The following is a 113,633-nucleotide window of genomic DNA, read 5'->3' as shown; positions in this document are numbered from 1 at the left end:
TGGCGCAGTTCGGGGTCGAGGTCGACGGCCTTGCGCATCACCTCTCTGAGCGATTCTCCGTAGCGCAGCCGGTGCAGCGCGTTGGGCAGGACTTCGGTGCCGAGGCGGACGATCTCCTCGTCATGGGCGGCGAGGCGGCGCTCCAGATACGCGGTGTGACGGGCGTGCTCGGCCTGCGCCTCGCGGAGCTTGCGTCCCCGGCGGACGGCTTCGACGGCCGTGGCGATGACCAGCAGCACGGCCACGGCCCCGCACCCGCCGACGGCGATCCGGGCCGTGGCCGGTACCAGGGCGACGGCGGTACCGGTCGCCGCGGCCATCGCTATCGCCGGTAGCAACAGCACACGCGCATAAGGACGTTCACGGCCGCCGGGAGGCTTTCGAACACTCACCATGGATGCCTTCTGAGACGAATCGGCTGGGTGTCGGGGGAGCTTTCGGGGGGAAGGTTCATGGAACTGACAGGACCTTCTGGATGTTTGGGAACAGACGCACGAATACACCTCAACTCGGTGCGCCGCGGGCGAGCTTAGTCCGACCGGATCATCGCCGTGTCATATTCGGCAAGCACCTGAAATCGCCCACGCAACAGGAGTACGCTCGGCTTTATTTGCACGCTCGGAAATCATTCGAACACGGCGCGTGACGGCGAACGGCCGCACGAAAGTAACTCACCGTGATGAGTGAATGAAGGCTCCAGCCGTCCCCGGATGCTCCGGCCGTGCCGGCATATCCCGAACACTGAGGCCTTGGACGTCCAGGAGGGCCTTGCCGGCCACCTTCCGCGCGAACAGGGCGTCGCACGCCTCATCGACCGGCGGCCGCAAACCCTGCCATTCCGGGCGGCAGGACGGCGGGCTCACCGGGGGCTCAGCCCATACTTCTGCAGATCTCCGCCCGGCCCTGCCGGACGCCCCGATGATGAGCGCTCTGCGTCCCAGCAGGGAGCCGCGCTCGCGCACCCGGCCATCGGCAGCGCGGCGGCGTCAGCCAGGCCCACGCCGCCCGCACCCGACCGACAACCTCACCCCACGGACGAGTAGGCGACCACTCCCCGGAGCAACGCGTCAACGGCCTTACGCGCAGCCTTCGCCACGGTCGAGCCCTCCACAGGAGAAGCCGCCGAGATCTGCCCGAGGACGTCGATGACCTGCTTGCACCAGCGCACGAAGTCGCCCGCCGGCATCTCCGCCTCGCGCAGCACCTCGTCCAGCCCCTTGCCGGAGGCCCACATGTAGGCGGCCCAGGCGAAGCCGAGGTCCGGCTCGCGCTGGCCGACGCCCTCGGTCTGGTTGATCCGGAAATCCTCCTCCAGAGCGTCCAGCCGGCCCCAGATCCGGACCATCTCGCCGAGCGCGGCCTTCGCCTTGCCGGAGGGCAGCTTGGGCGCCATGGCGTCGTCGCCGACCCGCGCCTCGTACACCAACGCCGAGACGCAGGCCGCGAGTTCGGCCGGGCCGAGGCCCTCCCAGACGCCCTCGCGCAGGCATTCGCTGGCCAGCAGGTCGAGTTCGCCGTAGAGCCGGGCGAGCCGCTTGCCGTGTTCGGTGACCTCGTCGCCGCGCAGGTAGTCCAGTTCGGTCAGCAGCGCCACGATCCGGTCGAAGGTCCGCGCGATGGTGTTCGTACGGCCCTCGATACGGCGCTCCAGCTGCGAGGTGTCACGCAGCAGGCGGTGGTAGCGCTCGGCCCAACGGGCGTGGTCCTCGCGGTCGTTGCAGCCGTGGCAGGGGTGGGCCCGGATCGCCGTGCGCAGCCGGGCGATCTCGCGGTCGTCGGCGGCCTGCGACCGCTTCTTGCGGGCCCGCTCCGGCGGGATGTGCCCGGCCTTGGTGCGCAGCGCGGAGGCGAGGTCCCGGCGGGACTGCGGGGAGCGCGGGTTGAAGCTCTTCGGGATCCGCATCCGGTCCAGCGCCTCGACCGGCACCGGGAAGTCCATCGACGCCAGCCGCTTGACCTGCCGTTCGGCGGTCAGCACCAGGGGGCGGGGACCGTCGTGGTGGTCGAAGCCGCGGTGTCCGTTGGAGCGGCCGGCGGGCAGGCCGGGGTCGAGGACCAGGGCGAGGCCCGCGTACTTGCCGGTGGGGACGTGGATGACGTCGCCCGGCTTGAGCCGCTCCAGGGCGACGGCGGCCTCGCTGCGGCGCTGGTTCGCGCCCTGCCGGGCCAGCTCGGTCTCGCGGTCCTTCAGCTCGCGGCGCAGCCGCGCGTACTCCTCGAAGTCGCCGAGGTGGCAGGTCATGGAGGCCTTGTAGCCCTCCAGGCCCTCCTCGTTGCGCTGCACCTGCCGGGAGATCCCGACGACCGACTTGTCGGCCTGGAACTGAGCGAAGGAGGTCTCCAGCAGCTCGCGCGAGCGGTGCCGGCCGAACTGCTCGACCAGGTTGACCGCCATGTTGTACGACGGCTTGAAGCTGGAGCGCAGCGGGTACGTGCGCGTGCCCGCGAGACCGGCCAGGTGCTCGGGGCTGATGCCGCGCTGCCAGAGCACGACCGCGTGCCCCTCGACGTCGATGCCACGCCGGCCGGCCCGGCCGGTGAGCTGGGTGTACTCGCCGGGGGTGATGTCGGCGTGCTGTTCGCCGTTCCACTTGACGAGCTTTTCCAGCACCACCGAGCGGGCGGGCATGTTGATGCCGAGCGCGAGGGTCTCGGTCGCGAACACGGCCTTGACCAGTCCGCGCACGAACAGTTCCTCGACGACCTCCTTGAAGGTCGGCAGCATGCCCGCGTGGTGGGCGGCGATGCCGCGCTCCAGGCCCTCCAGCCACTCGTAGTAGCCAAGGACGTGCAGGTCCTCGGACGGGATGGCCGAGGTACGCTCCTCGACCAGCGCGCGGACCTGTTCCCGCGCCTCCTCGTCGTTGAGTCTCAGCCCCGCGTACAGGCACTGCTGGACGGCGGCCTCGCAGGCGGCGCGGCTGAAGATGAAGGTGATGGCCGGCAGCAGGCCCTCGGAGTCGAGCCGCTCGATGACCTCGGGGCGGCCCGGGGTCCACACCCGCGAGCGCTGTCTGCGCTCCCGCTCCCGGTCGGCCTCGCGCATCGCGCGGCCGCGCCGGCGGTCCTGGTACGAGGGCCGGGTCGCCTCCATGCGGGCGAGGCGGGCGAGGTCGGGGTTGACGGCCTTCTTGTGGCCCTCGCCCTCCTCGAACAGGTCGTACATCCGGCGCCCGGCGAGCACGTGCTGGAACAGCGGGACGGGCCGGTGCTCGGAGACGATCACCTCGGTGTCGCCACGGACGGTGTCCAGCCAGTCACCGAACTCCTCGGCGTTGGACACGGTCGCGGACAGCGACACCAGGGTCACCGACTCCGGCAGGTGGATGATCACTTCCTCCCAGACGGCTCCGCGGAAGCGGTCGGAGAGGTAGTGCACCTCGTCCATGACCACGTAGCCGAGGCCGAGGAGGGTCTGCGAGCCGGCGTAGAGCATGTTCCGCAGGACCTCGGTGGTCATCACGACCACCGGGGCGTCGGAGTTGATGCTGTTGTCCCCGGTGAGCAGGCCGACCATGCCGTCCCCGTAGCGACGGCACAGGTCGGCGTACTTCTGGTTCGACAGCGCCTTGATGGGTGTCGTGTAGAAGCACTTCCTGCCCTGCATGAGGGCGAGGTGGACGGCGAACTCGCCCACGATCGTCTTGCCCGAGCCGGTGGGGGCGGCCACCAGCACGCCCTTCCCGGTTTCGAGTGCCTGGCAGGCCTCGATCTGGAAGGGGTCGAGGCCGAAGTCGTACATCTCGCGGAAGGATGCGAGCGCGGTGGCCTGCTCGGCTGCCCGCCTCCGGGCTGCCGCGTACCGCTCGGCCGGTGAGAGGTCCTCTGTCATCGTGCTTTCGAGCGTACCGGGCCGCACTGACAACAGGACGATCATTATCCGGATCGTGGGTGGCGCAACAACGGATCGCGGGGCGCGCCACAACGGCGGATGCCCCCGTCCGCGGGGACGGGGGCATCGCGTGGCAGCTCGGTGAGCGGTGCGGCCGGCTCAGGTCACGTCGTCGTACCCGTTGACCCGGTCCGTGCCCGGCAGCTCGGGGGCGCTGCTCGCGGCCACGGCCTCCACCTCGCCGACCTCCTCCGGGGTGAGGTCCAGCTCGGAGGCCTCGTCGTCCGCAAGCTGATCCTCTCGGCGGGCCCGGCGGCGGTCGTTGATCAGCGAGACGGCCACGGCGACGAAGAACAGTGCCCAGATCGGCGCCGCCAGCGCCAGCATCGTTCCCGGGTCGGGGCTGGGCGTGGCCACGGCCGCGAAGGCGGCGATGCCGACGATCATGCCGCGCCACCAGCCGAGCATGCGCTGCCCGGACAGGACGCCGGTGAGGTTGAGCATGATCAGCAGCAGCGGCATCTCGAAGGCGAGGCCGAAGACCACGACCATGCGCGTGACCAGGTCGAGCAGGTCGTCCAGCGGCAGCAGGTTCTCCGCACTGCCGGGCGTCAGGTCGATCAGCACCTTCGCCGTGGCAGGCAGCACGTTGAAGGCGAGGTAGCCGCCGCCGAGGAAGAGCGGGAAGCCGAACCCGACGAACGCGTAGGCGTACTTCTTCTCGTGGCGGTGCAGGCCGGGCGCGACGAAAGCCCACAGCTGGTAGAGCCAGACCGGTGCCGCCAGCACGACGCCGGCGGTCAGCGCGACCTTCAGGGCCAGTGTGAACGGCGCCAGCAGGCCGCTGACCGTGATGTGCGCACAGTGGACATCCTTGGACTTGGCCAACTGCCCGAAGGACTGCGAGCAGCCGATCGAGTCCAGCACCGGCTTGGTGATGAAGTTGATGATGTCCTTGTAGAAGAAGGCCGCCACCACCGTGACGACAAGGATTGCCAGGACACCCTTCGCGAGCCGGTTGCGCAGCTCACGCAAGTGATCCGCGAGCGGCATCCGCCCCTCGGGATCCCTCTCCTTCTTGCGGGCAGACTTGAGCAACCCACATCCTCATCTCGTGCAGTGGACCGGAGCTCCGGTCCTCGCGTCAGCGCTGGGTCGTCGTGTCCGTCGGCTCGTTGACCGGCCGGGAGCTGGTCACATCGCCGGGGGCGGCCTGGATGGTGCGCTGGGCCTGGGACTGCTCTTCCGGCTGCTGAGCAGGGGCGGCCGGCTTGCCGCCGTCGTCCTTCATCGCCTTGGCCTCGCTCTTCAGGATGCGCGCAGACTTGCCGAGCGACCGCGCCATGTCCGGAAGCTTCTTGGAGCCGAACACGAGAACGATCACCAGAACCAGGAGCACCAAGTGCCACGGCTCAAGTGCGTTGCGGAACATATGTCTTCACCTTCTCACTGAGGCGGGGCGGCGGGGCTTGTCCGACCGGTCGGACATGTGTCCGACCATCGTGCTGGCAGCGATCGTAACGCCCTGGGGTGAATGCGAGACAATCCCCGTGCGTACTCCTGCTCTGCGGACCGCGCCTCGTTCTCCGGGCCGCGACCAGCAGCGTACCTGGCCGGGTGGGCAAGGTGACAGGGCGAAGTGACCCAAAGCGCATGCCACTCGGGTCTCACGGACACTCTTCGGCAATTCTCACAGCGAGTCCACAGTCCGGGCCGCGCTCACGGCCGCCCGCTCCAGGTCCTCGGCCGCCCGGTTGATACGGCGCGCGGAGTCGGCGACCTGCTGTCCGAGGCGCCGCGCCTCCAGAAAGACCCGGACGGCCAGCACCCCCAGGACGGCGAGACCCAGGAAACCCACGGCTACCGCGAACATCGGCCAGAACATGACGTCGAGCCTAGACCGTCCTAGACCGTGGAGTGCAGCCGCAGGGTCCTGACGCCGCCGCCGGTGAGCAGCTCGACGATGCGCTCCCCGGCTGGCTTGCGGACGGAGGCGCCGCACTCGGGGCAGGTGAAGGAGTAGAAGGTCGTCCGGCTGCTGGCGCCGATGGCCAGGCGCAGAGCGCTCGCGGCGAGTTCGAAGCGGCCCCGGCAGTCCGGGCAGCCCGCCTTGAACACCACGGGGACCACTCTCTTCATCCCAGCGAAGGCGGCCGCCACCGTCATTTCCCTCGCACCGGACACCGGAGACTCGCTCACAGCCCTCGCTCCTCGCTCTCTGGTCGTTCGCCTTCGGGGCGCCACGGCCCCGGCGGCTCACTCCTGCCCGTCGTCCCCACGGCGCACCGCGCCCGCCGCTGTGTCGTACGCCGCCAGTGCCTCGCCGGCCGCCCGCCGGGCGCTGTCGGCCAGCTCGGGCGGCGAGACGATCCGGCCGTCGCGGCCGAGCCGCAGCGCCAGCCGCCTGAGGGAGGCCGGATCGGGGGTGCGCAGAGTGATACGCAGCCCGCCGTCGGGAAGCTCATCGGCGCTGTCGTGCGGGTAGTACTCGGCCACCCAGCGGCCGCCCGGGCCGACCTCGATCACGACCTCCGGGTCCTCGGCGGCCGGCTGCACCAGGGCCTCGGACAGGTCCCGCAGCTCGATCTCCGGCGGCGCGGACGGCTCGTCCAGGATCCTGATCTCGGCGACCCGGTCGAGCCGGAAGGTGCGACGCGCCTCCGAGCGGCGGCACCAGGCCTCGACGTAGGTGTGCCCGACGCTGACCAGGCGGATGGGGTCGATCTCGCGCTCGGTGACCTCGTCACGCGCCGGCGAGTAGTAGCGGATCCACAGCCGGCGGCGCTCGGCGATCGCCCGGTCGACGTCGGCGAAGACACCGCCCTCGGACTCGAAGGTCACCGAGAGCCGGGAGCTGGCGCCCGCCGCCTCTCCGGCCGCGGTCTCCACCTTGGCGGTCGCCCGCAGCAGCGCCTGCCGGTCGCCCTCCCTCAGGCCCGGCAGCGTCGAGACCGCGCGGGCGGCCACCAGCAGGGCGGTGGCCTCGTCGGCCGCGAGCCGCAGCGGCTCGGCCGCCTCCTCACCGAGCGCGGCCGCGTTGTGCCACCAGATGCGCTCGCCGTCGGTGTCGATGTCCAGCAGATCGCCGCCGCGGAAGCTGGTGCCGCACATGGGCAGCAGATCGAGGTCGGAGACCAGCTCGTCCTCGGTGATGCCGAAGGCGCGCGCGACATCGGCGATCCGGGCGCCGGGGCGCTCCCTGAGGTAGGTCACCAGGGAGAGCATCCGCCGGGTCTGGTCGATGGCGTTCACGGGCCTGACCGGTTTGCCTGCCATAGTCCTGCTCCGCTCCCCCTCAGCCCTTGGCCACGGCACGCAGCCGGTCCACCACGTCGGCCCGCAGCTCGGCCGGCTCCAGGACCACCACGTCCGGCCCGAACTCCACCAGCCAGGCGTCCAGACCGTGCCCGTACGGAATTTCCAACTCGTCCCAGCCATCGCCGAGTTCCCGGACCTCGGTGGCCTTCGCCCGAAGGGGGTAACCGGCACCGGCACGCAGCCGGATCAGCGCCGAACGGTCGGCGATCTCGCCCGCCCAGCCGGCCACGGTCTCGCGCACGGTGACGACGTCGGGCACGGAAACGGTGAAGCCCGTACCGCGCGAGCGGACCCTTCCGGTGATCCGGGAGAGCCGGAAGACGCGCTCGGCGCCCCGGTCACGGTCCCAGCCGGCCAGGTACCAGTGCCCGCGCCAGCACTCGAGGGCCCACGGCTCGACATGCCGGGTCTCGGGGTGGGCGGCGGAGGCCTTGCGGTAGTCGAAGACGACGGGCCGGCGGTCGCGGCAGGCCAGCATCAGCGGCTCGAAGGCTGCCTCGTGCACAGGGATGCGGGGTTCGAGGGCGCCGTGCGCCTCGTACGGGTCGACGTCCTCGGGCAGTCCGGCCGCACGCAGCTTCTGCAGGGCGCCGCTGGCCGCGCCGGCCAGCCGGGCCTGCTGCCAGACCTTGGCGGCCAGGCCCAGGGCGGCGGCCTCCTCGGCGTCCAGGGTGATGGGAGGCAGGCGGTTGCTGTCGCGGCGGGCGAGATAGCCGACCTCGCCGTCGAGGTTCTCCACCGTCGCGATGACCAGACCCAGCTCGCGCAGGTCGTCCTTGTCCCGCTCGAACATCCGGTTGAAGGAGTCGTCCGAGCCGGCCTCCAGGTAGGCCTCGATGGACTCGCGCAGCTCGCGCTTGCTGAGCGGCCGCCGCGTCCCGAGCAGACACAGCGCGAGGTTCATCAGCCGCTCGGCCTTGGCAATGGCCATCGACGCCCTTCACCTTCCTCATGGTGCTTCCGGACGATGACCGTACCGCCCCGCAGTGGCGTGGCAAAGCCGAGGGCCCATGCCCGGACAGGCATGGGCCCCAGGTGATCGGGTCCGGTCGGATCCCGTCAGCAGGCCGTACGACGATCAGACCGCGACCAGGTCCACGACGAAGATCAGGGTCTCGCCGCGCTTGATCGCCGGGGTCGGGCTCTGGTTGCCGTAGGCGAGGTGGGCCGGGATGGTCAGCTGGCGGCGGCCGCCGACCTTCATGCCCTGCACACCGAGGTCCCAGCCCTTGATGACACGGCCCCCACCCAGCGGGAAGCGGAACGGGGTACCGCGGTTCCAGCTGGCGTCGAACTCCTCGCCCGTGCTGAAGGCCACGCCGACGTAGTGGACGGTGACGGTCTGGCCCGCCTGCGCCACCTCGCCGTCGCCCTCCCAGATGTCCTTGATCTCAAGGTCCGCCGGCGGCTGGCCGCCCGGGAAGTCGATCTCGGGCTTGTCGATGTTCACGTCAAAAGCTCCTGCTTGTGTACGACACGAAACACGGACAGTCTGTCATCCTCGCAGGCCTGCCGCCTGCCGGATCGCGACGGCAGCACCTGCTACATCGCGGCAAGGACATCCACCGAGAACACCAGCGTGGAACCCTTCTTGACGGCGCCCCCGCTCGGCGGGTTGTCGCCGTAGCCCAGGTCCGGCGGTACGACGACGAGGACCCTGCTGCCCACCTTCTTGCCGGTCAGCCCCTGGGACAGGCCCTTGACGACCTGCTGCATCTGCTCCAGCGAGAACTGGCTGAGCCGCCCGGAGTCATACGTCTGCTGAAACGTCTTGCCACTGTCCCAGACCACACCCTTGAACTGGCACAGGATCGTCTGCTCCGCCTTGAGCTCGGCGCCGTCGCCCTCCAGGACGTAGTTCGACACCAGCTTCTTCGGCGGGTCGGACTTCGGGATGGTGATCTTGGGCTCGCTGCCGTCGGTGTTGGTGCCGACCTTCGGCAGGGCTGCGTCGCTCTGCGCGACCGGCGTGCCCTTGGACGAGCTCTTGGAGTTGAAGGACTCGATCAGGTCGATGACGAAGACGAGGGTGTCGGTGCCCTTGATCCCCGCCTGCGGGTTGCCCGCCTTGCCGTAGCCCCAGGTGGGCGGGACGGCGATCTCCACGCGGCTGCCGGTCTTCTTGCCCGCGAGCGCGTACCGCCAGCCGTCGATGATGCTGCCCTGGGCGAGCTGCATGACCAGCGGACGGTGGCGGTCGTAGGAGTTGTCGAAGACCTTGGCAGAGCTCCAGATCTGGCCCAGATAGTTGGCCTGGATGAAGTCGTTCTCCGCGATCGTGCGCCCGCTGCCCGGGATGGCCGTCTTGACCGCAAGGTTCTTCGACGGGTCTCCCGGCCCCTTGGCGACCGTCGGCTTCTCGCCGAACTTCGTGCCCGCCGTGATCGCCGGCAGCGGACTGTCCACGATCTTGGGCGGGGGCGCGGCCGACGCCGAGGCCGACGTGGACTTGCTGGCCTTGCTGGAGTCGGACTTGCCGTCGCCGCACCCGGCGAGCGTGACCAGTCCTGCGGGAACGGCGGCGAGGAGAAGCGAGCGTCGGCGCACGGAGATGCCTCGTAATCGGTCGATCTTGCGGATTGGCGTGCGCGCAACTCTACGACGCGAGAAGGGCGCCGTACCGGAAACGTACGGCGCCCGTGTGGCGTTCCGGCATTTCGATGCGGAAACGCTTGACTCACATGCCTTCGTCACATTCCGGCGATGAGCTTCTCCACGCGATCGTCCACCGAACGGAACGGGTCCTTGCACAACACGGTGCGCTGTGCCTGGTCATTGAGCTTGAGGTGCACCCAGTCGACCGTGAAGTCCCGGCGCTGTTCCTGTGCCCGGCGGATGAAGTCGCCGCGCAGCCGCGCCCGAGTGGTCTGCGGGGGAACCGACTTGCCCTCGAAGATCTTCAAGTCGTTGCAGATCCGGGCGGCTTGGCCCCGCTTCTCCAGCAGGTAGTACAGCCCACGCCGACGGTGGATGTCGTGGTAGGCGAGGTCTATCTGAGCGACCCGCGGATGGGACATGGTCATGTTGTGCTTGGCCCGGTACCGCTCGATGAGCTTGTACTTCATGACCCAGTCGATCTCGGTGCCGATCCGGTCGAGTTCCTCGGTCTCGATCGCCTCCAGCGTACGGCCCCACAGCTCCAGGACCTGCGCGACCGTGCCGGTGCGGATGCCACGGCGGTCGCAGAAGTCGACGGCCTTGTCGAAGTACTCGCGCTGCACCTCCAGCGCGGAGGCCTCCCGGCCGCTGGCCAGACGCACCTTGCGCCGGCCGGTGATGTCATGGCTGACCTCGCGGATCGCCCGGATCGGGTTCTCCAGGGTGAGGTCACGCATCACGGTGCCCGCCTCGATCATGCGCAGCACCAGATCGGTGGCACCGACCTTGAGCAGCATGGTCGTCTCGGACATGTTCGAGTCGCCCACGATGACATGCAGCCGGCGGTAACGCTCGGCGTCCGCGTGCGGTTCGTCGCGGGTGTTGATGATGGGCCGGGAGCGGGTCGTCGCCGAGGAGACGCCCTCCCAGATGTGCTCCGCGCGCTGGCTGACGCAGTAGACGGCGCCGCGCGGGGTCTGCAGGACCTTGCCCGCGCCGCACAGCAGCTGCCTGGTCACCAGGAAGGGGATGAGGATGTCCGCGAGCCGGGAGAACTCCCCGTGCCGGGCCACCAGATAGTTCTCGTGGCAGCCGTAGGAGTTGCCCGCCGAGTCGGTGTTGTTCTTGAAGAGGTAGACGTCGCCTGCGATTCCCTCCTCGTGCAGGCGTCGTTCCGCGTCCACCAGGAGTCCTTCGAGAATGCGCTCGCCGGCCTTGTCGTGGGTGACCAGCTCGGTCACGTTGTCACATTCGGGTGTCGCGTATTCCGGATGTGACCCCACGTCGAGATAGAGCCGGGCGCCGTTGCGCAGAAAGACATTACTGCTGCGGCCCCATGACACGACACGGCGGAAGAGGTACCGCGCCACCTCGTCAGGCGACAGGCGGCGCTGTCCCCTGAACGTGCACGTGACGCCGTACTCGTTCTCCAGCCCGAAAATGCGGCGGTCCATGACTGAACATTACGCCCGATCCCCTGAGCTGAAACGGGGTTCGACAGCACGATTTGGATCATTTTCCGATGAAGCCGCAACGACCCCGCCCCACGCGGGAGCTGCGAGGACCCGTCCGGTGCCGAGCAGGACCAGCAGGGACACGGCCCCCGCCGCACCCGGCAGCGCGAAACCCCACAGGGCGCCACCACCCTGGACGACCGGGCCCGCCAGGCCCGTTCCGACCGAGGCGCCCACCGTGAACGTCGTCACAAGCCAGGAGAACGCCTCGGTGACGGTTCCGCTCGGCGCGTGCCGGTCGACGATGATGAACGCGCAGGCGATACACGGAGCGAGGAAGACCCCGGAGACCGCTGTCAGCAGCACCATGGCCACCGCGCCCGGCATCAGCATCAACGGCAGGTAACACACCGCCAGAAGCGCCACCAGGACACGCAGTCGCCGCTCCGGGGTGCCGCTCCACTGCCGCGCGCCGTACACCGTGCCGCCCGCCAGGGCACCGAGACCGAGCGCGGCCATCAGCCAGCCGTAGACCGCGTCACCGCCATGGGCGTCGGCGTACGACACCGAGGCCACCGTGATGGAGCCGAGCGCGATGCCGATGAACAGGAAGGCGCCGAGCAGCACCAGCAGGCCGGGCGAGCGCAGGGCACCCAGCCAGTGCGCCTCACGCGGCGCCGAACGCCACGCGCGCGAGGGCGGCGAGAGGACCACGGAGAGGGCCCCGAGGACACCGACGGCGTTCAGGACCAGCAGGGCCGCCCGCTCCGACCACAGCGACACGCACAGGGTCACCAGCAGCGGTCCGACGGTGAACATGATCTCCTGCGCGACCGCGTCCATGGCGTACGCCGTGTGCACCTGCTCCTCGCGGCGCAGCACGGAGGGCCACAGGGCGCGCAGGCCGCCCTCCAGAGGCGGGGTGAACAGGCCGGCGGCCGCCACGGCGGCATACGCGAGCGGCAGCGGGTCGGTGCCCGAGAAGGCGAAGGCCGTCATGGCGAGGGCGGAGAGGACGGCCGCGGGCAGCTGCACGCGCGGCTGCCCGTACAGATCCACCAGCCGGCCGAGGACGGGCTGGCCCACGGCGTTGGCGACGCCGTACACGGCCGCGAGCGCGCCCGCCAGGCTGTAGGTGCCACCCTCGGCGCGGACGAACAGCACCAGGGCGATCGCGGCGGTCGCATTGGGCAGCCGGCCCACCAGAGTGCCGGTCAGCAGGCGGGCCGCGTGCCTCGCCCTGAGGATCTCCAGGTATCCCGCGGCCATGTCCTGCCTCCAAGTGTTACGTATAACGTCCCCCGTCATACGTACCATGTGCGCTGTTCACACGTCCAGACGAAGGAGCAGGCCCACGGTGGCACGCAGCAGCACGCGCCCGACCAGCCGTGACGTCGCCCAGGCGGCCGGAGTCTCCCAGGCCGCCGTCTCCCTCGTGCTGGGCGACAAATGGCGCGGCCGGGTCTCGGAGACCACCGCCGAGCGGGTCCGGGAAGCCGCACGCGAGCTCGGCTACCGGCCCAACCTCGCCGCCCGCAACCTACGCCTCGGCCGCACCCGCACCGTCCTGCTCGTCGTACCGGCCCTGACCACCGAGTTCTTCGCCGGCGTCTACACCGGCGCGGCACGCGTCGCAGCCCGGCACGGCTTCGGAGTCGTGCTCTACCCCTCCCCCGAAGGCATCGGCCCGGCCCGCGACCCCTTCGCCTCCGCCCAGGCCGCCCTGGACGGCGTCATCGCCTCCTCCATGGCTGCCGACGCACTCACCGCCATCCGCGGCGACCAACTCCCGCTGGTCATGCTCGACAGCGACCCGGAGGGCAGCCTCGGCGCGGCCACAGTGAACCTGGACATCGCCGACGGCGTCCGACAAGTCACCGAACACCTGCTCGGCCTCGGCCACCGCCACATCCTGCACCTCGCGGCCGACGTGCCCTCCTGGACGTTCGAGATGCGCGCCCGGGAACTGGCCGCCCGCCTGGCCGCCGTACCGGGGACACAGATCCGTACGGCCCCTGCACCGATCTCCATCGAGGGAGCCCTGGCAGCCACCGAAGCCGCGCTCACCGCGACCGGCCCCCGCCCGACGGCGATCGTCTGCGACGACGACAAACTGGCCGCCGGCGCCTACAAGGCCCTGCGCCGCCTCGGCCTGCGCGTCCCGGACGACGTCTCCGTGACCGGCCTGGACGACCTGGCCCTGGCCACAGCCCTCGACCCCGAACTCACGACGGTACGACTGGACGCCGAACTGTTCGGGGAACGCGGCATGGAAGCCCTGCTGGCGGTCCTCGAAGGCCGGGAGCCCGAGGCGGGCGACATCCCCGTGGAACTCGTCGTCCGGGGCTCCACCGCACCACCTCGCACCCCCTGAACGCGCTGCGCCCCGGCCGGAGAACCGGTCGGGGCACAGCAGAGCAGGATGGAGGCCGGTCTACTCCTCCGAGTCCTCCGAGCTCTCCGCCTCGGTGGCCGCACCGTCCGCCTCCAGGAGACGGGAGAGCTGACGGCCGACGACGCGCTTGAACTTGCGCTTCTGCGGACGCGTACGGTCCAGCACCGCGACCTCCAGGCGCTCGGCGGGGATCTCCCGCTCGCTGCCGTTGGTGTCACGGGACAGGGCCTGTACGGCCAGCTTCAGCGCCTCGGCGAGACTCATGCCGTCCTGGTGACGCTGATCCAGGAAGCTGCTGATCTGCTCGGCATTTCCGCCCACCGCGACCGAGCCGTGCTCGTCCACGATGGATCCGTCATGCGGCAGCCGGTAGATCTGGTCACCCTCGGGGGTCTCCCCCACCTCGGCGACGACCAGTTCCACCTCGTACGGCTTCTCGGCGGCGCTGGAGAAGATCGTGCCCAGGGTCTGGGCGTAGACGTTGGCGAGACCGCGGGCGGTCACATCGTCCCGGTCGTAGGTGTAGCCCCGCAGATCGGCGTAGCGGACGCCACCGATCCGCAGATTCTCGTACTCGTTGTACTTGCCGGCGGCCGCGAAGCCGATCCGGTCATAGATCTCGCTGAACTTGTGCAGCGCACGGGACGGGTTCTCGCCGACGAACACGATGCCGTCGGCATACTGCAGCACAACCAGGCTGCGGCCCCGGGCGATGCCCTTGCGGGCGTACTCCGCCCGGTCGGCCATGGCCTGCTGAGGTGAGACATAGAACGGCGTCGACACCGGTTATCCGTCCCTTTCTGTCATGGTCACTGGATCACCTTCACAAGAAACGGCCCGCGCTCAGAGCAGGGCGGCCTTGGGGCCGTCGGGCTCCTCCAGACGCCGCTGCAGCACCGCCCGGGACAGCCCGGAGGCCTCGTCCTCGGTGAGCCGGCGGAAACCGTCCTCGGTGATCACGGTGATGATCGGGTAGATCCGGCGGGCGACATCGGGACCACCGGTCGCCGAGTCGTCGTCTGCCGCGTCATACAGGGCCTGGACCACCAGGGTCGCGGCCTGTTCCTCGCTCAGATCGTCACGGAACAGCTTCTTCATGGCACCGCGAGCGAAGATCGAGCCGGAACCCGTCGCCGCGAAGTTGTGCTCCTCGGAACGGCCGCCCGTGACGTCGTAGGAGAAGATGCGCCCCTTCTCCCGGTCCACGTCGAACCCGGCGAACAGGGGCACCACGGCCAGCCCCTGCATGGCCATGCCGAGGTTGGAACGGATCATGGTCGACAACCGGTTCGCCTTGCCCTCCAGCGACAGCTGAGCACCCTCGACCTTCTCGAAGTGCTCCAGCTCCAGCTGGAAGAGCTTGACCATCTCGACGGCCAGACCGGCGGTACCGGCGATACCGACGGCCGAGTACTCGTCCGCCGGGAACACCTTCTCGATGTCCCGCTGGGCGATGATATTGCCCATGGTCGCGCGACGGTCACCGGCGAGCACGACCCCTCCGGGGAAGGTGACAGCGACGATCGTCGTCCCGTGCGGCGCCTCGATCACGCCCTGAGTGGGCGGCAGCTGCCGGTTGCCGGGCAGCATCTCGGGCTGGTGCTCCGACAGGAAGTCCATGAAGGAGGAGGACCCAGGCGTCAGGAAGGCAGCTGGTAGACGCCCGGTGCCACGAGTATTGGCTTCCACGAGTTTCCTTCCAGATAGGCGGCGGCCCGGCGTACGGCGTCGGGGTCGTCCCTCAACAGGCCGAGGCCGGAATTGCAGTTGAAGCACAGTACGCCACGGACCCTACCCGTCTTGTGGCAGTGATCCACATGTGCGGCCGGGGCCGACAGGCATATACAACAGACGCCCCCTTGGGAAGCGATCAACTCGTCACGCTCAACTTCGGTGAGACCGTACTTGCGCTTGAAGTAGCTGGCCCGGTTGCGCTCCGCACGGCAGGCGCGGCAGTAGCTCGCCCAGCCGTCCGCCGAGGACTTGTTCCGCTCCCACTCGGAGTGAGGCTTCACATCGCCGCATTGCGGGCATCGCTTGTGCCCCGGTGGAACGGAAACCTTCTCCCGCACCTTCTTGCCCTTGGCCTCCTGGCGCTGCCGGTAGTACTCGGCGGAACACTCCCGGCAGTACGCCTGGAGGCCGTCGGGCATGGACTTGTTGCTTGCGAACGCTGCCCTCGGCAAGTGTTGCTTGCACCGCGAGCAGCGCCTTAGCCTCGCCTCTTCGATCACCCCAAGGCTCCCCCGACTTCACCTTCAAATCGAAGGAGAAATCACTCTCCACCCTTCTGAACGAATGATCGAACGAAATCCTCTGCGTTCTCCTCGAGCACATCATCGATTTCATCGAGGACGGAGTCCACGTCATCGCTCAGCTTCTCGTGCCGCTCCTTCAGGTCCTCCGAAGCCTGCGCGTCCTGCGCCTGCTCCTCGACCTCCTCGGTGGAACGCGTCGCCTTCTGCTGGCCGCCGCCGGTGTCCTTGGTTGCCATAACCCTCACCCCGCTCAGTTCGCCTGCCGATCGGTGATGATCAGACCCTACAAGCCGGGTCCGACATCGGCCCCGCAGTTTCGACAACGTGCGGGGGCCACCTCGATGATTCCCGGGCGGTGGGATTTCCACCCTGTCCGCCCGGGGCGGTACGTGTGCCCGCTGATCGCGCTCAGCCGCCTGACAGGACCCTGACCAGGTCTTCTGCGGTGCGGCAGCGGTCCAGCAGCTCCTTGACGTGATTTCGCGTTCCGCGTAGCGGTTCCAGGGTTGGAACGCGCTGCAGCGAATCCCGGCCGGGGAGGTCGAAAATCACCGAGTCCCAGCTCGCCGCGGCCACGTCGTCCGCGTACTGCTCCAGGCAGCGGCCGCGGAAGTACGCCCGGGTGTCCTCCGGCGGCTTCGTACGGGCCCGGTCGACCTCGGACTCGTCCAGCAGCCGCTTCATGCGTCCGCGGGCCGCCAGGCGGTTGTAGAGGCCCTTCTCGGCGCGCACGTCGGCGTACTGGAGGTCGACCAGGTGGAGCCGCGCGGCGTCCCAGTCGAGGCCGTCGCGGCGGCGGTAGCCCTCCATCAGTTCCCGCTTGGCGACCCAGTCCAGTTCGCCGGCGAGGCTCATCGGGTCGTTCTCGAGCCGGTTGAGGGTGTCCTCCCAGCGGGAGAGGACGTCCTTGGTCTGTTCGTCGGCGTCGGCTCCGAAGCGTTCCTCGACGTACTTGCGGGACAGCTCGAAGTACTCCATCTGCAACTGGACGGCGGTGAGTGTGCGGCCGCTGCGCAGGGTGACCAGGCGCTTGAGGGACGGGTCGTGCGAGACCTGGTGGAGCGTGCGTACGGGCTGGTCAACGGCCAGGTCGACGGCGATGAAGCCGTCCTCGATCATGGACAGGACCAGGGCGGTCGTGCCCAGTTTCAGGTAGGTCGAGATCTCGGAGAGGTTGGCGTCGCCGATGATCACGTGCAGGCGACGGTATTTCTCGGCGTCGGCGTGCGGCTCGTCGCGGGTGTTGATGATCGGGCGCTTGAGGGTGGTTTCCAGGCCGACCTCGACCTCGAAGTAGTCGGCGCGCTGGCTGAGCTGGAAGCCGTGTTCGTGTCCGTCCTGGCCGATGCCGACGCGGCCGGCTCCGGCGAAGACCTGGCGGGAGACGAAGAAGGGGGTGAGGTGGCGCACGATGTCCGAGAAGGGGGTCTCCCGCTTCATCAGGTAGTTCTCGTGTGTGCCGTAGGAGGCGCCCTTGTTGTCGGTGTTGTTCTTGTAGAGGTGGATCTGCTGGGCGCCGGGGAGCTGGGCGGCCCGTTCGGCGGCCTCGGCCATGATGCGTTCGCCGGCCTTGTCCCAGAGCACGGCGTCGCGGGGGTTGGTGACCTCGGGGGCGCTGTATTCGGGGTGGGCGTGGTCGACGTAGAGGCGTGCGCCGTTGGTGAGGATCACGTTGGCGAGGCCGATGTCCTCGTCGGTGAGCTGGCTGGCGTCGGCGGCCTCTCGGGCGAGGTCAAAGCCTCGTGCGTCGCGCAGCGGGTTCTCCTCCTCGAAGTCCCAGCGGGCCCGGCGGGCCCGGTGCATCGCCGCCGCGTAGGCGTTGACGATCTGGGATGAGGTGAGCATGGCATTGGCGTTGGGGTGGCCGGGGACGGAGATGCCGTACTCCGTCTCGATGCCCATTACTCGCCGTACGGTCATGCGGCCCTCCTTGCCCGGCGGCGCCCTCGGTCGTGGGCGCCGCTCACGTACCGCTGGTGCTCCGGTGCGTGTGCGGTGCCCGTCCCCGCACTGCGCGACTCGGCGGTAGGAAAGAGCCTAGAACGCCTTTGCGCTGGTGGGGAGATCATTTGCGTCATTGCCTGCTCCGGTCGTGGCCGGAAAAACAGTCGGCTGCGGGTACCCGGTGAGGGCACCCGCAGCCGCCCTGCTTTTTACAGGTACTGTCCGGTGTTCGCCACCGTGTCGATGGAGCGTCCGGTGTCCGCGCCCTGCTTTCCGGTGATGAGGGTGCGGATGTAGACGATCCGTTCGCCCTTCTTTCCGGAGATCCGGGCCCAGTCGTCGGGGTTGGTGGTGTTGGGCAGGTCCTCGTTCTCCTTGAACTCGTCCACGCAGGCCTGGAGGAGGTGGGAGACGCGGAGGCCCTTCTGGTTCTTCTCGAGGAAGTCCTTGATCGCCATTTTCTTGGCGCGGCCCACGATGTTTTCGATCATGGCGCCGGAGTTGAAGTCCTTGAAGTAGAGGACTTCCTTGTCGCCGTTGGCGTAGGTGACTTCCAGGAAGCGGTTTTCCTCGGATTCGGCGTACATGTGCTCGACGGCCGTCTGGATCATGCTCTGGACGGTCGTTTCCTTGCTGCCGCCGTGTTCGCCGAGGTCGTCGGCGTGCAGCGGGAGGCGCTCGGTGAGGTACTTGCCGAAGATGTCCTTGGCTGCTTCGGCGTCCGGACGCTCGATCTTGATCTTCACGTCCAGGCGGCCGGGGCGCAGGATGGCCGGGTCGATCATGTCCTCGCGGTTGGAGGCGCCGATGACGACCACGTTCTGCAGGCCTTCCACACCGTCGATCTCGGCGAGCAGCTGCGGGACGATGGTGTTCTCCACGTCCGAGCTGACACCGGAGCCACGCGTGCGGAACAGGGACTCCATCTCGTCGAAGAAGACGATGACGGGCGTACCCTCGCTGGCCTTCTCACGTGCACGCTGGAAGACGAGGCGGATCTGCCGCTCGGTCTCGCCGACGTACTTGTTGAGCAGCTCGGGGCCCTTGATGTTGAGGAAGAAGCTCTTGCCGGCGGCCTGGCCGGTCACCTCGGCGACCTTCTTGGCCAGCGAGTTGGCGACGGCCTTGGCGATGAGTGTCTTGCCGCATCCGGGGGGCCCGTAGAGCAGGACGCCCTTGGGCGGGCGCAGCTCGTGCTCCTTGAAGAGGTCGGGGTAGAGGTACGGCAGCTCGACCGCGTCGCGGATGGCCTCGATCTGGTTGCCGAGGCCGCCGATCTGCTCGTAGCCGATGTCGGGGACCTCTTCGAGGACGAGTTCTTCGACCTCGCTCTTGGGGACGACCTCGTAGACGTAGCCGGAGCGGGGTTCGAGCAGGAGGGCGTCGCCGGGGCGGATGGTGACGTCCAGCAGCGGCTCGGCGAGCCGTACCACCCGTTCCTCGTCGGTGTGCCCCAGTACGAGGGCGCGCTCGCCGTCCTCGAGGATCTCCTTGAGGGTGACGATGTCGCCGACGCGCTCGTATTCCATGGCTTCGACCACGTTGAGCGCTTCGTTGAGCATGACTTCCTGGCCGCGCCTGAGGTCGTCGACCTCGACGCTCGGGCTGACGTTCACCCGCAGTTTGCGGCCGCCGGTGAAGATGTCGGCGGTGCCGTCGTCGTTGGCCTGCAGGAAGACGCCGAAGCCGGCCGGCGGCTGGGCGAGGCGGTCGACCTCTTCCTTGAGGGCCACGATCTGGTCGCGGGCCTCGCGGAGGGTGTTGGCCAGTCGTTCGTTCTGCGCGGAGACGCCGGCCAGGTTCGTCTGCAGCTCGACGATCCGCTCTTCGAGAATCCTCGTGTGTCGCGGAGAGTCGGCGAGCTTGCGTCGCAGGACGGCGATCTCCTGCTCAAGGTAGGCGATCTGCCCGGCCGGGTCGTCGGACCCTCGTCCCGGGCGGATGCCGCGGTTCATGTCGTCGTCGTGGGCTGCCACGGTCCTCACCTCCTCCAAGGGGAGCTGGACGCTTCCAGACCCTACCTGGGTGGGTGTCGATTGAAACCCCTAGATCACAAAGACTGTCAAGGTGTGTCGTCGGTCACCCGGTGCGCTCCCTCTCGCACGGAGGGGATACCCACTGAACGTGATACGGAAGCGGGTTGTTCCTTGTCGGGGGCGGTCAAAACCCTTCAGGAGTGGCCGGAGTTGTCCGTTCCGGGCCGGTCGGCCGGTTCGCGGGCAGGCTTGAGGGCGCTCGCGCGATCATCACGCAGAGCGACGGTCGGGGCGGTCGGTGTCACCATCGGGTGGCTTGATGTGTTCGCCCCCGGTCTGTGGGGCTCCCCTCCCCGGTCGGGCGCCTGTACCCGAGGGGGCGGGGGTGGAAACCCCGTAGCCGTCGAAGACGGCCGGAATGCAGTCGGAGGTAGGGTCGAGGTGTTCAACAGCCGCTGGAGCGGACCCGGCTGGCCTTGGTGCCGACGGCTCCGCCCGGCGAACCGACGGCAGGAGAGATGACCGTGCAGCAGGAGGCCCCGGGCGACGAGGCGCTGGAGGTCTGGATCGACCAGGACCTGTGTACCGGCGACGGGATCTGCGCCCAGTACGCCCCGGAGGTGTTCGAGCTGGACATCGACGGGCTGGCCTATGTGAAGGGCGCGGACGACGAGCTGCTGCAGGACAGGGGGGCGACGACGCCGGTGCCGCTGCCGCTGCTCATGGACGTGGTGGACTCGGCGAAGGAGTGTCCCGGCGACTGCATCCATGTGCGCCGGGTTTCGGACAGGGTCGAGGTGTACGGGCCCGACGCGGGGTGAGTCCGGGTCGGGCCCCGGTGGGTCAGATGCTGTGGGCCCCGGCCGGGGTGGAGCGGAGGAACGCGCTGCCGTTCCACTGCCACTTGGCCGGGGTTTTCACGTCGGGGCAGCAACTGGGCACGTCGGCCGAGGAGTAGCCGAGCAGGGTGGCGCTGACGGCCCGCGCGTGCAGGGCGAAGTCGGTGACGGTGATCCGGTCCTTGGGGTCGACGAGGGTGGCGACCACGCGGGCCTTGCCGCCGTCGGTGCCCTGGGTCAGGACGTAGACGCCGTCCGGTGGGGTGCCCATGGGGGCGTTGCAGTGCACGACGGCAACGGTTTCCGGTCTGCCGTCCCCGTCCAGGTCGCCGGTCGTCTTCTTCACCACCACCGCCTTCACCGGACCGCATTGGAGGGGGAAGGCCACGCCTGTCGTGCTGGGCGGCGCGACGGCGGCGGGGGCCGATCTGACCTGGGTGCCGGGGGCCGGCTGGGCGGCTGTGGCCGATCCGGGCTGGACGAGGGAGGACAGGGCCACGACGGCGGAGACCGCCGTGGCGGTGGCGACCCAGTGGATGGGGCGGGTGTGCGTGTGGGCGAGCTCCGGAACGGCGGATTGCTGCACTAGGAGTGTCTCCTGTGAGGGCTGTGCCGGTGGGGGGGGTGGCCAGCATGGTGCCACACGTCACAGGGTGGGGGAACGGCGGGGTCGGTACGGATTTCCGCAGGCACGGAGCACGCGCGCGGGGGCGTACGCATCCTGGTGTCCCGTCAACGCACGGACGCCGTGGCCGGGTTCCCGGGGTCGGTGGGGAACTCGGGCACGGCGCCCTTGCGTTGTGTTCAGTGGGAGCCGGTCAGCGGCCGGTGCCGCCGTCGGCGTTGGGTCCTGCGTAGTCGTCGCCGTAGGCGCCCTTGGCGGGGCGGCGGCGGCGCATGGGCGGCTCGACGCCGTCGGCGAGGCGGCGGGCGGTGAGCAGGAAGCCGGTGTGGCCGATCATCCGGTGGTCCGGGCGGACGGCCAGGCCCTCGATGTGCCAGTTGCGGATCATCGTCTCCCAGGCGGTCGGCTCGTTGAAGCAGCCGATCTCCCGGATGGACTCGACGGTCCGGGCGAGCTGGGTGGTGGTGGCCACGTAGCAGCACAGGATGCCGCCGGGGACCAGTGCCTTGGAGACGGCCTCCAGGCACTCCCAGGGGGCGAGCATGTCGAGGATGACGCGGTCGACGTCGGCGTCGGACAGGTTGTCCTGGAGGTCGCCGACGGTGAGCTGCCAGGCGGGGTGCGGGCCGCCGAAGTAGCGTTCCACGTTCTGCTGGGCGATCTCGGCGAAGTCCTCGCGGCGCTCGTAGGAGTGCAGCATGCCCTGGTCGCCGATGGCGCGCAGCAGGAAGCTGCTGAGCGAGCCTGAGCCGACGCCGGCCTCCACGACGCGGGCGCCGGGGAAGATGTCGGCGAAGGCGAGGATCTGCCCCGCGTCCTTGGGGTAGACGACGGCTGCCCCGCGGGGCATGGACAGGACGTAGTCGGGGAGCAGGGGGCGCAGCGCGAGGTAGGCGACGTTGCCGGTGGTGCGGACAACGCTGCCCTCGGGAGCGCCGATCAGTTCGTCGTGCGGGAAGGAGCCCTTGTGGGTGTGGAAGTTCTTCCCGGCTTCGAGCGTGAACGTGTAGTGGCGGCCCTTGGGGTCGGTCAGCTGAACCTGGTCCCCGACCTTGAAGGGCCCGCGCCTGCGGGCGGCACCGGTCGGTTCGGACATGTGACCAGCCTACCGGGGTTTGTGGGGGCCGCCGACCACTACGACGGCCTGGCCATGGCCTTCACGAAGGCGCGCTCGACGTCGGCGGCGGACAGGACGCCGTAGATCTCGCCGGTCTCCTCGACGACGAGGTACTCGGTGGCCGGGGTGGCCCGCAGGGTGTCCAGCAGTTCCTCTCCGGCCAGCTCGGCGGAGACGCGCATGCCGTCGGTCAGGTCCTGGGCGAGGCCGCTGACGGCGACCCAGGGGCGGCGGTGCTCGGGTACACCGACGATGGCGGCCTCGCGGACGAGGGAGAGGGGGTTGCCGTCGGCGTCGACGATGACCAGGGCGCGGGCGCCGGCGGCGTTGGCGCGGCGCAGGGCCTCGGAGAGCGGGGTGTCGGTCTCTACGGGGACGGCGCGGCGGGTGAGGGTGCGGGCGCGCAGCTCGGGGAGGTGTTCGCGCAGGCGGGCCATGCGCAGGCTGTTGCCGGCGCCGGTCCAGATGATCGCGGCGAGGATGGCGGCGAGCAGGGCGTCGGTGACGGTGTCCATGCCGCTGATGTCCTCGTTGCCGCTGCCGAGGGCGCCGGACTGGTTGAGCAGCGGGAGGCCGATCAGGACGGAGAGGGCGAGGGCGCGGCCGACCCAGGCGGCGGCGATGGTGCCGCTCATGGGCTTGCCGGTGATCTTCCAGACGACGGCGCGGAGCATGCGGCCGCCGTCGAGGGGCAGGCCGGGCAGCAGGTTGAAGATGGCGACGATGAGGTTGGAGATCATCAGGCCGGCCAGCAGGACGCCGGGGACGGTGTCGGGCTCGACCGGTTTCATGGCCAGGTAGAACAGCCCGGCGAGGACGAGCGAGAGCAGGGGGCCGACGAAGGCCAGGACGAATTCCCGGCCCGGGGTCTCGGCCTCCTTCTCGATCTCGGAGACGCCGCCGAAGAACTGGAGCTGGATGCGGCGGACGGGGAGCTTGAAGCGGATCGCGGCGACCGTGTGGGCCAGCTCGTGGATGAGGACGGAGGCGTAGAAGGCGACGGCGAAGAAGAGGGACACCAGGTAGCGGGCGGCGCCCAGTTCGGGCAGTACGCGGTCGAGCTGGCCACCGAAGACCCAGGTGATGAGGGCGGCGACGAGGAACCAGCTGGGAGCGACGTACACGGGTACGCCGAAGGGGCGGCCCATCAGCAGCCCGCCGCCGGGTTCCTTGGGCCGGGGCTGCGGTGGTTCGCCCTTGGCGATACCGGAGTGGGCGAGGGAACGATGCTCACCGGACTGCGAACCGCTGCCCGCCCCGGGGACACCCTCGCCGGCCTTCGCCTCCGGCCGGTCACCCGACGCGTCCTGCGCGGCCGCCGGCTCCGGGCCGGTCGCGCCCGCGTGCTCGCCGACTGCCGGCTCCGGTTTCGCGGCTCCCGCGGGCTCACCGGCCGTCGGCTCCGGGCTCGCGGCGCGTGCGTCTTCGCCATCCCGCGGCCCCGGGGCGGTGGCTCCCGCAGGCTCGCCGGTCGACGGCTGCGGGCTCGCGGCTCCCTTGGGCTTCCCGGCCGTCGACCCAGGACTCCCCGCTCCTGCATCCCCGTCGGCCTCCGGCCCCGGAGCGGTGGCTCCCGCAGGCTCACCCGTCGACGGCTCCGGGATCACGGCTCCCCCGGACTCCCCACCCGTCGACCCAGGACTCCCCGCTCCTGCATCCTCATCGGCCCCCGGCCCCGGAGTGTCGGCTCCCTCGGGCTCGGTCGTCGTCGGCTTCCGGGTTGCCGTGCGCGGCTCCTTGTCGGTGGTCGGTGGCGGGCTTGCGGGCTGCTTGGTGTGTTCGGGGGGTGCTGGGGCGTCGTGGGGCTCTGGCCCGGGGTGGTCGGTGGGTCCGGTCGCCGGGGCCGTAGGTGTTGCGGGGTGCTCGGCCTGCTCGTCGTTGCCGGACCGCGGCTGCCCGCTCCCGCCGCTCACGTCCACGGTGTCCCCTCGTTCGAAGCGTCTTCCGGGCCGTGCCGGCCGGAAGGGTCTGTGGTCGATGGTATGCGGCCGTGGTGGCGCGTTCCGCCCCGGCACCCCTTGTGTTTGCCCGGCCGACGCACGGTCGGTGCAGCAGACGGCTGGGTCACTGTCAGTGCCGGGCCGTATGGTCTGTGGTCATGGACAGCAGCAGCGAGGACGCGGCCACACAAGCGGGCGAGGCGCCGACGGATGCGGGAGCAGCCACCGTCACCAGCAGTGCGGCCGGGCCGGTGGACGAGCGCGTGGCCATCGCGCCCACCTCGCTGTCGCCCTCCCGCGCCAGTGACTTCATGCAGTGTCCGCTGCTGTACCGGTTCCGGGTGATCGACCGGCTGCCGGAGAAGCCGAGTGAGGCGGCGACCAGGGGGACCTTGGTGCACGCGGTCCTTGAGCGGCTGTTCGACGCGCCGGCCGCGGAGCGGACCGCGCCGCAGGCCAGGGCGCTGGTCCCGGGGCAGTGGGACCGGCTGCGGGAGAGCAGGCCGGAGGTCACGGAGTTGTTCACGGACGATCCGGACGGGGAGCGGCTCGCCCGCTGGCTCGGTGAGGCGGAGCAGCTCGTGGAGCGCTGGTTCACGCTGGAGGATCCGTCGCGGCTGGAGCCGGCCGAGCGGGAGCTGTTCGTGGAGGCCGAGCTGGAGTCGGGGCTGCGGCTGCGCGGGATCATCGACCGGGTGGATGTGGCGCCCACCGGTGAGGTGCGGATCGTCGATTACAAGACGGGCAAGGCGCCGCGGCCGGAGTATGCCGAGGGTGCGCTGTTCCAGATGAAGTTCTACGCCCTGGTGGTGTGGCGGTTGAAGAGGGTCGTGCCGCGGCGGCTTCAGCTGGTGTATCTCGGCAGCGGGGACGTGCTCACCTACGACCCGGTGCCGGCCGATCTGGAGCGGGTGGAGCGCAAGCTGCTCGCGTTGTGGGAGGCGATCAAGCGGGCGACGGAGTCCGGTGAGTGGCGGCCCCGGCCGACGAAGCTGTGCGGCTGGTGCGACCACCAGGCGCATTGTCCGGAGTTCGGCGGCACTCCCCCGCCGTATCCGCTGCCGGTGAGGGCGGCTGAGTCGGATGCCGGGCCGCAGGGCAGAATGGGGCCGGACTAGCGAAGGAGTGTCACGTGGCCATCCGCGTCCTACTCGTCGACGACCAGCCGCTGCTGCGTACCGGTTTCCGGATGATCCTGGAGGCCGAGCAGGATCTCGCGGTCGTGGGCGAGGCCGGTGACGGCTTGCAGGCCCTAGATCAGGTGCGAGCCCTGCAGCCGGATGTTGTGCTGATGGACATCCGGATGCCGCGGATGGACGGGGTGGAGGCGACCCGGCAGATCACCGGGCCGGGGCGGGACGGTCCGGCGAAGGTGCTGGTGCTGACCACGTTCGACCTGGACGAGTACGTGGTGGAGGCGCTGCGGGCCGGGGCGAGCGGGTTCCTGCTGAAGGATGCGCCCGCCCATGAGCTGGTGCAGGCGATCCGGGTCGTCGCGGCCGGTGAGGCGCTGCTGGCGCCGAGCATCACCCGTCGTCTGCTGGACAAGTACGCCACGCATCTGCCCTCCGGTGAGGAGCCGGTGCCGGACACCCTGCACACCCTCACCGACCGTGAGGTGGAGGTGCTGAAGCTGGTGGCGCGCGGGCTGTCCAACGCGGAGATCGCCGCCGATCTGTTCGTCAGCGAGACCACCGTGAAGACGCATGTCGGGCACGTCCTGACCAAGCTGGGGCTCAGGGACCGGGTGCAGGCCGCGGTGTACGCGTACGAGAGCGGGCTGGTGCGTCCGGGCGCGCAGTAGGCCCCCTACGACGCCAAGGGCGCCCCTCCCCCGTGGAGAAGGGCGCCCTTCGCATGGCCGGGCCGGGCGGTGGTCAGCCCTTGCTCAGTTCCCAGAACCGGAACACCGTCGAGGCGTCCAGGCAGTACTCCAGGCCGTAGACGCCGTCGCGGGCGACCGCGTACTGCTTGGCCTGCCAGACCGGCAGGACGGGCATTTCGTCGGCGACGATGTCCTGGAGCTTTCCGAAGTCCTGGTCGGTGGCGGCGCGGTCGCTCTGCGCGGCCGTGCCGGGGATGAGGGTGCCGGTGATCGTGCTGTTGCTGTAGTGGTTGCTGAGCACGTTGCCCTTGCCGAAGAACGGCGCCGTGAAGTTGTCGGCGTCCGGATAGTCGGGCACCCAGCCCTTCACGTACACGCCGTAGCGGCCCTGGGCGATGTCCTTCTCGTACCGGTCGAAGGCGACGGACTTGACGTCGGCCTGGAACAGTCCGCTGGCGTTGAGCTGGCCGGCGATGGCCTTCAGTTCCTCGTCGGTGGCGGGGCCGTAGCGCGACGGCGTGGACCAGAGGGTGAGCTTGACCTTGCCGGTGATGCCGCCGGCGCGCAGCGCGGCGGCGGCCTTGTCCCGGGAGGGGCGGGCGCCGTAGGTGTCGAAGAAGGCCGTGTTGTGGCCGGCGATGCCCGCCGGGATGATCGAGTACAGCGGGGTGGCGGTGCCCTGGTAGACGTTCTTGACGAGGGCGTCGCGGTCGATGAGGTAGGCCATGGCCTTGCGGACGCCGAGCTTGCCGGCGACCGGGTCCTTCATGTTGAAGACCAGGTGCTGGACCTCGGCGCTGCTGCCCTCGATGACGTCGACGCCCTTGCTGCCGTCCTGCTTGTCGAGGTCGGCGATGTCGGTCGCGGTCAGGCCACGGTAGGCGAGGTCGATGTCGCCGTCTTCGAGGGCCTTCTTCAGGGCGGTGCGGTCACCGTGGAAGAACTTCAGGGTGACGCCGGAGTTCTTGGCCTTGGCGGTGCCCTGGTAGTCGGAGTTGACGGAGAAGACCGCCTCGTCCTTGCCGAAGGAGTCCAGCTTGTAGGGCCCCGAGCCGACGGCCTTGTCGTCGGTGCGCAGGCCGTTCGCGTCGTACTGCCGGTGGTCGACGATGGAGCCGGCACCGGAGGCGATCTTGCTGGGGAAGGTGGCGTCGGGGACCTTCAGCTTGAAGACGACGGTCTTCGCGTCCGGTGCCTCGACCTTGTCCAGCATGGGGAACATGATCGCCGGGCCTGCGGTGTCGTTGATCTTCAGCATGCGGTCGAAGGAGAACTTCACGTCCTCGGCGGTGAGGCCGTCGCCGTTGCTGAACTTCAGGCCGGGCTTGAGCTCGCACCGGTAGACCATGGCCTGGCCGTCGGTGAAGGAGCAGTCCTTCGCCGCCTCCGGCTGGGGCTCGGTGGCGCCCTTGGGGAAACTGAGCAGCGACTGGAAGACGTTGTTGAACAACAGCCAGGAGCCGGGGTCGTAGCCGGAGGCCGGGTCCGTGGCGAGGACGTCGTCGGACATCCCCATCACCACGGAGGAGCCGGAGCCCCCGGACGCGCCGTTCTCCGAGCCGCAGCCGGTCAACAGGCCTGAGGCCAGCCCCGCCACGATGGGCAGGACCGGCCACTGGTTGCGCATGTTCACTGCATGTGCCTTGTCGTCGGTTCGTCATCCGGGGCCCCCGTTCCGCGCCCCGGACAGAGGGGGTGTCTTCCGGATCCTGTCGGCGACGTGAAGACACCCCTGAGGAGAGACGTCAGCCGCTCACACCGCGGCCGAGCTCCCACAGCTGAAGCGTCGAGGAGGAGTTGAGGGCGTAGGAGACGCCCGTGATGTTGTCCCGCGCGGCGACGTACTGCTTGCCCTGCCACAGCGGCAGCACGGGGACGTCCTCGGCGACGGTGTCCTGAATCTCGGTCAGGCTCTTGGCGGCGTTGAGCCGGTCGGCCTCGCGCCGGGACTCCGGGATCAGGGTCCGCTGGATCGCGCTGTTCGAGTACGGCGAGCCCAGGAAGTTGTCCTTGTCGAGGAAGGGCGCGAGGAAGTTGTCGGCGTCGGGGAAGTCGGGGAACCAGCCCATGCCGTAGACGTCGTACTGGCCCTTGCGCTCGGCGGGCCGGAAGTCCGCCCAGGGGTGGCCCTGGATCGTGGCGTCGAACAGGCCGCTGTCGTTGAGCTGCTTCTGCAGGATCTCGAACTCCTGCTTGGTGGCCGAGCCGTAGTGGTCGGTGGTGTAGTGCAGCGTCAGCTTGACCGGGGTGGTGATGCCGGCCTTGGTGAGCAGGTCCTTCGCCTTGGCGGCGCTGGGGTTGCCGTACTTGTTGAAGAACGAGTTGGAGTGGCCGGTAAGGGTGGCCGGGACCATCGAGTACAGCGGCTCGGCCTGGGTGCCGTACACCTTGGAGGCGATCTCGCCGCGGTTGATGAGCTGGGCCATGGCCTGGCGGACGGCCTTGTTCTTCACGCTGGGCGCGTTGGTGTTGAAGGCCAGGTAGCGGATTTCCAGGCCCGGCATGTCGACCAGGTCGACCTTGGAGTCGGAGCCGCTGTCGAGCTTCTGGATCTGCGCCGGCGACATGGTGCGGGACATGACGTCGATCTCGCCCTTGTCGATGGCGGTGCCCATGGCGTCCGCGTCGTCGTAGGCGCGCATCACGACCTTGTCGTTGTTCACCTTCACATAGCCCTTGTAGGAGGGGTTCTTGGTGAAGGTGGCGCTGACGATCGCGTTGTTCTCGACGTCGGCCTTGAAGGTGTAGGGGCCGGAGCCGTCGACCTCGAAGCCGTCGCGCAGCTTGCCCTTCGGGTAGTCCTGGGGGTTGATGATGCCCGCGACCGGGGTGGACAGCTTGTACGGGAAGGTGGCGTCGGCCGTCTTGAGGTGGAAGATGACCTCGCGTTCGCCCTGGGTCTCGACCGTGTCGATGGTGTTCAGCAGGGCGGAGACACCACTGTCGGCCTTGAGGTGCAGCGCGCGCTCGATGGAGTACTTGACGTCCGCGGCCGTGACGTCGTCGCCGTTCGCGAACTTCAGGTCGGCGCGCAGCTTGCAGGCGTAGCGCTCGTTGCCGCTGTCGGTGAAGGCACAGCTCTCGGCGGCGTCCGGCACGGGGTCGCCCTCGCCCTTGGGCTGGGTCATCAGGGTCTGCACGGTCTGGCGCAGGATGTTCCAGGTGCCGACGTCGTAGGCGTAGGCGGGGTCGACGGGCGCGGGGGCGTCGCTCGTGGCGGTGAACCGGTCCGTGGTGCCCACGACGATGGCGTCGCCGCTCTTGCTCCCGCTGTCGGATCCGCCGCATGCGGCGAGAACCGGCGTGAGCAGGCCGGCCACTGCCGGCAGCACCAAAGTCTTGCGGTTCATGCGGGGGTTTCTCCAGAAGCTGTTCGTGTCCGTGTACCCGGCATGCATGGGTGGTGCGGCGGATCACGGGGGGTTGCGGCGATGTTCTCGCGACGAGATTAGTCCGCGTGCGCAGGGCGGCTCACAGCCCCGTGAGTTGAGGCCCCATCACGCAGTGAAACCGGGTGCGGACACACCGAAAACCCGACAGCGGCAGGATTAGTGCAGCATCCCATCAATCGGGACACAAGGGCACGCCGATCCACCCCGAACAGGGGTGGCCCGCATACTTGGGCAACGTTGTCGAGCCCAGCAGGCGTGGGGAACGTCACATCTGCAACTGGGTTGGCGGTTACCGCAATTCAGCCGGGCGACCCGATGCGAATTCCGCGTGGGTGTAGTGTCCCGGATTTTTGTCCAACCCGTCCAATGGACTTTGTACGCTGGGTGAACGGCTAGCGCATTTCCGTCATCAGGCCGCGCAGAAATGCCAGGTCGACCTCTTCCAGGGAGGTCACGACAGTGCGCCGGCCGGCCGGCGCGATGGGTGCCACCGAGGGCACGGCGACCACCCGGCAGCCCGCGGCCTCCGCGGCCTCGACGCCGGTCGCGGTGTCTTCGATCACCGCACACCTGGCCGGATCGGCTCCGAGGCCGGCGGCGGCGAGCAGATACGGGTCCGGGTACGGCTTGGTGCGCGAGACCTCGTCGCCGGCCACGGTCAGGGCGAAGTGCTGGGGGCCGAGGGAGGCCAGTACGCGGTCGATGATGCGCCGGTGCGAGGCGGAGACCAGGGCGGTCGGGATCTCGTACTCGTAGAGCTCGGCGAGCAGCCGGGCGGCGCCCGGCATGAGCGGCAGGGCGCGGCCGATGCGGTCCTCGAACCCGTCGTTGAGCAGCGTCGTGAGCTCGGCGAGGGTGATGTCGGCGCCGGTGGCCTCGATCAGGAACCCCGCGCTGCGGGTCATGGGACCGCCGACCACGACATGGCGCCAGGTCTCGTCCAGGGTGTGGCCGAGGGCGGCGAAGACCTCGACCTCGACGTCCCACCAGAAGCCCTCGGTGTCCACCAGGGTGCCGTCCATGTCGAGGAGCACCGCCTGCAGGGCTGAGCCTTCGGCAGTACGGGTTCCGAGCGCGGGGACCGTGCTGGTCATCCTGGCGCACCTCCTTGAGGGACGGCCAGGCCGGTTCCCGGACAGGGAACCGGCCTGCAATGGACCGACCAGTGTACGTCTTATCGGATCAGCGTGCTGTGCGGCGCGCCTCACCGTGCATTGAAGTACTTCGCCTCCGGGTGGTGGATCACGATCGCGTCGGTGGACTGTTCCGGGTGCAGCTGGAACTCCTCGGACAGGTGGACGCCGATCCGCTCGGGCCCGAGGAGTTCGGAGATCTTGGAGCGGTCCTCCAGGTTGGGGCAGGCGCCGTAGCCGAGGGAGAAGCGGGCGCCGCGGTACTTCAGGGCGAACATGTCCTCGATGCCGGCCGGGTCCTCGCCGGCGAAGCCGAGTTCGGCGCGGACACGGGCGTGCCAGTACTCGGCGAGCGCCTCCGCCAACTGCACGGACAGTCCGTGCAGTTCGAGGTAGTCGCGGTAGGAGTTCGACTCGAAGAGCCTGGCGGTCTGCTCGCCGATGCGGGAGCCGACGGTGACCACCTGGAGGCCGACGACGTCCGTCTCGCCCGACTCCTCCGGGCGGAAGAAGTCGGCCAGGCACAGCCGGCGGCCGCGGCGCTGGCGCGGGAAGGTGAAGCGGGTGCGCTCGTTGCCGCGCTCGTCCAGGATGATCAGGTCGTCGTCCTTGGAGACGCAGGGGAAGTAGCCGTAGACGACGGCGGCTTCCAGGAGGTTCTCCGTCTGGAGCTTGTCGAGCAGTCCGCGCAGGCGGGGGCGGCCCTCGGTCTCGACGAGTTCCTCGTACGTCGGCCCCTCGCCGGTGCGGGCCTGCTTCAGGCCCCACTGGCCCTTGAACAGCGCGCCCTCGTCCAGCCAGCTCGCATACTCCTTGAGCTGGATGCCCTTGATGACCCGGGTGTCCCAGAACGGCGGGGCCGGCACGGGGTTGTCGGTGGCGACGTCGGAGCGGACGTGGCCCTCCTCGGGCCGCTCCTCGACCTCGACGGCGGCCGCCTGGCGGACCCGGCGCTGCTTCAGCTCGGGCAGCTGCGCGCCGGGCACGCCCCGCTTGACGCCGATCAGGGCGTCCATCAGGCGCAGGCCCTCGAAGGCGTCGCGGGCGTAGCGGACCTCTCCCTCGTAGATCTCGTGCAGGTCCTGTTCGACGTAGGCGCGGGTGAGGGCGGCGCCGCCGAGGATCACCGGGTAGGTCGCCGCCAGCTTGCGCTGGTTGAGCTCCTCCAGGTTCTCCTTCATGATCACCGTGGACTTCACCAGCAGCCCCGACATGCCGATCACGTCGGCCTTGTGCTCCTCGGCCGCCTCCAGGATCGCGGAGACGGGCTGCTTGATGCCGAGGTTGACCACGTTGTAGCCGTTGTTGGACAGGATGATGTCCACGAGGTTCTTGCCGATGTCGTGCACGTCACCGCGCACGGTGGCCAGGACGATCGTGCCCTTGCCCTCGGCGTCCGACTTCTCCATGTGCGGTTCGAGGTAGGCGACGGCCGCCTTCATGACCTCGGCGGACTGGAGGACGAACGGCAGCTGCATCTGGCCGGAGCCGAACAGTTCGCCGACGACCTTCATGCCGTCCAGGAGGGTTTCGTTGACGATGTCGAGGGCGGGCCGGTCCTGGAGGGCCGCGTCCAGGTCCTGCTCCAGGCCGTTCTTCTCGCCGTCGATGATGCGGCGCTTGAGGCGCTCCTCGAGCGGCAGCGCGGCCAGTTCCTCGGCCTTGCCGGCCTTCAGGGACTTCGCGGTGGCGCCCTCGAAGAGCTGCATGAGCTTCTGGAGGGGGTCGTAGCCCTCGCGGCGGCGGTCGTGGATCAGGTCGAGGGCGGTGGTGACCTCTTCCTCGGAGAACCGGGCGATGGGCAGGATCTTGGAGGCGTGCACGATCGCCGAGTCCAGGCCCGCCTTGACGCACTCGTCCAGGAAGACGGAGTTGAGGAGGATGCGGGCGGCCGGGTTGAGGCCGAAGGAGATGTTGGACAGGCCCAGCGTGGTCTGCACGGCCGGGTGCCGCTTCTTCAGCTCGCGGATCGCCTCGATGGTGGCGATGCCGTCTCCCCGGGACTCCTCCTGACCGGTGCAGATGGTGAAGGTCAGGGTGTCGATGAGGATGTCGTCCTCGATGATGCCCCAGTTCCCGGTCAGGTCGGCGATCAGCCGTTCGGCGATCTCGACCTTCTTCTCGGGGGTGCGGGCCTGGCCCTCCTCGTCGATGGTCAGCGCGATCAGGGCGGCGCCGTGCTCCTGCGCGAGCCTGGTGACCTTCGCGAAGCGGGACTCGGGGCCGTCGCCGTCCTCGTAGTTGACGGAGTTGATCACCGCGCGGCCGCCGAGCTTCTCCAGGCCCGCCTCGATGACGTCGACCTCGGTGGAGTCGAGGACGATCGGCAGGGTGGAGGCGGTGGCGAAGCGGCCGGCCAGCTCCTCCATGTCGGCGACGCCGTCCCGGCCGACGTAGTCCACGCACAGGTCGAGCATGTGCGCGCCCTCGCGGATCTGCTCGCGCGCCATCTCCACGCAGTCGTCCCAGCGGCCCGCGAGCATGGCCTCGCGGAACTTCTTGGAGCCGTTGGCGTTGGTGCGCTCGCCGATGGCCAGGTAGGAGGTGTCCTGGCGGAACGGCACCGTCTGGTAGAGGGAGGCGGCGCCCGGCTCGGGCCGCGGGTCGCGCGCGGTCGGGGTGAGGCCCTGGGCGCGCTCGACGACCTGGCGCAGATGCTCGGGGGTGGTGCCGCAGCAGCCGCCGATGAGGGAGAGGCCGTAGTCCCGTACGAAGTTCTCCTGGGCGTCCGCCAGGCCTTCGGGGCCGAGCGGGAAGTGGGCGCCGTCCTTGGTGAGGATCGGCAGGCCTGCGTTGGGCATGCACAGCAGCGGGATGCGCGAGTGCCGGGTGAGGTAGCGCAGGTGCTCGCTCATCTCGGCCGGACCGGTCGAGCAGTTCAGGCCGATCATGTCGATGCCGAGCGGTTCCAGGGCGGTCAGCGCCGCGCCGATCTCGGAGCCCAGCAGCATGGTGCCGGTGGTTTCGAACGCCATCGAGACGAGCAGCGGCACCTCGACGCCGAGGGCCTCCATCGCGCGCCGGGAACCGAGGACGGAGGCCTTGGTCTGGAGCAGGTCCTGCGTGGTCTCGATGATCAGGGCGTCGGCACCGCCGGCGAGCAGGCCCTCGGCGTTGACCTGGTAGCCGTCCCGGATGGTGGGGTAGCCGATGTGGCCGAGGGTGGGCAGCTTGGTGCCGGGGCCGACGGAGCCCAGCACCCAGCGGGTCCGGCCGTCCCGGGCGGCGTACTCGTCGGCGACGTCGCGGGCGATGCGGGCGCCGGCCTCGGACAGCTCGTGGACCCGGTCGGCGATCTCGTACTCCGCCATGGCGGTGTGGTTGGCGCCGAAGGTGTTGGTCTCCACACAGTCGACACCCACCGCGAAGTAGGCGTCGTGGACCGAACGGACGATGTCCGGCCGGGTGAGGTTGAGGATCTCGTTGCAGCCTTCGAGGTTTTCGAAGTCCTCGAGGGTGGGGTCCTGGGCCTGGAGCATGGTGCCCATGGCTCCGTCGGCGACCACCACGCGGGTGGCGAGTGCCTCTCGGAGCGCGGACACACGGATCCGGCTGTCGGCGGAAGGGGACGTGGGCAACGAGGCCATGAAAGGGCTCCCTGGGGTGCGACGGCTGTCGGCTATGCGGCTTCCCCGGCGAGGGCCGGGCAAGGGGCACGGCGTCAGAGTAACCGGGAGTGGGCTTGGATGGGCACCGGCGTCCACGAGGCGGACGCAGGTGGCCGAACCCGATGGCCGAGACACCACGGGCGGGCCACAGCAGATGTAACAGGTGTCGTCCGACCATTAGCGGGAGGTCGACATGGACCGGTAGTGTTCGACATTGCCGAACAGCGGGTGTTCCATGCTGTTCGGCGACGGTCGAAGGGGACGGAGGCAGGACGGCGATGGCACGGAACATCCAGTCGCTCGAACGGGCGGCGGCGATGCTGCGGCTGCTCGCGGGCGGCGAGCGGCGGCTCGGCCTCTCGGACATCGCCTCGTCGCTGGGCCTCGCCAAGGGCACCGCCCACGGCATCCTGCGCACCCTCCAGCAGGAGGGTTTCGTCGAACAGGACGACACCTCCGGCCGCTACCAGCTGGGCGCCGAGCTGCTGCGCCTCGGCACGACCTATCTGGATGTGCACGAGCTGCGGGCGCGGGCCCTGGTATGGACCGACGACCTGGCCCGCTCCAGCGGGGAGAGCGTGTACCTGGGTGTCCTGCACCAGCAGGGCGTGCTGATCGTGCACCACGTCTTCCGGCCGGACGACAGCCGGCAGGTGCTGGAGATAGGGGCCATGCAGCCCCTGCACTCCACGGCACTGGGCAAGGTGCTCTCGGCGTACGACCCGGTGGCGCACAGCGAGGCCATGGAGGCCGACCGCAAGCCCTTCACGGACCGCACGGTGTCCGAGGCCGATGCGTTCGAGCACATCCTCGACATCACGCGCGCGCGTGGGTACGCGGCGGACGTGGAGGAGACCTGGGAGGGCGTGGCCTCGGTGGCCGCACCCATCCACGACCGGCGCCGCATGCCCGTGGGCTCCGTCGGCATCACGGGCGCGGTCGAACGGCTCTGCCGTGACGGAGAGCTGCGCCCCGAGCTGATCGCCGCAGTGCGGGACTGTGCCCGCGCGGTCTCCCGGGACCTGGGCGCGGGGCGTTTCTGAGCGGCTCCTGACGGAGGCCGATCCCTACGGTGACGACCGGGACGCGAGGCGGCGTTCCGGTTCTCGCCCTACCCTGAAATGGACATATAGGGCGGAAACGCACGTCAGGGTACGAAGAGCGATAACCGGCAGCGATCAATAACGATCCTGTTTTCGATAACAGAACTCTTGACGCACGCGTAACGCCGAAGCAAGACTCCCGTCCATCGGTCGGCATTGTCGAACACCTACCGGCAATACGCGCTAGAGTGTGACAACGCCAAGGGCCGGCATCGCTCTCACCCCCGAGGGCAGCTCGAACTCCCGGAGGGACCCGGGGTTCGGTCCCCTGGACGAAGGACAAAGGAGTCGCGGGTGTCCAGCTCCGACATCTTCATCGGCGAGACCATCGGTACCGCCATACTCATCCTGCTCGGCGGCGGCGTCTGCGCCGCTGTCACGCTGAAGGCCTCCAAGGCCCGTAACGCCGGTTGGCTCGCCATCACCTTCGGGTGGGGCTTCGCCGTTCTGACGGCCGTCTACACCTCGGCGCCGCTCTCCGGCGCCCACCTGAACCCGGCCGTGACGCTCGCGCTCGCGATCAAGGACAAGGACTTCAGCAACCTTCCCACCTACTGGGGCGGTCAGCTCCTCGGCGCCATGATCGGCGCGGCCCTGGTCTGGGTGGCCTACTACGGCCAGTTCCACGCGCACCTCACCGACAAGGAGATCGTCGGCGGTCCGGGCGCGCAGGCCACGGCGGCCAAGGCCGTCGAGGCCCAGGAGAAGGGCGCCGGCCCGGTCCTGGGCATCTTCTCCACCGGTCCCGAGATCCGGAACGCGGTGCAGAACCTCCTCACGGAGATCATCGGCACCGTGGTGCTGGTGCTCGCCGTCCTCACGCAGGGCCTGAACGACAAGGGCAACGGCCTCGGCACCCTGGGCGCCCTGATCACCTCGCTGGTCGTCGTCTCCATCGGCCTCTCGCTCGGCGGCCCCACGGGCTACGCGATCAACCCGGCCCGTGACCTGGGCCCGCGCCTCGTGCACGCCCTGCTGCCGCTGCCCAACAAGGGCGGTTCCGACTGGAGCTACGCCTGGATCCCGGTGGTCGGTCCGCTGCTCGGCGGCGCGATCGCCGCAGGCATCTACAACGTCGCATTCGCTTAAGAAGCTCACCGAAGCACGAGTCGCCAAGCGCGCGCCGTACGTACCGCCCTCTCACCACGGATCTTTCAGGAGCACACAGTGACCGACGCCCACACCGCAGGCCCGTTCATCGCGGCCATCGACCAGGGCACGACTTCCTCGCGCTGCATCGTCTTCGACCGGGACGGCCGTATCGTCTCCGTCGACCAGAAGGAGCACGAGCAGATCTTCCCCAAGCCGGGCTGGGTCGAGCACAACGCAAACGAGATCTGGACCAACGTCCAGGAGGTCGTCGCCGGAGCCATCCAGAAGGCCGGCATCACCCGCGACGACATCAAGGCCATCGGCATCACCAACCAGCGCGAGACCACCGTGCTGTGGGACAAGAACACCGGTGAGCCCGTCCACAACGCCCTCGTCTGGCAGGACACCCGCACCGACGCGCTCTGCCGGGAGCTCGGCCGCAACGTCGGCCAGGACCGCTTCCGCCGCGAGACCGGTCTGCCGCTCGCGTCGTACTTCTCCGGTCCGAAGGCCCGCTGGCTGCTCGACAACGTCGAGGGCCTGAAGGAGCGCGCCGAGGCGGGCGACATCCTCTTCGGCACCATGGACACCTGGGTCATCTGGAACCTGACCGGCGGTGTCAACGGAGGCCACCACGTCACCGACGTGACCAACGCCTCCCGCACCATGCTGATGAACCTGCACACGATGCAGTGGGACGAGAAGATCGCCGAGTCCATCGGTGTGCCGCTGCAGATCCTGCCCGAGATCCGCTCCTCCGCCGAGGTCTACGGCGAGGTCACCGGCGGCACGCTCGGCGACCTGCTCGGCGGCATCCCGGTCGCGTCCGCGCTCGGCGACCAGCAGGCGGCCCTGTTCGGCCAGACCTGTTTCGCCGAGGGCGAGACCAAGTCCACCTACGGCACCGGCACCTTCATGGTGATGAACACCGGTGACAAGATCATCAACTCCTACGCGGGCCTGCTGACCACGGTCGGCTACAAGATCGGCGACCAGCCGACCGTGTACGCCCTGGAGGGCTCGATCGCCGTCACCGGCTCCCTGGTGCAGTGGATGCGCGACCAGATGGGCCTGATCTCCACCGCTGCCGAGATCGAGACGCTCGCGCTCTCGGTCGAGGACAACGGCGGCGCCTACTTCGTACCGGCCTTCTCCGGCCTGTTCGCCCCGCACTGGCGCTCCGACGCCCGCGGTGTGATCGCCGGTCTGACCCGGTACGTCACCAAGGCGCACCTCGCGCGCGCCGTCCTGGAGGCGACCGCGTGGCAGACGCGGGAGATCGCCGACGCCATGGTCAAGGACTCCGGCGACGAGCTGGTGACCCTGAAGGTCGACGGCGGCATGACCTCCAACAACCTGCTGATGCAGACCCTCTCGGACGTCCTGGACGCACCCGTGGTGCGCCCGATGGTCGCCGAGACCACCTGCCTCGGCGCCGCCTACGCCGCCGGCCTGGCCGTCGGCTTCTGGTCCAGCACCGACGAACTGCGCGCCAACTGGCGCCGGGCCGCGGAGTGGACCCCCCAGATGGACGCGGACACCCGTGCCCGTGAGTACAAGAACTGGCTCAAGGCCGTCGACCGGACCATGGGCTGGATCGAGGACGAGGACTGAGCGGCTCGAACCGCTCAGACAGCTCTGACGAGGAGTAAGTACCCGACATGACCAGTCAGTCCACCCTGAAGTCCGTGCCTGCCCTGGGGACGCACCCGGCCTCCGGCTCCAACCCGAGCCGGGCCGAGACCAGGGAGCAGCTCGCCAAGGCGTCGTACGACCTTCTTGTGATCGGCGGCGGCATCCTGGGCATCTCCACCGCCTGGCACGCCGCGCAGTCCGGGCTCAGGGTGGCGCTGGTCGACGCCGGCGACTTCGCCGGCGCCACCTCCTCCGCCTCCTCCAAGCTGCTCCACGGCGGTCTGCGCTACCTGCAGACCGGCGCGGTGAAGCTGGTGGCGGAGAACCACTTCGAGCGCCGTGCGGTCTCCCGCCAGGTGGCCCCCCACCTGGCGAACCCGCTCACCTTCTACCTCCCCGTGTACAAGGGGGGGCCGCACGGCGCGGCGAAGCTCGGCGCGGGCGTCTTCGCCTACTCCGCGCTCTCCGCGTTCGGCGACGGCGTGGGCCACCTGCTCTCCCCCGCCAAGGCGGCGCAGGACGTGCCCGAGCTGCGCACCGAGAACCTCAAGGCCGTGGCTGTCTACGGCGACGACCAGATGAACGACGCGCGGATGGCGCTGATGACGGTCCGCGCGGCCGTCGAGGCGGGCGCGGTCGTCCTCAACCACGCCGAGGTCACCGGCCTGCGCTTCACCAAGGGCCGGGTGACCGGTGCCGACCTGAAGGACCGGACCTCCGGCGACGAGTTCGGCGTCAACGCCCGTCTCGTCCTGAACGCGACCGGCCCCTGGGTCGACCACCTGCGCAAGATGGAGGACCCGAACGCGGCGCCGTCCATCCGCCTGTCCAAGGGCGCGCACCTGGTGCTCAAGCGCACCTCCCCCTGGAAGGCCGCGCTCGCGACCCCCATCGACAAGTACCGCATCACCTTCGCCCTCCCCTGGGAGGACATGCTGCTGCTCGGCACCACCGACGAGGAGTTCGAGGGCGACCCGGCGGATGTCGCGGTCACCGAGAAGGACATATCCCAGATCCTGGACGAGGCCGCGTTCTCCGTCCGGGACCAGCAGCTCCAGCGTGACCTGATCACCTACGCCTTCGCCGGCCTGCGCGTGCTGCCGGGCGGCCCCGGCAACACGGCCAAGGCCAAGCGCGAGACGGTGGTGACCGAGGGCAAGGGCGGCATGCTGTCCGTCGCGGGCGGCAAGTGGACGACCTTCCGGCACATCGGCCGCACGGTGATGCAGAAGCTGGAGGCGCTGCCGGGCCACCCGCTCGGCGACGACTTCGAGCCGATCTCCTCGCTGCCGAAGAAGCTCCCGCTGCCCGGTGTCGCCAACCCGCGCGCGGTCGCCCACCGCCTCCTGGTGGACCACCCGGCGCCCGGCCCGCGCATGGCCGCCGACACCGCCAAGCACCTGGCCACCCACTACGGCTCCCTGGCCTTCGACATCGCCCGCATGGCGAACGAGAGCCCGGAGCTGGCCGAGCGCGTCCACCCCGACGCGCCGGAGATCTGGGCGCAGGTCGTCTGGGCCCGCGACCACGAGTGGGCCGAGACGCCGGACGACGTGCTGCGCCGCCGTACGACGCTGACCATCCGGGGCCTTGCCACGGACGAGGTCCGCGCCAAGGTCCAGGACCTGCTCGACAAGAAGTAGGTCCCGGCCGGCCCCTTCCCCCTGACCGGGGCCGGAACGGATGAGGGCCGGCCCTTCCCGCACGAAGGGCCGGAAGAACGAGAGGGGCGACTCCACGCCGATGGAGCCGCCCCTCTCGCGTACGCGGATGTCGGTGGCGGCTGATATCCATGACCGTATGAACAACGATCATGCGGATGCCGGCGAGCTCGCGGCCCTGCGGGCGGCGTTCGGTGCCGACGACGGTGCGTCGGCCCTCGGCTGGGGAGCGGTGCGCGCCTTCGAGGAGGAGCACGGGATCGTGCTGCCCGAGCCGTATCGGACGTTCGTGGCGGAGGTGACGGACGGGTCCGAGCAGGGGCCGCCGGCGTACGGGCTCGTGGGGCTCGCCGAACTGCCCTCCGACTGGCCCGACGGCGGCACGGAGCGCGACCTGGGCAGACCGTTCCCGCTCACCGAGGGGTGGCTGTGGGAAGAGGACGACGGGCCCCACGAGGATCCCGATGCCGTCATCGACCAGGTCTCCCAGCACGGTTCGATCGTGCTCGGGACCGAAGGGTGCGCCATGAACTGGCACCTCGTCGTCACCGGACCGCACCGGGGCCACATCTGGCAGGTCACCGACGTGGGCGCCATGCCGTTCGGCGCGGAGTTCGGCCACACGACCTCCGCGCCCGGCTTCGCCGGCTGGGTCGGGCACTGGGCGGCCGGCAAGGAGTGGTTCGACGCGGTCTGATGCCCGTCAGCCGAGCGACTCCACGACCGAACGTACGGCGTCGGCGTCGGCCGGCTCGCCCGAACGCCTGCTTCCCCTCCTTCCCGCCGGGTGCTTGTCTCGTTGTCCGGGCATTCCTCCCTTCTCCTGGAGTTGCTTCCATGACCCTGCTGACGACCTGGCCGGAGTCCGGCCCCGAGACGGTGCTCCGCCGTACTGCCGACCCGGCCGAGATCGCCGAGGCGCTCAAGCCGCTCGGTGTGCGCTACGAGCAGTGGCCGGTCCGCGAGGACGTGCCGTCCGACGCCGGCAGCGAGGCCGTGTTCGCCGCGTACGGGCCGGAGATCGACCGTCTCAACGCCGAGGAGGGCTTCACCACCGTCGACGTCCTGGGCCTGCACCCCGGCGACGACCCCGAGTACCCGGTGAAGGCGAAGGCCGCCCGCGAGAAGTTCCTGCAGGAGCACACGCACGACGACGATGACGAGGTCCGCTTCTTCGTCTCCGGCTCCGGCATCTTCTATCTGCACGTGAACGGCGAGGTGCACGCGGTCTTCTGCGAGAAGGGCGACCTGCTGGGCGTGCCACGCGGCACCACGCACTGGTTCGACATGGGCACGAAGCCGTCGTTCACCGCGATCCGCTTCTTCCACGAGGAGGACGGCTGGATCGGCACCTTCACCGGCTCGGCCATCGCCGCCCGCTTCCCGGACTACGACACGGTCGCGGCGGGCTACGCGACGGACAAGGCCGGCGCATGACTCCGTACTACGACGTGGACGCCGTGGTGCTCGACATCGAGGGCACCACGAGCGCGACCGGGTTCGTCGTGGACGTGCTGTACCCGTACGCGCGCTCCCGCTTCGCCGCACTGCTGACCGAGCGCGCGGACGACCCGGAGGTGGCGCGGGCGGTGGCGCAGGTGCGGGAGCTGACGGGCGAGCCGGACGCCGACGCCGTACAGGTCGAGAAGACGCTCGACGCCTGGCTGGACGAGGACCGCAAGGCGACGCCGCTGAAGACCCTCCAGGGCGTCATCTGGTCCGAGGGCTTCGCACGCGGCGACCTCGTCTCGCACTTCTACGACGACGTGGTCCCGGCCCTGCGGGCCTGGCACGCGGCGGGGCTGCGGCTGTACGTCTACTCGTCCGGGTCGGTGGCAGCGCAGCGGGCGTGGTTCTCCTCGACGCCCGAGGGGGACCTGCTGCCGCTGGTCTCGGGCCTGTACGACACCGAGAACGCGGGACCGAAGCAGGAGCCGGAGTCGTACCGCCGTATCGCCTCGGCGACCGGTGTGGAGCCGGGCCGCCTCCTCTTCCTCTCCGACCGTCCCGGCGAGCTGGACGCGGCCCGTGCGGCGGGCTGGCGGACCGTCGGGATCCGGCGGCCGGGAGAGCCTTACTACGAGCAGGGTGTCGGGGACCACGCGCAGGCGGGGGCGTTCGACCAGATCACCGTTGCAAGGAGCACCTCGTGACCGCCTGCATCAGCGCACGCGAACTGGAGGAGGCGGGGGCGGTCCTCGCCGCCGAGTCCGCCCGCTTCGCCTCCTTCGGCTGGATGCGGGGCACCTCCGGCAACCTGTCCATGGTGCTGTCCCGCGCTCCGCTGCGGCTCGCGGTGACGGCGAGCGGTCACGACAAGGGCGAGTTGACGCCGCGCGACGTGGTGCTGGTGGACGGGCAGGGCGCCGCGGTGCACGGCGGGAGGCCGTCGGCGGAGGCCGAACTGCACGCGCGCGTGGCCGCGTTGACCGGCGCGGGCGCGGTCGTCCACGTGCACACCGTGGCGTCGGTCGCGATGGGCCGTCGGGAGCCGGGCGGGATCGTCTTCCGGGACCTGGAGATGCTCAAGGGCGTCGGCCAGCCCGCCCACGACGTCGAGGTGACGCTTCCGGTCATCGCCAACAGCCAGGACATGAGCGAACTGGGCGACCGTCTGGAGGCGGCCCGGAACCCGGGCATGCCCGCGGTGGTCGTCGCCGGGCACGGGCTGTACGTGTGGGGCGCGGATCCACGCCAGGCCCGGCATCACACGGAAGTGGTGGAGTGGCTGCTGGAGTTGGAACTCTTCCGGCGCTGAACCGGGGAAGGCCACGGTCGGACGCCGTGGCCTTCATCGTCGTCACCGCAACCGGTCTGCGGGCAGCTCGCCCGCCGACACCTCCAGCACACCCCGCTCGGTCACCAGACCGGTGACCAGGCGCCCCGGCGTGACGTCGAACGCGGGGTTGTGGCCGCGGGACCCGACGGGGGCCGTCCGTACCCCCGCCCACTCCAGGACCTCGGCCTCGTCGCGGAGTTCGATGGGGATGTCGTCCCCGGTGGCCGTCGACAGGTCCACCGTGGTCGTGGGCGCCGCCACCAGGAACGGGATCCCGGCGTCCGCGCAGGCCAGGGCGACGCCCACGGTGCCGACCTTGTTCGCGGTGTCGCCGTTGGCCGCTATGCGGTCGGCGCCGACGATCGCCGCGTCGACGGCACCGCGCAGGATGGTGCCGGCAGCCGCGCCGTCGACCTGGACGTAGTGCGGTATGCCCTCCTGGGCCAGCTCCCAGGCGGTGAGGCGGGAGCCCTGGAGCAGGGGCCGCGTCTCGTCCGCGTACACGACCTCCAGGCGGCCCCGGGCGTGCAGTTCACGTACCACGCCCAGTGCCGTGCCCCACCCGGCCGTCGCCAGCGCGCCCGCGTTGCAGTGGGTCAGGATGCGCAGCGGGCGGTCCTCGCCGGCCTTCTTCAGCAGCCAGTCGGCGCCGTACGCGGCCAGCCCGCGGTTCGCCTCGACATCCTCCCGCTGGACCGCCGCGGCCTCCTCCAGCACCGCGTCGAGGCCCTCGGGGAGACGGGCCGTCACCCGGTCCACGCAGACCATCAGGTTGACCGCGGTCGGACGCGCCTCGCGGATACGGGCGATGGCCCGCAGGATCTCGCCGTCCGTCCAGCCCTCGCGCTCCCCCTGGAGCAGCGCGAGCGCCACGCCGTAGCCGCCCGCCGCCCCGATCGCGGGCGCACCGCGCACCACGAGCCGCTGGATCGCATCCACCAGGGTGTCCACATCACTGACATCCACCGTCTCGGTGCGGTGCGGAAGCAGGGTCTGGTCGACGAGCGTGAGACCGGTGCCGGTCCAGTCGACGGCACGCAGTTCCTGGGACATGAGGACACTCCTGATGTTCCGATGGTCTCCGACACCGTACATGACCTCGTAGAACCACAGTTCGAGACGGGGGGACGGGGCAGCCACCCTCGGGGTGGGCCCGGTCAGGTCACCCGAACAGCCCAGGTCGTGCCCGCATAATGTGCTGAGACATCGGATGTCTGGGCGACAGGGAGGCCGGTCATGGCAGTCACCGACGAGGCGATCGAGAAGATCAAGGACATGATCGTCTCCGGTGCTCTGCGCCCCGGTGACCGGCTGCCCAAGGAGAGCGAACTCGCCGCCGCTCTCGGCCTGTCCCGCAACTCCCTGCGGGAGGCCGTACGGGCCCTGTCGCTGATCCGGATCCTGGATGTGCGGCAGGGCGACGGCACCTACGTCACCAGCCTCGATCCGCAGCTGCTGCTGGAGGCGATGAGCTTCGTCGTGGACTTCCACCGCGACGACACGGTGCTGGAGTTCCTCGCGGTGCGCCGGATCCTGGAGCCGGCGGCGACGGCGATGGCGGCCCTGCGCATCAGCGAGCAGCAACTCGACGCGCTCTCGGCCCAGTTGGACGCGCTCGGGGCCGCGCCCTCGGTGGAGGAACTGGTCGCCTGCGATCTGGAGTTCCACCGGGGCATCGTGCAGAGCGCCGGGAACTCGGTGCTGTGCTCGCTGCTGGACGGGCTGTCGGGGCCGACCACCCGGGCCCGGATCTGGCGGGGGCTCACCCAGGAGGACGCGGTCGGCCGCACCCTGCGCGAGCACCGGGCGATCCTCGCCGCGCTGCGCGACCGGGACGCGGAGGCGGCCCGCTCCTGGGCGACCGTGCACATCGCGAGCGTGGAGCAGTGGCTGCGGTCCACGCTGTGAGTTCGGCCGAGAGGCGCCGCAGGGGTGCGGGCCGTCTTGTCAGTGGCGGCTCGTTGTGGCTGGTCGCGCAGTTCCCCGCGCCCCTTGGGCCGGCCCACTTGCCCGAGTGGAGCGCTGGGGTGTTCCGCACTTGCGAACGGGGCAGTGATCCGTGCATCCCCCGGGCAAGGGGGCTGCGGTCGCCCCCGCCGGACGCCGTAAGGTTGGGACGTCAGGCGAGGGCACGTCGGAAGGAGGCACTGGGTGATCGAGCTGGAGGGGGTTCCCGAGCTGATCGACCCAGTCATGGTGGCCGCGTTCGAGGGCTGGAACGATGCCGGCGACGCCGCCTCCACGGCGGTCGCGCATCTGGAACGCGAGTGGAAGGGCGAGGTGTTCGCGGCGCTGGACGCCGAGGACTACTACGACTTCCAGGTGAACCGCCCCACGGTGTTCATGGACGGCGGAGTGCGCAAGATCACGTGGCCGACGACAAGGTTGTCGGTGGTCCGGGTCGGCGGCGAGAAGCCGCGCGACCTGGTGCTGGTCCGGGGCATCGAACCATCCATGCGCTGGCGCTCGTTCTGCAACGAGCTGCTGGGCTTCGCGCACGAGCTGGGCGTGGAACTGGTGGTCATCCTGGGCGCCCTGCTCGGTGACACGCCGCACACGCGTCCGGTTCCGGTCAGCGGGGTCACGTCCGATCCGGACCTGGCCCAGCGCATGGACCTGGAGGAGACCAAGTACGAGGGCCCGACGGGCATCGTCGGCGTCCTGCAGGAGGCGTGCACGCACGCGGGCGTCCCGGCGGTGTCGCTGTGGGCGGCCGTACCGCACTACGTCTCCCAGCCGCCCAACCCCAAGGCCACGCTGGCGCTGTTGAACCGTCTGGAGGACCTGCTGGACCTGCGCGTCCCGCAGGGCGAGCTGGCCGAGGACGCGCGGGCCTGGCAGGTGGGCGTGGACCAGCTGGCCGCCGAGGACAGCGAGGTCGCCGAGTACGTCCAGACGCTGGAGGAGGCCCGGGACACCGCCGAGCTGCCGGAGGCGTCCGGTGAGGCGATCGCCCGCGAGTTCGAGCGCTATCTGCGGCGCCGGGACGTCAGCCCGCCGGGCGGGCACGCGACGGCGGACGGCCAGGACACCTCGTATCTGCGGGACAACCCGAGCGGCAGGACGCGGCCGCCGAAGCCGCCGAAGCCGGGAGCGTCCGGGACCGCGGAAGGCTCCTCCGAAGGTCCCGCCGGACCCGCTGGTCCCACCGGACCCGCCGGGGGTTCCTCGGAAGGCTCCCCGGAGGGCGGCGACGAGGACACGTCGGAGGACTGAGCAGCGAAGAGGGGCGGTTCCCCGGGTGGGAACCGCCCCTTTGCCCTACCTGGGCTACAGCGCCACGCCCAGCAGTGCGTCCACCGCCCGGCTCACGAGGCCGGGCGCACCGGCGTCGGTGCCGCCGTCGGCCTCCTGACGGGCCGCCCAGCGATCCACGGCGGCGAGCGCCGCGGGGGCGTCCAGGTCGTTCGCGAGGACCTCGCGGATCTCCTCGACGAGCGCGTCCGCGGACGGGCCGTCGGGGAGGACTGAGCAGCGAAGAGGCGCGGTTCCCCGGGTGGGAACCGCCCCTTTGCCCTACCTGGGCTACAGCGCCACGCCCAGCAGTGCGTCCACCGCCCGGCTCACGAGGCCGGGCGCACCGGCGTCGGTGCCGCCGTCGGCCTCCTGACGGGCCGCCCAGCGATCCACGGCGGCGAGCGCCGCGGGGGCGTCCAGGTCGTTCGCGAGGACCTCGCGGATCTCCTCGACGAGCGCGTCCGCGGACGGGCCGTCGGGCCGGGAGACGGCCGAGCGCCAGCGGCCGAGACGATCGACGGCGTCCTGGAGGACCTGGTCGGTCCACTCCCAGTCGGAGCGGTAGTGGTGGGAGAGCAGGGCCAGCCGGATCGCGGCCGGGTCGACGCCGTCCCGGCGCAGCCGGGAGACGAAGACGAGGTTGCCCTTGGACTTGGACATCTTCTCGCCGTGCAGGGCGACCATGCCGGCGTGCACATACGCCTTGGCCATCGGGAACTCGCCGGTGAGCACCTGGGCGTGCGAGGCGCCCATCTCGTGGTGCGGGAAGGCCAGGTCGGAGCCGCCGCCCTGGACGTCGAAGCCCATGCCGAGGTGGTCGAGGGCGATGGCCACGCACTCGATGTGCCAGCCGGGGCGCCCCGGACCGAGGGTGCCGCCGTCCCAGCTGGGCTCGCCCTCGCGGGCCGCCATCCACAGCATCGGGTCGAGCGGGTTCTTCTTGCCCGGGCGGTCCGGGTCGCCGCCGCGCTCGGCGGACAGCAGCCGCATGGCGGCCGCGTCCAGGTTCGAGACCTGGCCGAAGTGCGGGTCGGACTCGACGGAGAAGTAGATGTCGCCTTCCAGCTCGTAAGCCGCGCCGATCTCCCGCAGCCGCTCCACGAGCGGGACGATGCCGGGTATCGCCTCGACGGCGCCTATGTAGTGCTGGGGCGGGAGCATCCGCAGGGCGGTCATGTCCTCGCGGAAGAGGGCCGTCTCCTTCTCGGCGAGGGCGACCCAGTCCAGGCCGTCCCGCTCGGCGCGCTCCAGCAGCGGATCGTCGACGTCGGTGACGTTCTGGACGTACTGGACCTGCCGCTTGGTGTCGAGCCACACGCGCTGAACGAGGTCGAACGCGTTGTAGGTCGCCGCGTGACCCATGTGGGTCGCGTCGTACGGCGTGATGCCGCAGACGTAGATACGGGCGACGGGACCGGGGTCGAGGGGGACCAGACCGCCGGTCGCGGTGTCGTGGATCCTCAGGTCGCGGCCCTGACCAGGCAGGGCGGGGACCTCGGAAGCGGGCCAGGCATGCATGTACATGAGCCTAACCGGCCACGAGCTGCGGATACGAACGGGCTCAAGCCGGATGGCCGGTTCTGCGTTCTTGCACATCGGCTGCCGATGTGCTCACACCGGCGGCCACGGGATGGCCGGCCACTCCCCGCCCGGCTCCGGGTGCCGGCCGGAGGCGAGCAGTACGTCGACCCGCGCGCGCGTGGCCTCGATCTCGGCCGGGGTGATCAGCCCGGCCAGCCGCGCGGCCAGCTCCCCGCCCTCGGCGAGGCCTGTCCCCAGCCCCTTGAGCACGTCGACGGCCTCCGCCGTCAGGGGCTCCCCGGCCCAGCCCCACAGCAGCGTGCGCAGCTTGTTCTCGGCGTTGAAGGTGACCCCGTGGTCGATGCCGTAGAGCCGTCCGTCCGTGGTGGGAAGCAGGTGGCCGCCCTTGCGGTCGGCGTTGTTGATCACGGCGTCCAGGACGGCGAGGCGGCGCAGCCGCTCGTCGTCGGCGTGCACCAGCAGCGCGGTGCGGCCCTCGCCGACCTCGGCGAACCCGATCGCCTTCCAGCCCGGCTCGGGCTCCTCGCCGTCGACCAGGGCGAGCAGTTCGGCCTCCGCGCTCACGTCGATCCACAGCTGGCACATGCCCTCGCCGTACGGTCCGTCGCGCAGCACGGTCGGCGGGACGAGTCCCCATCCGGTGGCCTCGGAGACCTCGTAGGCGGCCACCTCGCGGCCCGCGAGGGTGCCGTCGGGGAAGTCCCACAGCGGGCGCTCGCCGGCCACGGGCTTGTACACACAGGAGGCTTCGCGGCCGTCCAGCGCGACCGTGCAGAACAGCGCCGCGTTGGACGCCTCTCGGATCCGGCCGCGCACGGACAGGTCACCGAGCGCGAGCAGCTCGACGGCGTGCGGATCGGCCGTCAGGCTCCGCGGCGGTATCCGTTCTGGCGCGGACATACGTGTCCTTCCGGATCGAGCGGGAGGCTGCACAGCGGGCACGGCGGCCGCCCGGCGTTGACGACGTCGAGGGCGCGCTTGGCGAAGGCCCTGGCCTGCGCGCCGGTCAGCCGGACCCGCAGCATCGGGGGCCCGTTCTCCTCGTCCTGGAGCAGCCGCTCCTCGGCCTCGGCGAGGTCCTCCTCGGTGTCGGCCTCCAGCTCCACGAGAGCCTGGGCCTCCACGATCATGCGCTGTTCCTCGCCGTCCCAGGCCAGGGCCATGGTGCCGACCCGGAACTCCTCCTCGACGGGGGTGTCCAGCGGGCCGGTGTCGGCGATCTCGGAGGGTGTCATGGCGGGGACGGCCGCGCTGCCGCCACTGCGCCGTACGACCTCGTCCAGCAGCTCGTCCATGCGCTCGGCGAGCGCGGCGACCTGGGTCTTCTCCAGAGCCACGCTGGTCACCCGGGAGCCTGCGGTGGCCTGGAGGAAGAACGTACGGCGTCCGGGCAGCCCGACCGTGCCGGCCACGAAGCGGTCCGGCGGATCGTAGAGGAACACCTGACGGGACACGTCCTGTCTCCATTGGATTCGAGAGTCACTGCGGTGCGAGCCGTGCGTGAAGGCGACTGCGCGGATCGCTTCACCCTACTGCGCCCGACGATCACGGTGCGCCCGCACCGCCCCCGACCGGTGCGTCTTCCTCCGGTGGTTCCTCGCGCGGGGCAAGAGAGGCGAAATCGCCGGTGTCGCCGAGACGAACGAGAAACGGCCTGAGACGGGTGTAGCGGATCGCAGTGATGGAACACGGTTCCACGGAGATCCGCTGGAACAGGTCGAGATGAAGTCCGAGGGCGTCCGCGACGAGCGACTTGATGATGTCGCCGTGCGAGCACATGAGGTAGACGGCGTCGGCGCCGTGGTCGCGCTCCACGCGCGCGTTCCACTCGCGTACGGCCTCGGCGGCGCGGGTCTGCATGGCCCGCATGGACTCGCCGCCCGGGAAGGCGGCGGCCGACGGGTGCGCCTGGACGACCTCCATCAGCGGCTCGTCCTTCAGCTCGGCGAGCTTGCGGCCGGACCAGTCGCCGTAGTGGCACTCACCGATCCGCTCCTCGGTGTGGGCGCGCAGCCCGGGCCGGGCGTCGAGCAGCGGCCGTACGGTCTCCTGGCAGCGCTCGAGGGGGCTGACGACGACCTCCGAGATCGGCAGCGCCTGGAGCCGTCCGGGCAGCGCGGCGGCCTGCGCGGCCCCGCGTTCGTCCAGGGCGACGCCCGGCGTCCACCCGGCGAGCACTCCCGAGGTGTTGGCGGTGGACCGTCCGTGCCTGACGAGGATCAGCGTGGGCATGCCGCCCAGGGTAAGCGCATCGCGACATGCGCAGGCGGCCGGGCGAAGGGAGAATGCGCTCCGTGATCGTGGACTGCGCCATCTACACCCACGGGCACCGCAGCGAGGGCCCGGATGACCTCTCCGACGCGCTGGACGAGGCGCGGGCGGCGGGCGGGTTCGTGTGGATCGGGCTGTACGAGCCCTCGGAGCGGGAGTTCGACCTGGTCACCGAGGAGTTCGGGCTCCATCCACTGGCGGTCGAGGACGCCCTCAAGGCCCATCAGCGGCCCAAGCTGGAGGTGTACGACGACTCGCTGTTCATGGTCCTCAAGCCGGTCGTGTACGAGCCCGAGAGCGACACCGTCTCGGCCGGCGAGGTCATGATCTTCGTCGGCGATGCCTTCGTGGTGACCGTCCGGCACGGCGAGGCCTCGCTCGCGGCCGTACGGCACCGGCTGGAGGAGGAGCCGGAGATGCTCGGCAAGGGCCCCACGGCCGTGCTGTACGCGATCTCCGACGCCACCGTCGACCACTACCTGGAGGTGGCGACGGAGCTGCAGACGGACCTGGAGGAGCTGGAGGCGGAGGTGTTCTCGCCGGGCGGCGGCGGCTCGCGCCACACCGCCTCCCGCATCTACACCTTCAAGCGGCAGATCCTGGAGTTCCGCCGGGCCACCGGACCGCTCGCGCTGCCGCTGACCCGGCTGGCCGGCACCGGCCCCTTCGGCGGTGCCGTGCCGTTCGTGCACGACAAGGCGCGGCCTTTCTTCCGGGACGTGAACGACCATCTCGCGCGCGTGAACGAGTCCGTGGAGGGCCTGGACCGGCTGGTGTCGGACATCCTGTCGGCGCATCTGGCGCAGATGAGCGTGCGGCAGAACGACGACATGCGCAAGATCTCGGCCTGGGCGGCGATGGCCGCGGTCCCCACGATGATCGCGGGTATCTACGGCATGAACTTCGACCACATGCCCGAGCTGCACTGGCTGCCGTCCTACCCGGCGGTGATCCTGCTGATGGCCGCTCTGGAGGTGCTGCTGTACCGCCTGTTCAAGCAGCGCGGCTGGCTGTGAGGGCCGCTCAGGCGAACCCGGGAGCGGGGGTGGCGGGCCCGCCGAGGGGGTTGCGGCGCTCGGGCATGCACAGGGTCACCATGCGGTGCCAGCCGCCGAGGCGCTCGTAGGCGTACACGGCGTGGATGCCGGCCGTGAGGACGGCGCGCCTGCCCCTGGGCCAGCCGAGGATGCGGCCCATGTGGGCCATGACGGCGAGGCTGACGTCCCGGTAGACGCGGATCTCGGCGAGCGCGCACGCGCGCAGGGTGCGCTGGATCAGCCGGCCGTGCCCGGCGTCGGCGAGGCGCAGCAGTTCCTCGTGGGTGTAGGCGAGGTGGTTGTCCTCGTCGTGGGAGATCATGCGGACGGCCTTGCCGACCTCGGGGTGGTCGCCGAAGCACGTGCGGAGCATCACCATCTGGTCGGCGGCGCGCTGTTCGGTGACCCTGCTGTGCGAGAGGTAGACGATGATGTCGCGCACGGTGAGCGGCTCCTCGCGCCGGAGCCTGTCGTGGGCGAGACCGATGCCCTGCCGCTCCAGGAGCATCGTGTAGTCGGTCTCGGGCGGGACGGGAACGGGTGCGAGGCCGCGCTTCTTCATGAGGGCGTTGAAGATGCGCCCGTGCTTGTCCTCGTCGGCACCGTGGCGGGCGATCTTGGGGGCGAGCGCGCGTTCGCTCTGCGGTACCAGCGCGGCGATCCGCCCGTTCTCCCACCCGCCCTGGGACTCGCCGCCGGCGGCGATGGAGCAGAAGAGCCGGAAGGACTCGTCGTCGTCGAGGATCTCCTGGAACAGACTCTTGGCCGACAACATGGAAGACACCTCTCTGCACATTCCGCAGGATTCCGCAAAGAACGAGTCAAATGCGGACAGAGAGGAGTCGCAACAGCAGGGCGCACCGGCTCGACCGACAGGAGGAACACGGGGTCGTAACCGAGCGGCGCCGGGCGCGTTGTTCCCGTGACGGCCGTGGCGGGGAAGACCCCCGAGCCCCCACCACGGCCGCTGAAATCTCCTGGTGCTACGCGAGCCCGGCGCGTTCCAGGGCCTCGCTGCCGGCCCGCAGGGAGGCGAGCCGCTCGTCGAGGGTGAAGCCGGCCGGGGCCAGGGAGAGGGTGGTGACCCCGGCGGCGGCGTAGGCCTTCATCCGGTCGGCGATGCGCTCCACCGAGCCGAGCAGCGTGGTCTGGTCGATGAGGTCCTGCGGGACGGCGGCCGCGGCACCCTGCTTGTCGCCGGCCAGGTACTTCTCCTGGATCTCGGCGGCCTCCTTCTCGTATCCCATGCGCCGCGCGAGCTGGTTGTAGAAGTTCTGCTTGAAGCTGCCCATGCCGCCCACGTACAGGGCGGTGTAGGGGCGGAAGGTGTCGGCGAGCCGGGCCACGTCCTTGTCGTCGCCGACGGCGAGCGGCAGGGTCGGGCAGATGTCGAACCCGTCGAGGGTCTTGCCGGCCTTCTCCCGCCCGGCGCGCAGATAGCTGACGGTGGTGTCCTCGAGGTGCTCGGCGGACGGGAAGATCACCAGAGCCCCGTCGGCGATCTCGCCGGTCTGCTCCAGGTTCTTCGGCCCGATGGCGGCGATGTAGAGCGGAATGTGCTCGCGCTGCGGGTGCACGGTCAGCTTGATCGGCTTGCCCGGGCCGCCGGGCAGCGGCAGCGTCCAGTGCTCGCCCTCGTAGGACAGCCGCTCGCGCGTCATCGCCTTGCGTACGATCTCCACGTACTCGCGCGTGCGTGCCAGCGGCTTGTCGAACTTGACGCCGTACCAGCCCTCGGAGACCTGCGGGCCGGAGACGCCGAGCCCGAGCCGGAAACGGCCCTTGGACAGCGAGTCCAGCGTCGCCGCGGTCATCGCCGTCATCGCCGGCTGCCGCGCGGGGATCTGGAAGATGGCGGAGCCGACGTCGATGCGCTCGGTCTGCGCGGCGACCCAGCTGAGCACCGTGGCCGCGTCGGAGCCGTACGCCTCGGCGGCCCAGCACACGGAGTAGCCCAGCCGCTCGGCCTCCTGCGCCACGGCGAGATTGTCCGCGTCCATCCCGGCACCCCAGTAGCCGAGGTTGATCCCGAGCTGCATGGCCGATCCCCTTACCCGTGAGTAACGTCCCTTGGCGCAGACCTTAGCGCGGCGCCGGGACCTGCGGCAGTGCGTGACCGGGATCAGGGGCCGGTCACCCCTTCGATCACGGTGAACAGAGTTATCCACAGGCAACCCACGGCACCAGTTCTGGCCAGTAATCTCGCGCACATGGAGCAGAGGCATCTCGGCCGCACAGGCCTGCGCGTGTCCCGGATCGGACTCGGCACCCTCACCTGGGGCCGGGACACCGACGAGCACGACGCCGCGGACATGCTGAAGGCGTTCTGGGAGGCCGGCGGAAACCTCGTCGACACCGCGGACGTGTACGGCGACGGAGAGGCGGAGTACCTGCTCGGACGGCTCATGGAGGGCCTGGTGCCACGCCGGGACCTGGTCGTCTCCACCAAGGCGGGCAGCGTCCCCGACCCCGACCGCCGTTTCGACGGCTCGCGCGGCCATCTGCTCGCCGCCCTCGACGCCTCGCTGGCCCGCCTGGGCACCGACTACGTCGACGTGTGGCACATTCACGCCTTCGACCCCGACACCCCGCTGGAGGAGACGCTCCAGGCCCTCGATCTGGCCGTGAGCAGCGGGCGCGCCCGATACGCCGGGGTCTCCAACTTCTGCGGCTGGCAGCTGGCCAAGGCGGCCACCTGGCAGCTCGCCGCACCGGGCACCCGCACCCGGCTGGCCAGCACACAGCTGGAGTACTCACTGCTGCAGCGCGGCGTCGAGCGCGAGGTGCTGCCCGCCGCGCTCGACCTGGGCGTCGGCCTGCTGCCCTCCTCCCCGCTGGGCCGCGGTGTGCTGACCGGCAAGTACCGGCACACCACTCCCCCGGACTCGCGCGGAGCCTTGGAGCATCTCGCGCCGTTCGTCGAGCCGTACCTGGACGACACGGCGACCCGCATCGTCGACGCGGTGACGACGGCCGCGGACGGGCTCGCGGTCACCCCGCTCCAGGTGGCCCTCGCCTGGGTCCGGGACCGGCCGGGCGTTGCCGCCCCGATCGTCGGCGCGCGCAACGCGCAGCAGCTCACGGCGGCATTGTCAGTGGAGGCCCTTAGTCTTCCTGACGAGATCTGCCGGGCGCTGGACGACGTGTCAGCGCCCGTGCACCGCTATCCCGATCACGACTGGAGCACGCTGTGAGCACGGAGCCGGAGACCACGGAGGAAGCCGGGCCCGAGACCCCGGACGCCCCGGAGGTCCCTGAGGCCCAGGGGCAGGAGACGGCGCCCGAGGACAGCCGTGCGGCCGGGGACGGGACGGCAGAAGACACCGAGCGGGCTGAAAGCGCCGAAGGCGAAGGCTCGTCACAGTTGTCCGAGGCGGAGGCCGAGCTGGCCGCGCAGCGGATCGAGCGGGAGCGGATCGAGCAGCGCAAGGCCGAGCGGGCGCCGATCGAGAGCGGCGCGAAGCTGAGCGGCAAGGCGGCCGACCTGCTCGCCGCCATCCGCGCGGTGGAAAGCGGCGAGAAGCCGGCCGCCACGGTCTTCGGCGAGCCCGAGCCCGCCCCGCGCCGCCCCGCCCCCGAGCCCGTACGCCGGCCGCAGCCGGCCCCGGCCGCAGCCGCGCCCGGCGCCCCCGCCCCGGAGGCCGTCGAGGCCGTCCGCCGGGTGCTGGGCGAGGGCGGTGCACCCGAGGCCCTGGCGCCTCAGGTGGCCGCTGCCCTCGGCGAGGGCGCCGACACCACGCTGCGCGAGGATCCCTGGCAGCTGCTGCGGATCACCGGCGTAAGGCCGGAGCAGGCCGACGGGTTCGCGCGGGCGCTGCTCGGCGCGGCATGCGGCCCGGACGACGAGCGGCGCAGCCGCGCGGTGACCGGCTGGCTGCTGGAGCAGGCGGCGCTGGCCGGGCACACCGCGCTGGAGCTGCCGACGCTCACCGCGGCGCTGGCCCAGCGGGGCGTGCCGGACCCGGACGCGGCCGTGCAGGGCACGCTCGCGGAAGGCGAGGCGCTGGCCTTCCAGGACGCTCTGGAGGAGCCGGGGGCACCGGCGCCCCGGGACAGCAACGGCGAGGAGGGCGAGGGAGAGGACGAGGAAGAAGAGGAACGACCGGTCCGCGTCCTCGTCGGCCTGGAGCGGTACGCGCTCGCCGAGGAGAGCCTCGCCGACGGCCTGGCCCGCCTGGTCAACTCCTTGTCCAAGGAGGCCGCCGAGCCGTGGGAGACGGCCGCGGCCGGGGCGCCCGGCGGTGCCGCCGAGCTGGCCCGCGCGCTCGCGCTGCACGGCCTGGTGCTGCACACCGGCGGCGAGGCGGCCCGCGCCGAACCGGCCGCGCTGCTCGGCGCCACCCGTGCCGCGGGCCTGCGTGCCTTCGCCGTCTGCCACACCCCCGACGGGCGCCGTCGCCTCGCCACGCTGCTGGGCGAGGAGGCCGACGAGGAGGCCGTGGGCACGGTGGCCGGCCTGCTCTCCGGCGCCGAGGGCCCCGGCCGGGACGCGGACGGCGCCCTGGACCTCGATCTGCTGATCGTGCTGGACGCGCCCCAACTCGACGTGGAGAGCGCCGCGGTGCTGGTGGAGTCGCTGCCCGACGGGGCGCGGCTGGTGCTGAGCGGCGACCCGGCAGTGCTGTGGTCGGCCGGGCCCGGGCGGGTCTTCGCCGACCTGCTCGCGGCCCGCGCCTGCCCGCAGATCGCCTCCCGCCTCCCCGACCCCGGCCCGCTCGGCGAGCTGGTCTCGGGCATCGGCATCGGCGAGCTGAACCAGGTCGAGGCGCCCGGCAAGGAGGTCGTCATCGTGCCGGTGCGGGACGCGGGCGAGGCGGTGCACCGGACCGTGCAGCTGGTCGCGGACTCGGTGCCGCGGGCGATCGGCGTGCCGCCGGAGCAGACCGTGGTGATCACCCCGGGCCACGGCGGCGCCGCGGGCACCCGTGCTCTCAACGCCGCCCTGAAGGGGCGCCTCAACCCGGGCCCCGGCCGCTTCGGCGGCTTCGACCCCGGCGACCGGATCGCCTACGCCCCCGCGCCGGGCCGTTCGGTGCCGGGCCGGGTGGTGAACGCCGACAGCGACGGGCTGCACCTGGAGTGCGCGGGCACCCCCGTGGTCGTACCGCGGGAGCGGGTGGAGCAGTGCGTACGGCACGGCTGGGCACTGACCGCGCACCAGGCGCAGGGCAGCCGCTGGCCGGCCGCGGTGGTGGTCCTTCCCGGCGACGCCGCCCAGGCGCTGAGCAGACCGTGGGTGTACACCGCGTTCAGCCGGGCCGAGCGCCACCTCTCGGTGGTACACGGCGTGGACCAGGCACTCCCGAAGGCGGTGGCGGAGACCCCTGCCAAGCCCCGCACCACCCGCCTGCAGACGCTGCTGCGCACTCAGATCGCGGCCGGGGGCTGACCCTTCCCCGGCGGCGATCAACCAGGACGGTGGATTCCCGGCGGTGCCGTACGGCCTCGGCCCCACGGCACCGCCGCATCCTCACCGCTCCGCGTCCAGCGGCTCCAGATCCTCGTCGTCGCCGTCGTACTCGAGATCGTCCTCGTCGATGTCGTCGGAGCCGTCCTCGTCGAACACCGCGCTGACGTCGAACCGGCACACCACTCGCTGCGGGTCGATCTGCTCGAACGGGGCGGCCAGCCACTCACCGGGTTCGGCCGGCTCGTCCGCGGCGGTGACCCAGAGCGTGGAGTCGCCCTCCTCCAGGCCGAACTCCTTGTGCCGGGAGGCGATCTCGTCCGGTTCGAACTCGCCGAACAGGATGCCCAGCGCGCCATGGACCGTACCGGCGGCATCCTCGCCCACGCCGCCACCCTCCTCGTACTCCACCGCCTCGACCCGCTGGGCCTGCGCCAGCAGTCGCTGGGGCTCCGCCACGGCGTAGTCGCGGCGGATCAGCACACTGATCGCGTTGGGTTCCTCGGGGCCCGCGTACGGCGGCAGCGAGTCCTCCGCACCGGGGATCTCGAAGGGCGTGACCTCGTCATAGAGGTCGTAGAGCAGCTCGTCGTACGCCTCGGCGGCCGCGGCGAGCTGGTTGAACGCCTCGTAGACGGCCGGGTCGTCCTCCCCCGACCTGCGTTCGACCGCCGCCAGATGGCGATCGAGCGCGGTCTTGATTGCCTCGGCGGCGGCGCGTACCTCGGCAGCGGTGGGCTGCACAGCATCAGACATAGTGCAGACGCTATCCGTACCGGGCACCAGCCCGCACAATAGATGCGATGCCGGAATACGAATTTGTCGACGTGTACGTGCCTCGCGGGGTGTCCCGCAAGGAGGCCACACGTCTGCTGACGGACCATGCCGAGTACGGACACTGGGAGTTGGACCGACTGAGCCTGCTGCGCGACGGCAGCCGCAGGGTGCGGCTGCGCCGGCGGATCATCCGCCAGGTGCGGGCCACGTGGTGAGGCAGGAAGCATGAACGGAGCGGGCCCCGCCGCCGAGGCAGGGCCCGCTCCGTTTCCTGCGGCCTTACGCGCTACACCGAGGCCCGGGCCTTGCGGTACAGCACCGTACCCGCGAGCAGCGCACCCGCGCCCACCGGCAGCGTGATGCCCAGCGGCACGTCACTGCCGGTGTGGGCGAGCTGGTCGGGGGTCGAAGGCTGGCCGGAACGGCCGCCCTGCTGCTGGACCTGGGACGAGCCCTGGGGCGTGTGGCCCCCCTTGGCGGGCGGGGTGCCCGGGTGGCCCGGCGTCCCCGGGTGGCCCGGGGTACCGGGGTGACCCGGCTGACCGGGGTGACCCGGCTGACCGGGGTGACCCGGCTGACCGGGGTGACCCGGCTGGCCAGGGTGACCGGGATGCCCCGGCTGACCGGGGTGACCCGGGTGGCCCGGCTGACCGGGATGTCCCGGCTGGCCCGGATGCCCGGGGTTGCCGGGCGGGTTCCCGTGCCCGTCGCCCGGCGGCCGGCTGTCATGACCGCCGCCGTTGGCACACTCGTTGCCCTGGGTGGCGTTGCCGACGCCGACCACGTTCACGCTGTTGCCGCACACGTTCACCGGAGCGTCGATCGGCACCTGAACGGTGTTGCCGGAGCCGACGCCGGGCGAACCGCTCGTGTGGCCGCCCGCGTGCGAGCCGCCGGAGCCGCTCTGGCCGCCGGAGCCGCCGTGCCCCGCCGAACTGCCCCCGTCGTCATTGGCGCACCGGTTGCCCACCGCCGGGTTGAGAACCCCGACGACGTTCACGGTGTTGCCGCAGACGTTCACCGGCACGTGCACCGGCACCTGCACCGTGTTGCCGGACAGTACGCCGGGCGAGCCGATCGCGGAGCCGGCCGCGCCCGAGGCGGCCTGGGCGTAGCCGCTCGCGGCGGCGATCACACCGGTGGCCGCCGCCACCGTCATCAGGCCCTTGCGGGTGCCCTGTCGCATTTCTGGATTTCCCCTGCCTTCGGTTCTCTGTGCGTTCCGCGGAAAGGAGTTCCGCGGAAAAAGACCGGTCGGCCGCGGAGCGCATGGCGTGCGCTCCTGGGCCGACGGCTCTAAGAGGACGCCCCCCCTCGGGGAGTCGACGTCACTTGTTGACGCAGGTGTTGCCGAAAGCGGGGTTCAGGAGCCCGATCACGCTGACCGTGTTGCCGCAGATGTTCACCGGAACGTGCACGGGCGCCTGGACGACGTTGCCGGAAAGGACACCCGGGGAGTTCACGGCGGCACCCTCAGCGCCGGAGTGGGCGGCGGCCATGCCCGCGCCAGCGAGAACCAGTCCACCGGTGGCAACCGCGGCAGCGACGATCTTCTTGATCATTATTCCTCCTTGTTGGCAATGCGATCTCGTGTTGCAGATCGCATTACCTGTAACGAGGAGGAAGTAATGGAGCTACGAGCTTATGGTCGCATTCACTCTTCTCAGTCGATCTCGTACGGGCGCCCGATTACCTGGGCCCAGAACGTCACGACGCGTCGATGAACCGGTCGAGCACCCGCACACCGAACTTCAGCCCGTCCACCGGCACCCGCTCGTCCACGCCGTGGAACATGCCGGCGAAGTCCAGCTCCGGCGGCAGCTTGAGCGGCGCGAAGCCGAAGCCGCGGATGCCGAGGTCGTCGAAGGACTTGGCGTCGGTGCCGCCGGAGAGCATGTAGGGGATCGCCTTGGCGGTCGGGTCCTCGGCGAGCAGTGCGGACTGCATGGCCTCGACGAGCGCCCCGTCGAAGCTGGTCTCCAGCGCCTTGTCGGAGTGCACGTCCTCGCGCCGGACGTGCGGCCCGAGCAGCCGGTCGAGGTCGCTCAGGAACTCCTCCTCGTGGCCCGGCAGGAACCGTCCGTCGATGTGCGCGGTGGCCTCGCCCGGGATGACGTTGACCTTGTAGCCGGCGTTCAGCTGGGTGGGGTTGGCGGTGTTGCTCAGGGTCGCGCCGATGAGCTTGGCGATGCCGCCGAGCCGGGCGAGGGTCGACTCCATGTCCTCCGGGTCCAGCTCGGTGCCGAGCGCGTCGCCCAGCTCGTCGAGGAAGGCCCGGGTGGTCTTGGTGACGCGGACCGGGAACGTGTGGCGGCCGACCCGGGCCACGGCCTCGGACAGTTCGGTGATGGCGTTGTCCCGGTGGATCATCGACCCGTGCCCGGCGGTGCCGGCCACGGTCAGCTTCATCCAGTGCATGCCCTTCTCGGCCGTCTGGATCAGATAGAGCCGCCGCTGCTCGTTCACCGTGAACGAGAACCCGCCCACCTCGCTGATCGCCTCGGTGACGCCCTCGAACAGGCCGGGGTGGCGGTCGACCAGGTGCCGGGCGCCGTAGGTGCCGCCCGCCTCCTCGTCGGCGAGGAAGGCGACGACGATGTCCCGCGGCGGCCGCCGCCCGCTGCGCAACCGGTCCCGCACGACCGCGAGGGTCATGGCGTCCATGTCCTTCATGTCGACGGCGCCGCGGCCCCACACGCACCCGTCGGTGACCTCGCCGGAGAACGGGTGGTGGGTCCAGTCGTCCGCGTTGGCCGGTACGACGTCCAGGTGGCCGTGGATGAGCAGCGCGGGCCGGGACGGGTCCTCGCCCTCGATCCGGGCCACGGTGGAGGCCCGCCCCGGGTGCGACTCGAAGATCTTCGGCTCCAGCCCGACCTCGGCGAGCTTCTCGGCGACGTACTCGGCGGCCTTGCGCTCGCCCGGGCCGGAGTGGTCGCCGTAGTTGCTGGTGTCGAACCGGATCAGCTCGCGGCAGAGGTCGACGACCTCGTCCTCGCCGGTGACGCCCTTGGCCGTGTCCGTCTCGCTCACGCTGCTTCCTCCCACTGTCACTGCTGGTGGTCCCCTTCATCCTCTCTCCGGCCCGGCCCGGGCCCAAGGCCGGTCCCGGCCCGTCACACGCCGTTCACGCGGACCGGGCCGCGCGGACGGGGTGTGATCGCCCACCCCCGAAAGCCTGGTAATGTTTCCTCCGTCGCCGCGAGGGAAACCCCGCACGACAGACACCTTGTCCGGGTGGCGGAATGGCAGACGCGCTAGCTTGAGGTGCTAGTGCCCTTTATCGGGCGTGGGGGTTCAAGTCCCCCCTCGGACACCAGTGAGGGCCCCTGCTCAGCAGGGGCCTTCTGCTTTTCCGTACTCCTGTCCGGTCGGCGCCGTGGACCAACTGCCCCTGAGTGTCCGTTCCTTGACGGTCCGTGTGGGCCATCTCTCGTCCGCGTGAAGACCAGCAGGTCAGCCGCCTGTGGCCAGTGCCCCGCGCCCACTCCAACAGCCCTCCCGAGTGGCCGCGCGAAGAGGCGGAACCTAGCGTCGTACTAAAATTTCCGGCTTGTTACCGAGCTGGAGCCGGACAACCCCAGGCAGACCTGCGGGCCCGCCAGCGCCCCGGAGGCTTCCGGGATCGAGACGCGAGGACCGGATGGCAGCCATACATGAGGGCAGCGCCCTCGGGCTCGACGCGGAGATCCGCGAGCAGTTCGGCAGCAGGGCACGCTTCTCCGCGGGGCCGGCCGCCTCGCCGCGCACGCTGGTGGACGTCTTCGACGCGACCGTGCGGTCGTGTCCGGACGAGCCGGCCCTGGACGACGGTACGACGTGCCTCACCTATCGGGCGCTGGCCGTCGAGGTGGAGCGGCTGCGGCAGCGGCTCGCGGGCGCGGGGGTCGGGCTCGGGGACCGGGTCGGTGTGCGGGTTCCCTCGGGCACCAATGAGCTCTACGTCGCGATTCTCGCCGTCCTCGCCGCCGGTGCCGCCTATGTCCCCGTCGACGCCGAGGACCCGGACGAGCGGGCCGAGTTGGTGTTCGGCGAGGCGGAGGTGCGGGCCGTCATCGGGGCCGGACACACCATCAGTGTCCAGGGCGGTTCCGGCTCTCCCGCCGCCCGGCCCGGCACCGGGCACGACGCCTGGATCATCTTCACCTCCGGGTCCACCGGGAAGCCGAAGGGCGTCGCCGTCACGCACCGCAGCGCCGCCGCGTTCGTGGACGCCGAGGCGGCCCTCTTCCTCGCCGACGAGCCGATCGGGCCCGGCGACCGGGTCATGGCGGGGCTGTCCGTCGCCTTCGACGCGTCCTGCGAGGAGATGTGGCTGGCCTGGCGGTACGGCGCCTGTCTGGTGCCCGTGCCCCGCTCGCAGGTCAGGAGCGGCGCCGATCTGGGGCCCTGGCTGGTCGAGCAGGAGATCACCGTCGTGTCGACCGTGCCGACGCTGGCCGCGCTCTGGGAGCCCGAGACCCTCAACGACGTACGGCTGCTGATCTTCGGCGGCGAGGCCTGCCCGCCCGAGCTGGCGCAGCGGCTGGTCACGGAGGGGCGCGAGGTGTGGAACACCTACGGGCCGACCGAGGCGACCGTCGTGGCCTGTGCGGCGCTGCTGACGGGTGAGGAGCCGGTGCGGATCGGGCTGCCGCTGAACGGGTGGGAGCTGGCCGTCGTCGACGAGAGCGGGGAGCCCGTGCCCATGGGGGGCAGCGGGCAGCTCGTCATCGGTGGCGCGGGGCTCGCGCGGTACCTCGATCCCGAGAAGGACGCCGAGAAGTACGCGCCGCTCACGTCGCTGGGCTGGGAGCGCGCGTACCGGAGTGGTGACCTGGTCAAGGCCGAGCCCGAAGGGCTGATCTTCCTGGGGCGGGCCGACGAGCAGATCAAGCTCGGCGGACGGCGGATCGAGCTCGGTGAGGTGGATGCCGCGCTGCAGGCGCTGCCCGGTGTGGTGGGGGCCGCCGCCGCCGTGCGCACCGCCCGCAGCGGCAATCAGCTGCTCGTCGGCTATGTCGTCACCCAGGACGGCTGGGACCACGCGGCCGCCGTCCAGAAGCTGCGCGCCGAGCTGCCTGCCGCGCTGGTGCCGCTGCTCGCGCCCGTCGCAGAGCTGCCGACCCGTACGTCGGGGAAGGTGGACCGGGCTGCCCTGCCCTGGCCTCTGGAGGGCGTGGAGGCCCCCAAGGCCGACCTCTACGGCACCGAGGCCTGGCTCGCCGAGCAGTGGGCGGAGGTCCTCGGCATCCCGGTGACCGGTGCCACCGACGACTTCTTCGCGATCGGCGGCAGCAGTCTGGCTGCCGCCCAGCTCACCACCCGGCTGCGCACCCGCTACCCGAGCGCCGCCGTCCTCGACATCTACCAGCAGCCCACCCTGCGCAAGCTGGCCCGGCACCTGGAGGCCTCGGCGCAGGACGACGGCACGCGGCGGACGGTCGCGCCGGTGCCGGTGCGCGCCCAGGCCGTCCAGCTCCTCCTGCTCGTCCCGCTGGTCACGCTGCTCGGGCTGCGCTGGACGGTGGCCCTGGCCGCGGCCGGGAACCTGCTGCCCGGCTACGCCTGGCTGCCGACCGCCCCCTGGTGGCTGCTCGCGGCGGGCGCGCTGCTGTTCTTCAGCCCGCCCGGCCGGATCGCGCTCGCGGCGGGCGGGGCGCGGCTGCTGCTGCGGGGCCTTGCGCCTGGCCGGTACCCGCGCGGCGGCAGCGTGCATCTGCGGCTGTGGACCGCCGAGCGGCTGGCCGAGTTCAGCGGGGCCACCTCGCTGACCGGATCCTGGCTGGAGCGGTACGCGCGGGCGCTGGGCGCCAAGATCGGGCCCGACGTGGACCTGCACTCGCTGCCGCCGGTCACCGGCCTGCTCCGGCTGGGGCGGGGGGCCGCCGTGGAGTCCGAGGTGGACCTGTGCGGGTACTGGCTGGACGGTGACCGGCTGGAGGTCGGGCCGGTGCGGATCGGCGCGCACGCCGTCGTCGGGACGCGCAGCATGCTGTTCCCGGGCGCGCGGGTCGGCAAGCGGGCCGAGGTGGCGCCGGGTTCCGCGGTCACCGGGCAGGTGCCCACCGGTCAGCGGTGGGCGGGCGCGCCCGCGGTCAAGCTCGGCAAGGCCAAGCGCAACTGGCCCAAGGAGCGGCCGCAGCGGGGCACGTACTGGCGGGTGATGTACGGCGTGGCGGGCATCGCGCTCGGCGCCCTGCCGCTGCTCGCGGGCGTGGCCGCGCTGCTGGTCGCCCGGGTCTTCGTGGCGCCCGGAAGCTCACTCGCGCAGGCCCTGCGCGGGGCCGCGCTCGGGCTGGTCCCGGCCACGCTCGCCTACGGGCTGGCGTACGCGCTGCTGATCCTGGTCGCCGTACGACTGCTCAGCCTGGGTCTGCCCGAGGGCACGCATCCGACGCACAGCCGGGTCGGCTGGCAGGCGTGGACCGTGACGCAGCTGATGGACCGGTCCCGGCAGGCGCTGTTCCCGCTGTACGCCGGGCTGGTCACGCCGGTGTGGCTGCGGCTGCTGGGGATGCGGATCGGGCGGGGTGCCGAGGTGTCGACCGTGCTGGCGCTGCCGAGCCTGACCACCGTCGGCGACGGGGCCTTCCTGGCGGACGACACGCTGACGGCGCCGTACGAGCTCGGCGGCGGCTGGGTGCGGATCGGGCGTGCGGAGATCGGGCGGCGGGCCTTCCTCGGGAACTCGGGGATGACCGCGCCGGGGCGGAGCGTGCCGGACGGCGGGCTTGTCGGCGTGCTGTCGGCGACGCCGAAGAAGGCGAAGAAGGGCACCTCGTATCTGGGGCTGCCGCCGGTGAAGCTGCCGCGCAGTGCCGCCGGCGGGGATCACAGCCGTACGTACGAGCCGCCCGCCCGGCTGCTGTGGGCGCGCGGTCTGGTGGAGCTGTGCCGGATCGTGCCGGTCTTCTGTTCGGCGGCGCTGGCCGCGGCGACGGTGGCGGCGCTGTGTGCGCTGGGGGTGTGGGCTCCGCTCCTGTCGGGGCTGGTGCTGCTCGCCGCCGGTGCCACGGCGGCCGTCGTCTCGATCGTCGCGAAGTGGCTGCTGGTGGGGCGGCACCGGGCCGGGGAGCATCCGCTGTGGAGTTCGTTCGTGTGGCGCAACGAGCTGGCGGACACCTTCGTCGAGGTGCTGGCGGTGCCATGGCTGGCCGGAGCCGTGCCGGGGACACCGGTGATGACGGTGTGGCTGCGCGGGCTCGGCGCACGCATCGGCAGGGGCGTGTGGGTGGAGAGCTACTGGCTGCCGGAGACGGACCTGGTGACCCTGGAGGACGCGGCCACGGTGAACCGTGGGTGCGTGCTGCAGACTCACCTCTTCCACGACCGGATCTTGCGGACGGATACTGTGGTCCTCCGTGAGGGCGCCACCCTGGGCCCTGGCGGGATCGTGCTGCCCGGCAGCACGGTCGGGGCCCGTACGACCCTGGGTCCCGCGTCGCTCGTCATGGCCGCGGAGTCCGTCCCGGACGACACCCGCTGGCTCGGCAACCCGATCGAGGCATGGCGTCTGTGAGCGGGTCCCCTTCGGGGCTGGTGGGCGGTGGACCGGCACGGAGTGGTGGCACAGCGCAGGGAGCAGACACAGCAGTGGCAGTTCAGCAGACGGTCGGCCCGGACCCGTACTTCCCGGACAACGGTGATTCCCGCTACCGGGTGCACCGCTACGAGCTCACGCTGGACTACCGCCCGGGCCCGAACCGGCTGGCGGGCACCGCCCGGATCAATGCCATCGCCGGCCGGGCGCCGCTGACCGAGTTCCAGCTCAACCTGGCCGACTTCAGGATCGGCCGGGTGCGGGTGGACGACCGGCAGCCGCACTACACGCACCGGGGCGGACGGCTGCGGATCCGCCCGGCCAAGCCGGTCCGGGCCGGGGCCGCCTTCACCGTCGAGGTGCACTGGTCCGGCAACCCCAAGCCGGTGGCCAGCCCCTGGGGCGGGCTCGGCTGGGAGGAGCTGGCGGACGGGGCGCTGGTGGCGAGCCAGCCGATCGGGGCCCCGTCCTGGTACCCGTGCAACGACCGGCCCGCCGACAAGGCGTCCTACCTGATCTCGGTCACCACGCCGTCCGCGTATGCGGTGGTCACGGGCGGGCGCCTGCTGACCCGTACGACAAAGGCCTCGACGACCACCTGGGTGTACGAGCAGTCGGTGCCCACGTCCAGCTATCTCGTGGGGCTCGCGATCGGCAAGTTCCAGACGGTGCTGCTGGGCGATCCCGGACCGGGCGGCGTGCCGCAGCACGGGCACATCCCGGCGCAGCTGCTTCCGGAGTTCTCCCGGGACTTCGCGCGGCAGCCCGCGATGATGGAGCTGTTCCAGGAGCTGTTCGGGCCGTACCCGTTCGAGGAGTACGCGGTCGCGGTGACCGAGGAGGAGCTCGATGTGCCCGTCGAGGCACAGGGGCTGTCGCTGTTCGGCTCCAACCACGTGGACGGCGCGCGGGGTTCGGAGCGGCTGGTGGCGCACGAGCTGGCGCACCAGTGGTTCGGCAACTGCGTGTCCATCGCCGACTGGCGGCAGATCTGGCTGAACGAGGGCTTCGCCAAGTACGCGGAATGGCTGTGGTCCGAGCGTTCGGGCGGCCGCAGCGCCCAGCAACTGGCCGCGTCCGCACACCGGTTGCTGTCCGCGCTGCCGCAGGATCTCCGGCTGGCGGACCCGGGCCGCAAGTCGATGTTCGACGACCGGCTCTACGAGCGGGGCGGCCTGACCCTGCACGCGGTGCGCTGCGCGCTGGGCGACGACGCGTTCTTCCTCATGGTGCGCAGCTGGGTGCGGCTGCACCGGAACGGGTCGGTGACGACAGCGGCGTTCGTCGCGCACGTGGCCCGGTTCGCGGACGAGCCGCTGGACGGGCTGTTCGAGGCGTGGGTGTACGGGGCGGCGCTGCCGCCGCTGCCGATGCCGGGCACGCGGGCGGCCGTGTAGCAGAGGGGCGGCGCTGGCGCCGCTGCCGCCACCCGCACGGCCGCCTTTGCCGCGACGGCGCTCAGTGCGGACGGCGCCGTCCGGCAGGTGCCGAACTCAGCGCGCCCCGCTCTCGAAGTCCAGCAGCACCTTGCAGGACCGGCTCCGGTCGGCGGCCAGCGCGAACGCCGTCTCGGCCGCCCGCACCGGAACCACCGCGCTGATCAGCCCCTCGAACTCCCGCCGGGCCGCCAGCAGCTCCAGCGCCTCGTCGAACTCGGTGTCGAAGCGGAACGCGCCCCGCAGGTCGATCTCCCGGCTCACGACCAGGTTCTGGGCGAACGGGCTGTTCCCCGGCGGCAGCATCCCCAGCTGGACGACCGCGCCGCCGCGCCGCACCAGTCGTAGGCAGGTGTCGAGACCGGCCGCCACTCCCGACGCCTCGACGGCCACGTCCGCCTCGCCCGGCCACCCGGCGTCGTCCGGGTCGCCGGCCCGTACGAGCGTGTCGGCCCCGGCGACGGCTGCGTACCCGAGTGCTTCGGGGAGCAGGTCGGTCACCGTGACCCGGGCCGCGCCCGCCGCCTTCGCCGCCGCGACCACCAGGCATCCGATCGGCCCGGCCCCGGTCACCAGCACATGCCTGCCGGACACGTCCCCGGCCCGCCGCACCGCGTGCAGCGCCACCGCGAGCGGCTCGGCGAGCGCCGCCCGCCGCAGCCCGAGCCCCTCCGGCAGCGGCCTCACCTGCCCGGCCGGTACGGCCACTCGACCGGCGAACCCGCCCTGCACATGCGGAAAGCGGGCCGCGCTGCCGAGGTACCGGGTGTCCCGGCACACGTTCGCCCGGCCGTCACCGCACTCCGGGCAGCGCCCGCAGGGGGTGGCGGGGTGCACGGCGACCGCGGTGCCCGGAGCGGGGCCGGTGACCGCGGGGCCGTAGGAGACCACGGTGCCCACCACCTCGTGCCCGAGCAGCATCGGCTCCCTGAGCCGGAAGTCGCCGACCCCGCCGTGTCGCCAGTAGTGCAGGTCGGACCCGCACACCCCGCCGTAGCGGACGGCGACCAGGGCCTGGCCGGGCCCGGGTCCGGGTTCGGGCAGCTCCTGCACGCGCAGATCTCCCGCGCCGTGGATCACACAACCCAGCACGTCCGTCGCTCCTTTCAGAGCACGCTCGTCATGCCGCCGTCGACGTAGAGCACCTGCCCGCTGACGAAGTCCGCGGCGGGTGAGGCGAGGAAGAGCAGCCCGCCCACCAGGTCCTCGGTGCGGCCCCAGCGGCCGGCCGGGGCGCGGCGGCGCACCCAGGCGCTGAACTCCTCGTCCTCGACGAGGGGCCGGGTCAGTTCGGTCTCGATGTAGCCGGGGCCGAGGCCGTTGACCTGGATGCCGTAGGGGCCCCAGTCGGCGCACATGCCCTTGGTGAGCATCTTCAGTGCGCCCTTGGTGGCGGCATACGGCGCGATACCGGGGCGTGCCACCTCGCTCTGCAGCGAGCAGATGTTGATGATCTTGCCGTGGCCGCGGTCCGTCATCCGCCGGGCGGCTTCCCGGCCGACCAGGAAGGCGCTGGTGAGGTTGGCGTCCAGGATCCGGTGCCAGTCCGTGTCCGTGAACTCGAGGAGCGGGGCGCGCAGTTGCATGCCCGCGTTGTTGACGAGGATGTCGAGCGGGCCCACCCGCTCCTCGACGTCCGCGATCCCGGCGGCCACGGACGGGCCGTCGGTCACGTCGAACACCGCCGTGTGCACCCGGTCGCCGGGCAGCGAGGCGGCCGCGTCGGCCAGCCGGTCCGGGTCACGCCCGTTGAGGACCACCGTGCAGCCGGCCTGCGCGAGGCCCCGGGCCAGGGCGAGGCCGATGCCGCGGCTGGAGCCGGTGACCAGGGCCGTGCGGCCGCCGATGTCGAAGAGAGGGTGAGCCGTCATCGTCGTACTCCTAGATGACCAGGGACAACAGCAGGACCAGACCGCCCGCGACCACCGAGATGATCGTCTCCATCACCGACCAGGTCTTGACGGTCTGGCCGACGCTCAGCCCGAAGTACTCCTTCACCAGCCAGAAGCCGGCGTCGTTGACATGGCTGAAGAAGAGCGAGCCGGCGCCGATGGCCAGGACCAGCAGGGCGGTGTGGGTGGTCGACATGTCGGCGGCGAGCGGGGCCACGAGCCCCGCCGCCGAGACCGTCGCCACTGTCGCCGAGCCGGTCGCCAGCCGGATCGCCACCGCGATCAGCCAGGCCAGCAGCAGCGCAGGGATCGACCAGTCCTTGGAGACGTCCAGGATCATCTGGCCCACGCCGGAGTCGATCAGGGTCTGCTTGAAGCCGCCGCCCGCGCCGACGATCAGCAGGATGCCGGCGATCGGCATCAGGCCCTTGTCGACCGTCTGCTGAAGCCGCTCCTTGCTGAACCCGGCGGGCCGGCCCAGCGTGAAGAAGCCGACCAGCACGGCGGCGAGCAGCGCGATCAGCGGCGAGCCGATGATGTCGAAGACCCGCTGGTTCATGTTCGTGGGGTCGTCGACGACGATGTCCACCAGGGCCTTGGCCAGCATCAGCACCACCGGCAGCAGCATCGTGGCGAGCGTCGCGCCGAAGCCGGGCCGGCGCTCCAGTTCCTCGGAGGCGCGCTGCGGGAGCATGCGGTCGGGGGCCGGGACGTCGACCCAGCGGGCGGCGAACCGGGAGAAGACGGGGCCGGCGATGATCACCGTCGGTATGGCGACGAGGATGCCGAGCGCCAAGGTGACGCCCAGGTTGGCGCCGACCGCGTCGATCGCGACCAGCGGGCCGGGGTGCGGCGGGATCAGGCCGTGCATCACGGACAGGCCGGCCAGCGCCGGGATGCCGATGCGCATCAGGGAGTAGTTGCCGCGCTTGGCGACCATCAGCACGACCGGGATCAGCAGCACGATGCCGACCTCGAAGAACAGCGGCAGGCCGATCACGGAGGCGATCAGCACCATCGCCCACGGCATCGCGCGGCCGCCCGCCTTGGCGAGGATCGTGTCCACGATCTGGTCGGCGCCGCCGGAGTCGGCGAGCAGCTTGCCCAGGATCGCCCCGAGCGCGATCAGGACGCCCACGCCGGCCACCGTGGTGCCGAGCCCGGTGGTGAAGCTGGTGATGGCCTTGTCGAGCGGTGCCCCGGCGACCGCCCCGAGCGCCAGCGACCCGATGGTCAGCGCCAGGAAGGCATGGAGCTTGAACTTGGTGATGAGCAGGACGATGACGGCGATGCCCACCAGGACGGCGATGCCGAGCTGGGCGTGGCCGGCGGAGGTGATCGGCGGAGGTGCGTCCGCTGCCAGCATCTCGACGCTGAGTCTGGTCACGGGGGTTCCCTTGCAGGTACGGGGGACGGAGGTGGGGTGCTACTCGGGAGTGTCGGGAAGCGCGTCGAGTGCCTTCACGGCTCGATCGGTGATCTCCTGGGGGCTGCCGCCGACGTCCACGGCGACTCCCTTCTCGTCAGGCTCCAGGGGTTGCAGCGTGGCGAACTGGGAGTCCAGCAAGGCGGTCGGCATGAAGTGACCCTGCCGGTGGGACATCCGGTCCTCGATGAGCTTCCGGTCGCCCGTGAGGTGCACGAAGACGATCCCGGGAGCCACGGCCCGAAGCCGGTCGCGGTACGACCGCTTCAGCGCCGAGCTGCTGACCACCCCGCCCCGCCCGGCCCGCCCCTGCGCCCAGTGGCCGATGGCGTCGAGCCACGGCCACCGGTCGGCGTCGTCGAGCGGGATCCCGGCCGACATCTTGTCGATGCTGGCCTGGGGGTGGAAGTCGTCGCCCTCGGCATAGGGGACGCCCAGCCGGGCGGCGAGCAGCGGACCGATCGTGGTCTTGCCCGTCCCGGCGACGCCCATCACCACGACGACGTGGGGGGTATGCGGGGTTCGCATCGATGCCTCGCTGTCTTCCTCGACATCCGACGCCGACATCCGGCGTCGGCCACACTGAAACCCATTAGGTACGACGAATTCAAGAGCCTGTGACATATAAGTCTGACTTTTCGGCTCTGTGATCCAGGCCGTACGCTGAGTGCATGAGCACACCGGGCCGGGGGCTGCACGGCCGCGTACTGGACACCCTCGGCCCCGCGATCACGGCGGGCGAGTATCCGCCGGGCAGCGTTCTGCGTACGGACGAACTCGCCCAGCACTTCGAGGTGTCACGCTCCGTGATGCGCGAGGCGGTGCGGGTGCTGGAGTCCATGCACCTGGTCGAGTCCCGCCGCCGGGTCGGCGTGACCGTGCGCCCCAAGTGCGAGTGGAACGTCTACGACCCGCAGGTCATCCGCTGGCGCCTCGCGGGCGCCGACCGCCCGCACCAGCTGCGCTCCCTGACCGTGCTGCGCTCGGCGATCGAACCGGTGGCCGCGGGCCTGGCCGCCAAGCAGGCCACGGCCGAGCAGTGCGCCGAACTCACCGAGTGCGCGCTCGGCATGGTGGCCCATTCACGCGGCCACCGGCTGGAGGGGTATCTGGTCCACGACATCGCCTTCCACCGGGTCATCCTCGCCGCCTCGGGCAACGAGATGTTCGCCCGCCTCGGCGACGTCGTCGCGGAGGTGCTGGCCGGCCGCACCCATCACGAGGTGATGTTCGAGGACCCCGACCCGGCGGCGGTCACCCTGCACGTCCAGGTCGCCGAGGCGGTCCGGGCCGGCGACGGCGCCCGCGCCGAGGAACTGACCCGGCAGATCACCGTGGGCGCCCTCCACGAACTGGACGTCCTGGCGCCGTAGTCGCGTCGTCCGGCGCTGTGCGGCGCTATGCGGGGAAGTCCCCGTCGACGTACACCCATGCCCCGTCCACCCGCTCGAACCGGCTGCGCTCGTGCAGCGAGCCGCCCCGGTAGGAGGCACGGAAGGTCACGGTGCCGGTGGTGTGGAAGGCGGAACCGTCGCCGGTGTCCAGGATCTCCAGGCCCGTCCACTTCATCCGCGGATCCAGGTCCAGCCGCCCGGGCCGGGTCCGCGGGTGCCAGGTGCGCAGGAGATAGCCCGCGTCCCCCCTCACGAACGCGCTGTACCGCGACCGCATGAGCGCCTCCGCGGTCGGGGCGGCGGCACCCGCGTGGAAGCGGCCGCAGCAGGCGTCGTAGGACTCGGGACGGCCGCAGGGGCAGGTGCGCGTGGTCATGCCCCCCATTCTGCCCGTGCCCGGGGAGGCGCCCGCCGCCGGTGCGGTGCACAGTGGAAGAGGTGACGCGTCGGTGCGTCCCGTGGCCTCGCGACGCGGTGAGGAGGGACGGACGATGACCCGACCTGCGAGCAGCAGTCCTCCGTCCGTCAAGGAGTGGCGGCTGGAGCTCTACCTGTCCGAACACGACCCGGACACCACGGCCCGGATCGTCCTGGACACCGGTGAGAACGTCCTGGAGAGCCACGCGGAGGCCCGCCGGAACCCCTACGACCGCGCGATGCCGGAGATCGGTGACGAACTCGCCGCCGGACGCGCGCTGATCGCCATGGGCCGCCGGCTGCTGCGCGCGGCCGCGGGCGACATGAAGGCGGTCGGAGCGGACGAGACGGAGACTCTCGCGCCGCTGTGGCTGCCCCGGGAATGACGGAGCCTGCCGTGCTCTTCACCGACCGACTCGAAGCGGGACGGCGGTTGGGTGCCCGCCTGGAGTACCTCCGGGGCCAGGACGTCGTGGTGCTGGGGCTGCCCCGCGGCGGGGTGCCGGTGGCCGCGGTGGTCGCCGAGGCGCTCGACGCGCCCCTGGACGTCTGCCTGGTGCGCAAGCTGGGTGTGCCGGCCCAGCCGGAGCTGGGGATGGGCGCAATCGGCGAGGACGGCGTGCGGGTGATCAACCAGGAGGTGCTGCGCCTCACCGGCGTCGGCCAGGCGGATCTGGACCGGGTCGAGGCACACGAGCGCGAGGTGCTCGAACGGCGGGCCGCCCGCTACCGGGGCGAGCACGCTCCCGTCGCCGTCGCGGGCCGGACAGTCGCGGTGGTCGACGACGGCGTGGCCACCGGCTCCACCGCACGGGCGGCCTGCCGGATAGCCCGGGCGCGGGGCGCGGCACGCATCGTGCTGGCGGTCCCCGTGGCGCCACGGGACTTCGCCCGGCGCCTCGGCGGGGACGCAGACGAACTGGTCTGCCTCGCCACCCCGGTCGACTTCTTCGCGATCGGCCAGTTCTACGGCGACTTCACCCAGGTCGGCGACGAGGAGGTCACGGCCTGTCTGCGGCAGGCAGCCAGGCGTCAGGAGCGCTTCGGTACCGGCTCCGAGGACCGCGAGGTGGAGGTGGCCGCCGGTGCCGTACGGCTGCGCGGGCGGCTCACCCTGCCCTCGGGCGCGAGCGGGGTCGTCGCCTTCGCGCACGGCAGCGGCAGCAGCCGGCACAGCCCGCGCAACCGGTTCGTGGCCGAAGGACTGAACCGGGCCGGCCTCGGCACCCTGCTGTTCGACCTGCTCACCGAGGCCGAGGAGCGCGACCGGAGCAACGTGTTCGACATCGCGCTGCTGGCCGGGCGGCTGGCCGGTGCCACCGGCTGGCTGCGCGAGGAACCCGACGTCGAAGGGCTCGCCATCGGCTACTTCGGCGCCAGCACCGGCGCGGCCGCCGCCCTGTGGGCCGCCGCCGAACCGTCCACGCGCCCGGCCGCGGTCGTCTCCCGCGGTGGCCGGCCCGACCTCGCCGGACCGCGGCTGCCCGAGGTGACGGCGCCCACGCTGCTCGTCGTGGGCGGCGCCGACATCCAGGTGCTCGGCCTCAACCGTCAGGCACAGGCGCAACTGCACTGCGAGAACCGGCTCGAGGTCGTCCCCGGCGCCACGCACCTGTTCGAGGAGCCCGGAACGCTGGAGCGGGTGACCGAGCTGGCCCGCGACTGGTTCACGGACCACATGGCGCCCGCACACGTCTAGGCGGGGATCATGCGTGAGGGGGCCGTCACCCTGTTCCTCGCCGGTGACGTCATGCTCGGCCGGGGCGTCGACCAGATCCTTGCGCACCCCGGTGATCCCGGCCTGCGCGAGGCCTATGTGCGGGACGCCCGCGACTATGTCGCCCTGGCGGAGGCGGCGAACGGTCCGGTACCGCGGCCGGCCGGCCACTCCTGGCCCTGGGGCGAGGCGCTGGCGGTGCTGGAGCGTGCCGCGCCCGATGCGCGGGTGATCAATCTGGAGACCGCCGTCACCCGGGACGGCGACTTCGCGCCGGGCAAGGGCGTCCACTACCGGATGTCCCCGGCCAACCTGCCCGCTCTCGCGGTGGTGCGCCCCGACGTCTGCGTCCTCGCCAACAACCACGTGCTCGACTTCGGGCCGCCGGGTCTCGCCGAGACGCTGGACTGCCTGGCGGCGGCCGGGCTGCGTACGGCGGGGGCGGGCCGGGACGCGGTCGCGGCCTGGCGGCCGGCGAGCGTCCCGCTGCGGGCGGGCGGACGCGTGCTGGTCTTCTCCTTCGGCATGCCCTCCAGCGGCATCCCGCACGGCTGGGCCGCCACCGCCGAGCGGTCCGGAGTGGCCCTGGTCACCGCGCCGACCGCGGAGACCGCGGCCGCCTTCGCCGAGCGTCTGCGGCAGGCCGGGCGGCCGGACGACATCGTGGTCGCCTCCGTCCACTGGGGCTCGAACTGGGGGTACGCCGTCTCCCGCGCCGAGGTCGGCTTCGCCCACGCGCTCATCGACGCCGGCGTGGACGTCGTGCACGGCCACTCCTCGCACCATCCGCGTCCGGTGGAGGTGTACCGGGACCGGCTCGTCCTGTACGGCTGCGGTGACCTCGTCGACGACTACGAGGGCATCGGCGGCTACGAGCGCTACCGGGACGACCTGCGGCTGCTGTACCTGGCCTCGCTCGAGCCGGGCACCGGCCGGCTGACCGGCCTGCGGATGGTGCCCCTCCAGGCGCGCCGGATGCGCCTGGAGCACGCGTCGGCCGAGGACACCGCGTGGCTGTGCGCCGCCCTGGACCGGTGCAGCCGCACCCTCGGCACCCGGGTCGAGCCCGGGGACGCCGGCACCCTCACGGTGCGGCCGCTGCGGTGAGACGGGAGGTCAGGCCCGCCCGCTCCTGCGCAGGAACCGGCGCAGGCGGGTCAGGGTCCAGGTGTTGATGACGTCCTCTTTGGTGAGCCAGCCGCGCTGGGCCGTGGCGACGCCGTAGCGCAGCTGGGCGAGGTGGAGGACGGAGTGGGCGTCGGTGTTCACGGCGAACTTCACGCCGTGCTCCCGGGCCCGGAGGATGTCCTCGTCACGCAGGTCCAGGCGGTCGGGCTGGGCGTTGACCTCCAGCGCCGTGCCGGTGCGGGCGCACGCGGCGAACACCTCGTCCCAGTCGGCGTCGACGCCCGGCCGCTTGCCGATGAGCCGGGTGCTCGGATGGCCGATGACGTTCACGTGCGGGTTCTCGCAGGCCCGCACGAGCCGCCGGGTCATCGCCTTGCGGTTCAGGTCGAAGTGGGAGTGCAGGGACGCCACGCAGAGGTCGAAACCGGCCAGGAAGTCGTCCGGCCAGTCCACCTCGCCGTCGGGGCCGATGTTCAGCTCCGTGCCGTGCAGCAGCCGCATCCTGCCCAGGGTGCCGTCCAGTTCCCGCAGTTGCTCCCGCTGGGCGAGGATCTTCTCGTCGGTCATGCGCTGCATGTACAGGTTGGGCGCGTGGTCGGTGACCGCGTAGTACGTGTAGCCGCGTTCGGCGGCGGCCTCCACCATCGTCTCCAGCGGCGCGAGGCCGTCGGTGAGGTCCGTGTGGGTGTGCAGGTCACCGCGGATGTCCCGCTCGGTGACCACCTCGGGCAGCTCGCCGTGCAGCGCGGCCTCGATCTCCCCGCGGTCCTCCCGCAGCGTCGGCGGGATCCAGGGCAGGCCGAGCCGGGCGTACACCTCCTCCTCCGTGCGGGAGGCGAGCGATTCCCCGCTCTCCGCGTCGAACAGGCCGTACTCGGAGAGCTTCAGCCCCTGGTGGACGGCGATGGTGCGGGTGCGGATGTTGTGCGCCTTCGAGCCGGTGAAGTACTGGAGTCCGGCGCCCCATGAGTCGGGCGGCAGCACCCGCAGGTCGACCTGGAGGCCCTTGCCGGTGCGGATCGACGTCTTCTTCGTGCCCTGCGCGATGACCTCGGCGGTGGCCGGCAGGGCGCACAGCGCCTCCATGAAGGGGGCGGACCGATTCGCCGCCACGAGCACGTCGAGGTCCCCGATGGTCTCCTTCATGCGGCGCAGGGACCCGGCGTAGGCGCAGCGCCGGCAGCCGGTCACCGCGGACAGCTCGGCGACGATCTCCTCGGCGGTCTCCATGGCCAGGGACAGCGGGATCCGCCCGCCCGCACGCTGCATCAGCTCGATGCCGTGCCTCAGGTTCTCCTGCGTCTTCTCGCCGAACCCCTTAAGATCGGCCAGCGCGTCCGCCTCGATGGCCGCGGCCAGCTCGTTCACCGAGGAGATGTGCAGGTCCTCGTAGAGCCGCATGGCCTTCTTCGGGCCGAGCGTGGGGATCGTGATCAGCTCCCGCACCCCGGCGGGGATCTTCGCCCGGCGCTCCTCGACCACCGCCATGGTGCCGGTGCGCAGGTACTCGACCACCTTCTCGGCGATCGACCTGCCCACGTTCGGGATCTCTTTCAGGCCGTCGGCGTCCAGCCGGGAGATGTCGGCGGGATGGCCGCCGATGGCACGCGCGGCCTTCTCGTAGGCGCGCGCCTTGAAGGCGTCGCCTCCCGTGATCGCGATGAGGTCCGCGTACTCCTGAAGGAGTGCCTCGACCTCTTCATTGGGCCGGGCCACCCTTCAAGTCTAGGGACACGAGGTGGGTTCACGGCGTCGTCACGGACGCCACAAGGGGTGTTCCCGCTTCGCCCACTCCCGGCTCACCGCCCCCGTCCGCAGTCCCCGCCTCGCCTCCGGATCCCCCAGGGCCATGCCGATGTGGCCGGCCAGGACCACGCCGATCGTCAGGGCCAGCCAGTCGTGGACGAAGGTCGCCGAGGTGCGCCACATCAGCGGGGTGAGGTGGGTGAACCACATCATCAGGCCGGTGCCGAGCATGACCAGGGTGGCACCGGCGATCCAGGCCGCGTAGACCTTCTGGCCGGCGTTGAACTTGCCCGCCGGGCGCGAGGAGCGGCGCTTGTCCCTGACCAGCGCGGCGCGCAGCCACATGCGGTCGTGCGGGCCGAAGCGGTTGAGGAAGCGCAGGTCGGTGCGGAGGGCGCGGGAGGCCAGGCCCAGCAGGACGGGGACGGGCAGGGCGAGCCCGGCGCACTCGTGGATGCGGACGACCAGTGCGCGGCGGCCGACGAGCACGGCCAGCTGCGGGATGTAGAGGCAGGCCGCGGTGACCACGCACACGCCCATCAGCGCGGCCGTCGTGCGGTGCACCCACCGTTCGGCGCGGCTGAAGCGGCGGATCCGGGCGCCCGCCGGCGCCGGGGTCTCAGCTCGTAGGCTCATCGGTCCGTCCGTTCGAGCGGCCGACCCAGGCGTCGACGTCGTAGCCGAGGTTCTCCCAGTAGCCCGGCCGGACGTGATCGGTGACGGTGATGCCGGAGAGCCACTTGGCGGATTTGTAGAAGTACATGGGGGCGACGTAGAGGCGGACGGGGCCGCCGTGGTCGTGGCCGATGTCCTTGTCCTGCATGCGCAGGGCGACCAGGATGTCCGGGCGGCGGGCCTGGTCGAGGGTGAGGCTCTCGGAGTAGGTGCCGTCGAAGCAGGTGAAGCGTACGGCCTTGGCGGAGGTCCGTACGCCGGCCGCGTCCAGCAGGTGGGAGAGCCGTACGCCCTCGAAGGGGGTGCCCGGGACCCGCCAGCCGGTGACGCACTGGACGTCCTTGACCAGCCGGGTCTGCGGCAGGGCGCGCAGGTCGGCGAGGGTGTAGGTGTGCGGGTGGTCGACCAGGCCGTCGATGGTCAGCCGGTAGTCCGCGGGTCCCTTGTGCGGGACGGACGCGGCGACCGAGTAGTAGCGGAAGCCGCCGCCGTTGGGCAGGAGCCCGGTCAGGCCCGTCGGGTCCTTGCCGGAGATGCTGCCGAGGAAGCCCTCCAGGCCGCGTTGCAGCACGGGTGCGGTGGCCACGCCGAGGGCGCCCAGGCCGAGGGTGCCGAGGAAGACACGGCGGCCGATCGGCCTGCCCTCGGGCTCCTGGGTCGGTTCAGGGTTCACGTCATCATTCGAGCACTTGCGGCCCTTGCCGGGCCAGGGAGTACGGACACCGGTCAGACTTCCGTAATCACTTCTCACCCGGGGACCGGGAGACTACGCCTCGGGCAACGCCTTGCCGAGCGCGCGGGACCGGGCGGCGTGGAAGGCCTGCCACGCGTCGCGGTGCGGGTAGGACCAGGGGGCCCCGGTGGCGTGCCGGCCGATGCGCCGGAACAGGGCCGCCGCCTCGGCCGGGCGGCCGGCGCAGGACATGGCGAAGGCCAGGTGGTTGAGGTCGAGGTGGCGGCGGGGGTGGTCGTCGTGCTCCCACTCCAGCCACCAGTCGAAGGACGCCCGCAGGATCCGCCGGGCCCGGGGGCCCGACCAGTGCCCGGAGGCGGCCGGGTCGGCGGGGGCGAGGCCGGTGGCGGCCAGCACCCGGTACCGCTCGGCGTAGGCGACCACCGGCAGGACGGCCAGCGGGGAGTCGGCGGGGGCCTCGGCGGCGGCCCGCTCGGCGAGGTCGTACACCGCGTGGGACTCGGCCCGGCCGCCCTCGGGCCGCTCGGCGAGACGGGCGACCAGCAGGTGGTGGGCGTGGTGGTGCTCGGGGTGGCGGTCGCGCAGGTGGGCGAAGGTGCGCAGCAGTTCGCTCTCCGGGCCCAGGGAGCGCGCCAGCAGGAGCAGGCCGAGTAAGGGGGTGGGGTCGGCGGGGGCGAGCGCGGCGGCGGTGCGGCAGGCCTCGCGGGCCCGGTCGGGTTCCTCCTTGCCGTGCAGGGCGCGGTGGACCAGGGTCAGGGCGAGCAGGGTGGCGGCGTGGGCGGAGCCCGGCTCGGCGAGCTGCCACTCCCGGGCCCAGGCGGCGGCGTAGGGCTCTGCGGCGAGCACGGTGACGCGGTGGCCGCGGCGGTCCCAGTCGTCGCCGGTGTGCAGCAGCAGCGAGCGGGCGGCCTGCCAGCGGCCCTGGGCCAACGCGGCCCGGGCGGTGCGGAGTTCGGGGTCGTCGAGGGCGTCGTCGACGACGGCTTCCAACGCACTGGAGTCATCCGGGGCGGTCTCGCCGGACGGGTCCGTGGGGGCCCGGCGAGCGCCGAGCAGAGGCGGGAGTGGGGGCACCGCAGGACTTCCTGTTTCTCGGGCTGCCATCGACCGATCACGCACAGCAAACCCGCAGCCAAGGATTGCGTCAAGCGGAACCCGAGGTGATTCCAACTTCAACTACCTTGCGGAGAAAGGCACTTGAGACGTGAGCACCCTGGTGCACGTACTGCACAGGCGAAGCGGGAGTGGACTTCTGTGGCGCACGCCATGGCACTCCCCGGGGCGATGCCACCCCGGGAGCGCTACAGTCGGCCCTTACGCGTCCATGGTCCGGCCGGATGATCGAGGTACGCAGCGTGTCCGTTCTGGTTCTCCTGCTCGCCGTGAGTGCGGCCTGTTGCGTGGGCTTCGGGTTCGTACTCCAGCAGAACGCCGCCCAGAAGGCACCGCTCGGCGACTTCCTGTCGTTGCGGCTGCTGCTCGACCTGATGCGGGTGCCGCGCTGGCTGGGCGGCATCGCCCTGATGGTGGCCGGCATGGCGCTGGGCGCCATCGCCCTCGGCAAGGGCGAGATCTCCCTGGTCGAGCCGCTGCTCGCGACGAACCTGCTGTTCGCGCTCGCGCTGTCCCGCCACCGGACCAAGCAGCCCCTGGGCCGCCAGGGCTGGACCGGCCTCGCCCTGCTCGCGGGCGGCGTGAGCGCGTTCATCGTGGCGGGCGAGCCGCGCGGCGGCAGCGCGGTCGCCGACCCGGTGCGGCACTGGCTGATCATCGGCGCGATGGTCGGCGCGGCGACGGTGCTGACGACGTACGCCAAGCGGTCCCGGCTCAGCTGGGGCCCGGTGCTGCTGGCCACCGCCGCCGGGCTGCTGTACGGCGTGCAGGACGCGCTGACCCGGGTGAGCGGCACCCGCTTCTCCGCGGGCGGCTTCACGGAGCTGTTCACCGGCTGGCAGCCGTACGGCGTGCTGGCGCTCGGCGTCGCCGGTCTCGTCCTGGTGCAGAGCGCCTTCGAGACGGCCGAGCTGCGCATGTCACTACCCGCGCTCACCGCGGCCCAGCCGCTCGCCGGGATCCTGTGCGGGGTGGGCTTCCTCGGCGACCGACTGCGCACCGACACCGGGGCACTGGCCTGGGAAGCGACCGGGCTCGCAGCGATCGTCACGGGCATCGTCCTCCTCGGCCTGCACCCGGCGATGCCGTCCGGGACAGCACAGGCAGAACCCGCCCGGGACCTGCAACGACGCTGAGCCTCCTGCTTGGAGCTGCGCATGTCACTGCCCGCGCTCACCGCCGCCCAGCCGCTCGCCGGGATCCTGTGCGGGGTGGGCTTCCTCGGCGACCGACTGCGCACCGACACCGGGGCACTGGCCTGGGAAGCGACCGGGCTCGCAGCGATCGTCACGGGCATCCTCCTCCTCGGCCTGCACCCGGCGATGCCGTCCGGGACGACGCAGGCGGAACCCGCCCGGGACCTGCAACGACGCTGAGCCTCCTGCTTGGATACGGGCATGAACCCTGCTGACGAGATCCTCGACATCGTCGACGAGCACGACCGGGTCGTCGCCCAGGCCCCGCGCGGCGAGGCGTACGCCCGGGGCCTGCGCCACCGGTGCGTCTTCATCCAGGCCCGGGACGCGGCCGGACGCCTCTTCGTCCACCGCCGCACCGCGACCAAGCTGGTGTTCCCCTCCCTCTACGACATGTTCGTCGGCGGTGTCGTCGGAGCCGGCGAGACCTACGACGAGGCGGCGCTGCGGGAGGCGGAGGAGGAACTGGGGGTGACGGGTCTGCCCCGGCCGGCGTATCTCTTCAAGTTCCTGTACGACGACGGGACCGGGAAGAGCTGGTGGTCGGCGGTGTACGAGGTGCGGTGCGAGCTTCCGGTACGGCCCCAGGCGGAGGAGGTCCAGTGGTACGACTTCCTGCCCGAGGACGAGATGGAGCAGCGGATCGGCACCTGGGAGTGGGTTCCGGACGGGCTCGCGGCGTACGAGCGGCTGAGGGCGTTCCGCTCCGCTCGCTGACGCCCCGGTAGGGTCCTGCGCGTGATCGAATTCGTGCGGAACCTCCGGCTCTGGTTCGCGCCGGAGCAGGTACGGCAAGAGGGCAGCACCCCCGACTACCGCTTCTCGCTGGCCAACGAACGCACGTTTCTGGCCTGGCTGCGGACCGCGCTCGCGCTGATCGGCGGCGGATTCGCGGTGGACCAGTTCCTGCCGGACCTGCGCTGGGCGTGGCGGGTCGGCCTCGCGCTCGCCCTGCTCGGCGCCGGTGTGCTGTGCTCGCTGCGCGCGGTGAACCACTGGGTGCGCTGCGAGCAGGCGATGCGGCGGGGCGAGGACCTGCCGGCCTCCCGGTTCCCGGCGGTGCTGAGTCTGGTGGTGGCGGTGGTGGCCGTCGCGATGGTCGTGGTGGTGCTGGTCGGATGGGCGGGGTGAGCACGGGGGGCCGGGATCCGGGGCTCCAGCCGGAGCGGACCCGGCTGGCCTGGCGGCGCACGACGCTGTCGAGCACCGTGGCGGCTGTACTCGCCGTGAAGACCGCGCTGCACGCCGGGACCTCGGCCGGGTTCGTGGTGTGCGCGCTGTGCTGCGCGCTCTGGCTGGGCTTCCTGTGGGTGGCCCACCACCGCATCCGTGCCCTTACGACGAGCCCCCGCCCGGCCGCGCTGGCGCCGCGTCACGCGACGGCGGCGGTGCTGTGCGCGGTGGCGATGGCGGTGTGCGCGGCCGTACTCGTGGTCTAGCCGCGGTCTAGCCGGGTCTTTCAGGAGGCGCTCTCCTCGGCCTCCCAGTCCACCGTCACCACGATCTTGCCGCGGGTGCGCCCCTCCTGGCTCAGGCGGTGTGCGTCCGCCGCCCGCTCCAGCGGGAAGGCCTCCTGGACGTGCACGGACACGGCCCCCTGTTCCGCCAGCTCGGACAGGTGCTTCAGGTCCTCGGTGTCGGGGCGGACGAAGCAGTAGCGGCCGCCGTAGCTCACCACCTCGGCGTCGGCGATGGATGCGAGCCGGCCCTCGGGGGCGAGCAGGTTGGCGGAGGCCTTCAGCGTGTCGCCGCCGATGGTGTCGAAGGCCGCGTCCACGCCCTCGGGAGCCAGCGCGCGCACCCGGTCGGCCAGGCCCTCGCCGTAGGTCACCGGCTCGCCGCCGAGGCCCCGCACGAAGTCGTGGTTGTGCTCGCTCGCCGTGCCGATCACCCGGGCGCCCAGGTGGACGCCGATCTGGACGGCCAGCGAGCCGACCCCGCCGGCCGCCGCGTGCACGAGGACGCTCTCGCCGCGCTTGACCTCGAGCGCCTTGACGAGGACCTGGTAGGCGGTCAGCCCCGCGAGCGGCAGCCCGGCGGCCTCCTCGAAGGACAGGTTGCGCGGCTTGCGGGCCAGGGTGCGCACGGGTGCGGCGACGTACTCGGCGAAGGTGCCCCGGGACAGGAAGTCCTCGCGCACGTAGCCGATGACCTCGTCGCCGACGGAGAACTCCGTCACCGAGGCGCCGGGCTGCACCACCACTCCGCTGACGTCCCAGCCGGGGACCACCGGGAAGACGGCGTCCAGGACGGTGTCGAGATAGCCCTCGCGGCACTTCCAGTCGACCGGGTTGACGGCCGCCGCGCGCACCTTGACCAGCACCTGGTCGGGGCCGACCTTCGGGTCGCGCACCTCGCCGTACTCCAGCACCTCGGGTCCGCCGTAGCGGCTGTAGCTGATGCCCTTCATGCCCACGACCCTCCGGGGTACTCGTGCGCCACGCAACCGGGATGCCCCGATATGCACCATTCGCATGGCAGCCTTTTCCGACGTCATCACCCTGTACCCACCCGAAGGCGAGCACCATGACCACCCTCCACCAGGAACACACCGAGCACGGCACGCACAGCCACGGCCCGGGCTGCGGACACACCGCCGTACCGCACGGCGACCACCTCGACTACGCCCACGACGGTCATCTGCACCGCGAGCACGGCGGCCACTGGGACGAGTGCGAGCCGGCCGGCCACACCGCACACGAGGGCCACGAGCACGTGCACCACGACGAGTGCGGGCACGCGCAGGTGCAGCACGGCGACCACGTCGACTACCTGCACGACGGGCACCGGCACGCCGAGCACGGGGACCACTGGGACGACCACTGACCCGGCGCGAGGCAGGGGCCGACGGCTCCCCGGCACAGCATGCCGGGGAGCCGTCGGCTTATCGTGGCTCCGGTCACGTTTCCCGTCACATTCGACGTATGCACTGGACGGCATACCGACCGGTCGGCATCATGAGTCGGGTCCTGTTCACCCGTTCGTTGGAGTGATGTATGAGCGCCGACCACCCGCCCGGACTCGATCTCGACCGGCTGCGCGGCCTGCTCGACCGTGAACGGCCCGGCCTGGTGGGTGGCCCGCTGACCGGCCGGCTGATCGAGGGCGGACGGTCGAACCTCACCTACGCGCTGACCGACGGCACCTCGAAGTGGGTCGTCCGGCGGCCGCCGCTCGGCCATGTGCTGGCCACCGCGCACGACATGAAGCGCGAGCACCGGGTGATCAGCGCGCTGCACCCGACCGAGGTGCCGGTCCCCCGCCCAGTGCTGCTGTGCGAGGACGAGGAGGTGCTCGGGGCTCCGTTCTACGTCATGGAGTTCGTCGAGGGCACCCCGTACCGCACCGCCCACCAGCTCGCCCCGCTGGGCGAGGAGCGCACCCGGAACGCGGTGCTGTCCCTGGTGGACACGCTGGTCGGGCTGCACGCGGTGGATCCCGCCGAGGTGGGCCTTGCGGACTTCGGCCGGCCCGAGGGCTTCCTGGACCGGCAGCTGCGCCGCTGGGGCAAGCAGCTGGACGCCTCCCGCAACCGCGACCTGGCCGGCATCGACGAACTGCACGCGGCCCTCGGGCGCGCCCTGCCCACGTCCCCGGCCCCGGCCGTCGTCCACGGCGACTACCGCCTCGACAACGTCCTGATCGGTGACGACGACCGGATCAAGGCGATCCTCGACTGGGAGATGTCGACCCTCGGCGATCCGCTGACCGACCTGGGCCTGCTGGTGATGTACAGCCGGCCGCTCGGGATGTCCGACTCCCCCGTGTCCACGACCGCCGAGGCCCCGGGGCACCCGTCCCCGCAGGAGCTGATCGAGCGGTACGCCGCGCGCTCGGGGCGCGACGTCTCCGCCGTCTCCTGGTACACGGCGTTCGCGTGGTTCAAGCTCGCCGTGATCCTGGAGGGCATCCACTACCGCTACACGCTGGGCCAGACGGTCGGCCGCGGCTTCGACCGCATCGGCGACCTGGTGCCCGTCTTCATCGACCACGGACTGACCACTCTTCAGGAAGGCTGACCGGACATGGACTTCGCGTTCGACGCGCGTACGCAGGAGCTGCGCGGCAAGCTGCTCGCCTTCATGGACGAGTACGTCTATCCGGCGGAGGCGGTGGCGGAGGAGCAGCGGGCCGCGCTGGCGTCCCCCTGGGACACCCCGGCCGTGGTCGAGGAGCTGAAGGCCGAGGCGCGCAGGCAGGGCCTGTGGAACCTCTTCCTGCCGGACGCCGAGTACGGCGCCGGGCTCACGAACCTCCAGTACGCCCCGCTCGCCGAGATCACCGGCCGCTCCCCGCAGCTCGCGCCGACTGCTCTCAACTGCGCGGCACCGGACACCGGCAACATGGAGGTGCTCACCCAGTTCGGCGACGAGCGGCAGAAGAAGCAGTGGCTGGAGCCGCTGCTCGCGGGTGAGATCCGCTCGGCGTTCGCGATGACCGAGCCGGACGTGGCCTCCTCCGACGCCACCAACATCACCACCCTCATCGAGCGGGACGGCGACGACTACGTCATCACCGGCCGCAAGTGGTACATCTCCGGGGCGATGAACCCCGACTGCAAGATCTTCATCGTGATGGGCAAGACGGACCCGGAGGGGCCGGACATCCGCCGCCAGCAGTCGATGGTCCTGGTCCCGCGCGACACCCCGGGCGTCACCGTGAAGCGCGCGATGCAGGTCTTCGGCTACGAGGACCACTACCACGGCGGCCACGCCGAGGTGATCTTCGACCACGCGCGCGTGCCCGTCGCCAACCTGATCGGCGAGGAGGGCGGCGGCTTCGCCATCGCCCAGGCCCGGCTCGGCCCCGGCCGCATCCACCACTGCATGCGGCTGATCGGCATGGCGGAACGGGCGATCGAGCTGATGTGCCGGCGGGCCGTGTCCCGTACCGCGTTCGGCAAGGCGCTGGCCCAGCAGGGCGTGGTCCACAACTGGATCGCGGACGCCCGGGTGACGGTCGAGCAGCTGCGGCTCCTCGTCCTGAAGACGGCCTGGCTGATGGACACGGTCGGCAACCGGGGCGCGCACACGGAGATCCAGGCCATCAAGATCGCCACGCCCCGTGCGGTGGTCGACATCATCGACCGCGCGATCCAGCTGCACGGCGCGGGCGGCATGAGCCAGGACTTCCCGCTGGCCGAGCTGTACGCGGGCGCGCGCACCCTGATGATCGCCGACGGCCCGGACGAGGTGCACCAGCGGTCGCTGGCGCGGCGGGAGCTGAAGAAGTACCTCTAGGAGGAGCACATGTAAGGGGCGGCCGCTTGTGCGGTCGCCCCTTACATATTGCTGTCAGGGCCGCAGCGCGCGCAGCAGCAGGTCCGCCAGGTGGTCGGCGACCTGCTGGGGCGTGAGGGGGCCGCCCGGGCGGTACCACGTCGACAGGTGGTGCACGGAACCGAAGTGGTAGTCCACCACCAGGTCGGCGGGGGTCGCCGTGGAGAAGACGCCCTCGCGCTGGCCCTCCTCGATGAGCGCGCGGAAGCGTTCGTGGTAGCGCCGGCGCTCGGCGCGCACCTGCTTGTTCTTCTCCGGGCTCAGATGGTGCATGGAGCGGAAGAAGATCATGGCGTCGTCGAGGTTGTCGATCGTCGTGACGACGACGTCCGCCGCCGCGTCTCTCAGCCGCTTCTCCACGGGCGCGTCCATGCCGGCGAAGTGGTCCAGCCGCTCCTGCTGGACGCGCAGCACGCGCGCGTACACCTCGTGCAGAAGGTCGTCCTTGGAGCCGAAGTAGTGGTACAGCGCCCCCTTGGTGACGCCGGCCGCCTCCACGATCTCCTGCACCGAGGTGCGGTCGTAGCCCTGCTCGGCGAAGAGGCGGGTGGCGGCGTTCAGCAGCCGCTGCGGAACGGGCGTACCGTCTCCGTCCGTCGTCCTGGGCACTGCCGCCACCTGCCTTTCCGTCGTTCTACTGAGTGTCGCTGCTGCTGCCCCGCGCGTGGGAACGCAGTTCCCGACGGAGGATCTTCCCACTCGCCGTCTTGGGCAAGTCGGGCAGGATCTCCACCTGGCGCGGGTATTTGTAGGCGGCCAGTCTCTCCTTGCAGTACATCGCGAGTTCATCCGGGTCCGCCTCGGCGCCCGGACGGAGGCTGATATAGGCCCTGACGGTCTCCCCGCGGTAGCCGTCGGGGACGCCGACGACGGCCGCCTCGCGCACCGCCGGATGGGTGTAGAGGACGTCCTCGACCTCCCGCGGCCACACCTTGAACCCGGACGCGTTGATCATGTCCTTCTTGCGGTCCACGACGTACAGCCAGCCCTGCGGGTCCATGAAGCCGATGTCGCCGGTGCGCAGCTCGCCGTCCGGGAAGGTCTCGGCGGTGGCCTCGGGGCGCCGCCGGTAGCCGGGGACCACCTGGGGCCCTCGTACGACGATCTCGCCCTGTTCGCCGAGGGGGACCTCCTCGCCCAGCTCGTCCACGATCCGCACCACCGTGTCCGCGCCGGGCAGGCCGACGGCCAGCGTCCCGGAGACCGGGTCCACGGGGGCCTCCAGGCCGGGCGGCACGGAGGCGCAGGGGCCGGTGCACTCGGTGAGGCCGTAGCCGACGCGGATGTACGGCCCGAAGCGCTCGCGGAACCTCTCCACCAGGGCCGGCGGCACGGGGGCGCCGCCCGAGGAGATGTTCACGAAGGAGGCGAAGTGCTCCCGGGTGACGTCCGGATGGGCGGCGAGAGCCATGTAGGCGGTGGAGGGGCCGACCGTGTAGTGCGGGCGGTGCTCGGCGAACGCCTCCAGGACGACGCCGGGCTCGAAGCGGTAGGTGAGCACCAGGGTGCCCGCGCTGTTCAGACAGGCGCCGAACTGGCACACCATGCCGGTGATGTGGAACAGGGGGGCCAGCGCGTAGTAGACGGGCCCCTCGGGCAGGCCGAGGCCCGTCTTCTGACGCTCGGCGTTGTGCATGATGTTGCCGTGCGTGTTGGTGGCGCCCTTCGGGGTGCCGCTGGTGCCCGAGGTGTAGCTGATCAGGGCGATGTCGTCGGGGCGCGGGTCGCGGCCCTCGGGCGCCTTGCCGCCCTGCCGGGCGACGGTGACCAGGTCGTCGGCGTCGGGGGCCTGGGGCAGCCGCTCGAAGGTGAGCACGCGCGCGTCGTCACGCGTCTGGAAGTCCAGCTCGCACCCGGTGAGCACGATCCGCACCGGTGAGTCGGCGGCCGTGTCCCGCAGGTACTCCTCCCAGGCCCGGTCGGAACAGATCAGCGCGGCGACCTCGCCGTCCCGCAGGACGTGGGCGACCTCGCCCGACTTGTACATCGGGTTGACGGGCACGACGGTCGCGCCCGCCTTCCAGGCGCCGAGGACCGCGAGCACGAAGTGCGGGGAGTTCTGCAGGAGGACGGCGACCCGGTCGCCGCGCTCCAGACCGCGCCCGGCGAGGTGGGCGGCCACCGAGTCGCTGAGCTCGTCGGCCTCGCGGTAGCTCAGCCGGGCGTCGAAGTAGGCGAGGAAGGTGCGGTCCGGGGCCTCGGCCACCGCGGCGCGCAGGGCGTGCACGAGCGAGTCGGCGGGGTCGACGGGCCCGCGCTGGACCTCGTCGAGCAGGGTCAGCCAGGGCCGGGCCGCGTACGGGGAGGCGCTCACCGGGTGGCCTCCCACTTCTGCTGGATGTGGTTCATGCCGGCCAGCCAGCGGTCGGGGGTGGTGGCCCGCGCCTGGTAGTACTCGGCGACCTCGGGGTGCGGCAGGATCAGGAAGCGGTCCTCCTCGATGCCCCGGACCAGGGCGTCGCCGACCGCCTCCGGCTCGATCGCGGTGGGGTGGAGCACCAGGTCGCCCGCGCTGCCGGTGGCGGCCAGCATGTCGGTGCGGACGCCCTGGGGACAGATGGCGTGGACCTTGAGGCCCCGGTGGCGGTAGGTGAGGGACAGCCACTCGGCAAAGGCCAGCGCGCCGTGCTTGGTGACGCTGTAGGAGGGGGCACCGATCATGGTGAGGAGTCCGGCGGCCGAGACCGTGGAGACGAACCGGCCGCGACCGCGCTCCAGCCAGTCCGGCAACAGCACATGGGCGGCCCGGACGTGCGCCATCACGTTGACGTCCCAGGACAGCGCCCAGGACCTCTCGTCGAGGGACTCGCCGGCACCCGCGTCCTCGAAGGCAACGCCCGCGTTGGCGCAGTAGACGTCCACGGTGCCGCCGAGCGCGTCACGGGCGTCGCCGACGATCGCGGAGGCGTCCCCGGGCACGGCGATCTGGCCGATCTCCTCCGCCACAGCCTTCGCCTTGTCGGCATCCAGGTCGTTGACGACCACCCGGGCCCCCTCGGCGGCGAACCTGCGGGCCAGCGCGGCCCCGATCCCACCGCCCGCTCCGGTGACGACCACTCCCGCATCCTGCACGGCTTCCACCATCGGTCTCCTTCGACATGGTGCGAATCGGCTCAGCGACAGCCAGACTAACCAGTCGGTATGTGTAAAAGGAAGGGTGACTGCCCCAACCTAAGGGGCGCGGGGCGGTGTCCGATATGCGGCTCCGCCGCGCGTGCGCGAGCAACCACTGACGGCCTGCACCTTCCCCACAGACGGAGGTCACCCCATGCGCCTGTCCAGACGGAACCTTCTCGCATCGGCCACGATCGCAGCTGTTCCGGTGACACCCCAGCACCGCGAGCCACTGCACACCGGCTTCGAGCGCCTCGCAGCCGACGGCTATGCGCTGCTCTCCGGCCAAAAAGTCGGGATCGTCACCAATCCCACCGGCATCACCAAGGACACCCGCCACATCGTCGACGTCATGCACGAAGACCCCCGCGTCAAGCTGACGGCAGTCTTCGGCCCGGAGCACGGCTTCCGCGGCACCGCCCAGGCAGGCGGCTCCGAGGGCCGCTACGACGACCCGGCGACCGGCCTGCCGGTCTACGACACCTACCTGAAGAGCGGCCGGCCGCTGGCCGACATCTTCACCACCTCCGGAGTCGACACGATCGTCTTCGACATCCAGGACGTGGGAGCACGCTTCTACACGTACATCTGGACGCTGTACGACTGCATGGAGGCGGCCCGGCTCGCGGGCAAGAAGTTCGTCGCGCTCGACCGCCCGAACCCGGTGACCGGCCGCTTCGCCCAAGGCCCCGTCCTGCACAAGGAGTTCGCCACCTTCGTCGGCCGCCAGCCCATCGCGCAGGCGCACGGCATGACGGTCGCCGAGCTGGCCCGGCTGTTCAACGGGGAGTTCCTGAGCACGCCGGTCGCCCTGGAGACCGTCCTGATGACGGGCTGGAAGCGCGCGCAGTTCTACGACGCCTTTGGCCTGCCCTGGGTGCCGCCGAGCCCGAACATGCCGACCCCGGACACCGCGTTGGCGTACTCGGGCACCTGCATGTTCGAGGGCACCAACCTCTCCGAGGGGCGCGGCACGACCCGGCCCTTCGAACTCCTCGGCGCCGACGGCATCGACGGTCGGTGGGCCGCGACGGTCAGTGAACTCGGGCTGCCGGGCGTGCGGTTCCGGGAGGCGTACTTCGCCCCCACCTTCTCCAAGTTCCAGGGCGAGACCATCGGGGGCGTACAGGTCCATGTGCACGACCGGGCCGCCTACGACCCCGTACGCACCGGGATCGCGCTGCTGGTGACCGCCAGGAAGGTCTGGGACGGCTTCGCCTGGCGCTCGGACCACTGGATCGACAAGCTCACCGGCTCCGCCCGGGTGCGGACGATGATCGACGCGGGAGCCGGCACGGAGGAGGTGGCCGCCGCCTGGCAGGACGAGCTGGCGGCGTTCCAGGGCATTCGAAAGAAATATCTGCTCTACAAGTGACCCGCGTTGTATGGCCAACTCTGCCCCGCCGCAGGACGATACGCCCACATCGCATCGTTTCGGGGGGACGAGGGAGCCTGGCATGGCGGAGCCTGGGATGAGCGTGACTCCCTACTGGGAGCTGACCTTCGACGCGGACGGGGACGTGGACGGCCCCGAACGGGATCGGCTGCTGGCGCAGGTCACGGACCAGGGTGTCCGTGACCTGATCGTCTTCGCACACGGCTGGAACGAGGACCGTTCGGGCGCGACGGCGCTGTACCGGAGTTTCTTCGCCCCGATCCCGGCGCTCGCCCCGAAGGCGCGGATCGGGTACGTGGGCGTGATCTGGCCGTCGATGCGGTTCTGCGACGAGCCGATCCCGGACTTCCCCAGGTCCGTTGCGGCCGTGGCGGCTCAGGCAGCACCGGGCCCGGCGCTGGACAAGGACACCCGGCGCGCCCTTCTGGCGGCCTTCCCGGGCCGGGCCACCGTGCTCGACCAGCTGGCCCGGATGCTGGACGAACAGCCCGCCGGGGACCAGGGGCCGGCGGAGTTCGGGCGGCTGGTGCGGCTGCTGGTCGAGACGCCCGAGCCGTGCGCCGCCTCGGACACCTCACAGGAAGGCGAGCCCCTCGTGTTCGGCGGGGACCCGGCGACTGCCTGCGAGGAGTTCGCCGACGCCCTGAGCGGGCTGCACGCCGAGTTCACCCTGCCGAACCCTTGGGAAGGCGCGAAGGAACTGCTGCGGCAGGCTGCGTACTACACGATGAAACGGCGGGCCGGGACGGTCGGTGAACACGGACTCGGGCCCCTCATCGGGCAGTTGGCGGCCTCCGGTGTGCGGGTGCATCTGGTCGGGCACAGCTTCGGCGGACGGCTGGTGGCGTTCGCGCTGCGCGGGCTGCCCGAGGGGGTGCGCGCGGTGAAGTCCGTGACGCTGCTCCAAGGAGCCTTCTCGCACTATGCGTTCGCGGCCCGGCTGCCGCACGACCCGGACACCGCTGGTGCGCTCAAGGACCGGCAGAAGCGGATCGACGGCCCGCTCGTGTGCTGCTACTCGCACTTCGACGCGGCGCTCGGCACCTTCTACCCGCTCGCCTCGCGCCTCGCGGGGGCCGACCACTCGGTCCTGGGTGTCGACATCGCGGCCGTGCTGGGCTCCGAGTGGGGAGCCATGGGGCATGACGGGGTGCAGGCGGTACCCGGGACCGCCGGACTGGACCTCGCCGCGGCCCTGCGCGGGCCCCTGCCCGCGTCGGGGTGCGTGAACGTCGACGCGGCCGCGGTCGTCCGGCGCGGAGGCCCGCCGGCCGGGGCGCACAGCGACATCCTGCACCCCGAGCTGGCGCGGGTGGTGCTGGCGGCGGGCCGTATCGCCTGACCCGCCGCCCGCACCGCCTCAACGATGCCTCAGCGGTGTGAGGTGTACTCCACGACCTGCTGGAAGGTCGGCCGGTTCTGCCAGCTGATCTTGCCGTGTTTGATGCCGCCCAGGGTGCGCTGGTTGATCGAGTCGGCGCACCACTGGTCACCGGCGGAGCACAGATCGTCGCCCGGGTAGACCTGGGCGGCGGTCAGCCCCGCCGCCTGCTTCAGGGTGCTGATCAGGATGTCCCGGCAGGCGCTGAGGCTGCCGCCGCCGCAGTACTGCTGCGCGAGGCCGCCCTGCACGGACTCACCGAGCACCGCCCGGATGTCCTTGTCGACATAGCTCCACCAGCCGTACTGGAACGAGCTTCCGGCGTGCGAGCCGGTCGGACCGTGTCCGGCGGACGGGGCCTCGTCCACGGGCAGGTTGCCGGTGAACGCGGTGTACAGGTCGCTGCCCAGGCCGGGCTCGAACTCCGCCTTCACCAGCTGGGGCCACCAGGCGTCCAGGATGCGGATCGCGTCGGCGTTGGCGTACGTCTTCGAACCGGCCGAGGTCTCGGTGCGCTTGGCGCCCGCGGTGATCCACGCCTGGAGCTTGCTCACCGCGTCGGCGGCCGTCGAGTCGGTGACCGGGGAGGAGTTGATCACCTTCAGCAGCTTGGGCAGCACGTCCTCGGCGCGCAGGTCCGCGAGGGCCGCGTCCGCCATGGCCTGCACCAGCTTCGTACGGGTCACCCCGCCGGCCGCGACCAGCTTCTTCACCCGGTCCTCGAGGAGGTTGCCGCGGTGCACGGAGCCGTCGCCCCAGGACGCGGTCGTGTAGTCCTTGGCCTGCTTGTTGTTCCAGGAGATGTAGTAGTCCTGGTCGACCGAGTTGGGGTGGGCGGAGGCCGGGGTGTAGTCGGCCGTGTTGGTGGCCGGGTCCCAGTTCTGCCACTCGTACGCGGGCTGCGCCCACAACGGGAACTCGGCGTCGACACCCTGGGCCCGGACCGGGTTGTCACCGCTGTTGTAGTACGCGGTGTGCTGGGAGTCGGCGTAGAACCAGTTGAAGGTGTAGTTGATGTGCTGGGCCGCGCTCTGGAAGTCCTTCGGACCCTTGACGTAGCCGGGGTCGTTCAGCATCTGGAAGCCGATGATCGAGTCGGCCTCGTGCAGGTAGGAGGAGCGCAGGGTGGTGTAGGCGACCTTCTTGCCGCCGACGCTCGCACGGTACTCCACCGGCCCGTACTTCGTCCGCCAGACCCGCATGGTGTACGACCCCGCCGCGGTGCCGTCGGCGGTCGTCGGCTTCCACGCGTTCTTCTGCTCGACCTTGTCCATGGCGGTGCAGGTGCCGCGGTACAGGTAGTGGTAGTCGTCCTGGCACAGCTCGACGGCGTAGGTGTCGATGATGTCCTGGCCCGAGGTGGTCGCGCTCCAGGAGTAGTCCTGGCCGCGGCCCAGCTCGACGTACATGCTCAGGCCGGCGAAGGAGGCGCCGCGGGCGCTGATGCCGGGGCCCTGGATCTCCTGGAGCATGAGCAGCTGAGGGGCGAAGTAGCCGGTCTGCGGTCCGAAGACGGCGATCGGGTGGCCGCCGGCGGTGTACTTTCCGCTGACCACGAGGGCGTTGGACATGCCGCGCCTGGCGGAGCTGAGCGTGGTCTTGGCGGCCGCGGTGGACGTGGTCTTGGCGCTCGCGGTGGCGGCGCTGCCGGTGCGGTCGTAGACGAGCGGCTCCTGGGTCACCGAGCCGGCGTCGGGCAGAGCCTCGCCCTTGGGGGCGTCGGGCTTGGACGCGTAGGGGAAGCTCTCGCCGTCGTGGACGGTGAGGGCGGCCTCGGCGTCGTTGCGCTCACGGAAGGACTCCCAGACCTTGGTGCCCTGCTCCACGCCGTACTTGGACTGGGCGGCGATCAGGGAGAGGGCGTTGTTGACCTCGCCGCCCCCGCCGGAGCCGAAGAGCGATCCGATGACCGAGGCCAGCGCCACGAGGTCGGTGACCTTGAAGTGGTCTATGGTGCCGGCGTTGGTGATCGCATCCTTGTGGCCGGTCAGGACGTACTCGCCGGGGAAGTAGCGCCCGCTGCCGGAGGCGTCGATGTAGGAGTTGATGCCGTCGAGATAGGCGTTGGCGTCGGCGAGGGCCTGCTGGCCGCGGGCGCCGTTGCCGGCCACGGCGTTGTCGATCTGCGCCTGGAGGTCGGCCTCGGTGTACGGCGCGTTGCGGTAGAACTCCTGCTCGAGGCCCTGGTTGGCGGCCGCGCCTCCGGCGAAGGTGGTCAGCTGGCCACGGCCCACGTGCCGGAAGACGTCCATCAGCCACAGCCGGTCCTCGGCTGCCGCATACCCCGCGCCGAACTCGGTGCCGTACCGGGTGGTGCCTGTGATGTGCGGCACACCGGCCTTCTTGTCCCGGACGATGGTCACGTCAGTGCGGCCGGCCGGCTTCTCGGTGGAGGCCACCTGGTCGGAAGGGACGCCGAACGAGGCGTCGTTGAAGAAGGTGTTGATCTTCGCGTCGGTGAGGCCCGAGTAGCCGGTCGCCAGGTTGGCGTAGGGGCCGAGCTGGTCCTCGGCGTGCGAGGGCTGGGTGCCGAAGGCCTGGTTGAGGAGGATCTGGGCGAGGGTCGCGTTGCCGTTCTCGCCGGGCGGCAGGATGTCCGAACACTGTCCGCCGCAGTAGTCGTTCGAGGCGGTGGCGCTCTCCGCCGCCGCGGCCCGGGTGAGCGGGGAGAGCAGGCCGGCGATCAGAACGCATACGGATGCCGCTTTCAGGAACCCGGTGCGCTTGCGGGGAGTTCTCAGTTTGTCGAACAACACGTTGCGTGGGGTGCGCCGTGGCATGGCAGCTCCTCCCGACGGGGGTGGGCCGGACGTTACCGCCGGTATCCCCGGGATTGAAGATGAACATGCGTCAAGTTTTGGAGTCACTGGAGTCGGTGCCCGGCGGTCAACCCGGGGCGCCTTATGGGAGGGCATCGGAAATCGGATGGAGCCGGATCGCGTGTCGATACGTCTACTCGGCGACGTCGCGCGGAACTCGTACGGCGACACCGAAGTGACCGAAACGCGGACGCAGATGTGACGGAGGTGCAAGGCGATGGCCGGATTCCGAAGTCTGGCGAGACAGGTGCGCGATCCACGGTGTGATCTGGCACTGCGACGCTACTCACTGCGCAAGTGCCTGGAGCGGTTCGCTCCTTACGGGCACCGGGCGACCTGGGACCATCTGTGCTCCCGGGCCGGTTTCGGTCCGGAGGACCGGTCCCCCGATCCGGTGCGGCTCGTGGCCGCGCTGGAGGAGCTGGAGGAGGCGCGGGCGGTCTGGCTCGGCTACGAGGCCGAGTTCGCCGAGCGCCGCAAGAAGGAGAAGCACGACGGGCTGCGCCGGCCGGGCAGTGTGGACGACTGGCACCGGCTGACCTGGGGCGGGTTCGGGGTCGCCTGGTGCGACGACCCGCGGGTCCACCCCGACGAGCCCCTGGCCGAGGTGCTGCGCCGGATCATCGCCGCGCTGAACCGTGAACCGGGTTCGGCCTGCCCGGTGTGCGGCGGCGAGCGCCTCGTGTGGAAGTACGGCCTGGACCACGAGCCGTCGTCCGGTCCGGTCTGCACGGACTGCGGGATCCTGGTGCCCCGGCCCGTGCTCACGCCCCAGGCACTGGCATACGCCAGGCGGGGGCGGCTGCTGATGTCGGCCTGATCAGCAGGGGGGTGGAACCGGGGGGTGCGCAGGGGGATGCCGCACCCCTTGCCGTGACCTGCCGTGGGCCGTTGCGGGACACGTCGCGGGGCGTTGTCAGTGCCGGCCGGCACCATCGAGGCATGGTGCAGGTGTGTCTCAACGGGCGCCGCTCGGCCGCCGACGGCGCGTGCGTGCCGTTGTCCCCGGAGGAGCTGGCGCGGTCCGCGGCCGAAGCCGTCGCGGCCGGGGCCACGGAGGTTCATGTCCATCCCAAGACGCCGTGCGGGCGCGACAGTCTGTCCCCGCGCGTGGTCGAGCCGGTGATCGACGCGATACGCGGCCGGGTGCGTGTGCCGGTCGGCGTGACGACGGGGGCCTGGGCCGCACCCGACCCCGCGGTCCGGTTCGCACGCATCCGCTCCTGGTCGGTGCTGCCCGACTTCGCCTCGGTCAACTGGCATGAGCCGGGCGCCGAGGAGGTCGCCGAGCAGCTCCTCACCATGGGCATCGGCGTGGAGGCGGGCATCTGGTCCGGCACGGACGGGGCGGCCCGGTTCGCGGCCTCGCCGCTCGGCCCGAAAGTGCTGCGGGTGCTCGCGGAGGTGACCGACCCGGACCCGGCGACCGCGCAGGCGTCGGCGCACGCTCTCCTCGCCCGCCTCGGTGACGCACTCCCCCACTCTCGGCTTCGCTCGAGCGGGAGGTACCCCCATCGTCCGGTCCTGCTGCACGGCGAGGAGGGCGGCACCTGGCCGGTGCTGAGGCTGGCCGGACGACTGGGCCTGGCCACCCGCGCAGGCCTGGAGGACACCCTGTTCCTGCCGGACGGTGAACGGGCTGCGTCCAACGCTCAGTTGGTGTCGGAGGGACTGGCCCAGTACGGGTCGTTCCAGCGCTCCTCGTAGGTCAGGCCGACGAGCCGGGCACGGGTCGCCAGGTCCGGCTCGCCCTGGGCGTGCAGCCGGCCGGAGGCGTGCCGGGCGAGCCAGGACCGGAGCTCGGCGACGCCTTGGGCCTCGTCGTCCCGGATCCACCAGGTGAACGGCCAGCGGTCGGTGATCAGGTCGTACAGCCACGAGCCCGCGCAGCCGACGAGGTGGGTGTCCGCGACGGGATGCGGCTCCCACCGGTCGAGCAGCGGGGTCATGGTGCGCAGGATCGAGGCACAGGTCTCGAACACGTCCTGCACCGGACAGGGCGGGTCGGGGGTGATGAGCACGTCGTCCCACCAGGCGAGCACGAACGACTCGACGGCCGAGGCCTGCTCGGTCGGCCAGGAGCGCCAGTCCACCCGGCTCAGCCCGTGATATCCGTGGTAGCCGATGCCGCCCAGGCTGCCGTCGGCCATCGCCTGCGCGCACTGCGGCAACAGGCGTCGCATGACGGCGGCGTGGTCCTCGAAGTGGTCGGGCACCTTGTAGACGAAGCGGCGCAGCAGGCCGGTCGGGAGCCTGGTGTACGGAGTCCGCAGAAAAGCCGTCTCCTCGGGTGCGAAGCAGCGCTCGCAGCCGGTCTCGGCGGGGCTGGCGAAGCCGTTGAAGACGGTGCCGATGTCCGCCAGGGCAGCGGCGAGGGCGGGCGTGGGCATGGGAGTTCGGCCCCGTTCGGTACTCCGCGCCGGGCGTCGCCGCCGGCCGAAGAGCGTGACGTTAGCAGGCGGTAATCCGGTCGCTCCACCCCTTTCCCGTACGGAGAGTGGGTGTCGATGGAACCGAACTGAGGAACCGAGGAGTCCCCAGATGTCGACGCTGCGCGTCACCGCCGAAGTGCTGACCGTCCACGAGCATCCGAACGCCGATGCCCTCGAACTGGCCCAGGTGGGCCTGTACCGGGCCGTCGTCGCCAAGGGCGCGTACCGCACCGGCGAGGCCGCCGTGTACATCCCCGAGCAGTCCGTGCTGCCGTCCGGGCTGATCGAGGAGCTGGGACTGACCGGGCGGCTGGCGGGCGGCGAGGCCAATCGGGTCAAGGCGGTACGGCTGCGGGGTGAGCTGTCGCAGGGCATCGTGTGCCGGCCGAAGGCGCTCGCGGACGTCGATCTGGCGCGGGCCGCGGCCGAGGGCACCGACTTCGCCGAGCGGCTGGGCATCACCAAGTGGGTGCCGCCGATCCCGCCGACCATGAACGGGGAGGTGGAGTCCGCTCCTGACCTGCTGCCCTGGGTCGACATCGAGAACATCCAGCGCTACCCGGACATCTTCACCCCGGGCGAGCCGGTCGTCCTGACCGAGAAGCTGCACGGCTCGGCGTGCCTGCTGACGTATGTCGGCGGCGAGGACCGGGTGTACGTGTCCTCCAAGGGCTTCGGGGCGAAGTCCCTGGCCCTGAAGGAAGATCCACGGAACCTGTACTGGCGGGCGATACGAGGACACGGCGTCGCCGAGGCCGCGGCGAGGCTCTGCGAGCGGCTGGGCGCACGGCGGGTCGGCATCTTCGGGGAGGTGTACGGCGCCGGGGTGCAGGACCTGACGTACGGGGCCGACGGGCGGCGGGAGACGCTGGGGTATGCGGCGTTCGACGTGTCGGCGGAGATCGACGGGGCGCTGCGCTGGCTGGACCCGGTTGAGCTGCTGGACGGGGAGCTGCCCTTGGTGCCGCGTCTCTTCTCGGGGCCGTACGACATCGAGCGGGTGCTGGAGTTCGCGAGCGGGCGGGAGACGGTGTCCGGGCAGGGGCTGCATCTGCGGGAGGGTGTGGTGGTACGCCCTGCGGCGGAGCGGTACAGCGCGGTGACCGGGGGCCGGGCGATCGCCAAGGCGGTGAGCCCTGCGTACCTGACGCGCAAGGGCGGGACCGAGTTCGAGTAGGCCTCCGGCTGGGCGGGGGTGGGGTCGCTCACCGGCACCGGCAGGGTGCCGGTGCGCCCCAAAAGGGGCGCGGGGAACTGCGCGACCAGCCACGGCGCAGCCGCAGTCGGCGACGGGCCGGAACCGCAACGGTCGTAGCCGCAACGGTCCAGCCCGCGGTCAGCGCCCCTCCGCCATAAGGCGCGACCCCGCCCTCCGCTCGCCGAACACGTCGTCCGGGTTGGAAAGAACACACGTGTCCAAGGACAGGCACCCGCAGCCGATGCAGTCGGTGAGGTGGTCCCTCAGACGGTTCAGCTGCTTGATGCGTTCGTCCAGTTCGGAGCGCCACGCCTCCGACAGGCGGGCCCAGTCCTCGCGGGTCGGCGTGCGTTCCTCGGGGAGCTGCGCGAGAGCCTCGCGAATCGTGGCCAGGGGGATGCCGACCCGCTGGGCCGCGCGGACGAAGGCGACCCGGCGCAGCGTGTCACGGGTGTAGCGGCGCTGGTTGCCGGAGGTACGGCGGCTGGTGATCAGGCCCTTGGACTCGTAGAAGTGCAGGGCGGAGACGGCGGCACCGCTGCGCGTGGACAACTGGCCGACGGTCAGCTCGTGGATCTTCTCGGGAATCTGGGGCACTCCTCAGAGACTACTCACCCGGTACGGGTGACGGGCCGTTGACAGGCGCCCCCGGCCCGACCATGCTAAGCAGTTGCTTAGACATGCGAGCGAGAGGCCGGGAACATGGCAGAACCGAGGACCTTCACCTCCCCCGACGAGCTGAAGGCCGCCGTGGGCGAGCAGCTGGGCCACACGGACTGGCTGGAGATCGACCAGAAGCGGATCGATCTGTTCGCGGAGGCCACCGGTGATCACCAGTGGATCCACGTGGATCCGGAGAAGGCCGCCGCGGGACCGTTCAAGACCACCATCGCCCACGGCTATCTGACCCTCTCGCTGCTCCCGCTCTTCGGACCGCAGCTCATCAAGGTCGAGGGCGTGACGATGGGCGTCAACTACGGGACGAACAAGGTCCGCTTCCCCGCCCCCGTCCCGGTCGGCTCCCGGCTGCGCGCCACCGCGACGATCACCGGCGTCGAGGACGTCAAGGGCGGCGTACAGGTGGCCATCGCCTTCACCGTGGAGCGCGAGGGCGGCGACAAGCCGGTCTGCGTCGCGGAGTCGGTGTCCCGCTACTACCTCTGAGCGACCACCCCTGAGCCCGGGGCGCCCTACTCGGCGCCCACCATCCGCAGCACGAGGTCGGCGTAGAGCGCGCCGACCTCCTCGGGGGTGCGCGGCCCGTTCACGGTGAACCAGCGGGCCACGTCGATGCACAACGACAGCACGGCGAGCGTGGTGCCGTGCACGTCCGGCACGTCGAACTCGCCCGAGGCCACGCCGTCCTCGATGATCCCGCGCACCTCGGCGTCGACCTGGCGGCGCAGCGCGACGATCTCGGCGCGGGCCTCGGGGCCGAGCGCGTCGAGTTCGTACTGCACGACCCGTGCGGTGGTGCGCCGGCCGGCGTGCCAGCGGACGAAGGAGCTGACGGCGTCGGCCAGCCGCTCCGCGGCACTGCCCTCGCGCCGGGCCGCCGTCCGCAGGATGTCCAGGGCCCTGTCGTGGCCGATCCGGCTGATCCGGTGGAGCAGCTCTTCCTTGGTCTTGTAGTGGATGTAGAGCGCGGCCGGGCTCATGCCGGCGCGGCCCGCGATGTCGCGTGTCGTCGTCGCGTGGTAGCCGCGCTCGGCGAAGGCCTCCACGGCGGCGATGAGGAGCCGCCGGGCCGCGTCAGGGGTGACCTCTTCCCACGGCTCGACCTCGCCGCCGGCCGTCTCCTGAGCCGTACTCATCGCTCGCTCGCCCCCTTCGGTGACAGGAGCTACACCATACCGCCGAAAGTGAGCGCTCGCTTAGCGTGGGCGGCTCGCCCGGACCTCGCAGGCGCTCTCAGACCTTACTCAGAGCGTCTCAGAGCTTTTCGAAGGGATCGTGATCGGCGAGCAGCTTGTCCAGGCGCGCCTGGTCGACCCGGCTGACGATCTGCCCGGCCTCCTGACGGTCCCGGATCACCTTGGCGAGGGTGAAGGCGGAGGTGACCAGGTACAGGACGGCGATCGCCAGGAATCCCCGCACCCAGGCGTCGGCGTTCAGCCGGAAGATACCGATGGCGGTGGCCGCCATGGCGACCGCGAAGGAGGCGACGGCCTGGCCGTAGAAGGCGGCCGTACTCTGCTGCTTGACCGGTGTGTCACTCATGGGAGCAAGCATCGGCGGACGTGGCCCGCGCCACATCCGCCGAGATACTCAGGCGGATACTCAGAAGGCGGAAACCCCGGTCAGCGCCCGCCCGATGAGCAGTTTCTGGATCTGGCTGGTGCCTTCGTAGAGGGTCATCACGCGGGCGTCGCGCAGGAGTTTGCCGACCGGATACTCGTCGATGTAGCCGTAACCGCCGAAGACCTGCAGGGCGTTGTTGGCAGCGCGCACGGCGGCCTCGGAGGCGAACAGCTTGGCCTTGGAGGACTCGACGGCGAACGGCCGGCCGCGGTCGATCAGGTCGGCCACCCGCCAGGTGAGCAGCCGGGCCGCGTCCACGTCGACGGCGATGTCGCTGATCAGCTCCTGCACCAGCTGATGGCGGGCGATGGACTTGCCGAACTGCTCGCGTTCGCCCGCGTACCGCACAGCCGCCTCCAGCGCGGCCTGGGCTATGCCGACGCAGCCCGCGGCCACCGACATCCGCCCCTTGGCCAGGGCCGACATGGCGACGGAGAAGCCCTTGCCCTCCTCTGCGACCATCGCCGCGGCGGGCACCCGGACGTCCTGAAGGACCAGTTCGGCGGTGGCCTGGCCGCGCAGGCCGAGCTTGCCGTGGATGGTGCGGCGGGTCAGACCTGGCGTGTCGGTGGGGACGAGGAAGGCCGAGACGCCCTGGTGGCCGGGGGCGTCGGTGGAGCGGGCGAAGAGGAGGACGACGTCGGCCCAGGTGCCGTTCGTGATGAACATCTTGGTGCCGCTCAGGACGTAGTCGTCGCCGTCGCGCACCGCGCGGGTGGTGAGGTTGCCCGCGTCGGAGCCGGTGCCGGGCTCGGTGAGGCCGAAGCAGCCGACGTACTCGCCGGCGGTGAGCCCCGGCAGCCAGCGCCGCTTCTGCTCCTCGCTCCCCCATGCGGCGATCGACTTGGCGACCAGGCCCAGGGAGACGGAGACGATCCCGCGGACCGAGGAGTCACCGCGGCCCAGCTCCTCGGTGACCAGGCAGTACGCGAGATGGTCACCGCCCGAGCCGCCGTACTCCTCGTCGACGGTCAGTCCGAGGAAACCCACCTCGCCGAGCTTCTTCACGATCCCCCGGTCGACCTCCTCGGCCCGGTCCCAGGCGACCACGTGGGGGGCGATCTCGCGCTCCACGAAGTCCCGGGCGAGCTGCCGTACGGCGGCCTGCTCCTCGCTCAGCTCCAGGTTCACCATGTGATCACCCCACACAGACGGAATCTTGAAAACTATACATTTAAATTAGCACTGCTAGTTTCCAGGGAACAGCCCTACTATGTGCGCCATGGCCCGACCGCGCAAGCCCCTCCTCAGCACCGACCGGATCGTCGAGACGGCCCGGGAACTCGTGGACGCGGAGGGCCTGGCGGCCGTCTCCACCCGGCGGCTCGCCGCCGAGCTGGGGGTGAGCGGGCCCTCGCTGTACAACCACTTCCGCACCAAGGACGAGATCCTGGAAGCGGTCGCGGACTCGGTGAGCGCGCTGGTCGACCTGTCGATGTTCGAGGACGGCCGGGACTGGCGGACCGCGCTGCACGACTGGGCCGTCTCCTACCGCGCGGCCCTGCGCGACCACCCCAACATCGTCCCGGTCCTCGCCCGGGGCCCGGGGCGCCGCCCCGCCGCGCTCCGCGTCGCCGACGCGGCCTACGGCGCGATGGTCGACGCGGGCTGGCCGCCGTCCCAGGCGACCTCCATCGGCGCGCTGATGCGGTACTTCATCATGGGCTCCGCACTCGGCTCCTTCGCCGGGGGCTTCGTGGACGACGCGAGCGCGTACGACCCCGCCGACTATCCCCACCTCGGCCAGGCCCACCTCCTCGCCGAGCAGCAGGAGAAGATCGACGAGCGGGCCTTCGAGACGGGGCTCGCCGCGCTCCTGGACGGGCTGGCGCAGCAGTACGAGCAGGCGCGGCAGGGCGTGTGAGGACACTTCGGCAGGCGCCGAAGTGCCGGTGCCGCATGCTGGGTGCATGAACACCAAGGACTCCCGGGCCGCCGGCCTCGCCTCGCTGGCCTCGCTGATCGCCGACGAGACCCGGGCCGTGTGCCTGCTGGCCCTGCTGGACGGGCGGGCCTGGACGGCGGGTGAACTGGCCCGGCATGCCGGGGTCGCCCCGTCCACGCTGAGCGAGCATCTGGGCAAGCTGGTCGGAGGCGGGCTACTCGCGCAGGAGCGGCAGGGGCGGCACCGGTATGTGCGGCTGGCCGACGCGCGCGTGGCACAGCTCCTCGAGGACCTCGCCGCACAGGTGGACCCCGCCGAGACCGTACGCCCGCGCACGCTGCGGGAGTCGAGCGCGGGCTCCGCGATGGCACGCGGCCGCACCTGCTACGACCATCTCGCCGGGCGACTCGGCATCGCGGTCACGGACGCGCTGTCCCTCCGGGGGTTTCTGCGGCAGGACACGGGGTTTGCGCTGACGGATGCGGGGCTGGAGTGGTTCGGCGGGGCCGGCATCGCCCTCGACCGCGGGGCACGCCGCCCGCTGGCCCGCGCCTGCCTCGACTGGACCGAGCGCCGGCCCCACCTGGCGGGTGCGGCGGGCGCTGCGCTGTGCCGGCATGCCCTGGACTCGGGCTGGTGCGTGCGGATCGGGTCTTCGCGTGCGGTGAGGGTGACTCCGTCGGGGGAGCGGGCGTTTTCTGAGTTGCTCGGCATCGGCTCTGAGGCATTGCGCTGAGTTCGGCTACGGGGGTGGGGGCTGTGTGACGTGCCGGGTGCGCGTACATCGTGGCTGGTCGCGCCCACGCGGCGGAGCCGCATACCGATACAGCCCCGCGCCCCTTCGGGGCGCGCTCAGCCCCCGCATCAGCCGCTCAGAACACCACCAGCGCCCGGCCGCCCTTGCCCTCGAGCATGTTGTCGAAGGCCGCCGGGATGCCCTCCAGAGCGATCCGTTCGGTGACCAGCGTCGAGAGGTCCAGGCGGCCCTCACGTACGTGTTCGGCGAGCACCGGCAGGTCGCGGGCCGGGTCGGTGTTGCCGTAGACGCAGCCGGACAGGGTGCGGCCCCAGTGGAAGATCTCCAGGGCGTTGAAGGTGACCTCCTGGTCCTTGCCGCCGATACCGACGACGGTCGTACGGCCGCCCCGGCGGGTGGACTCCCAGGCGGCGCGGATGCTGACCGCGCGGCCCACGCACTCCACGGAGACGTCGACGCCCTGCTTGTCGGTGAGGGCGCGGATCTCGCGGGGGGTGGTGTCGGAGGCGAGGACGTAGTCGGTGGCGCCTGCCGCGCGGGCCAGTTCCTCCTTCTCGGGGGAGACGTCGACCGCGATGATGCGGGACGCGCCCGCGATGCGGGCCGACTGCAGGGTGGCCAGGCCCACTCCGCCGACGCCGAACACCGCGACCGTCTCGCCGGGCCGGACCTGGGCGCAGTGGTGGACGGCGCCGTAGCCGGTGAGGACGGCGCAGCCGAGGAGGGCGGCATCCACCAAAGGCACCCCCTCCGGCAGGGGCAGCACGCAGGACGCGGAGACCACTGTCTCCTCGGCGAACGCGGCGACGTTCAGGCCGGGGTGGAGGTCGGTGCCGTCGGCGGTGCGGGCGTAGACGTCGGCGGCGCCGTTCATCGCGTTGGCGCACAACCAGACCTCGCCGAGCGTGCAGGCGTGGCAGGTGCCGCAGGAAGGGGCCCAGTTGAGGACCACGGGCGCGCCGGGCGCGACATGGGTGACTCCCTCGCCCACGGCCACGACCGTGCCCGCGCCCTCGTGGCCGAGGACCGCCGGGACCGGCACCCGCATGGTGCCGTTGGACAGGGACAGGTCGGAGTGGCAGACACCGGCGGCGGCGAGGCGGACGCGGACCTGTCCGGGGCCGGGGTCCGGCAGCTCGATGTCGGTGATCTCCAGGGGGGCGCCGATGGCGGGCAGAACGGCGGCTCGTACGGCCATGACTCGCGGACTTCCTTAGAACTGGAGGGACTTGGTCTGGAGGTACTCGGCGAGTCCGTGCCCGCCGAGTTCCCGGCCGACCCCGGACTGCTTGTAGCCGCCGAAGGGGGCGAGGGGGTTGAACCGGCCGCCGTTGATGTCGACCTGGCCGGTGTCCATACGGCGGGCGAAGGCGACGGCCTCGGCCTCGTCGGCGGCCCAGACGGCGCCGGCGAGACCGTACACCGTGCCGTTGGCGATGCGCAGGGCGTCCTCCTCGTCCTCATAGCGCAGGATCGAAAGGACCGGGCCGAAGATCTCCTCCTGGGCGATGGTCATCTGCGGGGTGACGTCCGCGAAGACGGTCGGGCTGACGAAGTAGCCCTGCTCCCGGGGAGATTCGGGGCCGCCGGTGACCAGGCGGGCGCCCTCGGCGAGGCCCTTCTCGATGTAGCTGCGCACCCGTGCCTGCTGCTTGGCGCTGACGACCGGGCCGATGCGGTCGCCGTACTTGGCGGCCGCGGCCCGGGCCAGTTCGACGGCCTCGTCGTACCGGTCGCGGTGGACCAGCATGCGGGTCCAGGCGCTGCATGTCTGACCGGAGTTGGACATCACGTTGGCGACGCCGACGGCCACCGCCTTGGCGAGGTCGGCGCTCGGCAGGATGACGTTGGCGGACTTGCCGCCGAGTTCGAGGGCGACCTTCTTGACGGCCGCGCCGGCCACCGCGCCGATCTGCCGGCCCACCGTCGTGGAACCGGTGAAGGAGACCAGGTCGACGCACGGGTGCTCGGCGAGGGCCTGCCCGGCGACCGGGCCGAGGCCGGTGACGAGGTTGAACACGCCGGCCGGGACGCCCGCCTCGTGGACCGCCTCGGCGAAGAGCTGGGCGGTGAGCGGGGTGTCCTCGGCGGGCTTGAGGACGATCGTGCAGCCCGCGGCGAGCGCCGGGGCCGCCTTGGCGACGATCTGGTGGAGCGGGTAGTTCCAGGGGGTGATCGCGGCGACGACGCCGATCGGCTCGTGCAGGACCGTCGAGTTGCCGACCTTCTCCTCGAAGGAGTGGGTGGCGGCCAGCTCGGCGTAGGAGCCCGCGACCGCGATCGGCACGCCCGCGTGCACGGCCTGCGAGAACTGGAGCGGCGCGCCCAGTTCGGCGGTGACCGTCTCGGCGATCTCGTCCTTGCGGGCCACCAGGACGTCCCGCAGGGCGGCGAGGCGGGCGGCCCGCTCGGCCGGGGGCGTGGCGGCCCAGCCCGGGAGGGCGGCGCGCGCGGCGCGTACGGCGGTGTCGACGTCCAGGGCGTTCCCGGCCGGGACCCGGCCGATGACCTGCTCGTCGGCCGGGTTCACGACCTCGATCACGTCCCGGCTCTCGGCGGGGCGCCAGGCGCCGTCGATGTACAGGCCGTCGTGTGCCTTCATGGTGCTTCCTCCCGGGCGGGGCGTGTGGTCGTCCGGTTCACAAACTAGCGGCGTTAGTTTTCGTGCACCAGACGCCCCATGACATCAGAAGTCGACCCGGGCCCGGTCGTCCACCCTCCCCACGGCCTCCTGGGCGAAGGCCTTCTCGTACGCCGTGCGGATCTCCTCGATCTTCCGGTCGCTCTTGACCGCCTCCGCCACCGGGTACAGCAGGATCAGTTCGTACGACCGCTCCTTCTCGATCGTGCCGTTCGCGTCCCGCCACTGTCCGCGCCCGTTCTGCACGGTGAGTCCGTGCGGGAAGCCGGGCGTGACCTCGTGGTCGACGAAGGCCATGAACTGCTTGTCGGTGACGGCGGGGCCGCCGTCGGGGCGTGCGGTGCCGAAGAAGAGCTGGGTCTCGACGTACGGCTTGCCGCGTTCCGGTACGACGGGATCGGCGCCGTCGAGCGCTGCGTAGGCGGTCGGAGCGGCGAGGGCCACGAGCAGCCCGACGGCCCCGAGGACGGCCCGGCTTCGGGTGAGATGCACATTCATGTACGCATCTCTAGCGGGGCTCACTTCTCGATGTGTGCATTCCTCGCGGACGTCACTCGTCCAGGTCCGGCAGCCGCACCGGAGCGGGGCAGATGCGGTCGCCGTGCTGGTCGAAGACGAAGAGATGGGCGAGGTCGACGAGGAGCGGGACCTGCATGCCGTGGTGCAGCCGGATGTCGGGTGTGGTGCGGACGACCAGGTCACCGGGGAGGCGGCCCTCCGGGGGCGCGGGGTCGGGTGCGGCATCGGCCGGGTCCTCCAGGACCACCACCGGCCCGGCACGCAGCGAACCCGCCCGCTCCCTGAGCCGGTCCAGCATGCCCGGCCCCTCCCGGCGGCGGCGCCGTGCGGGCCGGGCGGCCGGGCGGGGCGCCTCCAGCTCGGGTACGACGGCGGGGCGGGAGCCGGTGTTGAAGTGGACGAGGGTCTCGTGTCCCTGGAACTCCATGTGCTCCACCAGCCCGGTGAGCGGCACCTCGCCGGGCCGGGCGGCGCTGTGCCTGGCGATGCGCACCGCCTCCGAGCGCAGTCCGACGATGACCTCGCGGCCCTGCTGCACGCGCAGCAACCGGTGGTCGAGGCAGAGGGGTTCGGGCAGGCGCAGATACTGCTTGCCGAGGCTGATGGTCATCGCACCGTCCAGCGGGGCGCGGACGAGGCCGCGCAGCAGGTTGATGCGCGGGGTGCCGATGAAGGCGGCGACGAAGACGTTGCGGGGCAGCGCGTACACCTCGCGCGGGCTGCCCACCTGGTGGAGCACCCCGCCGCGCAGGACGGCGACCCGGTCGCCGAGGGACATGGCCTCGGCCTGGTCGTGGGTGACGTACACCGTGGTCACGCCCAACTCGCGGGTGAGCCGGGATATTTCGGCCCGCAGGTGGTTGCGGAGCTTGGCGTCGAGGTTGGACAGCGGCTCGTCCATCAGGAAGGCGGAGGGGTGGCGGGCGATGGCCCGGCCCATGGCGACCCGCTGGCGTTCGCCGCCGGAGAGCTGGCTGGGGAAGCGGTCGAGCAGGTCCTCGATGCCGAGCATGCGGGCGGTGGCGTCCACGCGCGGCCGGGGGTCGGCGCCGGGGGCCTCGATGCGCAGCGGAAAGCCGATGTTGTCGCGGCTGGTCATGCTCGGGTAGAGGGCGAAGTTCTGGAAGACCATCGCGATGTGCCGCTCGGACGGCTGCCAGTCGTTGGCGTACTCGCCGTCGAGGAGGAGTTCGCCCTCGTCGATGTCCTCCAGTCCCGCGATCATGCGCAGCACGGTGGACTTCCCGCAGCCGGACGGGCCGAGCAGGACCAGGAATTCGCCGGGCGCGATGTCCAGCGAGAGCCGCTCCACCACGCGAGGGCCCCGCGCGTAGGACTTGCTCACGTCGTGCAGGGTGATGGCGCGTGTCATGACTGCTGCCCCCGGGGGCTGTCCGGAGCGCCGCTGCTCCGTGGGTCCGAAGGCCCCGTGCGGTCGTACGGGGCCTGTGAGTCACGGAAGTTAACGGAATGTGCCCGGCCGGGGGAAGGGAACGCACGGGATCGGGCGCTTTGCCCGTCACCCGGTCGCGGTCAGGTGGGCGAAGACCACCACGTTGCTCGTGTAGCCGGTGCGCCGGCTGAACAGGCCGCCGCAGGTCAGCACGCGCAACTCCGGGCGCCCGGTGGGCCCGTACACCTCTTCGTCGGGGAAGCCGGCCTTGTCGTAGACCTTCACCTGGTCCACGGTGTAGACGGCGGTACGGCCGTCCGCGCGCTTGGCCTCGATCAGCTTGCCGGGCTTCACCTGGGCGAGTGCGGCGAAGACGGCGGGGCCGGTGCTGGTGTCGCGGTGGCCGACGGCGACGGCGGTGCCGGACTCCCCCGGCGTGGGACCGCCCCGGTACCAGCCGACCAGCTTCGGCGTGCCGATCGGCGGTGTTTCCAGCTGCCGGTCCCGGTCGAGCCCTACACCGGTGACCGGCGCGTCGACCCCCAGGGACGGGATGCGCAGGGACGTCGGCCGGGACCGGGGCAGCGGGTCGGGCGGGGGTCCCTCGCGGGCCGGACCGGGCTCCTCCCGGCTCGCCCGGACCGGATCGGCCGGCCCGTCGTCTCCCCCGCACCGGACGCCCACCGTCACCAGGACGACCGCGAGCAGGGCCGTCCTGACGAGGCGGTAGGCGCGGGTCCGGTGCCACGGCCTGCGTCTGCGCCTACGCCGCGCCATGGGGCCGCCGGCGGATCAGCCGGACGTACACGGCGCCGCTGACCGCGACCAGACCCACGGCCGCGGCGGCGGCCACCGGCGAGAACGCGCCCGTGGTGTCGACCATGCCGCCGCCGCCCGCGTGCACTGCGCCCTTCGGGCCGTCGTTGTGGTCGCCGCCCTGGCTCCAGGCCGCGTCACCGTGCTGGTCGTCATGCTGATCGCCGCGCTGGTCGTCGTGCTGGTGGTCCTCGATCTGGCCCGGACCGTGCGCCCCGTCCTGCTTGCCGTCGTGGCAGTTGATGCGGAAGATCTTCTCCCTGGGGGCGCCCGCCACGATCCAGGTGAGCCGGTACTGCCCGTCTGCCAGGCCCAGCGGGTCGGTGTGCCCGGCGCCGCCGGCGAGCTGGATCGTCCCGGAGACGGTGGCACTGGTGGGCAGCGGCGGCTGTGGCGTGATGGTGTAGGCAATGGCGGGCAGGACGTCGAAGTTGACGGCGTCGAGGTAGAACTTGCAGACCACCGGGTCGTCCTTCGAGACGCCGAAGGGCACGCCCACGCGGTGGATCCTGATGTCGCCGTTTTCCCCCTGGGCAGCCGCAGTGGGCGCCGCCACCCACGACGCGCCCGCCGCGGCCAGCGCGGTGAGGACGACGGTGGCGCCCGCGCGGGAGAAGGTCCGTGGAAGTGTCAGGGTGGGCATCCAAGCTCCTCCGAGTTAGACGATTTTCATACAAATCGACCTTTCGTTGGGACTATCACTCATCCACACCAGAGCTCACCGCACCATGCCGGACGCGCCGTCAGATATCGCTCGTGCGGCGCAACGCCGACCCCTTCCGCCGCACCCGGGACACCCGTCCGGCCCCCTCCGACCGCCTCTCGTCACCCGGTGACCGCAGCGCCACCCCCGACGACAGCACCAACAGGACCCCGAGCATCACGAACGGTGCGGCCACCCCCGCGAGACCCGCGACCAGGCCCGCGGCGGCCGGTGCGGCGACCTGGCCGAGCCGGTTGCCGGTCAGGCGCAGGGCGAGCGCGGTGGAGCGGGCGCCCTCGGGGGCGGCCTGGACGACCGTCGTCATGGACAGCGGCTGGCCCAGGCCCAGACAGAAGCCGAGGACGGCGAGCATCAGGCCGAGCGCCCACACCGGCACCGGCAGGGCGGTGCCCGCGCACAGTACGGCCGCCAGGAGGCAGGTCACGGTGAGCAGCGCGGGCCGGCCGAGCAGGCGCAGCAGCACGGTGAGCACGAGACGGCAGGCGATGGAGGCCGCGGCGCGCAGGCTGAGCAGGACACCGATCACCGAGGGGGCGATGCTCCGGTGCTCGCCGACCACCGGGAGGTAGGCGGTGAGGATGTCGGTGGCGGACAGCACCGACAGACTGATGAGCATGCCCCCGGGCACGCCCCGGGCCCGCAGGATCCCGCCGACCGGCACCCGGTCGCCCTGCGCGGCAGGGGAGTTGACGGCCCTGCGGTCCTCGATACGCCACAATGAGGTGAACGCGACCGTGGCACCCGCGCCCGCCACGACGAGGGCGAGCGCGCTGCTGCCCGCCATGTCGGGGCCGCCGATCAGGGCGCCCGCGGCTACGGGTCCGATGAGCTGGCCGAGGGACGCGCCGATGGTGAAGTGCCCGAAGTTGCGGTCCTGTTCGTGCGGCGCGGACCGGCGCGCGACCAGGGACTGGGCGCCGATCACGAAGCAGAGGTGGCCGAGCCCCATCACTCCGCTCCACAGGGCCATCGCCCACAGGGAGCCGACGAGGCCGCTCAGTACGCAGCCGCCGGATATGAGCACCACACCGACGGGCAGCAGCGGTGCACAGCGGCCGTGGTCGGTGCGCCGGCCGAGCGGTACGGCGGCGAAGAGCGGGAGCAGGGCGTAGACGCCCGCGATGACACCGACCGCCCGTTCGTCGGCGCCCAGCGCGAGGGCCCGGTAGGAGACGGCGGGCCGGGCCATCGACACCGCCCCCTGGGCGAAGCCGAAGGCGATGACGAGACGGAGCAGCCAGCCGCGGTTCCCACCGGGCGCCATGGGCGCGTCCTCCCTGGAAGATCAGATGATGCCGAAGAGGATCCCTGCCCCGAGCACCACCAGGGATGTCAGGGCGGCCCACTTCACGACGAACTTCGTGTGGTCGCCGAACTCGACCTTGGCCATGCCGACCAGGACGTACACGGCCGGGACGAGCGGGCTGGACATGTGCAGCGGCTGGCCGACGAGCGAGGCCCGGGCGATCTCGAGGGAGGAGACGCCGTGCGCCTGGCCCGCCTCGGCGAGCACCGGCAGGATGCCGAAGTAGAAGCCGTCGTTGGACATGAAGTACGTGAGCGGGATGCTCAGCACGCCGGTGACGAAGGCCATGTGCGGGCCCATGCCGTCGGGGATGTTGTCCACCAGCCACGTGGCCATGTGGTCGACCATGCCGGTGCCCTGCAGGACGCCGGTGAAGACGGCGGCGGCGAAGACCATGCCGGAGACGTTGAGGACGTTCTCGGCGTGCGCGCCCAGGCGCGCCTTCTGGTCCGGCATGTGCGGGAAGTTGACGGTCAGGGCGAGCGCGGCGCCGAGCAGGAACAGCACCGGGATCGGCAGCCACTCCATGATCATGGCGGTGAGCAGGGCGATGGTGAGCAGCGCGTTGAACCAGTACAGCTTGGGGCGCAGGGTGGCGCGGTGGGGGTCCAGGCCCTGGAAACCGTCGTCCTCGGGCTCCTCGGGCAGGCCCGCGCCGCCGCCGGAACCTCCGGTGCGCTTGACCCCTGTGCCAAAACCGGCGCCCACCAGCACCGTCTCCTGCTCGGCAGGCTCCTCCACCAGCACCTCGTCCAGCGTCAGCACGCCGAGCCGCCTGCGCTCGCGGCGGCCGAGGACGTAGGCGAGGCAGAAGACGAACAGCAGACCCATGGCGAGCGCCGGGATCATCGGCACAAAGATGTCACTGGCGTCCAGCTTCAGCGCGGTCGCGGCCCGGGCGGTCGGGCCGCCCCAGGGCAGCGTGTTCATCACGCCGTTGGCCATCGCGGCCACACCGGTCATCACGACCAGGCTCATCTTCAGGCGCTTGTACAGCGGGTACATCGCCGAGACGGTGATCATGAAGGTGGTCGAGCCGTCGCCGTCGAGCGAGACGATCGCGGCGAGGACGGCGGTGCCGACGACGATGCGCAGCGGGTCGGCCTTGCAGAACCTCAGGATCGCCCGGACGATCGGGTCGAAGAGACCGACGTCGATCATCACACCGAAGTAGACGATCGCGAACATGAGCATCGCCGCGGTGGGCGCGAGACCGGTGACGCCGTCGATGACGTAGTCGCCGAGCTTGGCGCCCTTTCCGACAAAGACGCAGAACAGTGCCGGGATCAGTACGAGCGCCGCGATCGGCGACATCTTCTTCAGCATGATCAGGACCAGGAAGGTCGCGATCATGGCGAAGCCGAGGATGGTCAGCATGAGTGGATACCTAACGTTCGCCCTTGAACAACCCACCAGGGGTCGGCGGTGCGATGACGTTAGGTCCGTTCAAACGGCGTTAACAAGACGTTGACGTGCGAGCAATAAGCGCAATACTCCAGGTCACAGCCTTGCGGTGAGTTCGACCGGTATGCCGTTGAGGACCGCGTTGCCCGAGAGCGGGTCGAGCAGGCTGCCGTCGAGGAGCTGGTTGACGTTGACGCCGGGGTCGGTGGTGGCGTGGCTCAGCCGGGTGCCCGGGCGGTCGTGGCCCCAGCCGTGCGGGAGGCTCACCACGCCCGGGCGGACCCCGTCGGTGACCTCGGCGGGGGCCACCACCTCTCCCCCGGCCCCCGTCACGCGTACGTCGGCCCCGTCGCGTACTCCGAGGCGCTCCGCGTCCTCGGGGTGGATGTGCAGGGTGCAGCGGTTGGAGCCGCCGGTGAGGGCGGGCACGTTGTGCATCCAGCTGTTGTTGGAGCGCAGATGGCGACGGCCGACGAGGACGAGACCCGCGGGGCGCTCGCGCAGGGCCTCGCGGAGCCGGGGCAGGTCGCCGGCGATCGGTCCGGGCAGCAGCTCGACCTTGCCGCTCACGGTCTTCAGCGGCTGCGGCAGGCGGGAGTGCAGCGGGCCGAGGTCGATGCCGTGCGGGTGGGCGAGCAGCCGGTCCAGGGTCAGCCCGTCGGGCCGTAGGCCGAAGCCGTCGCCGTAGGGGCCGAGGCGCAGCATCAGGTCGAGCCGGCGCTCGGGGCCGGTCTCCCCGGTGAGCCGGCCGGCGAGGTCCTTCGGGTCGCGGCCGTGCACCGGGGAGTGGGGCTCCTGGACGGCCTTGCCGAGGGTCTGCTCGATCACCATCGTGTCCACGGCGCCGGGGTCGGCGCCGTGCATGCCGGTGGCGGCCAGGGTCAGCCGGGCGAGGATCTCGGTCTCGGCCATGCGGCCGGGTTCGAGAGAGACGGCGGGGCGGCTGTAGCGGACCTGGTTGCGGACGGCCAGGGTGTTGAAGGCGAAGTCGTGGTGGGGGCTCTGCGAGGGCGGCGGCGGGGGCAGGACGACGTCGGCGTGGCGGGAGGTCTCGTTGAGGTAGGGGTCGACGCTGACCATGAAGTCCAGCGAGTCCAGGGCCTTGTCGAGGCGGTGGCCGTCGGGGGCGGACAGCACGGGGTTGGCCGCGACCACGATCAGCGCCCGGACGGGTTCGCCTTCCGCGGTGACCGTGTCGATCTCCTCGGCGAGCGCGGAGAGCGGCAACTCCCCCTTGGCCTCGGGGTGTTGCCGTACCCGGGAGTGCCAGCGGCCGAGCGCGAAGCCGCGGCCGGGACCCGCCGGGCGGGGTGTCCTGTCCGTGGCGGCCTGCGGGAACAGGGCGCCGCCCGGCCGGTCCAGGTTGCCGGTGAGGATGTTGAGGACGTCGACCAGCCAGCTCGCCAGGGTGCCGTGCGGGACGGTGCAGCTGCCGATGCGGGCGTAGACGGCGGCGGTGGGGGCGGCGGCGAGTTCGCGGGCGAGGGTGCGAATGAGGGCCGCGTCGACGTCACAGGCCCCCGCGACGGCTTCCGGGGTGAACTCCCGCAGGGCGTCGCGGAGTTCGGGCAGACCCTGGACGTGCGGGGCGAGGTCCCCGAGGTCCGCCAGACCCTCCTCGAACAGCACGGTGGCCATCGCGGCGAGCAGCAGGGCGTCGGCGCCGGGCCGGATCGCGACGTGCCGGTCGGCGAGCTTCGCGGTGCGGGTGCGGCGCGGGTCCACCACGGTGAGCCGGCCGCCGCGGGCCTTGAGGGCCTTGAGCTTGCCGGGGAAGTCGGGGGCGGTGCACAGACTCCCGTTGGACTCCAGGGGGTTGGCGCCGATGAGGAGCAGATGGCCGGTGTGGTCGAGGTCCGGCACCGGGATGGCGTTGGCGTCGCCGAAGAGCAGCCCGCTGGAGACGTGCTTGGGCATCTGGTCGACCGTGGAGGCGGTGAACAGGCTACGGGTGCGCAGCGCGGCGAGCAGCACCGGCGGGTAGAGGGCGCCGGCCATGGTGTGCACGTTGGGGTTGCCGAGGACGATGCCGAGGGAGTCGGGGCCGTAGCGCTCCACGACCGGGCGCAGGCCCGCGGCGACCGCGTCGAAGGCCTCCTCCCAGGTGGCCTCGCGCAGGGCGCCGTCCTCGCGGACGAGCGGGGTGCGCAGCCGGTCGGGGTCGCCGTCGACGGCACCGAAGGAGGCGCCCTTGGGGCAGATGAACCCCTTGCTGAAGACGTCCTCGCGGTCGCCGCGGGCGCCGGTGACACGGGTGCCCTCGATGGTGAGGGTCAGCCCGCAGGTGGCCTCGCACAGGGGGCAGATTCGCAGGGCGGTGCGGGACACGGGTCCTCCCGGAGGATCGGCGGCGGTGCCGCGCAAGCCCAGGCGGGCTCGGGGCCGAGCATACCGACCGGTAGGCACGGAGGGGAGCCCCCTACGGCCTTCCGAAGCCCTCCGAAGGCTCAGTCGAGCACGCGCCCCAGGTAGGCCCGCAGCAGCTCCCGTGTCTCGTGGATGATCGCCTCGTCCCCGTCGGGATCGACCCGGAAGGCCAGCTGCACCAGGGTGTCCGCGCTCTCCACGGCGACGAGGAAGACGCGCCGCAGCTCCTCCTCGTCGGGGGTGCGGCCGAGGTAGCCGGAGAGCAGGCCGGTGAGGCGGTCGGCGACCCTGGTGTTGGGCTCGGCCTGCCGGGTGCCGACCGGGATCTGGTTGCCGAAGTCCACGAGGGAGAAGCCGGGCGCCGTGCGCTTCATGCTCAGGTACTCGTCCAGTACGGCGTCCATGGCGGCCCGCCAGTCGCCCCGCCGCTCCTGCTTCAGGCGCTCGGTGACGCGCTCGGTGTAGCGCTCCAGGTTGCGCTGGGCGAGGGCGTCGGCCATCTGCCGCTTGTTGCCGAAGAAGCGGTAGACCGAGCCGATGGGCACCTCGGCGCGCAGGGCGACCGCCCGGGTACTCAGGGCGTCGTAGCCGACCTCGTCGAGGAGGTCGGCGCAGGCGTCGAGGATCCTGGTCAGCCGTTCGGCACTGCGCCGTTGGACGGGCGCGCGGCGAAGCGATGTCGCGTGGGGCACGGGCTTCATGATGCCTTTCCGCCGGGGTCAGGTGAACCTCACCCCACAGTACGAAAAA

The 113,633-nt window shown here is 71.1% G+C and carries 104 protein-coding genes, 1 tRNA gene and 2 pseudogenes (1 of these 107 running past the window's edge); 41 read left to right on the top strand and 66 right to left on the bottom strand.

Annotated features, from left to right (window positions below; genetic code table 11):
* The 12 genes from AQI88_RS12015 to AQI88_RS11960 form a co-directional block, all read right to left on the bottom strand.
* A protein-coding gene (locus AQI88_RS12015; RefSeq protein WP_107118532.1) for an ATP-binding protein crosses the window boundary here: on the bottom strand, positions 1–395 show its 5' end (the start). It extends 1,264 nt beyond the left edge of the window; only the first 395 of its 1,659 coding nucleotides appear in the window; its start codon is at positions 393–395; its stop codon lies beyond the left edge, outside the window.
* A 629-nt stretch (positions 396–1,024) separates the two neighbouring features.
* Positions 1,025–3,877, bottom strand: coding sequence for a DEAD/DEAH box helicase (locus AQI88_RS12010; RefSeq protein ID WP_066996431.1), 2,853 nt, complete (start codon positions 3,875–3,877; stop codon positions 1,025–1,027).
* Between the two features lie 114 nt (positions 3,878–3,991).
* Positions 3,992–4,930: a twin-arginine translocase subunit TatC gene (tatC, locus tag AQI88_RS12005; RefSeq protein WP_208615765.1), complete on the bottom strand. Its 939-nt coding sequence runs from the start codon at positions 4,928–4,930 to the stop codon at positions 3,992–3,994.
* Between the two features lie 46 nt (positions 4,931–4,976).
* On the bottom strand, positions 4,977–5,264 hold the full coding sequence (gene tatA, locus AQI88_RS12000) for a Sec-independent protein translocase subunit TatA (protein ID WP_066996425.1): 288 nt from the start codon (positions 5,262–5,264) through the stop codon (positions 4,977–4,979).
* A 258-nt stretch (positions 5,265–5,522) separates the two neighbouring features.
* A complete protein-coding gene (locus AQI88_RS11995) occupies positions 5,523–5,717 on the bottom strand; it encodes a hypothetical protein (RefSeq protein WP_066996422.1) in 195 nt (64 codons plus the stop codon).
* A 20-nt stretch (positions 5,718–5,737) separates the two neighbouring features.
* Positions 5,738–6,031 carry a hypothetical protein gene (locus AQI88_RS11990; protein WP_208615764.1) on the bottom strand — a complete coding sequence of 98 codons (294 nt, stop codon included), beginning with the start codon at positions 6,029–6,031 and terminating at the stop codon, positions 5,738–5,740.
* A 57-nt stretch (positions 6,032–6,088) separates the two neighbouring features.
* Positions 6,089–7,108 carry a helix-turn-helix transcriptional regulator gene (locus tag AQI88_RS11985; protein ID WP_066996417.1) on the bottom strand — a complete coding sequence of 340 codons (1,020 nt, stop codon included), beginning with the start codon at positions 7,106–7,108 and terminating at the stop codon, positions 6,089–6,091.
* 19 nt (positions 7,109–7,127) lie between these two features.
* On the bottom strand, positions 7,128–8,081 hold the full coding sequence (locus tag AQI88_RS11980) for a helix-turn-helix transcriptional regulator (RefSeq protein ID WP_066996414.1): 954 nt from the start codon (positions 8,079–8,081) through the stop codon (positions 7,128–7,130).
* A gap of 147 nt (positions 8,082–8,228) precedes the next feature.
* A complete protein-coding gene (locus AQI88_RS11975) occupies positions 8,229–8,600 on the bottom strand; it encodes an FKBP-type peptidyl-prolyl cis-trans isomerase (protein ID WP_066996411.1) in 372 nt (123 codons plus the stop codon).
* Between the two features lie 92 nt (positions 8,601–8,692).
* The gene (locus tag AQI88_RS11970) at positions 8,693–9,697 is read right to left on the bottom strand and encodes an FKBP-type peptidyl-prolyl cis-trans isomerase (RefSeq protein ID WP_066996408.1); all 1,005 of its coding nucleotides are present in this window, start codon (positions 9,695–9,697) and stop codon (positions 8,693–8,695) included.
* 143 nt (positions 9,698–9,840) lie between these two features.
* The gene (gene pafA / locus AQI88_RS11965) at positions 9,841–11,202 is read right to left on the bottom strand and encodes a Pup--protein ligase (protein WP_066996405.1); all 1,362 of its coding nucleotides are present in this window, start codon (positions 11,200–11,202) and stop codon (positions 9,841–9,843) included.
* A gap of 9 nt (positions 11,203–11,211) precedes the next feature.
* Positions 11,212–12,471 carry an MFS transporter gene (locus AQI88_RS11960; RefSeq protein ID WP_066996402.1) on the bottom strand — a complete coding sequence of 420 codons (1,260 nt, stop codon included), beginning with the start codon at positions 12,469–12,471 and terminating at the stop codon, positions 11,212–11,214.
* A gap of 88 nt (positions 12,472–12,559) precedes the next feature.
* On the opposite strand from AQI88_RS11960, the gene AQI88_RS11955 reads away from it, so the two are divergent.
* Entirely contained in the window at positions 12,560–13,576 is a 1,017-nt protein-coding gene (locus AQI88_RS11955; RefSeq protein WP_066996399.1) for a LacI family DNA-binding transcriptional regulator, read from the top strand.
* 60 nt (positions 13,577–13,636) lie between these two features.
* Here the strand turns inward: AQI88_RS11955 and prcA are convergent, their stop codons facing one another.
* From prcA to arc, 6 genes are all read right to left on the bottom strand, one after another.
* The gene (gene prcA, locus AQI88_RS11950) at positions 13,637–14,380 is read right to left on the bottom strand and encodes a proteasome subunit alpha (protein ID WP_066996396.1); all 744 of its coding nucleotides are present in this window, start codon (positions 14,378–14,380) and stop codon (positions 13,637–13,639) included.
* Positions 14,381–14,440: 60 nt separating this feature from the next.
* Positions 14,441–15,286, bottom strand: coding sequence for a proteasome subunit beta (prcB, locus tag AQI88_RS11945; protein WP_066996393.1), 846 nt, complete (start codon positions 15,284–15,286; stop codon positions 14,441–14,443).
* Entirely contained in the window at positions 15,238–15,750 is a 513-nt protein-coding gene (locus AQI88_RS42935; RefSeq protein ID WP_079057527.1) for an endonuclease VII domain-containing protein, read from the bottom strand. Before AQI88_RS42935 ends, prcB begins: the two co-directional genes overlap by 49 nt.
* A 122-nt stretch (positions 15,751–15,872) precedes the next feature.
* Complete coding sequence (locus AQI88_RS11940) at positions 15,873–16,091, bottom strand: ubiquitin-like protein Pup (RefSeq protein WP_020939002.1); 219 nt, start codon at positions 16,089–16,091, stop codon at positions 15,873–15,875.
* 172 nt (positions 16,092–16,263) lie between these two features.
* Entirely contained in the window at positions 16,264–17,775 is a 1,512-nt protein-coding gene (dop, locus tag AQI88_RS11935) for a depupylase/deamidase Dop (protein ID WP_341849518.1), read from the bottom strand.
* A 233-nt stretch (positions 17,776–18,008) separates the two neighbouring features.
* Positions 18,009–19,775 (bottom strand): proteasome ATPase, encoded by a 1,767-nt coding sequence (arc, locus tag AQI88_RS11930; RefSeq protein ID WP_066996387.1) that lies wholly within the window; start codon positions 19,773–19,775, stop codon positions 18,009–18,011.
* Positions 19,776–20,293: 518 nt separating this feature from the next.
* On the opposite strand from arc, the gene AQI88_RS11925 reads away from it, so the two are divergent.
* A complete protein-coding gene (locus AQI88_RS11925) occupies positions 20,294–20,596 on the top strand; it encodes a ferredoxin (RefSeq protein ID WP_066996384.1) in 303 nt (100 codons plus the stop codon).
* A 22-nt stretch (positions 20,597–20,618) separates the two neighbouring features.
* Here AQI88_RS11925 and AQI88_RS11920 read toward each other — a convergent pair whose 3' ends face one another.
* From AQI88_RS11920 to AQI88_RS42925, 3 genes are all read right to left on the bottom strand, one after another.
* Positions 20,619–21,200 (bottom strand): hypothetical protein, encoded by a 582-nt coding sequence (locus AQI88_RS11920; protein ID WP_066996381.1) that lies wholly within the window; start codon positions 21,198–21,200, stop codon positions 20,619–20,621.
* Positions 21,201–21,432: 232 nt separating this feature from the next.
* Positions 21,433–22,335 (bottom strand): tRNA (adenine-N1)-methyltransferase, encoded by a 903-nt coding sequence (locus AQI88_RS11915; RefSeq protein WP_066996378.1) that lies wholly within the window; start codon positions 22,333–22,335, stop codon positions 21,433–21,435.
* Between the two features lie 38 nt (positions 22,336–22,373).
* On the bottom strand, positions 22,374–23,963 hold the full coding sequence (locus AQI88_RS42925) for a site-2 protease family protein (RefSeq protein WP_425264566.1): 1,590 nt from the start codon (positions 23,961–23,963) through the stop codon (positions 22,374–22,376).
* A 491-nt stretch (positions 23,964–24,454) separates the two neighbouring features.
* Between AQI88_RS42925 and AQI88_RS11905 the strand changes: the two genes are divergently transcribed.
* Both AQI88_RS11905 and AQI88_RS11900 read left to right on the top strand, forming a co-directional pair.
* Positions 24,455–25,414 carry a RecB family exonuclease gene (locus AQI88_RS11905; protein WP_066996372.1) on the top strand — a complete coding sequence of 320 codons (960 nt, stop codon included), beginning with the start codon at positions 24,455–24,457 and terminating at the stop codon, positions 25,412–25,414.
* A 14-nt stretch (positions 25,415–25,428) separates the two neighbouring features.
* Positions 25,429–26,100 (top strand): response regulator, encoded by a 672-nt coding sequence (locus AQI88_RS11900; RefSeq protein ID WP_066996369.1) that lies wholly within the window; start codon positions 25,429–25,431, stop codon positions 26,098–26,100.
* A 73-nt stretch (positions 26,101–26,173) separates the two neighbouring features.
* Here the strand turns inward: AQI88_RS11900 and AQI88_RS11895 are convergent, their stop codons facing one another.
* From AQI88_RS11895 to metH, 4 genes are all read right to left on the bottom strand, one after another.
* Complete coding sequence (locus tag AQI88_RS11895) at positions 26,174–27,754, bottom strand: ABC transporter substrate-binding protein (protein WP_066996366.1); 1,581 nt, start codon at positions 27,752–27,754, stop codon at positions 26,174–26,176.
* 112 nt (positions 27,755–27,866) lie between these two features.
* Entirely contained in the window at positions 27,867–29,471 is a 1,605-nt protein-coding gene (locus AQI88_RS11890; RefSeq protein ID WP_066996363.1) for an ABC transporter substrate-binding protein, read from the bottom strand.
* Between the two features lie 434 nt (positions 29,472–29,905).
* Complete coding sequence (locus AQI88_RS11885) at positions 29,906–30,607, bottom strand: HAD family hydrolase (protein WP_066996359.1); 702 nt, start codon at positions 30,605–30,607, stop codon at positions 29,906–29,908.
* Positions 30,608–30,717: 110 nt separating this feature from the next.
* On the bottom strand, positions 30,718–34,233 hold the full coding sequence (gene metH, locus AQI88_RS11880) for a methionine synthase (protein ID WP_066996357.1): 3,516 nt from the start codon (positions 34,231–34,233) through the stop codon (positions 30,718–30,720).
* 299 nt (positions 34,234–34,532) lie between these two features.
* Between metH and AQI88_RS11875 the strand changes: the two genes are divergently transcribed.
* From AQI88_RS11875 to mtnB, 8 genes are all read left to right on the top strand, one after another.
* Positions 34,533–35,297, top strand: coding sequence for an IclR family transcriptional regulator (locus AQI88_RS11875; RefSeq protein WP_066996354.1), 765 nt, complete (start codon positions 34,533–34,535; stop codon positions 35,295–35,297).
* A 354-nt stretch (positions 35,298–35,651) separates the two neighbouring features.
* Positions 35,652–36,446, top strand: coding sequence for an MIP/aquaporin family protein (locus AQI88_RS11870; protein ID WP_066996351.1), 795 nt, complete (start codon positions 35,652–35,654; stop codon positions 36,444–36,446).
* Between the two features lie 78 nt (positions 36,447–36,524).
* On the top strand, positions 36,525–38,063 hold the full coding sequence (glpK, locus tag AQI88_RS11865; RefSeq protein WP_066996347.1) for a glycerol kinase GlpK: 1,539 nt from the start codon (positions 36,525–36,527) through the stop codon (positions 38,061–38,063).
* A gap of 47 nt (positions 38,064–38,110) precedes the next feature.
* The gene (locus tag AQI88_RS11860) at positions 38,111–39,727 is read left to right on the top strand and encodes a glycerol-3-phosphate dehydrogenase/oxidase (protein ID WP_066996345.1); all 1,617 of its coding nucleotides are present in this window, start codon (positions 38,111–38,113) and stop codon (positions 39,725–39,727) included.
* 157 nt (positions 39,728–39,884) lie between these two features.
* Positions 39,885–40,442 carry an SMI1/KNR4 family protein gene (locus tag AQI88_RS11855; RefSeq protein ID WP_066996342.1) on the top strand — a complete coding sequence of 186 codons (558 nt, stop codon included), beginning with the start codon at positions 39,885–39,887 and terminating at the stop codon, positions 40,440–40,442.
* 140 nt (positions 40,443–40,582) lie between these two features.
* Positions 40,583–41,182 (top strand): 1,2-dihydroxy-3-keto-5-methylthiopentene dioxygenase, encoded by a 600-nt coding sequence (locus AQI88_RS11850; protein ID WP_066996339.1) that lies wholly within the window; start codon positions 40,583–40,585, stop codon positions 41,180–41,182.
* Complete coding sequence (gene mtnC / locus AQI88_RS11845) at positions 41,179–41,898, top strand: acireductone synthase (RefSeq protein WP_066996336.1); 720 nt, start codon at positions 41,179–41,181, stop codon at positions 41,896–41,898. Before AQI88_RS11850 ends, mtnC begins: the two co-directional genes overlap by 4 nt.
* Complete coding sequence (gene mtnB, locus AQI88_RS11840) at positions 41,895–42,503, top strand: methylthioribulose 1-phosphate dehydratase (RefSeq protein WP_066996333.1); 609 nt, start codon at positions 41,895–41,897, stop codon at positions 42,501–42,503. Before mtnC ends, mtnB begins: the two co-directional genes overlap by 4 nt.
* Positions 42,504–42,545: 42 nt before the next feature.
* Here the strand turns inward: mtnB and mtnA are convergent, their stop codons facing one another.
* Positions 42,546–43,577 carry an S-methyl-5-thioribose-1-phosphate isomerase gene (gene mtnA, locus AQI88_RS11835; protein ID WP_066996330.1) on the bottom strand — a complete coding sequence of 344 codons (1,032 nt, stop codon included), beginning with the start codon at positions 43,575–43,577 and terminating at the stop codon, positions 42,546–42,548.
* A gap of 183 nt (positions 43,578–43,760) precedes the next feature.
* Between mtnA and AQI88_RS11830 the strand changes: the two genes are divergently transcribed.
* Together AQI88_RS11830 and AQI88_RS11825 are read left to right on the top strand one after the other, a co-directional pair.
* Positions 43,761–44,432, top strand: coding sequence for a FadR/GntR family transcriptional regulator (locus AQI88_RS11830; protein WP_066996327.1), 672 nt, complete (start codon positions 43,761–43,763; stop codon positions 44,430–44,432).
* A gap of 243 nt (positions 44,433–44,675) precedes the next feature.
* Positions 44,676–45,740: a PAC2 family protein gene (locus AQI88_RS11825; RefSeq protein ID WP_079057524.1), complete on the top strand. Its 1,065-nt coding sequence runs from the start codon at positions 44,676–44,678 to the stop codon at positions 45,738–45,740.
* Between the two features lie 54 nt (positions 45,741–45,794).
* Here AQI88_RS11825 and AQI88_RS44950 read toward each other — a convergent pair.
* The 5 genes and pseudogenes from AQI88_RS44950 to AQI88_RS11805 all read right to left on the bottom strand — a co-directional run.
* Positions 45,795–45,986: pseudogene (locus AQI88_RS44950) on the bottom strand (cysteine--1-D-myo-inosityl 2-amino-2-deoxy-alpha-D-glucopyranoside ligase); the annotation flags it as partial.
* 63 nt (positions 45,987–46,049) lie between these two features.
* Positions 46,050–47,279, bottom strand: a complete 1,230-nt coding sequence (gene mshC, locus AQI88_RS11820) for a cysteine--1-D-myo-inosityl 2-amino-2-deoxy-alpha-D-glucopyranoside ligase (protein ID WP_066997153.1) — start codon at positions 47,277–47,279, stop codon at positions 46,050–46,052.
* 93 nt (positions 47,280–47,372) lie between these two features.
* Positions 47,373–48,203, bottom strand: a complete 831-nt coding sequence (locus tag AQI88_RS11815) for an SCO1664 family protein (RefSeq protein WP_208615763.1) — start codon at positions 48,201–48,203, stop codon at positions 47,373–47,375.
* Complete coding sequence (locus AQI88_RS11810) at positions 48,167–48,757, bottom strand: DUF3090 domain-containing protein (RefSeq protein ID WP_066996324.1); 591 nt, start codon at positions 48,755–48,757, stop codon at positions 48,167–48,169. Before AQI88_RS11810 ends, AQI88_RS11815 begins: the two co-directional genes overlap by 37 nt.
* Positions 48,758–48,848: 91 nt before the next feature.
* Positions 48,849–49,535, bottom strand: coding sequence for a histidine phosphatase family protein (locus AQI88_RS11805; RefSeq protein WP_066996321.1), 687 nt, complete (start codon positions 49,533–49,535; stop codon positions 48,849–48,851).
* Between the two features lie 62 nt (positions 49,536–49,597).
* Here AQI88_RS11805 and corA point away from each other — a divergent pair, with 62 nt between their 5' ends.
* Positions 49,598–50,590: a magnesium/cobalt transporter CorA gene (gene corA / locus AQI88_RS11800; protein WP_066997147.1), complete on the top strand. Its 993-nt coding sequence runs from the start codon at positions 49,598–49,600 to the stop codon at positions 50,588–50,590.
* A gap of 7 nt (positions 50,591–50,597) precedes the next feature.
* Here the strand turns inward: corA and AQI88_RS11795 are convergent, their stop codons facing one another.
* Together AQI88_RS11795 and AQI88_RS11790 are read right to left on the bottom strand one after the other, a co-directional pair.
* Complete coding sequence (locus AQI88_RS11795; protein WP_066996318.1) at positions 50,598–51,386, bottom strand: hypothetical protein; 789 nt, start codon at positions 51,384–51,386, stop codon at positions 50,598–50,600.
* Between the two features lie 208 nt (positions 51,387–51,594).
* A complete protein-coding gene (locus AQI88_RS11790; protein ID WP_066996315.1) occupies positions 51,595–52,650 on the bottom strand; it encodes an LLM class F420-dependent oxidoreductase in 1,056 nt (351 codons plus the stop codon).
* A 171-nt stretch (positions 52,651–52,821) separates the two neighbouring features.
* Here AQI88_RS11790 and AQI88_RS11785 point away from each other — a divergent pair, with 171 nt between their 5' ends.
* Together AQI88_RS11785 and AQI88_RS11780 are read left to right on the top strand one after the other, a co-directional pair.
* The gene (locus AQI88_RS11785) at positions 52,822–53,805 is read left to right on the top strand and encodes an aldo/keto reductase (RefSeq protein ID WP_066996311.1); all 984 of its coding nucleotides are present in this window, start codon (positions 52,822–52,824) and stop codon (positions 53,803–53,805) included.
* Positions 53,802–56,000 (top strand): ATP-binding domain-containing protein, encoded by a 2,199-nt coding sequence (locus AQI88_RS11780; RefSeq protein ID WP_066996308.1) that lies wholly within the window; start codon positions 53,802–53,804, stop codon positions 55,998–56,000. Before AQI88_RS11785 ends, AQI88_RS11780 begins: the two co-directional genes overlap by 4 nt.
* 81 nt (positions 56,001–56,081) lie before the next feature.
* On the opposite strand, the gene AQI88_RS11775 is transcribed toward AQI88_RS11780, so the two are convergent.
* Positions 56,082–56,774, bottom strand: a complete 693-nt coding sequence (locus AQI88_RS11775; protein ID WP_066996305.1) for a hypothetical protein — start codon at positions 56,772–56,774, stop codon at positions 56,082–56,084.
* 47 nt (positions 56,775–56,821) lie between these two features.
* Between AQI88_RS11775 and AQI88_RS11770 the strand changes: the two genes are divergently transcribed.
* Entirely contained in the window at positions 56,822–57,010 is a 189-nt protein-coding gene (locus tag AQI88_RS11770) for a DUF5703 family protein (protein ID WP_014671721.1), read from the top strand.
* Positions 57,011–57,081: 71 nt separating this feature from the next.
* On the opposite strand, the gene AQI88_RS11765 is transcribed toward AQI88_RS11770, so the two are convergent.
* From AQI88_RS11765 to AQI88_RS11755, 3 genes are all read right to left on the bottom strand, one after another.
* Entirely contained in the window at positions 57,082–57,981 is a 900-nt protein-coding gene (locus tag AQI88_RS11765; protein WP_066996303.1) for a chaplin family protein, read from the bottom strand.
* Between the two features lie 142 nt (positions 57,982–58,123).
* On the bottom strand, positions 58,124–58,357 hold the full coding sequence (locus tag AQI88_RS11760) for a chaplin (RefSeq protein ID WP_066996300.1): 234 nt from the start codon (positions 58,355–58,357) through the stop codon (positions 58,124–58,126).
* 145 nt (positions 58,358–58,502) lie between these two features.
* Complete coding sequence (locus tag AQI88_RS11755) at positions 58,503–59,828, bottom strand: M20/M25/M40 family metallo-hydrolase (protein WP_066996297.1); 1,326 nt, start codon at positions 59,826–59,828, stop codon at positions 58,503–58,505.
* A 198-nt stretch (positions 59,829–60,026) separates the two neighbouring features.
* On the opposite strand from AQI88_RS11755, the gene AQI88_RS11750 reads away from it, so the two are divergent.
* The 3 genes from AQI88_RS11750 (at position 60,027) to AQI88_RS11740 (ending at position 65,714) form a co-directional block, all read left to right on the top strand.
* Positions 60,027–60,114, top strand: a tRNA-Leu gene (locus AQI88_RS11750).
* 324 nt (positions 60,115–60,438) lie between these two features.
* On the top strand, positions 60,439–64,296 hold the full coding sequence (locus AQI88_RS11745) for a Pls/PosA family non-ribosomal peptide synthetase (protein ID WP_066996294.1): 3,858 nt from the start codon (positions 60,439–60,441) through the stop codon (positions 64,294–64,296).
* 74 nt (positions 64,297–64,370) lie between these two features.
* Entirely contained in the window at positions 64,371–65,714 is a 1,344-nt protein-coding gene (locus AQI88_RS11740; RefSeq protein WP_066996291.1) for a M1 family metallopeptidase, read from the top strand.
* A gap of 96 nt (positions 65,715–65,810) precedes the next feature.
* Here the strand turns inward: AQI88_RS11740 and AQI88_RS11735 are convergent, their stop codons facing one another.
* Genes AQI88_RS11735 through AQI88_RS11720 form a run of 4 tightly spaced genes read right to left on the bottom strand, consistent with a single transcriptional unit; the run spans position 65,811 to position 69,599 of the window.
* A complete protein-coding gene (locus AQI88_RS11735) occupies positions 65,811–66,845 on the bottom strand; it encodes an L-idonate 5-dehydrogenase (RefSeq protein WP_066996288.1) in 1,035 nt (344 codons plus the stop codon).
* 14 nt (positions 66,846–66,859) lie between these two features.
* Positions 66,860–67,624: an SDR family oxidoreductase gene (locus tag AQI88_RS11730; protein ID WP_066996285.1), complete on the bottom strand. Its 765-nt coding sequence runs from the start codon at positions 67,622–67,624 to the stop codon at positions 66,860–66,862.
* A 10-nt stretch (positions 67,625–67,634) separates the two neighbouring features.
* Entirely contained in the window at positions 67,635–69,032 is a 1,398-nt protein-coding gene (locus AQI88_RS11725; RefSeq protein WP_066996282.1) for a GntP family permease, read from the bottom strand.
* 39 nt (positions 69,033–69,071) lie between these two features.
* Entirely contained in the window at positions 69,072–69,599 is a 528-nt protein-coding gene (locus AQI88_RS11720; RefSeq protein WP_066997144.1) for a gluconokinase, read from the bottom strand.
* Between the two features lie 143 nt (positions 69,600–69,742).
* Between AQI88_RS11720 and AQI88_RS11715 the strand changes: the two genes are divergently transcribed.
* The gene (locus tag AQI88_RS11715; RefSeq protein ID WP_066996278.1) at positions 69,743–70,444 is read left to right on the top strand and encodes a FadR/GntR family transcriptional regulator; all 702 of its coding nucleotides are present in this window, start codon (positions 69,743–69,745) and stop codon (positions 70,442–70,444) included.
* 25 nt (positions 70,445–70,469) lie between these two features.
* Here the strand turns inward: AQI88_RS11715 and AQI88_RS11710 are convergent, their stop codons facing one another.
* Positions 70,470–70,841, bottom strand: coding sequence for a YchJ family protein (locus tag AQI88_RS11710; RefSeq protein ID WP_066996275.1), 372 nt, complete (start codon positions 70,839–70,841; stop codon positions 70,470–70,472).
* A gap of 115 nt (positions 70,842–70,956) precedes the next feature.
* Here AQI88_RS11710 and AQI88_RS11705 point away from each other — a divergent pair, with 115 nt between their 5' ends.
* From AQI88_RS11705 to AQI88_RS11695, 3 genes are read left to right on the top strand one after another with little or no spacing between them, the layout of a single operon-like run.
* Positions 70,957–71,268, top strand: coding sequence for a dsRBD fold-containing protein (locus tag AQI88_RS11705; protein WP_066996272.1), 312 nt, complete (start codon positions 70,957–70,959; stop codon positions 71,266–71,268).
* An 11-nt stretch (positions 71,269–71,279) separates the two neighbouring features.
* Positions 71,280–72,581 (top strand): phosphoribosyltransferase family protein, encoded by a 1,302-nt coding sequence (locus tag AQI88_RS11700; RefSeq protein WP_066997141.1) that lies wholly within the window; start codon positions 71,280–71,282, stop codon positions 72,579–72,581.
* A 9-nt stretch (positions 72,582–72,590) separates the two neighbouring features.
* A complete protein-coding gene (locus AQI88_RS11695) occupies positions 72,591–73,706 on the top strand; it encodes a CapA family protein (protein ID WP_066996270.1) in 1,116 nt (371 codons plus the stop codon).
* A gap of 9 nt (positions 73,707–73,715) precedes the next feature.
* Here the strand turns inward: AQI88_RS11695 and polX are convergent, their stop codons facing one another.
* The 4 genes from polX to AQI88_RS11675 form a co-directional block, all read right to left on the bottom strand.
* Complete coding sequence (gene polX / locus AQI88_RS11690) at positions 73,716–75,443, bottom strand: DNA polymerase/3'-5' exonuclease PolX (RefSeq protein ID WP_066996267.1); 1,728 nt, start codon at positions 75,441–75,443, stop codon at positions 73,716–73,718.
* Positions 75,444–75,482: 39 nt separating this feature from the next.
* On the bottom strand, positions 75,483–76,109 hold the full coding sequence (locus AQI88_RS11685; protein WP_066996264.1) for a cytochrome b/b6 domain-containing protein: 627 nt from the start codon (positions 76,107–76,109) through the stop codon (positions 75,483–75,485).
* Positions 76,093–76,821 (bottom strand): molybdopterin-dependent oxidoreductase, encoded by a 729-nt coding sequence (locus AQI88_RS11680; RefSeq protein ID WP_066996261.1) that lies wholly within the window; start codon positions 76,819–76,821, stop codon positions 76,093–76,095. The genes AQI88_RS11685 and AQI88_RS11680 overlap by 17 nt, the downstream gene beginning before the upstream one ends.
* A 93-nt stretch (positions 76,822–76,914) precedes the next feature.
* Positions 76,915–77,916 carry a hypothetical protein gene (locus AQI88_RS11675; RefSeq protein ID WP_066996257.1) on the bottom strand — a complete coding sequence of 334 codons (1,002 nt, stop codon included), beginning with the start codon at positions 77,914–77,916 and terminating at the stop codon, positions 76,915–76,917.
* Positions 77,917–78,197: 281 nt separating this feature from the next.
* Between AQI88_RS11675 and AQI88_RS11670 the strand changes: the two genes are divergently transcribed.
* The 5 genes and pseudogenes from AQI88_RS11670 to AQI88_RS11650 all read left to right on the top strand — a co-directional run bounded on the left by AQI88_RS11670 (position 78,198) and on the right by AQI88_RS11650 (position 80,590).
* Positions 78,198–79,091, top strand: a complete 894-nt coding sequence (locus AQI88_RS11670; RefSeq protein WP_066997139.1) for a DMT family transporter — start codon at positions 78,198–78,200, stop codon at positions 79,089–79,091.
* A gap of 15 nt (positions 79,092–79,106) precedes the next feature.
* Positions 79,107–79,331, top strand: a pseudogene (locus AQI88_RS11665) (DMT family transporter); the annotation flags it as partial.
* Positions 79,332–79,352: 21 nt separating this feature from the next.
* Positions 79,353–79,868 (top strand): NUDIX hydrolase, encoded by a 516-nt coding sequence (locus tag AQI88_RS11660; protein ID WP_066996251.1) that lies wholly within the window; start codon positions 79,353–79,355, stop codon positions 79,866–79,868.
* Positions 79,869–79,889: 21 nt separating this feature from the next.
* On the top strand, positions 79,890–80,282 hold the full coding sequence (locus AQI88_RS11655) for a YidH family protein (protein ID WP_066996248.1): 393 nt from the start codon (positions 79,890–79,892) through the stop codon (positions 80,280–80,282).
* On the top strand, positions 80,270–80,590 hold the full coding sequence (locus AQI88_RS11650) for a DUF202 domain-containing protein (RefSeq protein WP_066996245.1): 321 nt from the start codon (positions 80,270–80,272) through the stop codon (positions 80,588–80,590). The genes AQI88_RS11655 and AQI88_RS11650 overlap by 13 nt, the downstream gene beginning before the upstream one ends.
* A 20-nt stretch (positions 80,591–80,610) precedes the next feature.
* On the opposite strand, the gene AQI88_RS11645 is transcribed toward AQI88_RS11650, so the two are convergent.
* Entirely contained in the window at positions 80,611–81,561 is a 951-nt protein-coding gene (locus tag AQI88_RS11645; RefSeq protein ID WP_066996242.1) for an NADP-dependent oxidoreductase, read from the bottom strand.
* 116 nt (positions 81,562–81,677) lie between these two features.
* Here AQI88_RS11645 and AQI88_RS11640 point away from each other — a divergent pair, with 116 nt between their 5' ends.
* From AQI88_RS11640 to AQI88_RS11630, 3 genes are all read left to right on the top strand, one after another.
* The gene (locus AQI88_RS11640; protein ID WP_066996239.1) at positions 81,678–81,977 is read left to right on the top strand and encodes a hypothetical protein; all 300 of its coding nucleotides are present in this window, start codon (positions 81,678–81,680) and stop codon (positions 81,975–81,977) included.
* A 170-nt stretch (positions 81,978–82,147) separates the two neighbouring features.
* Positions 82,148–83,170 carry a phosphotransferase family protein gene (locus AQI88_RS11635; protein ID WP_066996235.1) on the top strand — a complete coding sequence of 341 codons (1,023 nt, stop codon included), beginning with the start codon at positions 82,148–82,150 and terminating at the stop codon, positions 83,168–83,170.
* A 6-nt stretch (positions 83,171–83,176) separates the two neighbouring features.
* On the top strand, positions 83,177–84,391 hold the full coding sequence (locus AQI88_RS11630) for an acyl-CoA dehydrogenase family protein (RefSeq protein ID WP_066996232.1): 1,215 nt from the start codon (positions 83,177–83,179) through the stop codon (positions 84,389–84,391).
* 54 nt (positions 84,392–84,445) lie between these two features.
* Here AQI88_RS11630 and AQI88_RS11625 read toward each other — a convergent pair whose 3' ends face one another.
* From AQI88_RS11625 to AQI88_RS11615, 3 genes are read right to left on the bottom strand one after another with little or no spacing between them, the layout of a single operon-like run.
* Positions 84,446–85,039: a TetR/AcrR family transcriptional regulator gene (locus AQI88_RS11625; protein WP_066997132.1), complete on the bottom strand. Its 594-nt coding sequence runs from the start codon at positions 85,037–85,039 to the stop codon at positions 84,446–84,448.
* A gap of 25 nt (positions 85,040–85,064) precedes the next feature.
* Positions 85,065–86,744: a class I adenylate-forming enzyme family protein gene (locus AQI88_RS11620; RefSeq protein WP_066997136.1), complete on the bottom strand. Its 1,680-nt coding sequence runs from the start codon at positions 86,742–86,744 to the stop codon at positions 85,065–85,067.
* Positions 86,741–87,514 carry an SDR family oxidoreductase gene (locus AQI88_RS11615; protein WP_066996229.1) on the bottom strand — a complete coding sequence of 258 codons (774 nt, stop codon included), beginning with the start codon at positions 87,512–87,514 and terminating at the stop codon, positions 86,741–86,743. Before AQI88_RS11615 ends, AQI88_RS11620 begins: the two co-directional genes overlap by 4 nt.
* 184 nt (positions 87,515–87,698) lie before the next feature.
* Here AQI88_RS11615 and AQI88_RS11610 point away from each other — a divergent pair, with 184 nt between their 5' ends.
* Both AQI88_RS11610 and AQI88_RS11605 read left to right on the top strand, forming a co-directional pair.
* Positions 87,699–88,919 (top strand): exo-beta-N-acetylmuramidase NamZ family protein, encoded by a 1,221-nt coding sequence (locus AQI88_RS11610; RefSeq protein WP_066996226.1) that lies wholly within the window; start codon positions 87,699–87,701, stop codon positions 88,917–88,919.
* 82 nt (positions 88,920–89,001) lie between these two features.
* On the top strand, positions 89,002–90,282 hold the full coding sequence (locus tag AQI88_RS11605; protein WP_066996223.1) for a serine-threonine protein kinase: 1,281 nt from the start codon (positions 89,002–89,004) through the stop codon (positions 90,280–90,282).
* A 29-nt stretch (positions 90,283–90,311) separates the two neighbouring features.
* On the opposite strand, the gene AQI88_RS11600 is transcribed toward AQI88_RS11605, so the two are convergent.
* Positions 90,312–93,101, bottom strand: coding sequence for a penicillin acylase family protein (locus tag AQI88_RS11600; RefSeq protein WP_066996220.1), 2,790 nt, complete (start codon positions 93,099–93,101; stop codon positions 90,312–90,314).
* A 256-nt stretch (positions 93,102–93,357) separates the two neighbouring features.
* On the opposite strand from AQI88_RS11600, the gene AQI88_RS11595 reads away from it, so the two are divergent.
* Together AQI88_RS11595 and AQI88_RS11590 are read left to right on the top strand one after the other, a co-directional pair.
* Positions 93,358–93,960: a hypothetical protein gene (locus AQI88_RS11595; RefSeq protein ID WP_066996216.1), complete on the top strand. Its 603-nt coding sequence runs from the start codon at positions 93,358–93,360 to the stop codon at positions 93,958–93,960.
* A gap of 122 nt (positions 93,961–94,082) precedes the next feature.
* Positions 94,083–94,847, top strand: coding sequence for a 3-keto-5-aminohexanoate cleavage protein (locus tag AQI88_RS11590; protein WP_066996213.1), 765 nt, complete (start codon positions 94,083–94,085; stop codon positions 94,845–94,847).
* Here AQI88_RS11590 and AQI88_RS11585 read toward each other — a convergent pair.
* Positions 94,793–95,530: a hypothetical protein gene (locus AQI88_RS11585; protein WP_066996210.1), complete on the bottom strand. Its 738-nt coding sequence runs from the start codon at positions 95,528–95,530 to the stop codon at positions 94,793–94,795. The genes AQI88_RS11590 and AQI88_RS11585 overlap by 55 nt on opposite strands.
* 151 nt (positions 95,531–95,681) lie before the next feature.
* On the opposite strand from AQI88_RS11585, the gene AQI88_RS11580 reads away from it, so the two are divergent.
* The gene (locus AQI88_RS11580) at positions 95,682–96,749 is read left to right on the top strand and encodes an RNA ligase (ATP) (protein WP_066996207.1); all 1,068 of its coding nucleotides are present in this window, start codon (positions 95,682–95,684) and stop codon (positions 96,747–96,749) included.
* Between the two features lie 159 nt (positions 96,750–96,908).
* On the opposite strand, the gene soxR is transcribed toward AQI88_RS11580, so the two are convergent.
* Positions 96,909–97,367 (bottom strand): redox-sensitive transcriptional activator SoxR, encoded by a 459-nt coding sequence (gene soxR / locus AQI88_RS11575; protein ID WP_066996204.1) that lies wholly within the window; start codon positions 97,365–97,367, stop codon positions 96,909–96,911.
* 105 nt (positions 97,368–97,472) lie between these two features.
* Here soxR and AQI88_RS11570 point away from each other — a divergent pair, with 105 nt between their 5' ends.
* Positions 97,473–97,934, top strand: a complete 462-nt coding sequence (locus AQI88_RS11570) for a MaoC family dehydratase (RefSeq protein WP_066996201.1) — start codon at positions 97,473–97,475, stop codon at positions 97,932–97,934.
* Between the two features lie 26 nt (positions 97,935–97,960).
* Here AQI88_RS11570 and AQI88_RS11565 read toward each other — a convergent pair whose 3' ends face one another.
* From AQI88_RS11565 to AQI88_RS11555, 3 genes are all read right to left on the bottom strand, one after another.
* Complete coding sequence (locus tag AQI88_RS11565; protein WP_066996198.1) at positions 97,961–98,584, bottom strand: TetR/AcrR family transcriptional regulator; 624 nt, start codon at positions 98,582–98,584, stop codon at positions 97,961–97,963.
* Positions 98,585–98,702: 118 nt separating this feature from the next.
* Positions 98,703–98,990, bottom strand: coding sequence for a YiaA/YiaB family inner membrane protein (locus AQI88_RS11560; protein ID WP_066996195.1), 288 nt, complete (start codon positions 98,988–98,990; stop codon positions 98,703–98,705).
* A 60-nt stretch (positions 98,991–99,050) separates the two neighbouring features.
* Entirely contained in the window at positions 99,051–100,202 is a 1,152-nt protein-coding gene (locus AQI88_RS11555) for an acyl-CoA dehydrogenase family protein (protein ID WP_066997129.1), read from the bottom strand.
* A 91-nt stretch (positions 100,203–100,293) separates the two neighbouring features.
* Here AQI88_RS11555 and AQI88_RS11550 point away from each other — a divergent pair, with 91 nt between their 5' ends.
* Both AQI88_RS11550 and AQI88_RS11545 read left to right on the top strand, forming a co-directional pair.
* Entirely contained in the window at positions 100,294–100,935 is a 642-nt protein-coding gene (locus AQI88_RS11550; protein WP_066997127.1) for a TetR/AcrR family transcriptional regulator, read from the top strand.
* A 46-nt stretch (positions 100,936–100,981) separates the two neighbouring features.
* Positions 100,982–101,692 (top strand): ArsR/SmtB family transcription factor, encoded by a 711-nt coding sequence (locus AQI88_RS11545; protein ID WP_066996192.1) that lies wholly within the window; start codon positions 100,982–100,984, stop codon positions 101,690–101,692.
* A 136-nt stretch (positions 101,693–101,828) separates the two neighbouring features.
* On the opposite strand, the gene AQI88_RS11540 is transcribed toward AQI88_RS11545, so the two are convergent.
* The 10 genes from AQI88_RS11540 to AQI88_RS11495 form a co-directional block, all read right to left on the bottom strand.
* Complete coding sequence (locus AQI88_RS11540; RefSeq protein WP_066996189.1) at positions 101,829–102,911, bottom strand: Zn-dependent alcohol dehydrogenase; 1,083 nt, start codon at positions 102,909–102,911, stop codon at positions 101,829–101,831.
* A 15-nt stretch (positions 102,912–102,926) separates the two neighbouring features.
* Positions 102,927–104,315 carry an aldehyde dehydrogenase family protein gene (locus AQI88_RS11535; protein WP_066996183.1) on the bottom strand — a complete coding sequence of 463 codons (1,389 nt, stop codon included), beginning with the start codon at positions 104,313–104,315 and terminating at the stop codon, positions 102,927–102,929.
* 84 nt (positions 104,316–104,399) lie between these two features.
* Entirely contained in the window at positions 104,400–104,852 is a 453-nt protein-coding gene (locus tag AQI88_RS11530; protein WP_066996180.1) for a DUF3574 domain-containing protein, read from the bottom strand.
* A 52-nt stretch (positions 104,853–104,904) separates the two neighbouring features.
* Positions 104,905–106,245: an ABC transporter ATP-binding protein gene (locus tag AQI88_RS11525; RefSeq protein ID WP_066996177.1), complete on the bottom strand. Its 1,341-nt coding sequence runs from the start codon at positions 106,243–106,245 to the stop codon at positions 104,905–104,907.
* Positions 106,246–106,392: 147 nt separating this feature from the next.
* On the bottom strand, positions 106,393–107,043 hold the full coding sequence (locus tag AQI88_RS11520; RefSeq protein WP_066996174.1) for a class F sortase: 651 nt from the start codon (positions 107,041–107,043) through the stop codon (positions 106,393–106,395).
* On the bottom strand, positions 107,030–107,725 hold the full coding sequence (locus AQI88_RS11515; RefSeq protein ID WP_066996171.1) for a hypothetical protein: 696 nt from the start codon (positions 107,723–107,725) through the stop codon (positions 107,030–107,032). The genes AQI88_RS11520 and AQI88_RS11515 overlap by 14 nt, the downstream gene beginning before the upstream one ends.
* A gap of 100 nt (positions 107,726–107,825) precedes the next feature.
* Entirely contained in the window at positions 107,826–109,070 is a 1,245-nt protein-coding gene (locus AQI88_RS11510; RefSeq protein ID WP_066996169.1) for an MFS transporter, read from the bottom strand.
* A 21-nt stretch (positions 109,071–109,091) separates the two neighbouring features.
* A complete protein-coding gene (locus AQI88_RS11505; protein ID WP_066996166.1) occupies positions 109,092–110,489 on the bottom strand; it encodes a CitMHS family transporter in 1,398 nt (465 codons plus the stop codon).
* A 123-nt stretch (positions 110,490–110,612) separates the two neighbouring features.
* Positions 110,613–112,844 (bottom strand): molybdopterin oxidoreductase family protein, encoded by a 2,232-nt coding sequence (locus AQI88_RS11500; protein ID WP_066996163.1) that lies wholly within the window; start codon positions 112,842–112,844, stop codon positions 110,613–110,615.
* Positions 112,845–112,963: 119 nt separating this feature from the next.
* On the bottom strand, positions 112,964–113,584 hold the full coding sequence (locus AQI88_RS11495; RefSeq protein WP_066996160.1) for a TetR/AcrR family transcriptional regulator: 621 nt from the start codon (positions 113,582–113,584) through the stop codon (positions 112,964–112,966).
* Positions 113,585–113,633 lie beyond the last annotated feature (49 nt).

This window comes from Streptomyces cellostaticus (assembly GCF_001513965.1).
Taxonomy (GTDB): Bacteria; Actinomycetota; Actinomycetes; order Streptomycetales; family Streptomycetaceae; genus Streptomyces; species Streptomyces cellostaticus.
The sequence above is the reverse complement of the archived record's forward strand: the minus strand, read 5'-3'. Positions and strand labels throughout refer to the sequence as shown.

Coding starts and splice junctions, on each gene's coding strand:
- AQI88_RS12010 (WP_066996431.1), bottom strand. CDS start 3,877: ATGATCGTCCTGTTGTCAGTGCGGCCCGGTACGCTCGAAAGCACGATG.
- tatA (WP_066996425.1), bottom strand. CDS start 5,264: ATGTTCCGCAACGCACTTGAGCCGTGGCACTTGGTGCTCCTGGTTCTG.
- AQI88_RS11995 (WP_066996422.1), bottom strand. CDS start 5,717: ATGTTCTGGCCGATGTTCGCGGTAGCCGTGGGTTTCCTGGGTCTCGCC.
- AQI88_RS11985 (WP_066996417.1), bottom strand. CDS start 7,108: ATGGCAGGCAAACCGGTCAGGCCCGTGAACGCCATCGACCAGACCCGG.
- AQI88_RS11980 (WP_066996414.1), bottom strand. CDS start 8,081: ATGGCCATTGCCAAGGCCGAGCGGCTGATGAACCTCGCGCTGTGTCTG.
- pafA (WP_066996405.1), bottom strand. CDS start 11,202: ATGGACCGCCGCATTTTCGGGCTGGAGAACGAGTACGGCGTCACGTGC.
- AQI88_RS11960 (WP_066996402.1), bottom strand. CDS start 12,471: ATGGCCGCGGGATACCTGGAGATCCTCAGGGCGAGGCACGCGGCCCGC.
- AQI88_RS42935 (WP_079057527.1), bottom strand. CDS start 15,750: ATGCCCGACGGCCTCCAGGCGTACTGCCGGGAGTGTTCCGCCGAGTAC.
- AQI88_RS11940 (WP_020939002.1), bottom strand. CDS start 16,091: ATGGCAACCAAGGACACCGGCGGCGGCCAGCAGAAGGCGACGCGTTCC.
- dop (WP_341849518.1), bottom strand. CDS start 17,775: ATGACCGTACGGCGAGTAATGGGCATCGAGACGGAGTACGGCATCTCC.
- AQI88_RS11925 (WP_066996384.1), top strand. CDS start 20,294: ATGACCGTGCAGCAGGAGGCCCCGGGCGACGAGGCGCTGGAGGTCTGG.
- AQI88_RS11915 (WP_066996378.1), bottom strand. CDS start 22,335: ATGTCCGAACCGACCGGTGCCGCCCGCAGGCGCGGGCCCTTCAAGGTC.
- AQI88_RS11905 (WP_066996372.1), top strand. CDS start 24,455: ATGGACAGCAGCAGCGAGGACGCGGCCACACAAGCGGGCGAGGCGCCG.
- AQI88_RS11890 (WP_066996363.1), bottom strand. CDS start 29,471: ATGAACCGCAAGACTTTGGTGCTGCCGGCAGTGGCCGGCCTGCTCACG.
- AQI88_RS11885 (WP_066996359.1), bottom strand. CDS start 30,607: ATGACCAGCACGGTCCCCGCGCTCGGAACCCGTACTGCCGAAGGCTCA.
- metH (WP_066996357.1), bottom strand. CDS start 34,233: ATGGCCTCGTTGCCCACGTCCCCTTCCGCCGACAGCCGGATCCGTGTG.
- AQI88_RS11875 (WP_066996354.1), top strand. CDS start 34,533: ATGGCACGGAACATCCAGTCGCTCGAACGGGCGGCGGCGATGCTGCGG.
- AQI88_RS11860 (WP_066996345.1), top strand. CDS start 38,111: ATGACCAGTCAGTCCACCCTGAAGTCCGTGCCTGCCCTGGGGACGCAC.
- AQI88_RS11855 (WP_066996342.1), top strand. CDS start 39,885: ATGAACAACGATCATGCGGATGCCGGCGAGCTCGCGGCCCTGCGGGCG.
- AQI88_RS11850 (WP_066996339.1), top strand. CDS start 40,583: ATGACCCTGCTGACGACCTGGCCGGAGTCCGGCCCCGAGACGGTGCTC.
- mtnC (WP_066996336.1), top strand. CDS start 41,179: ATGACTCCGTACTACGACGTGGACGCCGTGGTGCTCGACATCGAGGGC.
- mtnA (WP_066996330.1), bottom strand. CDS start 43,577: ATGTCCCAGGAACTGCGTGCCGTCGACTGGACCGGCACCGGTCTCACG.
- AQI88_RS11830 (WP_066996327.1), top strand. CDS start 43,761: ATGGCAGTCACCGACGAGGCGATCGAGAAGATCAAGGACATGATCGTC.
- mshC (WP_066997153.1), bottom strand. CDS start 47,279: ATGCATGCCTGGCCCGCTTCCGAGGTCCCCGCCCTGCCTGGTCAGGGC.
- AQI88_RS11815 (WP_208615763.1), bottom strand. CDS start 48,203: ATGTCCGCGCCAGAACGGATACCGCCGCGGAGCCTGACGGCCGATCCG.
- AQI88_RS11805 (WP_066996321.1), bottom strand. CDS start 49,535: ATGCCCACGCTGATCCTCGTCAGGCACGGACGGTCCACCGCCAACACC.
- AQI88_RS11795 (WP_066996318.1), bottom strand. CDS start 51,386: ATGTTGTCGGCCAAGAGTCTGTTCCAGGAGATCCTCGACGACGACGAG.
- AQI88_RS11790 (WP_066996315.1), bottom strand. CDS start 52,650: ATGCAGCTCGGGATCAACCTCGGCTACTGGGGTGCCGGGATGGACGCG.
- AQI88_RS11785 (WP_066996311.1), top strand. CDS start 52,822: ATGGAGCAGAGGCATCTCGGCCGCACAGGCCTGCGCGTGTCCCGGATC.
- AQI88_RS11775 (WP_066996305.1), bottom strand. CDS start 56,774: ATGTCTGATGCTGTGCAGCCCACCGCTGCCGAGGTACGCGCCGCCGCC.
- AQI88_RS11770 (WP_014671721.1), top strand. CDS start 56,822: ATGCCGGAATACGAATTTGTCGACGTGTACGTGCCTCGCGGGGTGTCC.
- AQI88_RS11765 (WP_066996303.1), bottom strand. CDS start 57,981: ATGCGACAGGGCACCCGCAAGGGCCTGATGACGGTGGCGGCGGCCACC.
- AQI88_RS11760 (WP_066996300.1), bottom strand. CDS start 58,357: ATGATCAAGAAGATCGTCGCTGCCGCGGTTGCCACCGGTGGACTGGTT.
- AQI88_RS11745 (WP_066996294.1), top strand. CDS start 60,439: ATGGCAGCCATACATGAGGGCAGCGCCCTCGGGCTCGACGCGGAGATC.
- AQI88_RS11730 (WP_066996285.1), bottom strand. CDS start 67,624: ATGACGGCTCACCCTCTCTTCGACATCGGCGGCCGCACGGCCCTGGTC.
- AQI88_RS11720 (WP_066997144.1), bottom strand. CDS start 69,599: ATGCGAACCCCGCATACCCCCCACGTCGTCGTGGTGATGGGCGTCGCC.
- AQI88_RS11715 (WP_066996278.1), top strand. CDS start 69,743: ATGAGCACACCGGGCCGGGGGCTGCACGGCCGCGTACTGGACACCCTC.
- AQI88_RS11710 (WP_066996275.1), bottom strand. CDS start 70,841: ATGACCACGCGCACCTGCCCCTGCGGCCGTCCCGAGTCCTACGACGCC.
- AQI88_RS11705 (WP_066996272.1), top strand. CDS start 70,957: ATGACCCGACCTGCGAGCAGCAGTCCTCCGTCCGTCAAGGAGTGGCGG.
- AQI88_RS11695 (WP_066996270.1), top strand. CDS start 72,591: ATGCGTGAGGGGGCCGTCACCCTGTTCCTCGCCGGTGACGTCATGCTC.
- AQI88_RS11685 (WP_066996264.1), bottom strand. CDS start 76,109: ATGAGCCTACGAGCTGAGACCCCGGCGCCGGCGGGCGCCCGGATCCGC.
- AQI88_RS11660 (WP_066996251.1), top strand. CDS start 79,353: ATGAACCCTGCTGACGAGATCCTCGACATCGTCGACGAGCACGACCGG.
- AQI88_RS11650 (WP_066996245.1), top strand. CDS start 80,270: ATGGGCGGGGTGAGCACGGGGGGCCGGGATCCGGGGCTCCAGCCGGAG.
- AQI88_RS11645 (WP_066996242.1), bottom strand. CDS start 81,561: ATGAAGGGCATCAGCTACAGCCGCTACGGCGGACCCGAGGTGCTGGAG.
- AQI88_RS11640 (WP_066996239.1), top strand. CDS start 81,678: ATGACCACCCTCCACCAGGAACACACCGAGCACGGCACGCACAGCCAC.
- AQI88_RS11635 (WP_066996235.1), top strand. CDS start 82,148: ATGAGCGCCGACCACCCGCCCGGACTCGATCTCGACCGGCTGCGCGGC.
- AQI88_RS11630 (WP_066996232.1), top strand. CDS start 83,177: ATGGACTTCGCGTTCGACGCGCGTACGCAGGAGCTGCGCGGCAAGCTG.
- AQI88_RS11615 (WP_066996229.1), bottom strand. CDS start 87,514: ATGGTGGAAGCCGTGCAGGATGCGGGAGTGGTCGTCACCGGAGCGGGC.
- AQI88_RS11610 (WP_066996226.1), top strand. CDS start 87,699: ATGCGCCTGTCCAGACGGAACCTTCTCGCATCGGCCACGATCGCAGCT.
- AQI88_RS11605 (WP_066996223.1), top strand. CDS start 89,002: ATGGCGGAGCCTGGGATGAGCGTGACTCCCTACTGGGAGCTGACCTTC.
- AQI88_RS11600 (WP_066996220.1), bottom strand. CDS start 93,101: ATGCCACGGCGCACCCCACGCAACGTGTTGTTCGACAAACTGAGAACT.
- AQI88_RS11595 (WP_066996216.1), top strand. CDS start 93,358: ATGGCCGGATTCCGAAGTCTGGCGAGACAGGTGCGCGATCCACGGTGT.
- AQI88_RS11590 (WP_066996213.1), top strand. CDS start 94,083: ATGGTGCAGGTGTGTCTCAACGGGCGCCGCTCGGCCGCCGACGGCGCG.
- AQI88_RS11585 (WP_066996210.1), bottom strand. CDS start 95,530: ATGCCCACGCCCGCCCTCGCCGCTGCCCTGGCGGACATCGGCACCGTC.
- AQI88_RS11580 (WP_066996207.1), top strand. CDS start 95,682: ATGTCGACGCTGCGCGTCACCGCCGAAGTGCTGACCGTCCACGAGCAT.
- AQI88_RS11570 (WP_066996201.1), top strand. CDS start 97,473: ATGGCAGAACCGAGGACCTTCACCTCCCCCGACGAGCTGAAGGCCGCC.
- AQI88_RS11565 (WP_066996198.1), bottom strand. CDS start 98,584: ATGAGTACGGCTCAGGAGACGGCCGGCGGCGAGGTCGAGCCGTGGGAA.
- AQI88_RS11560 (WP_066996195.1), bottom strand. CDS start 98,990: ATGAGTGACACACCGGTCAAGCAGCAGAGTACGGCCGCCTTCTACGGC.
- AQI88_RS11550 (WP_066997127.1), top strand. CDS start 100,294: ATGGCCCGACCGCGCAAGCCCCTCCTCAGCACCGACCGGATCGTCGAG.
- AQI88_RS11545 (WP_066996192.1), top strand. CDS start 100,982: ATGAACACCAAGGACTCCCGGGCCGCCGGCCTCGCCTCGCTGGCCTCG.
- AQI88_RS11540 (WP_066996189.1), bottom strand. CDS start 102,911: ATGGCCGTACGAGCCGCCGTTCTGCCCGCCATCGGCGCCCCCCTGGAG.
- AQI88_RS11535 (WP_066996183.1), bottom strand. CDS start 104,315: ATGAAGGCACACGACGGCCTGTACATCGACGGCGCCTGGCGCCCCGCC.
- AQI88_RS11530 (WP_066996180.1), bottom strand. CDS start 104,852: ATGAATGTGCATCTCACCCGAAGCCGGGCCGTCCTCGGGGCCGTCGGG.
- AQI88_RS11525 (WP_066996177.1), bottom strand. CDS start 106,245: ATGACACGCGCCATCACCCTGCACGACGTGAGCAAGTCCTACGCGCGG.
- AQI88_RS11520 (WP_066996174.1), bottom strand. CDS start 107,043: ATGGCGCGGCGTAGGCGCAGACGCAGGCCGTGGCACCGGACCCGCGCC.
- AQI88_RS11515 (WP_066996171.1), bottom strand. CDS start 107,725: ATGCCCACCCTGACACTTCCACGGACCTTCTCCCGCGCGGGCGCCACC.
- AQI88_RS11510 (WP_066996169.1), bottom strand. CDS start 109,070: ATGGCGCCCGGTGGGAACCGCGGCTGGCTGCTCCGTCTCGTCATCGCC.
- AQI88_RS11505 (WP_066996166.1), bottom strand. CDS start 110,489: ATGCTGACCATCCTCGGCTTCGCCATGATCGCGACCTTCCTGGTCCTG.
- AQI88_RS11495 (WP_066996160.1), bottom strand. CDS start 113,584: ATGAAGCCCGTGCCCCACGCGACATCGCTTCGCCGCGCGCCCGTCCAA.